This is a genomic window from Mucilaginibacter roseus (assembly GCF_021215455.1).
Classification (GTDB): Bacteria; Bacteroidota; Bacteroidia; order Sphingobacteriales; family Sphingobacteriaceae; genus Mucilaginibacter; species Mucilaginibacter roseus.
In genome coordinates, this window is sequence record NZ_JAJPWV010000007.1 from 1 (window position 1) to 90,158 (window position 90,158).

80 protein-coding genes and 1 tRNA gene are annotated in these 90,158 nt (G+C 44.6%); 31 read left to right on the forward strand and 50 right to left on the reverse strand.

The window, feature by feature from the left end:
* Window positions 1-199: 199 nt before the first annotated feature.
* A complete protein-coding gene (locus LT679_RS17945) occupies window positions 200-1,012 on the forward strand; it encodes a glycine-rich domain-containing protein (protein ID WP_232179060.1) in 813 nt (270 codons plus the stop codon).
* Here the strand turns inward: LT679_RS17945 and LT679_RS17950 are convergent.
* The 3 genes from LT679_RS17950 to LT679_RS17960 form a co-directional block, all read right to left on the reverse strand.
* Window positions 1,009-2,139 (reverse strand): PepSY-associated TM helix domain-containing protein, encoded by a 1,131-nt coding sequence (locus LT679_RS17950; protein ID WP_232179061.1) that lies wholly within the window; start codon window positions 2,137-2,139, stop codon window positions 1,009-1,011. The two genes, LT679_RS17945 and LT679_RS17950, sit on opposite strands and share 4 nt — an antisense overlap.
* A gap of 105 nt (window positions 2,140-2,244) precedes the next feature.
* A complete protein-coding gene (locus LT679_RS17955; RefSeq protein ID WP_232179062.1) occupies window positions 2,245-3,027 on the reverse strand; it encodes a GLPGLI family protein in 783 nt (260 codons plus the stop codon).
* Between the two features lie 7 nt (window positions 3,028-3,034).
* Entirely contained in the window at window positions 3,035-5,854 is a 2,820-nt protein-coding gene (locus tag LT679_RS17960) for an outer membrane beta-barrel family protein (protein WP_232179063.1), read from the reverse strand.
* A 358-nt stretch (window positions 5,855-6,212) separates the two neighbouring features.
* On the opposite strand from LT679_RS17960, the gene LT679_RS17965 reads away from it, so the two are divergent.
* Window positions 6,213-8,492, forward strand: a complete 2,280-nt coding sequence (locus LT679_RS17965; RefSeq protein WP_232179064.1) for a GH92 family glycosyl hydrolase — start codon at window positions 6,213-6,215, stop codon at window positions 8,490-8,492.
* Window positions 8,493-8,565: 73 nt separating this feature from the next.
* Here LT679_RS17965 and LT679_RS17970 read toward each other — a convergent pair whose 3' ends face one another.
* A complete protein-coding gene (locus LT679_RS17970; RefSeq protein WP_232179066.1) occupies window positions 8,566-10,035 on the reverse strand; it encodes an RICIN domain-containing protein in 1,470 nt (489 codons plus the stop codon).
* Between the two features lie 435 nt (window positions 10,036-10,470).
* Between LT679_RS17970 and LT679_RS17975 the strand changes: the two genes are divergently transcribed.
* Genes LT679_RS17975 through LT679_RS17985 form a run of 3 tightly spaced genes read left to right on the forward strand, consistent with a single transcriptional unit; the run spans window position 10,471 to window position 13,933 of the window.
* Complete coding sequence (locus tag LT679_RS17975) at window positions 10,471-11,892, forward strand: glycoside hydrolase family 125 protein (RefSeq protein ID WP_232179067.1); 1,422 nt, start codon at window positions 10,471-10,473, stop codon at window positions 11,890-11,892.
* A gap of 17 nt (window positions 11,893-11,909) precedes the next feature.
* Window positions 11,910-12,974, forward strand: a complete 1,065-nt coding sequence (locus LT679_RS17980) for a glycoside hydrolase family 76 protein (protein WP_232179068.1) — start codon at window positions 11,910-11,912, stop codon at window positions 12,972-12,974.
* A gap of 59 nt (window positions 12,975-13,033) precedes the next feature.
* Window positions 13,034-13,933, forward strand: coding sequence for a glutamate--tRNA ligase family protein (locus LT679_RS17985; RefSeq protein ID WP_232179069.1), 900 nt, complete (start codon window positions 13,034-13,036; stop codon window positions 13,931-13,933).
* 7 nt (window positions 13,934-13,940) lie between these two features.
* On the opposite strand, the gene LT679_RS17990 is transcribed toward LT679_RS17985, so the two are convergent.
* Window positions 13,941-14,168, reverse strand: coding sequence for a hypothetical protein (locus LT679_RS17990; protein WP_232179071.1), 228 nt, complete (start codon window positions 14,166-14,168; stop codon window positions 13,941-13,943).
* A gap of 128 nt (window positions 14,169-14,296) precedes the next feature.
* Entirely contained in the window at window positions 14,297-15,298 is a 1,002-nt protein-coding gene (tsaD, locus tag LT679_RS17995; protein WP_232179072.1) for a tRNA (adenosine(37)-N6)-threonylcarbamoyltransferase complex transferase subunit TsaD, read from the reverse strand.
* 77 nt (window positions 15,299-15,375) lie between these two features.
* Here tsaD and LT679_RS18000 point away from each other — a divergent pair, with 77 nt between their 5' ends.
* Entirely contained in the window at window positions 15,376-19,827 is a 4,452-nt protein-coding gene (locus LT679_RS18000; RefSeq protein WP_232179073.1) for a translocation/assembly module TamB domain-containing protein, read from the forward strand.
* Here the strand turns inward: LT679_RS18000 and LT679_RS18005 are convergent.
* From LT679_RS18005 to LT679_RS18015, 3 genes are all read right to left on the reverse strand, one after another.
* Window positions 19,824-21,029 (reverse strand): bifunctional 3,4-dihydroxy-2-butanone-4-phosphate synthase/GTP cyclohydrolase II, encoded by a 1,206-nt coding sequence (locus LT679_RS18005; RefSeq protein WP_232179074.1) that lies wholly within the window; start codon window positions 21,027-21,029, stop codon window positions 19,824-19,826. The two genes, LT679_RS18000 and LT679_RS18005, sit on opposite strands and share 4 nt — an antisense overlap.
* Window positions 21,030-21,104: 75 nt before the next feature.
* Entirely contained in the window at window positions 21,105-22,529 is a 1,425-nt protein-coding gene (locus LT679_RS18010) for an LptF/LptG family permease (RefSeq protein WP_232179075.1), read from the reverse strand.
* Between the two features lie 100 nt (window positions 22,530-22,629).
* Entirely contained in the window at window positions 22,630-23,007 is a 378-nt protein-coding gene (locus LT679_RS18015; RefSeq protein ID WP_232179076.1) for an START-like domain-containing protein, read from the reverse strand.
* Between the two features lie 124 nt (window positions 23,008-23,131).
* Between LT679_RS18015 and LT679_RS18020 the strand changes: the two genes are divergently transcribed.
* Together LT679_RS18020 and LT679_RS18025 are read left to right on the forward strand one after the other, a co-directional pair.
* Window positions 23,132-23,205: transfer RNA gene (locus tag LT679_RS18020), tRNA-Met, on the forward strand.
* Window positions 23,206-23,402: 197 nt separating this feature from the next.
* Entirely contained in the window at window positions 23,403-24,266 is an 864-nt protein-coding gene (locus tag LT679_RS18025) for a hypothetical protein (RefSeq protein WP_232179077.1), read from the forward strand.
* Window positions 24,267-24,347: 81 nt separating this feature from the next.
* Here LT679_RS18025 and LT679_RS18030 read toward each other — a convergent pair whose 3' ends face one another.
* Window positions 24,348-24,857, reverse strand: a complete 510-nt coding sequence (locus LT679_RS18030; protein WP_232179078.1) for a hypothetical protein — start codon at window positions 24,855-24,857, stop codon at window positions 24,348-24,350.
* A 61-nt stretch (window positions 24,858-24,918) separates the two neighbouring features.
* Window positions 24,919-25,683, reverse strand: a complete 765-nt coding sequence (locus tag LT679_RS18035; protein WP_232179079.1) for a glycoside hydrolase family 11 protein — start codon at window positions 25,681-25,683, stop codon at window positions 24,919-24,921.
* A gap of 278 nt (window positions 25,684-25,961) precedes the next feature.
* On the opposite strand from LT679_RS18035, the gene LT679_RS18040 reads away from it, so the two are divergent.
* Both LT679_RS18040 and LT679_RS18045 read left to right on the forward strand, forming a co-directional pair.
* Window positions 25,962-26,843: an SDR family NAD(P)-dependent oxidoreductase gene (locus LT679_RS18040; protein WP_232179080.1), complete on the forward strand. Its 882-nt coding sequence runs from the start codon at window positions 25,962-25,964 to the stop codon at window positions 26,841-26,843.
* 64 nt (window positions 26,844-26,907) lie between these two features.
* On the forward strand, window positions 26,908-27,819 hold the full coding sequence (locus LT679_RS18045) for a helix-turn-helix domain-containing protein (protein WP_232179081.1): 912 nt from the start codon (window positions 26,908-26,910) through the stop codon (window positions 27,817-27,819).
* A 56-nt stretch (window positions 27,820-27,875) separates the two neighbouring features.
* Here LT679_RS18045 and LT679_RS18050 read toward each other — a convergent pair whose 3' ends face one another.
* Both LT679_RS18050 and LT679_RS18055 read right to left on the reverse strand, forming a co-directional pair.
* Window positions 27,876-28,112 carry a hypothetical protein gene (locus tag LT679_RS18050; RefSeq protein WP_232179082.1) on the reverse strand — a complete coding sequence of 79 codons (237 nt, stop codon included), beginning with the start codon at window positions 28,110-28,112 and terminating at the stop codon, window positions 27,876-27,878.
* 45 nt (window positions 28,113-28,157) lie between these two features.
* On the reverse strand, window positions 28,158-28,754 hold the full coding sequence (locus LT679_RS18055) for a short chain dehydrogenase (RefSeq protein ID WP_232179083.1): 597 nt from the start codon (window positions 28,752-28,754) through the stop codon (window positions 28,158-28,160).
* Between the two features lie 104 nt (window positions 28,755-28,858).
* On the opposite strand from LT679_RS18055, the gene LT679_RS18060 reads away from it, so the two are divergent.
* A complete protein-coding gene (locus LT679_RS18060; RefSeq protein ID WP_232179084.1) occupies window positions 28,859-29,206 on the forward strand; it encodes a winged helix-turn-helix transcriptional regulator in 348 nt (115 codons plus the stop codon).
* A gap of 38 nt (window positions 29,207-29,244) precedes the next feature.
* On the opposite strand, the gene LT679_RS18065 is transcribed toward LT679_RS18060, so the two are convergent.
* The 3 genes from LT679_RS18065 to LT679_RS18075 all read right to left on the reverse strand — a co-directional run bounded on the left by LT679_RS18065 (window position 29,245) and on the right by LT679_RS18075 (window position 32,831).
* Window positions 29,245-30,324 (reverse strand): DUF6973 domain-containing protein, encoded by a 1,080-nt coding sequence (locus LT679_RS18065; protein ID WP_232179085.1) that lies wholly within the window; start codon window positions 30,322-30,324, stop codon window positions 29,245-29,247.
* A gap of 107 nt (window positions 30,325-30,431) precedes the next feature.
* Window positions 30,432-31,682 (reverse strand): adenosylmethionine--8-amino-7-oxononanoate transaminase, encoded by a 1,251-nt coding sequence (bioA, locus tag LT679_RS18070; RefSeq protein WP_232179086.1) that lies wholly within the window; start codon window positions 31,680-31,682, stop codon window positions 30,432-30,434.
* 36 nt (window positions 31,683-31,718) lie between these two features.
* Complete coding sequence (locus LT679_RS18075; RefSeq protein ID WP_232179087.1) at window positions 31,719-32,831, reverse strand: carbohydrate-binding family 9-like protein; 1,113 nt, start codon at window positions 32,829-32,831, stop codon at window positions 31,719-31,721.
* Window positions 32,832-32,994: 163 nt separating this feature from the next.
* On the opposite strand from LT679_RS18075, the gene LT679_RS18080 reads away from it, so the two are divergent.
* Both LT679_RS18080 and LT679_RS18085 read left to right on the forward strand, forming a co-directional pair.
* The gene (locus LT679_RS18080) at window positions 32,995-33,684 is read left to right on the forward strand and encodes a hypothetical protein (protein ID WP_232179088.1); all 690 of its coding nucleotides are present in this window, start codon (window positions 32,995-32,997) and stop codon (window positions 33,682-33,684) included.
* Between the two features lie 110 nt (window positions 33,685-33,794).
* Window positions 33,795-35,093, forward strand: coding sequence for an alpha-L-fucosidase (locus tag LT679_RS18085; protein ID WP_232179089.1), 1,299 nt, complete (start codon window positions 33,795-33,797; stop codon window positions 35,091-35,093).
* 74 nt (window positions 35,094-35,167) lie between these two features.
* On the opposite strand, the gene recA is transcribed toward LT679_RS18085, so the two are convergent.
* The 5 genes from recA to LT679_RS18110 all read right to left on the reverse strand — a co-directional run bounded on the left by recA (window position 35,168) and on the right by LT679_RS18110 (window position 42,326).
* The gene (gene recA / locus LT679_RS18090; protein ID WP_232179090.1) at window positions 35,168-36,175 is read right to left on the reverse strand and encodes a recombinase RecA; all 1,008 of its coding nucleotides are present in this window, start codon (window positions 36,173-36,175) and stop codon (window positions 35,168-35,170) included.
* Between the two features lie 70 nt (window positions 36,176-36,245).
* Window positions 36,246-37,019 (reverse strand): endonuclease III, encoded by a 774-nt coding sequence (nth, locus tag LT679_RS18095; protein WP_232179091.1) that lies wholly within the window; start codon window positions 37,017-37,019, stop codon window positions 36,246-36,248.
* Window positions 37,020-37,241: 222 nt separating this feature from the next.
* Window positions 37,242-37,439 carry a hypothetical protein gene (locus LT679_RS18100; RefSeq protein WP_232179092.1) on the reverse strand — a complete coding sequence of 66 codons (198 nt, stop codon included), beginning with the start codon at window positions 37,437-37,439 and terminating at the stop codon, window positions 37,242-37,244.
* A gap of 215 nt (window positions 37,440-37,654) precedes the next feature.
* Window positions 37,655-40,501 carry an excinuclease ABC subunit UvrA gene (gene uvrA, locus LT679_RS18105; protein ID WP_232179093.1) on the reverse strand — a complete coding sequence of 949 codons (2,847 nt, stop codon included), beginning with the start codon at window positions 40,499-40,501 and terminating at the stop codon, window positions 37,655-37,657.
* A 154-nt stretch (window positions 40,502-40,655) separates the two neighbouring features.
* Window positions 40,656-42,326 carry an ABC transporter substrate-binding protein gene (locus LT679_RS18110; protein ID WP_317206556.1) on the reverse strand — a complete coding sequence of 557 codons (1,671 nt, stop codon included), beginning with the start codon at window positions 42,324-42,326 and terminating at the stop codon, window positions 40,656-40,658.
* 134 nt (window positions 42,327-42,460) lie between these two features.
* Between LT679_RS18110 and LT679_RS18115 the strand changes: the two genes are divergently transcribed.
* Window positions 42,461-42,943 carry a hypothetical protein gene (locus LT679_RS18115; protein ID WP_232179094.1) on the forward strand — a complete coding sequence of 161 codons (483 nt, stop codon included), beginning with the start codon at window positions 42,461-42,463 and terminating at the stop codon, window positions 42,941-42,943.
* A gap of 147 nt (window positions 42,944-43,090) precedes the next feature.
* Here LT679_RS18115 and LT679_RS18120 read toward each other — a convergent pair whose 3' ends face one another.
* A complete protein-coding gene (locus LT679_RS18120) occupies window positions 43,091-44,224 on the reverse strand; it encodes a lactonase family protein (RefSeq protein ID WP_232179095.1) in 1,134 nt (377 codons plus the stop codon).
* 67 nt (window positions 44,225-44,291) lie between these two features.
* Window positions 44,292-45,581 carry a pseudouridine synthase gene (locus LT679_RS18125; RefSeq protein ID WP_232179096.1) on the reverse strand — a complete coding sequence of 430 codons (1,290 nt, stop codon included), beginning with the start codon at window positions 45,579-45,581 and terminating at the stop codon, window positions 44,292-44,294.
* Between the two features lie 233 nt (window positions 45,582-45,814).
* On the opposite strand from LT679_RS18125, the gene LT679_RS18130 reads away from it, so the two are divergent.
* Complete coding sequence (locus LT679_RS18130) at window positions 45,815-46,582, forward strand: lytic transglycosylase domain-containing protein (RefSeq protein ID WP_232179097.1); 768 nt, start codon at window positions 45,815-45,817, stop codon at window positions 46,580-46,582.
* Between the two features lie 67 nt (window positions 46,583-46,649).
* On the opposite strand, the gene LT679_RS18135 is transcribed toward LT679_RS18130, so the two are convergent.
* Both LT679_RS18135 and LT679_RS18140 read right to left on the reverse strand, forming a co-directional pair.
* Window positions 46,650-47,465, reverse strand: a complete 816-nt coding sequence (locus LT679_RS18135; protein WP_232179098.1) for an NAD(P)/FAD-dependent oxidoreductase — start codon at window positions 47,463-47,465, stop codon at window positions 46,650-46,652.
* Between the two features lie 146 nt (window positions 47,466-47,611).
* Window positions 47,612-48,010, reverse strand: coding sequence for a winged helix-turn-helix transcriptional regulator (locus LT679_RS18140; protein WP_317206557.1), 399 nt, complete (start codon window positions 48,008-48,010; stop codon window positions 47,612-47,614).
* Between the two features lie 86 nt (window positions 48,011-48,096).
* On the opposite strand from LT679_RS18140, the gene LT679_RS18145 reads away from it, so the two are divergent.
* Complete coding sequence (locus LT679_RS18145) at window positions 48,097-48,978, forward strand: NmrA family NAD(P)-binding protein (RefSeq protein WP_232179099.1); 882 nt, start codon at window positions 48,097-48,099, stop codon at window positions 48,976-48,978.
* A 93-nt stretch (window positions 48,979-49,071) separates the two neighbouring features.
* Here LT679_RS18145 and LT679_RS18150 read toward each other — a convergent pair whose 3' ends face one another.
* Window positions 49,072-51,342, reverse strand: coding sequence for an aconitate hydratase (locus LT679_RS18150; protein WP_232179100.1), 2,271 nt, complete (start codon window positions 51,340-51,342; stop codon window positions 49,072-49,074).
* Window positions 51,343-51,596: 254 nt separating this feature from the next.
* Between LT679_RS18150 and LT679_RS18155 the strand changes: the two genes are divergently transcribed.
* The 3 genes from LT679_RS18155 (at window position 51,597) to bshA (ending at window position 54,231) form a co-directional block, all read left to right on the forward strand.
* Window positions 51,597-51,809, forward strand: a complete 213-nt coding sequence (locus LT679_RS18155) for a DUF2442 domain-containing protein (RefSeq protein WP_232179101.1) — start codon at window positions 51,597-51,599, stop codon at window positions 51,807-51,809.
* An 11-nt stretch (window positions 51,810-51,820) separates the two neighbouring features.
* Complete coding sequence (locus LT679_RS18160) at window positions 51,821-52,981, forward strand: prolipoprotein diacylglyceryl transferase (RefSeq protein ID WP_232179102.1); 1,161 nt, start codon at window positions 51,821-51,823, stop codon at window positions 52,979-52,981.
* Between the two features lie 116 nt (window positions 52,982-53,097).
* Window positions 53,098-54,231 (forward strand): N-acetyl-alpha-D-glucosaminyl L-malate synthase BshA, encoded by a 1,134-nt coding sequence (gene bshA, locus LT679_RS18165; protein WP_232179103.1) that lies wholly within the window; start codon window positions 53,098-53,100, stop codon window positions 54,229-54,231.
* A gap of 77 nt (window positions 54,232-54,308) precedes the next feature.
* Here bshA and LT679_RS18170 read toward each other — a convergent pair whose 3' ends face one another.
* The 3 genes from LT679_RS18170 to LT679_RS18180 are packed head-to-tail and all read right to left on the reverse strand — an operon-like array spanning window position 54,309 to window position 57,923.
* Window positions 54,309-56,099 (reverse strand): DUF885 domain-containing protein, encoded by a 1,791-nt coding sequence (locus tag LT679_RS18170; RefSeq protein WP_232179104.1) that lies wholly within the window; start codon window positions 56,097-56,099, stop codon window positions 54,309-54,311.
* Window positions 56,100-56,158: 59 nt separating this feature from the next.
* Complete coding sequence (locus LT679_RS18715) at window positions 56,159-57,358, reverse strand: TonB family protein (protein ID WP_232179105.1); 1,200 nt, start codon at window positions 57,356-57,358, stop codon at window positions 56,159-56,161.
* The gene (locus LT679_RS18180) at window positions 57,351-57,923 is read right to left on the reverse strand and encodes an RNA polymerase sigma factor (RefSeq protein WP_232179106.1); all 573 of its coding nucleotides are present in this window, start codon (window positions 57,921-57,923) and stop codon (window positions 57,351-57,353) included. The genes LT679_RS18715 and LT679_RS18180 overlap by 8 nt, the downstream gene beginning before the upstream one ends.
* Before the next feature lie 85 nt (window positions 57,924-58,008).
* On the opposite strand from LT679_RS18180, the gene LT679_RS18185 reads away from it, so the two are divergent.
* Window positions 58,009-59,877, forward strand: coding sequence for a vWA domain-containing protein (locus LT679_RS18185; RefSeq protein ID WP_232179107.1), 1,869 nt, complete (start codon window positions 58,009-58,011; stop codon window positions 59,875-59,877).
* A 34-nt stretch (window positions 59,878-59,911) separates the two neighbouring features.
* On the opposite strand, the gene LT679_RS18190 is transcribed toward LT679_RS18185, so the two are convergent.
* From LT679_RS18190 to LT679_RS18215, 6 genes are all read right to left on the reverse strand, one after another.
* The gene (locus tag LT679_RS18190; protein WP_232179108.1) at window positions 59,912-60,763 is read right to left on the reverse strand and encodes a 4-hydroxy-3-methylbut-2-enyl diphosphate reductase; all 852 of its coding nucleotides are present in this window, start codon (window positions 60,761-60,763) and stop codon (window positions 59,912-59,914) included.
* Between the two features lie 65 nt (window positions 60,764-60,828).
* Complete coding sequence (locus tag LT679_RS18195; RefSeq protein ID WP_232179109.1) at window positions 60,829-61,491, reverse strand: carotenoid biosynthesis protein; 663 nt, start codon at window positions 61,489-61,491, stop codon at window positions 60,829-60,831.
* Window positions 61,470-62,558 (reverse strand): glycosyltransferase, encoded by a 1,089-nt coding sequence (locus tag LT679_RS18200; RefSeq protein WP_232179110.1) that lies wholly within the window; start codon window positions 62,556-62,558, stop codon window positions 61,470-61,472. Before LT679_RS18200 ends, LT679_RS18195 begins: the two co-directional genes overlap by 22 nt.
* A gap of 2 nt (window positions 62,559-62,560) precedes the next feature.
* Window positions 62,561-63,184, reverse strand: coding sequence for a lysophospholipid acyltransferase family protein (locus LT679_RS18205; protein ID WP_232179111.1), 624 nt, complete (start codon window positions 63,182-63,184; stop codon window positions 62,561-62,563).
* Window positions 63,185-63,196: 12 nt separating this feature from the next.
* Window positions 63,197-63,820: a lysophospholipid acyltransferase family protein gene (locus tag LT679_RS18210; RefSeq protein WP_232179112.1), complete on the reverse strand. Its 624-nt coding sequence runs from the start codon at window positions 63,818-63,820 to the stop codon at window positions 63,197-63,199.
* The gene (locus LT679_RS18215; protein WP_232179113.1) at window positions 63,817-64,635 is read right to left on the reverse strand and encodes an alpha/beta hydrolase; all 819 of its coding nucleotides are present in this window, start codon (window positions 64,633-64,635) and stop codon (window positions 63,817-63,819) included. The genes LT679_RS18210 and LT679_RS18215 overlap by 4 nt, the downstream gene beginning before the upstream one ends.
* Window positions 64,636-64,790: 155 nt before the next feature.
* Here LT679_RS18215 and hemH point away from each other — a divergent pair, with 155 nt between their 5' ends.
* Window positions 64,791-65,810, forward strand: coding sequence for a ferrochelatase (gene hemH / locus LT679_RS18220; protein WP_232179114.1), 1,020 nt, complete (start codon window positions 64,791-64,793; stop codon window positions 65,808-65,810).
* 3 nt (window positions 65,811-65,813) lie between these two features.
* On the opposite strand, the gene LT679_RS18225 is transcribed toward hemH, so the two are convergent.
* Window positions 65,814-67,001, reverse strand: a complete 1,188-nt coding sequence (locus tag LT679_RS18225; protein ID WP_317206558.1) for a 3-deoxy-D-manno-octulosonic acid transferase — start codon at window positions 66,999-67,001, stop codon at window positions 65,814-65,816.
* 116 nt (window positions 67,002-67,117) lie between these two features.
* On the opposite strand from LT679_RS18225, the gene LT679_RS18230 reads away from it, so the two are divergent.
* The gene (locus tag LT679_RS18230) at window positions 67,118-68,098 is read left to right on the forward strand and encodes a UDP-glucuronic acid decarboxylase family protein (protein ID WP_232179116.1); all 981 of its coding nucleotides are present in this window, start codon (window positions 67,118-67,120) and stop codon (window positions 68,096-68,098) included.
* 12 nt (window positions 68,099-68,110) lie between these two features.
* Window positions 68,111-69,136, forward strand: a complete 1,026-nt coding sequence (galE, locus tag LT679_RS18235; protein WP_232179117.1) for a UDP-glucose 4-epimerase GalE — start codon at window positions 68,111-68,113, stop codon at window positions 69,134-69,136.
* 72 nt (window positions 69,137-69,208) lie between these two features.
* On the opposite strand, the gene LT679_RS18240 is transcribed toward galE, so the two are convergent.
* Window positions 69,209-70,450 carry an ABC transporter permease gene (locus LT679_RS18240; RefSeq protein WP_232179118.1) on the reverse strand — a complete coding sequence of 414 codons (1,242 nt, stop codon included), beginning with the start codon at window positions 70,448-70,450 and terminating at the stop codon, window positions 69,209-69,211.
* A 121-nt stretch (window positions 70,451-70,571) separates the two neighbouring features.
* Window positions 70,572-70,919, reverse strand: a complete 348-nt coding sequence (locus LT679_RS18245) for a HesB/IscA family protein (RefSeq protein WP_232179119.1) — start codon at window positions 70,917-70,919, stop codon at window positions 70,572-70,574.
* A gap of 93 nt (window positions 70,920-71,012) precedes the next feature.
* On the opposite strand from LT679_RS18245, the gene LT679_RS18250 reads away from it, so the two are divergent.
* The 4 genes from LT679_RS18250 to LT679_RS18265 all read left to right on the forward strand — a co-directional run bounded on the left by LT679_RS18250 (window position 71,013) and on the right by LT679_RS18265 (window position 76,339).
* Window positions 71,013-71,546, forward strand: coding sequence for a DUF7935 family protein (locus LT679_RS18250; protein WP_232179120.1), 534 nt, complete (start codon window positions 71,013-71,015; stop codon window positions 71,544-71,546).
* A 455-nt stretch (window positions 71,547-72,001) separates the two neighbouring features.
* Complete coding sequence (dnaA, locus tag LT679_RS18255) at window positions 72,002-73,429, forward strand: chromosomal replication initiator protein DnaA (RefSeq protein WP_232179121.1); 1,428 nt, start codon at window positions 72,002-72,004, stop codon at window positions 73,427-73,429.
* Between the two features lie 104 nt (window positions 73,430-73,533).
* Window positions 73,534-75,876: a DUF6263 family protein gene (locus LT679_RS18260; RefSeq protein WP_232179122.1), complete on the forward strand. Its 2,343-nt coding sequence runs from the start codon at window positions 73,534-73,536 to the stop codon at window positions 75,874-75,876.
* A 4-nt stretch (window positions 75,877-75,880) separates the two neighbouring features.
* A complete protein-coding gene (locus LT679_RS18265; protein WP_232179123.1) occupies window positions 75,881-76,339 on the forward strand; it encodes a nuclear transport factor 2 family protein in 459 nt (152 codons plus the stop codon).
* On the opposite strand, the gene LT679_RS18270 is transcribed toward LT679_RS18265, so the two are convergent.
* The 4 genes from LT679_RS18270 to LT679_RS18285 form a co-directional block, all read right to left on the reverse strand.
* The gene (locus LT679_RS18270) at window positions 76,340-76,891 is read right to left on the reverse strand and encodes an NUDIX hydrolase (protein ID WP_232179124.1); all 552 of its coding nucleotides are present in this window, start codon (window positions 76,889-76,891) and stop codon (window positions 76,340-76,342) included.
* Window positions 76,892-77,488: 597 nt separating this feature from the next.
* Window positions 77,489-78,241 (reverse strand): TPM domain-containing protein, encoded by a 753-nt coding sequence (locus LT679_RS18275; protein WP_232179125.1) that lies wholly within the window; start codon window positions 78,239-78,241, stop codon window positions 77,489-77,491.
* 54 nt (window positions 78,242-78,295) lie between these two features.
* The gene (locus LT679_RS18280) at window positions 78,296-78,730 is read right to left on the reverse strand and encodes a TPM domain-containing protein (protein ID WP_232179126.1); all 435 of its coding nucleotides are present in this window, start codon (window positions 78,728-78,730) and stop codon (window positions 78,296-78,298) included.
* Between the two features lie 115 nt (window positions 78,731-78,845).
* A complete protein-coding gene (locus LT679_RS18285; protein ID WP_232179127.1) occupies window positions 78,846-79,424 on the reverse strand; it encodes a LemA family protein in 579 nt (192 codons plus the stop codon).
* A 171-nt stretch (window positions 79,425-79,595) separates the two neighbouring features.
* Between LT679_RS18285 and LT679_RS18290 the strand changes: the two genes are divergently transcribed.
* Entirely contained in the window at window positions 79,596-81,884 is a 2,289-nt protein-coding gene (locus LT679_RS18290) for a GH92 family glycosyl hydrolase (RefSeq protein WP_232179128.1), read from the forward strand.
* Window positions 81,885-81,959: 75 nt separating this feature from the next.
* Here the strand turns inward: LT679_RS18290 and LT679_RS18295 are convergent, their stop codons facing one another.
* Window positions 81,960-82,529, reverse strand: coding sequence for an RNA polymerase sigma factor (locus LT679_RS18295; RefSeq protein ID WP_232179129.1), 570 nt, complete (start codon window positions 82,527-82,529; stop codon window positions 81,960-81,962).
* 189 nt (window positions 82,530-82,718) lie between these two features.
* Here LT679_RS18295 and LT679_RS18300 point away from each other — a divergent pair, with 189 nt between their 5' ends.
* A complete protein-coding gene (locus LT679_RS18300; protein ID WP_232179130.1) occupies window positions 82,719-84,266 on the forward strand; it encodes an NAD(P)/FAD-dependent oxidoreductase in 1,548 nt (515 codons plus the stop codon).
* 41 nt (window positions 84,267-84,307) lie between these two features.
* Entirely contained in the window at window positions 84,308-84,802 is a 495-nt protein-coding gene (locus LT679_RS18305) for a DinB family protein (protein WP_232179131.1), read from the forward strand.
* On the opposite strand, the gene LT679_RS18310 is transcribed toward LT679_RS18305, so the two are convergent.
* The 4 genes from LT679_RS18310 to LT679_RS18325 form a co-directional block, all read right to left on the reverse strand.
* Window positions 84,799-85,017, reverse strand: coding sequence for a hypothetical protein (locus tag LT679_RS18310; RefSeq protein WP_232179132.1), 219 nt, complete (start codon window positions 85,015-85,017; stop codon window positions 84,799-84,801). The genes LT679_RS18305 and LT679_RS18310 overlap by 4 nt on opposite strands.
* 19 nt (window positions 85,018-85,036) lie before the next feature.
* The gene (locus LT679_RS18315; RefSeq protein WP_232179133.1) at window positions 85,037-85,450 is read right to left on the reverse strand and encodes a hypothetical protein; all 414 of its coding nucleotides are present in this window, start codon (window positions 85,448-85,450) and stop codon (window positions 85,037-85,039) included.
* Between the two features lie 12 nt (window positions 85,451-85,462).
* Window positions 85,463-86,047, reverse strand: a complete 585-nt coding sequence (locus tag LT679_RS18320; protein WP_232179134.1) for an RNA polymerase sigma factor — start codon at window positions 86,045-86,047, stop codon at window positions 85,463-85,465.
* Window positions 86,048-86,229: 182 nt separating this feature from the next.
* A complete protein-coding gene (locus LT679_RS18325) occupies window positions 86,230-86,775 on the reverse strand; it encodes a hypothetical protein (protein ID WP_232179135.1) in 546 nt (181 codons plus the stop codon).
* 151 nt (window positions 86,776-86,926) lie between these two features.
* Between LT679_RS18325 and LT679_RS18330 the strand changes: the two genes are divergently transcribed.
* On the forward strand, window positions 86,927-87,292 hold the full coding sequence (locus LT679_RS18330; RefSeq protein ID WP_232179136.1) for a CoA-binding protein: 366 nt from the start codon (window positions 86,927-86,929) through the stop codon (window positions 87,290-87,292).
* On the opposite strand, the gene LT679_RS18335 is transcribed toward LT679_RS18330, so the two are convergent.
* From LT679_RS18335 to LT679_RS18345, 3 genes are all read right to left on the reverse strand, one after another.
* A complete protein-coding gene (locus tag LT679_RS18335; protein ID WP_232179137.1) occupies window positions 87,289-87,774 on the reverse strand; it encodes a CinA family protein in 486 nt (161 codons plus the stop codon). The genes LT679_RS18330 and LT679_RS18335 overlap by 4 nt on opposite strands.
* A 9-nt stretch (window positions 87,775-87,783) precedes the next feature.
* Window positions 87,784-88,443, reverse strand: a complete 660-nt coding sequence (locus LT679_RS18340; protein ID WP_232179138.1) for a DUF6766 family protein — start codon at window positions 88,441-88,443, stop codon at window positions 87,784-87,786.
* Window positions 88,444-88,529: 86 nt separating this feature from the next.
* On the reverse strand, window positions 88,530-89,900 hold the full coding sequence (locus LT679_RS18345) for a methyltransferase RsmF C-terminal domain-like protein (protein WP_232179139.1): 1,371 nt from the start codon (window positions 89,898-89,900) through the stop codon (window positions 88,530-88,532).
* Between the last annotated feature and the right edge of the window lie 258 nt (window positions 89,901-90,158).

Here is a 90,158-nt window from a genome sequence, read left to right on the forward strand (position 1 = left end):
CTTCAGCAATGAACGGGGCTTTTTTGCTTTAAATGGGTTTTCTTTCGGTATGGGTTTAAGCTACTGCTATCAGTAAAGTAATTGAACGTCTCAGGCTCATTCTGCTGCTCGTCTTCAAATATAATTTCCTAAACTTTATTACCTCATTCGCTAATCCGCTTTTACTATTATATTGCTGCTGTTTTAAACAGTCAAAATTATGACGGCGGAGGAAGCCTTATTATGGGATAGGATAGCTCGGTTTTCAATAGATGAGCAAGGCACGCAATTCACCTTTGCTGCACGGTTGGCCCGGGAGAATGGCTGGGCTGATGCATATACCTTGAGGGTAATAAACGAATACAAAAAATTCTTGTTCTTCTGTTGCGTGTCAATGCAGGGTGTTACACCATCAGACGCAGTTGATCAAGCCTGGCATTTACACCTTACCTATACCAAGTCATATTGGATAAGGCTTTGTCAGGATACGCTGAATAAACAAATTCACCATAATCCTACCAAAGGAGGCAGTGAACAAGCTGCCCTTTTTAAAAACTATTATAATACGTCCGCTCAACTCTACAAACAGTATTTCAGGGCAGAACCACCAGCCGATATATGGAAGGATAGCAAAGAGCGATTTTCTGATATTAAATTTCAGCGGGTCAACTTAAGCAAGTTCTGGTTAGTGCCTAAGCCTGCTTTTATTACTGGGCGCAATAAGTTATATACAGTAGCGGTGCTGGCTATTCTGTTATTTGCGCAACAATCGGGTTGGAGCTTAATCGTCTTTCCGATTATTATTGTACTTGTGGTGGTGTTGGTATATCGAAACACGCACACGAATGAAGGCAAAAAGAATCGGCAAAATGAAAAATCGGGCAATACAGATTCAGGTTGCGGTGGCGGAGATTTTTCGTCAGATGATAGCTACTTATCCAATCATCATCATTCCGGGCACGACGGCGATAGTGGATGTAGTAGCGGTTGCTCGGGTTGTTCGTCAGGATGCAGTGGCTGCGGCGGAGATTAGGCCATCTCCATAACACGCACTCGTTTTGCCTTTGGTTTTTTAGCCTTGTTGCGGCGCCCCCACCAAATTATAAAACCCGTAACCGGCATACTGGCACAAATCAAACTGCCAAAAAAGGCAGCTATTTTACCCGCTAAGCCAGCAACGGCGCCTACGTGAATGTCATAGTTCATGCGGGCAATTTTATCAGCTGTGCTGGTGTTGGAAAGTCGACCGTAAATATGATTGACAGGCAACTCCTTCAGCGTGTATTGGTCGTAGAAATGATAGTCAGCCTGCCAGTACGTATATGGATCAGGGTTGATAGCGATTTCAATCGAGGCTTTGTTATTTTCAGGGAAATGCACGTCCATGCTGCCCTTAAAATTTTTAAGCGTATCATTAGTACGCGCCCAGAGTATATCGGTTGCAGGAGCATCTTTGCTCATCAGATTCATCTTTGTAGTGTCTGACACAGACTGTGCAAATTGTACCTGCGATTTACCGCCTGATGTTACCCAATACACTGATTTGGCAAACCACTGAAAACCCCATACCAAACCAGTTATAGCAATAAATATGATTACCCAGGTCATATAAAAGCCCAGCACGTTATGCAGATCGTAATTTACACGGCGCCATTTGGCATTCCATTTAATACTAAAGCGTTGTTTGGTTGCCGCCCGGTTTTTGGGCCACCAAAGTACAATGCCCGATATCAGCAGAAATAAGAACATGAGTGTGCCGGTGGCTACTATCGGCTGGCCAATTTTGGGTGGCAGCCATAAGTAAAAGTGCCCGTCGATTACAATGCGGAAAAAATCCTGGCTCATATCCTTAACCTTGAGCACCTGCCCGGTGTACGGATTCATGAAAACGATATAGTAATATTTCGGCTCGTTGCCATAATAAACAGCCATTGCCGACCGCCCGGCCTCATAATTTATGCTATGAGGCTCTTTACCCTTTATTTGGGTGTTGGCAATCTCCTTAAGTTTTGATGGTGGCAAAACCGGCTTGTTTTGCACCTGGGTAAAGCGATAGGCTTGAGTAGCATCTTCAATTTCCCGCTCAAAGGCCAGTATACATCCGGTGATGCCTAAAAAACAAACCAAAAGGCCCGACACGAGGCCGAGCCAAAGGTGCATTTTACCAATCCAATATTTTAAGGTCTTTTTAGCCGCCATTGTCATCTGTTGAATGACAAAAATGCGAAAAAATATCCTTATTAAGATTTAGTATAAATAAAATTTCTACAACATTACTGCTTTTAGTATGCCCTGGGCGTATTCGCCCCAGTCTTTCATGGCGTTTTTAACAGTGGTCATAAAGGTTTTCCTATCTACAGCTTTGCCCTTTGCCGGCGCGTTTAATGATGCCGGTGGCACATTAGTCTCTGTTACCCTGGTTGCAAACCAGGTAATGTTATCATGCGGCAGGGCCACGCCCAATATCATGCCCGGCAAACCGCAGAAAGATTCTGGCCCGCCCGATACGGGTATTTCATCCGTGTAAAATGCTACTACGTAAATAGAGTCTAAAACCAGCGCATTAGCACGGCGGCATTCATAACCTGCAATGTTGCGCGTTTCGCTGGTTATTTTCCACTTTATCCGGCGGGTACTGTCCCTTAATAAAAAGGTTTCTTCAAATACCTTTTTCTGGGCTACGGTTTTATCAGTATTTAAATCAGTAAATACTACATTATTTTGCCCAACAATTGCGCGATTACCCCAATATTGCGGATTGTTTTCTTCCGCAATCGGCGTAAACAAGGTTTTATTATCGCCAAAGGTCAACGTTGACTTTAGCTTTTTAAATTGCGGGTTGTTTCTCTTGTATGCATCATACACGTTGGCCATGTACGTTTCATTATCCTTATTTATTTCCTTACGCAACAGGGCATACATATTGGCCGATTTTTCAAACTCAATAGTGCCTGATTTTGTAAAGTGCTTGTTTTGCGCATATAGAGTGCTTATGCTTAGTACCACAAGTACTAACAAAGTTGTAAGTTTTTTATGTATCGTTTTCATGTTGATATTAATTTTTGGCGACGCCGCCGCCCATATGGTTAAAATCATAACTGATTGAGAACATAAAATACCTGCGTATAGTGGTATAGGTATTTTGGTAGATAACGTTGTTAGCGGCAGTGCGGCTAAATCCGGTGTTCTGGTTTAATAAGTCGTTAACTGTTAATGATAGCCTCAGGTTATCTTGCTTCATAAAGGTTTTTGTAACAGATGCGTTCCATAGGGTACGGCGGAACGGATCAGCAAATGTTTGCGTTGCCGCTTGGTACTCATGCTCTATGTCCGAGCCTATCTGCATTTTAAAAGGCAGGTAAATATTAAATCCACCGGATAAATTGTAGGCTCTGCCATTGCTATTTCGCTCTGGGTTTAACGAGGTTTCATTGGTGTTATATGACGGACGGAAATCTACCCTGATATCATATTTTTTAACCGCGTATTTAGATAGCGAGAGCCCTATTGAATATGAGTATGCTTTGGTACGGTTCTCCTGGTTGTTAACCATGTTATAAAATGTGTTGCCGTTAACGTTACCGTTTAAGCCTGCGTTTAAGCCCCAGAATATTTTACGGTTATACCACAGCCCGCCGTAAAAGTTATTGGTTTGGCGGTTTGGCAGGTTGAATGATTGTATAACGCTTCTGCCGGTAATGGTATCCGTAAATACGTTGGTAACTATTGGGTTTGTGGTGAAAGAGTACGATCCGTAAAGGTTCATCCACTCATCGGCCAACACTTTGTAAGAGTTAGCATTGAAATTAAAGCGGTGCGTAAATGATGGATCCAGATCAGGGTTACCCAAGGTAATGTTCAATGGGTCGTTGTTTATGCGGATAGGTTGCACCTGGTCAATAGTAGGCTGAGTGGTGTTACCGTTATATGATAACCTTAATGATTTTTGCTGAGAGAAACGGTATTGCCAGCTGGCCTGTGGGAACCAGTTAGTAAAGTTACGGTCAAAGCGCATGTTGTTAATGCGGTTAACCTGTTGAAAGTTTACAATAGCCGCCCTTGTACCAAAGTTTAAAGTTGTTTTACCTTTTTTGTAGTTAAAGATAGCACCAGCCTGATTTGATAATTGGTTTAGTTTAAAGTCACTGCTCAATGAGTCTATCTGGCGGTTATAATCGCCATTGGCAACCGTTTTGGCAAAGGTGCGCCTGTCGGCAGTGGCATTGTTTAGGTTTACACCGTAGTTGAGCACTACCGAAAAATCCTTGGTGAACGGCTCGGTATAAGTGATGTTTGAGTTTAACAATACGCTTTGCAGATCATTTACTTTATACTGATCGATATTGGTAGTACTATCAAGCGCGCCGCTTCTGTCGTAGTAATTAATGGTTGATTTCAGGAAACCATCGGCATTATTACGAGTTACTGACGGTGCAATGTTTACCGAGAATGTGCGGCCTTTTTTCTTCAGCTTTTTGTTGTAGAATATAGATGCGTTAAATAGCTTTTGGTTTCCGTCAGTAGTTAGTTCACGCACGTTGTCATTTTGCAAGGTATCGTTACGGCGACTAACCGAGTTGAAGTTCTGGCGGGTGTCGCTCTCCTTTAATGTACCGCCAAAGGTTAATTTCAGGTTTGATGTAGTATCTATTTTAAGATTATACGCACCGTCGAGTTTTTGCCTGAACAGGTAGTTATCGAATTTCTGATCAGACAGCGTGGTTTGACTAAGCGTTGGCGAAAGGTTATTGATGTTGATGGAGTTGTTAGTTCCTTCAACCTCAATAGAACCTATTTTGTAATTGCCGTTAATAGACTCTTTGTCCTCGTTCCATTTGGTATCGAAATGCGCACCACCGGTACGGGCAGTTGGTAAGCCCTGGCCGCTGTAACGCCCGTCAAAAGAGTCGAGTTCATCACCGCCGCTGCTAAAGAATATGGAAACGCTGCCATCGTCGCCATAGGTAACGTTGTCTGATCCGCCGCCATATTTATCATTATCATTCCAGCCCAGGCCGGTTTTACCGGTGTTGCTTAACGTTCCGTAAACTGATAATTTTTGCTTGTTTTTAAAGGTGTTGAACATCAATTCACCCTGGTAAAAATCGCGGGTGCCAACGGCGGCAGAAGCCTTGCCGAATGAGCCTTTCTTTTTATCCTCTTTCAGCTTTATATTGATAGTTTTTGTTTTCTGCCCGTCGTCAATACCGGTAAAGGTGGCCTGGTCGCTTTTCTTGTCGTATAGCTGAACTTTATCAACCATATCGGCACGCAGATTTTTGGTAACAAGGGTAGGGTCGTCGCCAAAAAATTCTTCGCCATCAACCAACACCTTGCTTACGGTTTCGCCTTGTGCGGTTATTTTTCCGTCCTTATCAACCTGTATGCCTTGTAGCTGCTTTAGCAGATCCTCGACTTTGGCGTTGGGTTGTATCTTGTATGTTTTGGCATCGTATTCGGTGGTATCGCCCTTAATTTTTATTTGTGCTGCGGTACCTTTAATCATTACTTCCTGCAGCAGGCGCGATTTAAGGCTTAGCTTAACCGTGCCGAAGTTGTATTCGGGTTTAGAGCCATCCAGCTTGAATTGCTCTACGTAGTCGGCATATTCCGGGTAAGCAACCAGCAAAATGTAACTGCCGGGAGCCAGCTTCGGGAAGTTGAATTTACCGTCGCTTGCCGCACGCGTATAACTTATCAGGACAGAGTCCTTTGCCTGGAGAATACTTACAGAAGCGTTTTCAAGTTTTACATTGGAAACAGTATCGGCAACAATACCTTTCGCTGTGTGGTTGGTAGTTGGGGAAGGCGTTTGTGCAAACACCGTTAGGCAACTCATCATCAGGATAAAGAGTGCCGAAATTGTGTATCTCATATAAAGCGTATAGGTTGCAGCAATAATAACTAAATTTTTAGGTAATAAATATTAGCGTAATGTTAATTCGTTTTTTTTAACACTTTTTAACAGTATTGTTACTCATTATGTGTACATAAGACATTTGTTATAGCGTATCGTTACACGTTCCTGAAAATAAATATCAGTTATGCGAGTTAATTTCTGATGCGGTCGTGCCTTCATTGGAGTATCGGGCAAACTGTTGTCAGAATTACTTGATCCGGCTGCAAAAGGCATTGCGTTAATTATCAAGCGTAAAAAATTTGATAATACCTTTTAGCAAAATCAAAAACCCATATATTAGCAGCTTTGGAAAAACCCATAGAAAACCAACCAAATGAAGAAATTATTAACTATTACTTTTTTATTGACCATCATTTTCCGGTCGTACGGTCAGCAAACTGACCTGGCCGCCCTGGTAAATCCACTGATGGGTACCGATTCGCAGTACGATCTGTCGAACGGTAATACTTATCCGGCTGTAGCCGTGCCATGGGGTATGAACTTTTGGTCGCCGCAAACCGGTAAAATGGGCGACGGCTGGATGTATACTTACGATGCGCACAAAATTCGTGGTTTTAAACAAACTCACCAGCCATCACCATGGATGAATGATTATGGCCAGTTTGCCATTATGCCGGTGGTAGGCAAGGGCAAAGTAAACCAGGATGCACGGGCAAGCTGGTTCTCGCATAAGGCTGAGGTTACTAAACCTTACTATTACAGCGTTTATCTGGCTGACCATGATGTTACTACCGAGATTACTCCGACAGAGCGCGCGGCGCAGTTCCGTATCACTTACCCCAAAAGTGACGAGTCATTTATCGTGATTGACGCGCTGGACCGTGGCTCATACATTAAGGTATATCCGGAGCAAAAAAAGATAGTAGGTTACTCAACTAAATACGCCCGCGGCCCGCTTAAAAATTTCAAAAACTTTTTTGTTATTTATGTAGATAAGCCGATAACCGTTGCCAAAACCTATAAAGATTCTGTTGAAAACAACGGCCTTGAGGTTGATGATAAACACGCTTTAGCTGTTATTGGTTTCAAAACCGTAAAAGGCGAAAAAGTAAACCTGCGTGTAGCTTCATCATTTGTGAGCATTGAGCAGGCTGACCTGAACCTGAAGCGTGAGCTTGCAGGCGACAGCTTTGATCAAACCAAAGAAAAAGCACACACTACCTGGAACAAAACGCTTGGCCGTTTAACCGTTGAAGGTGGTACCGATGAGCAACTGCGTACTTTTTACTCATGCTTATACCGCATGTTGTTCTTCCCGAACAAATTGTACGAGATTGACGCGAACAACAAAATTGTTCACTACAGCCCGCACACCGGCAAAACCGAGCCTGGTTACAAATTCGCGGGTACCGGTTTCTGGGATACCTTCCGCGCGTTATACCCTTTCCTGAATTTGGTTTATCCATCTATCAACAAAGAGATGCAGCAAGGCCTGATCAGCGATTACAAAGAAGGCGGCTGGCTACCGGAGTGGTCAAGCCCGGGTTATGCCGACATTATGATCGGTAATAACTCAGCTTCGGTAGTCGCGGATGCTTATATAAAAGGCGGCCGTGGTTATGATATCAATACCCTTTGGGATGCCGTGATACATGGCGCTAATAACGAGGATGCCAAGAATTCATCTATCGGTCGTCGTGGTGTTAAATACTACAACGAGTTGGGTTATGTGCCTTACGATGTTAAGATAAATGAGAATGCTGCACGTACCTTAGAGTATGCTTATGATGACTTTGCCATCTACAGCTTGGGTAAAGCTTTGGGCAAACCGGAGTCAGAGATCGCTATCTACAAACAACGCAGCCGTAACTACCGTAACCTGTTTGATAAGTCAACAGGCTTTATGCGCGGTAAAAACCAGGATGGTACATTTGCTTCGCCGTTCAGCCCGCTTAAATGGGGTGATGCCTTTACCGAGGGTAATAGCTGGCACTATACCTGGAGCGTTTTCCATGATATTAAAGGTTTGATAAACCTGTATGGCGGCAATAAACAATTTGCTAACAAGCTGGATTCGGTATTCATTATGCCACCGGTATTTGATGATAGCTACTATGGTGGTGTTATCCACGAGATTCGCGAGATGCAGATCGTTAACATGGGCCAGTACGCACACGGTAACCAGCCTATACAGCACATGACTTACCTGTACAACTACGCGGCTGAGCCATGGAAGAGCCAATACCACGTACGCGAGGTAATGGATAAACTGTACAAACCAACTCCGGATGGCTATTGCGGTGATGAGGATAATGGCCAAACTTCAGCCTGGTATGTGTTCTCGGCGATGGGTTTTTACCCGGTATGCCCGGCGGTTGATCAGTATGTTATCGGTTCGCCATTGTTCAAAAAAGTTACTTTAAAGCTAGAGAATGGTAAAACAGTAACTATTAACGCAGCCAATAACAGCAAGGCAACCCGCTATGTAAACACCGTTACGGTTGATGGCAAGCCATATACCCGTAACTGGCTGAGCCACTCAGCACTGCAAAAAGGAGGTGTGATTAACTTTAACATGTCGGCACAGCCAAACAAAACACGTGGTACCGGCGCGGCAGATGCTCCTTACTCATTATCAGATAACGAGAAATAATAGTTATCACCAAACACAAAAGGGGCTGTATCAAAAGATACAGCCCCTTTTTCGTATAATCAAGATCAGCTTTTTATTGCTGCGTAATTTGCCATTGCTGATTATTCCCGCTATTCCAAGGCCACTGGATGATGCTTGCGCCATTAGCGGTTGAGCCGCCGTTAACATCAAGCGCCTGGCCGCTGTTACGGTTTATAATACGATAATAACCGCCGCCATTATCAACCACCTGCCATTGCTGGCTGTTGGCTCCGCTCCAGGTTGATTGCGTAATACCCGCGCCATTGGTGGTTGAGCCACCGGTAACATCAAGGGCCTTGCCGCTGTTGCGGTTGATGATGCGGTAATAACCACCACCGTTATCAATAACCTGCCATTGCTGGTTGTTGCCGCCATTCCATGGCCATTGTATAATGTTGGCGCCGTTGGCAGTTGAGCCGCCGTTAACATCCAATGCCTGGCCGCTGTTACGGTTATTTATACGGTAGTAAGCTGTTGAGTTAAAGGTACTACCCTCGCCCCATCCATAACGTATACGCGCTAAACCCGACGCGTTGGTAGTGGTAAGTGTGATGTTGGTACCGCTGCCGCCACGGGTTTGAATGCTGTAGCTGTCGCCATCGCGCAGGCCTGGCCAGTAAACGCTGGCAATGCCATCCGCCCTGAATACGTTTGTTGAGCCTACGATGTAAGCTATCTCGTTATCGCTGCCTACGGTGCCAGTATAATTCTTTCCGGTGGTCATGGCGGCGCCGTATTCCGTTACCACGGTGCGGCTGGCATAGCTGCCAAAACGGCTTCGCCAATCAGATTCCCAGCCGCTGAGTGTACGGGTAGCCCAAAAAGCATAATTATGTAACGAGAGCAGGCAATTGGTAAAGCGGCTGTCGGCACCAATGCCGGTCACGTTTTCTGAATAGCCGGTACCGCCAAGTAAAATCCGGTTTCGGGGTACATTGGGGTAACGTGTAAGCCATTCGGCGTAAATGGTGGTAAGCTGTGCCTGAGTATAACCGTGCGGCTCGTTAAATACCTCGAAGTATACGTTGGCGTTACCCTGGTACTTGGTAACCACGGTTTGCCACATATCCCAAAATTGGGTAATATTATCGATCATGCCGTCGCGGGATGAGGCTGATTCCCAGCAGGCCAGTATCACTTTCATATTTTTGTTGAGCGCGCGATCAATAGCACCGGTGTATGCTCCCCACCATGACTCCAGCACGCTTGGCGGGTTTATTGGCAGCCTAACGGTATTTACACCGGGCATATTGGTTTGAAAGCCCGTTAAAATGGCATTCGCTTTATCCGAAACCGTGGTATAACTGTCGCCTGCGTCAAGGCCTGAGGGGATGACCCATCCATCCACAAAGTTATCCCGACCATCGGCCCAGTTAACACCGGCTATCGAGGCCGCGCCAACGGCAAGTGTTTGTGTGTCTGTTTTGTTTTCGGGCGGTTTAATTTCTCCTTGTTTTTCTTTTGAACAGCTTGACCATAGCAAAGCCAGTAAGCCAAGCGACATGAGCGTCTTTCTTTTCATAATTTTAGGTTAAGAAGTAATGAATTATTGGTTAGTACAATTACACTGATTACGAAAGTCGGGCTTTTTATAAAGGCCGATGCGGGGTAAACGGGTATATTTGAGGGGAATATTGGGTAATAAAGCGATGCTAAATGCTTTACCTTATCATGTATAAGTTACATAAAATGCATCTGCCAAGGGGCTTTTTGTTTGCATTTAACTATGTATTTTCATTAGTTTTAGCCCGGCGCAATTATACCGGCCAATTAGTAACCTGTTTCTGTAACTCCTTTTAATCTTTTGGCGCTGTTACGCGTCTGATGACAAACAAGGGTTATCAAACATTTTGCTAAAACGTTTAGGTTGATTGTATAAGTGTTTCTTTGTGAGCCTTAGCCAAAGCTAAAAATAAACTAAACGGGCTGCAAGCCCGCTATCGGAATAAATTAAACTATGGAAAGAAGAAAATTCATTGCCAGCACCGCTATGTTAGGTGCGGGCGTATTGGCCAGCAAGCTATCGGTTGCAGGCTCATTGGCTGATTACCCGGTTGTACGGGTAGCTGCCGCCAAGCGTAACTTTACCAGCAAGGCAGTAGAGGCCGCTATTAAGGAGTTCAAGCAAAAAGTAAAAGATAAAGAGTTAGGCTGGTTGTTTGAAAACTGCTTCCCCAACACTTTAGATACTACGGTTACTTATAAACAAAAGGACGGTCGCCCGGACACCTATGTAATTACCGGCGACATCGACGCCATGTGGCTGCGTGACAGCAGCGCGCAGGTTTGGCCGTACTTTCACCTGATAAAAAAGGATAAAGCGTTGCAGGACCTGATTGCCGGTGTGATCAATCGCCAGGCATCAAACATACTGCGCGACCCTTATGCCAACGCTTTTTATGATGACCCGGCAAAGGTAGGCGAGTGGAAAACCGACCATACAGATATGAAGCCCGGCCTGCACGAACGCAAATGGGAGATAGATTCGCTTTGTTACCCGATCAGGCTGGCATACCAGTATTGGAAACTGACAGGCGATACCAAACCTTTCGATGCGACCTGGAAAAAGTCTATCGAAACCATCCTGAAAACATTTATTGAGCAGCAGCGCAAAGAGGGCGACGGGCCATACCATTTTCAACGTACCACCCCGTTTGCAACAGACACGGTACCAATGAGCGGTTACGGCTACCCGGTTAAGCCTGTAGGTTTGATCTGCTCAGCATTCAGGCCGAGTGATGACGCTACGGTTTATTCATTCCTGATCCCGTCAAACTTTTTTGCGGTGAGCAGTTTAAAACAAGCGGCTGAAATGGTAAAAACAATTTCAAAAGACGACACTCTGGCTACTCAGCTAACCGCCTTGGCTACCGAGGTTGATGCTGCTTTGAAACAACATGCGGTAATTGATGTGCCTACTTACGGAAAAGTGTATGCCTTTGAGGTAAACGGCTACGGCAGCTATAACCTGATGGATGATGCCAACGTGCCAAGCCTGCTGTCGTTACCGTATTTAGGTGCTATGCCGAATACCGATCCGATCTATATCAACACCCGAAAGATGATCCTTTCGTTGGATAATCCTTTCTTTTACAAAGGTACAGCGGCCGAAGGTATTGGCGGCCCCCACGTAGGTAAGGATATGATTTGGCCAATGGCGATAATTATGCGAGCGCTTACCAGTAGCGATGATGCTGAAATAAAGGAATGCATCCAGGTTTTGAAAAGAACCCACGGTGATACAGGCTTTATGCACGAAACCTTCCATAAGGACAATCCGAAGAAATTTACCCGCAGCTGGTTTGCCTGGGCAAATACATTGTTTGGTGAGTTATTGTGGGAAACCTATCAAACCAAGCCGCAGCTTTTACAGGCGTAAGCGCAAATCATCAGCCTATGAAATTAAGAACAACATTAGCTATAAGCCTTTGCACCGCCTTTGCTTTTAAAGCGGGCGCACAAACCAAGGCCGAATATCAGCAGCGTATCAATACTTTATACAGCGGTGTGCAGCAGCATTTACATGATGCTGCCGCCGGTTTGTATTACGAGGATACCAAGCCCGAATCAAAAAAACGCCACTCGTACCTGTGGCCGCTTTGCGCGCTGGTGCAGGGTGCCGATGAGATGGATAAACTCGAGCCCAAAAAGCATCGCATTGATACGGTATTAGCGGCTATCCAGCAGTACTATCGTGCTACGCCGCCTGCGCCGGGCTATCAGGCCATGGTGGTGCATGACGAAAAGGACTCGCGTTTTTACGACGATAACCAGTGGATAGGTATTGCCGCTTTAGATGCTTACAATCGTACTAAAACCGAAAAATACCTGGAGTTGGGTAAGTTGATACACCGGTTTCAGTTAACGGCGTATGACGATAAGGCCGGTGGCGGTTTGTACTGGAAAGAAGATGAGCGCACCACCAAAAACACCTGCTCAAACGGCCCGGCGGTATTGATCGCACTGCAACTGTACAAGATCACCAAAGAGAAAAAGTACCTGGACACGGCAATGCTGATCTACAACTGGACCAACAAAAACCTGCAGGCGCCGTCAGGTGTGTTTTATGATAACATCAAGATACCATCGTTAAATGTGGATAAGGCAACTTATACTTACAATGCGGGCACCATGCTGCAGGCTAACGTGCTGCTGTACACCATCACCAAGGATAAAAAGTACCTAACCGAAGCCAAGCGTATTGCCGATGCGTCAAAAGAGCACTTCTTCCGCAAGGGCCGTTTGCCAGGTAATTACTGGTTTAATGCTGTGCTGATACGCGGTTACATGGAACTGTACAAAGTAGAGAAAGATAAAACCCGCCTGCAATTTATTATTGATGATGCCAACGCCATCTGGAACACCGAGCGTGACGGTAACCTGGTAGGCAAGCGTAAAGAAAAAGCGTTGATTGACCAGGCCGCCATGATCGAGATCTACGGCAGACTGGCCAGCCTTTAATAAGGATTTACTTAAATTATTATATTAGCTATTCATGGCGGCAAGTTAACAGCGCTGCTATGAATAGCTTTTTTATGCACATACCATCAGGTTTTAAACGTACACGTATAGCGCCCACGCCGAGCGGCTATCTGCATGTGGGCAACGTTTTGTCGTTTATTATAACGGCTGGTTTAGCGGCAGAAACCGGAGCGAGTATTCTGTTGCGCATTGATGATATGGATCGTGACCGCGCCGAGGACCGATACGTTCAGGATGTTTTTGATACGCTCCGTTTTTTAGATATTCCCTGGCAGGAGGGGCCTCGTAATCTACAAGAATTTAATAGTGGCTGGTCGCAACTGTATAGGCTGGATGAATATAACGCAGCCTTGGCGAGGTTAAAGCAAAGCGGACAGGTATTTGCCTGTAATTGCAGCCGCTCGCAATTAAAAAGTTACGTTGCTTATCCAGGCACTTGCCGTCATAAAAACATTCCGCTGGATGACCCCGGCGTTAGCTGGCGTTTAAAAACCGAACCGGAAACTATATCTGTAAAAATGCTAAATGGTGTTGTAATACAGGAAACGTTACCAGCCGAGATGACAGACTTTGTGGTTCGAAAAAAGGATAGCTACCCGGCTTATCAGTTATCATCCGTCGTAGATGATGTGCATTTTGGTATCGACCTCGTTGTTCGCGGGCTGGATTTGTGGGCATCAACACTGGCGCAATTATATTTAGCGCAAACATTAGGCTTGCCATTTAGTAACGTTACCTTTTATCATCACTCATTATTATTAGGTAGCGATGGCACGAAATTGTCAAAGTCAGCAGGCGCTACGTCTATAAAATACATGCGTGAGCAGGGCTATTCAACAGAAGAAGTATTAAATGCTATCGCGAAGCAAGCCGGAATAAGCGAGTCGGTGAGTAATGGGCGGCAGCTTTATGAGAGGCTTAAAGGAAGCCTGCCATAAAAAGAAATTATTGCCCGCCGGTTTTTAAGTACATATAAATTACACCTACTGCTACAATGGTAAGCAGTATCAGTAATCCGGCTACGCCGCGGCGTTTATCCTGGCGCATTACCCAAATCAAAAAAACTACCAGTGGTATAACAAATATAAGCCAGAATATAAGCGATGGGAAACTCATGTGTTTTTTATTGAGTCCGGAAGTCGGGAAAGACCGAAAGTCCGGATGTGTTTGCAAATATAGATTTTTTTAGTCCGGAAGTCCGCAAGTCCAAGAGACCGGAAGTCCGAAAGTTGTGCTTCAGACTTATGCCACAAGAGTATTGCTTCTTCCTGACTTCCGGTCTTTCCGACTTCCGGACTCTCTTAAAACGGCATCCGTGCCAGCGGCGCAATCTCCTGGCCGATGAACTCCCCTTTGAGGTATTTGTGGTAGCCGGCAATGGCTATCATGGCGGCGTTGTCGGTGCAATATTCCATTTTAGGGATAAAAGTACGCCAGCCCAGTTTTTCGCCTAATTGCTGCAAGCCCTGGCGCAAACCGGTATTGGCCGATACTCCACCCGCCAGCGCAACATCGGTAATACCATACTGCTCAGCAGCTTTACGTAGCTTGTTCAGCAAAATGGTAGCAATCCGTTTTTCAACCGAGGCGCATATATCGTTAATGTTTTCCTCAATAAAATTGGGGTTGGCGGCAACATTATCCCTGATGAAGTACAGAATAGATGTTTTTAACCCGCTAAAACTAAAATCAAAACCGGGTATCTGTGGTTCAGGGAATTTATAAGCATCAGGGTTACCGCTGCGGGCATGTTTATCAATCAGCGGGCCACCGGGATAGGGCAGGCCCAATATCTTGCTGGTTTTGTCCATGGCTTCACCGGCGGCATCGTCAAGCGTTTGGCCAACAATTTCCATATCAAAATAATCATTCACCAGCACAATTTGCGTATGTCCGCCCGAAACGGTAAGGCAGAGGAAAGGAAAAGCCGGTTGATGATCGCCGATAAAATGGGCCAAAACATGCGCCTGCATGTGGTTAACCTCTATCAGCGGGATGTTTTTTGCCAGCGCGAAAGCCTTAGCGAATGATACACCGACTAAAAGTGATCCTAAAAGTCCGGGGCCGCGCGTAAAAGCCACCGCATCAATATCATTTTTGTTTACTTTTGCGTTTAATAACGCCTGTTGAACAGCGGGAACAATATTTTGCTGATGCACACGCGAAGCAAGCTCCGGCACAACGCCGCCGTAAGCTTCGTGTATGGTTTGATTGGCAATAATATTGCTTAGGATGTTACCGTCAGCACATACCGATGCCGAGGTTTCGTCGCACGATGACTCTATGGCTAAAATTACAGGCACAATTTATCTTTTAAAAAGGCAAAGTTATTAAAAAAGTACTCAAAATAACGTTAAGCATAGTATTGCTCATTGTATTGATGATTAGCATACTACTGTTGGCTTTTCAGTACAAACCGGTGCAAACTTGGGCAGCAAAAAAGGCCACCGCCTACCTGTCGAAAGAATTAGATACAAAAGTTGATATAAAAAGCCTTTACATCAGGCCATTTTCATACGTGGTGCTTGAGGGGCTTTATGTGCTCGATAAACAAAAGGACACGCTGCTGAGTACGCCCCGGCTAACAGTAGAGGTGAGCGGCTTTTCGGTTTTCAACAGCATCAAAAAACGCTATATTGATTTTACCTCGGTACAGTTGGATAACGGCTCTTTTTACCTGAAGAAACAGCGCGACAGTACAACCAACCTGCAATTTATTATTGATTACTTCAGCTCTGGCGATACCACTAAGAAAGCGAGCAAACCGTGGACGTTGAATTTTGAACGCATCGGTATTAATAATCTGCGGTTTAGGTATAAAAATCAATTACGAGATACGTTGGTAAAAGGCGTTAACTTTGATGATGTTGACGTAAAGGCGTTCAGTACCGTAGTGCGTAACCTCGATTTAAAAAATCACTTGTTCAAGGCATCGGTCAATAAACTTACGTTTAAGGAAAAAAGTGGATTCTACCTCAAGAATTTAACTGCCCAAACCACAGTTGATACTAATCAGATATTATTACAACAGCTTACGCTGCAAACACCCAATTCGTTTTTGCGCGATCACTTTAAAATGAGCTTCGACTCGTTTGATGATTTCAGCGATTTTGAACGCCGCGTAAATATGGATGGCGATTTTAAAAACGCGCATCTCTCCTCAAAAGATGTAGCTTACTTTACCAGCAGTTTAGATAAAACTCAATTTGAACTGGGTATAAACGGGCGCATACGGGGCCGGGTTGATAATTTGCGGGCTACCAACCTGCTGGTTACTGCCGGGCAAAGCACCTATGTAAAAGGTAATTTTAGGGTGAAGGGCCTGCCCGATTGGGAGAATACCTTCCTGGGGTTGGATATAGAACAGATCGCCACTAATAAAAAAGATCTGGACTATATATTGAAGCGCTTTACAGGCAGTAACAAGCAAATGATACCTGCTATTGTAAGCAAGTTTGGCAACGTAAACTTTAGCGGAAATTTCAGCGGCTTACAAAATGATTTTGTGGCGTATGGTACCTTTAAAACCAAGCTTGGCCGTTTTGATACGGATATTAACCTGAAAATAGGCAAGAACGGAGTACCATCTTACAGCGGCAAGCTTACTACCAACCAATTTGACCTGGGTACGTTGATTGATGACAAAACCATTGGCCGTACCTCTTTTACCGCGCAGGTTAAAGGTAGCGGCGATGAGCTCAAGAATTTGAATATCGCGGCCAATGCCAGGCTAAAGACTTTCCAGTTTAAAGGGTATACCTATAACAATGTATCGGTGGATGGTACGTTCAAGCGCCGTTTTATTGATGGGCTGGTTAAGATAAACGACCGTAACATCAAGCTCACGCTGGACGGAACACTTGACCTGAACCCGAAACTACCGGTTTATGATTTTACAGCTAATATTCAGAACGCTCACCTGAACAAGTTAAAGCTGATGAAGGACACTATTACGGTGAGCACCACACTCAACGCCGATTTTTCGGGTAATAATCTTGATAACATAAACGGTAATATATTTTTAACGGGTACAAGGCTGGTAAACCCGCGTACTAATTACGTGGTTGATTCGCTTTACCTGGCGGCAAGCGGCAGCGGCAGACAACGCTTGCTGGAGTTTCAATCCGACGCGGCGAACGGCAGTATTACCGGTAATTACAGCCTTTCAACACTGCCCGATTATTTTAAAACCATCGTTAAGAAGTATATCCCATCGTTAAAGACGGACATTAAGCCATTTAAACCACAGGATTTTGATTTCAATTTTAAACTGAAGGATGTTGATCCGCTGCTGGCTGTTTTTGTGCCGGGCTTAAAAATACCGGATCAGGGTACGCTGATCGGTAAATTCAATTCGGCAGAGCAGACCGCAACGCTTACGGGTTATATTAAAACCATCCAGTACAACAAGATCATCCTGCACGATCTGATTATTGACGAGAACACCGCGGCTCAGTATCTCAATGCCAACATAACCCTGAGTAAGGTTGACCTGAGCGATAGCTTGTATGTAAAGGATGTGAGTATTACCAATTTCCTGAATCGTGATAGTCTGAACTTCAACGTTAAATTATCTGATAAAAACGCAACCAACCAGCTTGATCTTTACGGTTTGGTAGAGTTTGGCCGGGATACCACCGCCAAGCTGAAGCTTTTGCCATCAGACGTTATACTTGACCGGGAGCAGTGGAAGTTAGAGGAGCAGGTGCGCATCAGGCTGCTGGATGGCAAAACTCAGATATCAAACTTTGAGCTGAGCAACGGCGAGCAGATGGTGACGGTTGACGGTTTTATATCAGACAAAACGGAAGATAAACTGAACGTTGTTTTCAAACAATTCCGGATGAGCACGCTCAACCCGCTGACCAAACCATCGGGCATTGCTTTAAGGGGTGCGCTTAACGGAGAGGTGATACTGTCCTCGTTACTTAAGGCGCCTGGTATGGATGCTGATCTGGGTATTGATACGCTGATGATGAATGCCACACAGGTTGGTAATGTAAAAATTATATCAAACCTGGATAATGAGCGTAAAAAAGCCATCGTAAGGCTGAATATACTTAACCGCGGCTTGGAAACCATGGATATCGAAGGTGCTTACTCTCTATTAAAGGATGATGAGAACGCGCTTGATTTTGATATTAACATGAACCAGACCGAGGCTATTATATTTACGCCTTTCATCAGCAACCTGGTATCAGACGTTAAGGGAACCATATCGACCAGTTTAAAACTTACGGGCTCATTGCAAAAACCATTGCTTAATGGCTTTGTCACCCTGAACAATACCGGGGTAACGGTGAACTACCTGAAAACGCCATATACCTTAAGCGACCGTTTGGATGTTGAAAATAGCGTGATCAAGATTGATAAGATGGTGCTGAAAGATAACCGTAAAGGGCAAGGCATTGTAAACGGTACGGTGGATTTGAACAATATATCCAACCCTACGCTGGATATTAAAATTGATGCAACCAACCTGCTGGCGCTAAACACTACTTTTAAAGATAATCACCTGTATTATGGTACCGCCTTTGGCAGCGGCGATTTTAGCTTTACCGGGCCTATTGATAACATGAAGATTGATATACGTGCTGCCACGCAGGCGGGCACGGTATTTAATATCCCACTTAATGCATCATCAACAGCAGCCGACTATGATTTTATCAGGTTTGTTAGCCACAGCGATACTGCCAAAAAAGAAGCGGAAGATATTTCCAAAAAATTCAATGGCGTAACGCTGAACTTTGACCTGAGCGCGGATGAAGGCACTACGGTTAAAATTGTTACCGATTATGGTAAACTTGAAGGTAATGGCGTAACGCGTAACCTGAAGCTTAATATTAATAGTTTAGGCGATTTTGAGATGTTTGGCGACTTCCTGATATCATCAGGTAAATTTGAGTTTACGGCCAAAAATTTCATTAGTAAAAACTTCCAGGTAAACCAGGGCGGTACCATCCGCTGGACGGGCGACCCGGCTAATGCCGAAATTAATCTGAATGCCGTTTATGAGGTACGTACCAACATTGCGCCTTTATACACCGCGGCTGGTTTTACATCCCCGCGTGGTAACCAGCAGGTGTTGGTGCAGGCGCAGCTGTTGTTATCTAAGTCGCTGTTATTACCGGCTATTGACTTTGACTTTACATTCCCTACCGAGCCTACTATTAAAGAGGATGTGGCAACCTACTTGTCAGATAATACCAACCGCAGCCAGCAGGCGCTGAGCATTATTGTTCGCCGTAGCTTTACAGCTGGTACCGGCGGTGGTAACCTTAACGAGCAGGTGTTGAGCACAGCGAGTGATGCCGTGAGCGAGTTTGCCTTTAACCAGCTGAACAGCTTTATAGCGCAATCAAACATCAAGAATATCGACTTAAACATCCGCTCTTTTAACGAGGCGAGTTTATCAGTAAGACTATTTAATGATAGGCTGATATTAAACGGAAGTTTGTTTACCAATACGGGCAGCAATAACCTGTTCTATAATAATACCAACCTTTTCAACGCCAACTTTAATAACCTGACGAAGGACTTTGAGGCGCTTTACCGTATCCGTAAGGATGGTAACCTTACCGCGCGTTACTCGTACAGGGTATTAAGCGGTACCGCATTAAGTACCTTTAACCCGCTGGATGTGCAGTATGTGAATGGTGTTGGTTTGGTATATCAGCGCGATTTTGATAGCGTAGGAGAGTTTTTACGTAATATATTCAGGCAGGGCAGGCGCCGTACAGCACCAACAACGCCTAATCCTATCAACCCAACTCCGGCGCAATCTCCAAAGCCAGCGGTTAACTACAAACTAAGGGATGATGACGATGATTAGTGATCGCGCATAATGGCGTGATCCATTTTATCGCGTTTAGTACGCAGGTAATGCTCGTTATGCTTGTTGGCAGGTATTTCAATAGGCACATTCTCTACCACCTCTAAACCATAGCCAATCAAACCCGCGCGTTTTTTAGGATTGTTGCTCATTAAGCGCATTTTGGTAATGCCCAGGCTGCGGATGATCTGCGCGCCAATACCGTAGTCGCGGTGATCCATCTTAAAGCCGAGCTCCAGGTTAGCCTCAACAGTGTCAAGCCCGTTCTCCTGCAAGTGATAGGCCTTTAATTTATTTACCAGGCCAATGCCACGGCCTTCCTGATTCATATAAACAATTACACCTTTGCCTTCGCGCTCAATCATTTCCATGGCTTTGTGCAGCTGCGGGCCGCAATCGCACCGGCATGATCCGAATATATCACCGGTTACGCATGAGCTGTGTACACGCACCAATATCGGCTCATCCGGCTCCCAGGTACCTTTTATCAAAGCCATGTGGTTTTCACCGGTATCTATCTGCGTATAGGCAATCATGTCAAAATCTCCCCATTGGGTAGGCATTTTAACGGCAATCTCTTTAGTAACCAAAGTTTCGGTACTCAGGCGATAAGCGATCAAATCCTTAATGGAGATGATCTTCATCTTGAACGCTTCAGCCATTTTCTCTAACTCCGGCAAGCGGGCCATCTCACCATCCTCGGTCATTATCTCACAAATAACACCGGCAGGCTCAAAGCCGGCCATCACAGCCAGATCAACCGTTGCTTCAGTGTGCCCTGCACGGCGTAATACACCACCATCCTTGGCAATCAGCGGGAAAATATGTCCGGGCCTGCCCAGGTCGGCAGCTTTTATGGTTGGATCAATCAGGGCTAAACAGGTTTTTGACCGGTCAGATGCTGATATACCCGTAGTACAACCATGCCCCAGCAAATCAACAGATACGGTGAAATTAGTTTCGTGCGAGGTAGTATTACGCGTCACCATCAGGTCGAGCTCCAGTTCCTGCGCGCGTTCGGCAGTAATAGGGGCGCAGATAAGTCCGCGGCCATAGCGGGCCATAAAATTTATGGCTTCGGGGGTAGCATTGCGTGCGGCAGTTAAAAAATCGCCCTCGTTTTCCCTGTCCTCATCATCAACAACTATAATTATTTCGCCATTTTTAAGTGCTTCAATGGCTTCGGGTATGGTGTTCAGCATCTTAGTCAGATCAGTGTACAGTAACAAAGTTACATTAAGGTAGCGGCAATCCGGTCGGTGTTGTGTAAAATAACTTTAAGCTGCCTTGCGCTTGAATATCCGGTTAAAAAAGCGTTTATAAGCTTCCATATCAAACAATGCAGAATCGGTAGCGGCTTTGTACGACAGGAACATGCCTATAGGCGAGAGTACGAATATGGCTATCCACATACCTATTGCAGGTGGTATGGCACCATCCTTAACACCCTTTTCACCAATGGTAGATATGATGTGATACAGCAGGAAGAAGATTACCGATATAACTACCGGCATGCCCAAACCACCCTTACGAATGATGGCTCCCAGCGGCGCGCCGATCAGGAACAAAACCAGGCAGGCTACTGAAAGCGTGAACTTTTTTTGATACTCCACCACCGAACGGCGTATGTTCTTCATGGTTTCCTTGGAATTCGTTTCGTTTTGCTTAAGCATATCCTGTATCGAACGAACCTCGCTTAACGCGGCGGATACGGTGCTTATCTGTTCGTTAATCTCCATCCCACCTAAAACCGAATTGTTTTTTGGCGTTACGGGCTGTTTAATTGATGTTGATTTTTTAGGCAGCGTGAAAAACTTTACATAGGGCGAAAGCATTTTATACGTTTGGGTAACCGTGCTATCTACCTGTTTTTCTGTTGAATCGCGGTAATGGCGCAATTGCTTCAGGTTCATCATCACGAATGCCGAACGAAATTCGTCTTGAGGTGTTCGTTTGAGATTGAGGCCCGAAATGTCGAATTTTATTTCGGTGCTTTGAAAGCGTACCCGCACAAATTTTTGCCTTGGGTCAAAGTTGGTTTCACTGCGTTTTTCTTCGTAGCGTATGCCATCCTTCAGTTTAAGCACCAGGAACTTATCTCCTGGCGACCGGTACATTACACCTTCTTTTGCCATAATAACGTTCATGTTGTTGGTCTGCTCGTCCTTTTGATAGATCATGATGTCATAAAGCGTTTGCCCGTCTTTGCCTTTACGCATTACGCGGGTGGCCGCACCGGGGAAGTTGGTGGTAAACACACCTTCCTGCAATAGCTTGGCTGATTTTTGCTGGCGTACATCGTACAGCAGCGAGTAGTACTTGAGGTTGGCCACCGGCAGCATGTAATCAGAGAAAACAAACGCGCTGATAGCCAATATAGCTACCACGATAAACATGGGAGCCATGGCGCGGCGCAGGGATATACCGGCAGATTTTATAGCCACCAGTTCATAATTTTCGCCAAGGGCTCCATACGTCATGATAGAGGATAGGAGTACCGATAGTGGCAGCGCCATAGCCACGTTGGTAGCCGAGGCATATAACATGAGCTCGGCAATAACGTACCACTCAAAGCCCTTGCCCACCAAATCATCAATATACTTAAACAGGAACAGCATCAGCAGTACGAACATTACAATAAGGAATGTTACCACAAATGGCCTGATGAACGATTTAAGTAATAGAAGGTGGATCTTTTTCACACTGCAAAAATAAGGAAATAAAATTCCGCAGGCGGGCGTACCTGTGCCTGTTGTGCAAAAGTAAACGTTATAAAAGGCTAAGTAGTATCGCGGTTGCTTATCAGGCGCCTAATACGCTTATCAGGTAATCAATCTGGTTATCCCAAATCAGGCGCCGCTCGGCAATTGAGTCCTCGGTGGCAAAATCAGTAATGGCCAGGGCCACGTCATTGGTCAGCTCATCCTGCACTACCTCAAGTTCAAAATAGTAAGGCTCATCATCGAGCCATTTAAAGCGCACAAGCTTGTTCTCTTTAGCGTTAACAAGTTTGGCACGTTGCTGTTCGTCGTCCCAGGTAAAGGTATAAATCTGATCGCGCACGTTAACATCATCGGCAAACCATTGCGAAAGGCCATTAGGTTCGCTTATAAAACTGTATAAAATTCTGGGTGATGATTTGATCTCATATTCCAGGTTGAATTTCTTCTTATCGGGCATAATCAGGGTTGTGACACAGTACTATAAAAGCGCTGGCAGTAAAAGTTGAACAATTTTTCTAAAGAAAACTATTTTCTGCTATATTTGCAAACCTTTTTACAAAGGCACACAATTAAAATAATCCGGCGGGGTAGCTCAGATGGTTAGAGCGTAGGATTCATAACCCTAAGGTCGGCAGTTCGATCCTGCTCCCCGCTACACTTAAAGATGAAGCAGTTACATTAAAATGTAGCTGCTTTTGTTTTTTCTAATAAACTATTTCTAAATAAGACACTTTTGCTTGGGCAATAAGCCAATTATTGTTACTCTATATTACGATATAAAAGTTATAATTCGTTTATTATATTAGTCTTTAGTAACCTTTTAAAAAGATAGTCACCTACAAGCTTGCTCACATGGATAGTAAGACTAAGCAACGAATTGCTGAATTTATTTGCGGAGACAACACAGAACAGTTTCCTATTTATCGAAGTTCCCAATATCTATCGAGATTTTTCAATGAAATAGGAATTAATGTAACACACGATGGTTCTACTCGTAAATGGTGGGTATTAAGTGTTATTAATGGTCTAAATGGTATAGATCTTCAGAAAGTGATTCTAAGATTAGTATCGCCAAAGCTGTATGGAGGGAATCGTGAGCAAATTAAATTAGCATTGTCGTCAATGAACGAAATTTTAGAGGTAGAATGTTTAAAGGTTGTTTTTGATGGGTTAGAACCGAAGCTTCGTAAACATACCCCAAATTATAATTTTGAACAGCCTATAAAAGAAAAGAAAGAAGAAGAACTTAAGCCTTTGCCTCCTCCAAATTGGGACGCATTGAACTTAGAATATGGCATAGCCGATATATTACAGAAGCGATGGGAAGAAGTTCAAAGGTGTATTGATGGCAAAGCCAATTTAAGTGCTCTTATTATGATGGGAAGTATGTTAGAGGGACTTCTATTAGGGGTAATGCAAAATCGACCACAAATAGCTAACACAGCTAAATCAACACCAAAGAAGGATGGGAAACCTAAACATTTTGCAGAGTGGAGCTTAAGTGAACTGATAGACGTAGCACATGATAATAAATGGATACATTTAGATGTAAAAAAGTTTAGTCATGCATTAAGAGAGTTTAGAAACTTAGTACATCCTTATCAACAACTTGTTCTTCAGACTTTTCCAGATATAGACACAATTAACATATCGTGGTTGGTTGTTCAGGCAGCATGCAATCATATCGCTGATTGGTTGAAAAGAAATCCCAAATAGGTGATTTTTTAGTTTAGGACAATTGCTAAAAAAGTTGAATCGTCACACTTTGAATGTAGTTGTAAAATAGTTAAGGCCACCCTACTTCCCCAACAACCGCTGATATTCACCTTCTCCTCCACCCATCGTGTTATTATTCAATTCTATACCGGCTTTTCTAAATGCCTGGATTAGCCGTTGGTCAAAGCCTTTAACATAGCTGGCAAAAGCCGTGGTGTCTTTTTCTTCGGGTATTTGGGTAAATGAGTCATTGGTTTTTGCAAAGCGGTGTAGTACCGCTGTGGTGCTGTCGTTGCCTTCTAATAATATGGAGTCGCCACGCGCGGTAATCTTGGCCGCGTAGGGTTTGGTGAGGTATATTATGGAGTCGTTCTTAATTTTGTAAGGCAGCTTAAAGCGGCCTACCTTCTGGTTGTAAAATACAACGTTTTGGGCGTCTATGTCAAATTCGGTATAGCCGTTCGCCATCGAAAAGCGGTGCCATTTACCAGTGATAGAAAGTTTTTCTTTATCGGTTGATTTTTTAGCCTGCTGGTTGCAGGCTGTAAGGAGCAGCAATGTTATGGCAGATAAATAGATGATAGCTCTCATATATAAATTAAAAAAAGCCTGCAGCCCGAATTACAGGGCCGCAGGTTGTAAATAGTTGTAGTTATTGTGCCCAAATGGTGCAGTTAATACTGCCGGCGGTGTTGCTGCCCCATGTTTCAGAAACCATAATAGCCGGAATGTTCAGCTGGCCAAGTGTGTAACCATAGCTTTGCCATTTGTTGTAGTGGTTGGCAAATGTAATTACACGGTTTGAGCCGGGCGTAACCTTGGTAACCCGCGAGCTGTAGATCTGCCTGAAGCCGTCGCCGCCGTCAATGTTTTTGCCGGTCATCCAGCGCGTCCAAACGTTGTAGCCTGCGCCGTCGCTGGTAAACGTACCCAAAAAGGTGCCGGTATGCGGCGACTCGGTGCCCCAGGTTTCGTTAACGTAGTACTCGTAATACGGGCTCCGGCTCCAGCCATACCAACCAAACGTGCCACCGCCCGAGTTGGAGTAACTACCCAGGTTGTAGCCAATTTTGTAAGTAGGCGAGCCAACGGAATAGCCTTTACCGCAGGTAAAGTTGCCGTTAAAGCCGCTCCAGTTCACGCTGTAGTTTCCGCCGCTTCCGTTGGCATAGTTAACGGTACCAGTTGCGCCGTCGCTTTTCCATAACGACCAAAAGAAGCCATTGTGCGTGCCCGATTGGTAGGTGTTGGTTTTAAGCCGGCTTTTGTCGACAGCGGCTTCGGCTTTAGGCTTCTCAACAGGTTTGGCCGAGTCTTTTTTACAGCCCGAAATTAAGGATGAGCAAACAAGCAACGCAATTGCAGTTGCAACGGCAACCTTCCCGGTCACCATTGGTGAAAAGTTTTGTTTTTTCATAATTTGGAGTAATTGATTAAAACGAAGGTAGCTGCCGGGCAGCCGCTGCAATGGCTGTAATGATTAAAAGTGTTGCACAAATGTTTACTTGGCGAGAAAAAATTACGCCATGTTAATTTGCTGTATAACAGATATTTGTAATTTTACAAAAATTCTTTTTAACTATTGATTTAACGTTTTACAACAATGGATTAGCCGCATTTTGGTTACAAACTCCCGCAATTAAGGTACAAGTAACAAGCTGCGTAATCCGACATTTGGATATCAAATAAATAAAAATGGAACATCAACAAGAAAACACGGGAGTGCAAAATAAAGCAGCTCAAAATGCAGCTGAAAAAGTTTGGTTTATAACCGGTTCGTCGCGCGGGTTTGGTCGTATTTGGGCAGAAGCTGCGCTTAAACGTGGCGATAAAGTGGCTGCTACCGCCCGCAAACTGGAAAGCATTGCCGACCTTAAAGAAAAATATGGCGACAATGTACTAACCTTAGCCTTAGACGTTACCAATGCTGAACAGGTAAAGGCATCTGTACAACAGGCACATGCGCATTTTGGCCGGTTAGATGTGGTTTTAAACAATGCGGCCTATTCGCTGGTTGGTACGATTGAGGAGGCTGGTGCGGATGAGATCCGTGCGCTTTACGAAACCAATGTAATTGGTCCGGTATCGGTTATACAGGCTGCACTGCCCTTGCTGCGCGAACAAGGCGGCGGGCATATCATCGGCACATCAAGCAACGTTGGGCAGATCACCTTCCCGGTCATTGGTTATTATTGTTCAACAAAGTGGGCGTTCGAAGCCATACATGAAAGCCTTGCTGCCGAGGTTAAACAATTTGGCGTAAAGGTTACCCTTATTGAGCCGGGCGCTTACGCTACAGAATTCGGCACGCCCGAATCGTTAAAATTTACGCAGAACCTTGATGTGTATGCGGATTTTAAACAGGAATTTTTCAGCCAGTTAGGCAGCATGGAAAAAGGCGACCCTAACGCAACTGCTGATGCAGTATTGCAAATAGTAGATGCAGAAAACCCGCCCTTACGCTTCTTTTTAGGTAGCCATTGCCTGCCCGGCGTGCGAGCCGCATACAGCGAGCGGCTTAAAACCTGGGAAGAATGGGCGGATGTTTCAAGCGCCGCCCAGGGCAACGCGAAATAATCGGTTTATTATGACTTATGGATAACCGATATTGATATCGGTTATCCTATTTTCAAGGTGAGATATGAAAAGAGAAGAGAACGGTCCGCATAAAATGCAATCATTAACCGAGGCACACCAGGCCTTTGGTTTGCCCAAGCCGCTGCATCCGCTTATCAGTTTGCTTAATGGTGCCCATCGGCCGGTTGATCCGTTCAGGCATCATGTGCTGGGGTTTTACAAAATATCATACAAACCAAAGGTAACCGGCAGGTTAAGGTACGGCCAAAGTTATTATGATTTTGATGAGGGTGGCTTATTGTTCGCTTCGCCTGGTCAGGTAATAGGTAATAATAATCATGATGCCAGTGTGTGTTCTGCTTACACATTACTTATCCATCCCGATTTCTTTTTAGGCTATCCGTTGGCTAAAAACATCAAGCAATTCGGCTTTTTCTCTTATGCAACCAATGAGGCACTACACCTCTCAGAAGAGGAGAAGAACATGATCATCGGTATTTTCAGCATGATCGAGACCGAATTGAACAGCCGTATTGACGATTTTAGCCAGGATGTGGTTATTTCACAAATTGAATTGCTGCTCAACTACGCTAATCGTTTTTATAAGCGACAGTTCATTACACGCAAGGCTGTCAATCATGATCTGCTGCAGAAGCTGGAAGATGTGTTGAATGGATATTTTAACGATGAAACCGCTTTAAGCCGCGGATTGCCAACAGTGGCCTATGTGGCGGAACACCTGAATGTATCGCCAAGTTATTTGAGTGATATGCTTCGCACACTGATCGGACAAAATGCGCAGCAATATATACATGAAAAGCTGATTGAGCGGGCTAAAGAAAAACTGTCGACTACTAATCTGTCGGTAAGCGAGGTGGCTTATGCTTTAGGGTTTGAGCATTCGCAATCTTTCAGCAGGTTATTTAAAACCAAAACTAATTTATCGCCGCTGGAGTTCAGGCGGTCGTTTAATTAAAATAAAACAAGAACGCCCTTAAATATAATTCAAGGGCGTCTTGTTGTTAAATACTACTATGGTTTACCATATATCTGGATAGCCTTGCTTAGCTGGTCCTCGGTACGGTGATATTCTTCGGGGCACGATTGCGGGTCGGTTATCTTAAATTCACCCTGGTCGTTTATCTGCATGTGAAATCTCTTTTTTTCGCCGTTATGCGTAACATAAACCTGGAATAGCTGCAGGCGCTGTATGTTCATCGTGTTAAAATCGAACGTAGCCCCGTCAGCTTCAACCGTAAAATTCTTCATGTGGTAAAGATACAATGGTATTTTACACCGCCCCGAAAAACTTAATTAAAGTACCGGATAAACCTGTCCGGTTTGCGCGCCCAACACACTTTTTACATAGGCTTGCGCTACCCGGTGCATGCTCACTGGAATCTGCCCTTTAAAAAACGGAAAATATTCTGGCGACTCTTCAACCACGGTTGGCGCAACGGTATTGATGCGTACGCCATTTTCCAATTCGATGGCGGCTGCTTTAACAAAGGAATCTAAGGCGCCGTTAACAGCACTTACGGCCGAACCTAAAACAATAGGATCATGCGCCATGCTGCCTGAGGTAAGCGTGAACGAGCCTTTTGGGTTAATGTAATGCTGGCCTATCAGCACCAGGTTTACCTGGCCAAGCAGTTTACTGTCAATACCAACCCTAAAATCAGCGTCCGTCATTTGCGCAAGCGGACCGAAGTGGCCATCGCCTGCGGTACTGATAAGCGCGTCGAACTGACCGACTTGTTCAAACAGCGCTTTGATCGAATTTAGGTCAGTGATGTTCACCTGGTAATCGCCGCTTTTTGAGCCTACCTTTATAATTTCGTTATCTGCTTCGAGCGCTTTAACCACATGTTTGCCAATGGTTCCGGATGCGCCAATAATGATGATTTTCATTCGTTTTTTATTTTGATTTGCTACAAAATTATTTCAATGCTTTACTTTTGTCAAGTAGTTACCTTTTTGTCAACTAATGACAAGTGGGTAAGGTTTGTTTTAAAATGGCCGTAACAAAGGAAAAAAACGAAATAAATTATCACAGCGCTGAAGAGTGTCCCATAACTGCGACTATAGATGTGATCGGCGGCAAGTGGAAACCCCCGATTATATGGCTGTTGCTTAAAGGACCGCTGCGTTTTGGCGAGCTGCATAAAATCATACCCGGCATGGCGCTTAAGGTTTTATCGCGACAGCTAAAGGAATTGGAAGCCGACGGTATCATTATCCGTAAGGCGTACCCCGAGGTGCCTCCAAGGGTAGAGTACCGCCTCAGTGAAAAGGGGGAGACGTTGAGAGAGGTGATATTTTTATTATCAGACTGGAGCCGGAAGCATATCATTAATGCATAGTAGCATTGCTTAAAAGTGCAATGCTACTATAGCATATACTACTTACTCGCCTTAATTTCTCCGCCCTTTGAGCAATTGCTTGAGGTCCAGTTACCTGATAAGGAAGCGGCGCTTCCGTTTAACGTGATCACCATGTCATTACAAGGCGTAAGCCCATTAGGATTCTCAAACTCGTAAGGTGTAGCTACATTAAGCGTTATGCGGTCGCCCACCAGCTTGCCGGCAAACCTGCGCTTTTGACGTGAACTGTTAGGACGGGTTATTTCAAACTGACCCCGTATTACATCGCCGCATTGGTTAAGGTTTAGGGCTAGTGTCCATGGGCCGCCTTCCGAGTCGGGGTTGGTCATGCTGCCATTATAGGTTCCATCATAATCACGTTTAGCCTTAAAGTATACCAATGTGGAGTTATCAGCAGTTATTGCATCCCCTTCGTTTACGTAAACGAATTTACCTTGCATCAATACCTGCAACAACTGCTCGGTTGTCGCCGTCGGATTGTTCTTAACCAGTTGTCGGCCCACGGCATTATTATGCAAGTCCATTTTTTTGGCGTATGTGTCGCCTGCTTCTGATTCATGCGCGGTAGCCATTTTCTCAGCAAAGGCATTGTCAATATTTTTTGCCATCAAAACATTCCAATATGCGTGGCGTATAGCATCGGCCTTGTTGTCCTCAAAACCGGCATCCTTGTCGCATGGGTAATTATCCTGAGCTGCTTTGCCTGCAGGTACTACTGTTTTATATGCTTTATAGCTTTTTGTTGGATTTAATATAACTACCTTCCATTCTTCAGGCGTTAGTTTTTGCGCGATGTTAGTTATACCGGTGGTTTCCAGTTGGCGGTTTGCCAGGCTCGAAGTTTTGCCGTATTTAAAATAGTTAAATAGCTTTCGGCCAAGTGCTGCTTCATCGTTTTTTAAACCAGGCTCAGCACCGGTTATCTTTTCGTAAGCGGCTATAACCTGTTCAATAGTTGGCAGCGGGCTTACCGTTTTAAGTTCGGCCTCGGTAACGGGGCCATCAGGTAAAGTTGTAGGGTCATCGGTTGATTTTTTACTGCACGAGAAAAAAACGAACAATAAAAGGAGAACAGCTTTGCAGGATAGATTTTTCATAACTGATGTTTTGCTTAGGTTAGATGTTTTAATAAGCGAAACAAATATTATAAATTCTCTATGCTTAGGCTTAATTATATGTCGTTAAAGTTATAAAATACCGATTTTTAGGTAGACTGATCTACCCATTTTTGCATCACATTAATAATGCTTTTCAGTTCATCGGCTTGTATAATGTAAGGTGGCATCAGGTATAAAACATTGCCAATTGGCCGCAGCCAAACGCCCTTATCCATCGCGAAAGCCTTAAAGCCGTTAAGCATAGCAGCATCCTTAAATTCAATTACGCCTATCGCGCCTATGCTTCGTTTATCTGCTATAAAGGGCGAATTGATGGTATCGAACTCCTGATTGATGATGGTATTGATCTGTTTAATTTTGCTCAGATAATCTTCCTGTTCAAATAGTTCAATACTTTTTAGCGCCACCGTACAGGTGAGTGCATTGGCCATAAAGGTGGGACCATGCATCAGTGCCTTTTCATAGCTTTCACCTAAAAAGCTGTGGTAGACTGCATCGGTGCTCAACGTGGCGGCATGCCCCATGTAACCGGCAGTAAGCGCTTTGCCAACCACCATAATATCCGGCGTTACACCTGCATGTTCGGCGGCGAATAGTTTGCCGGTACGGCCGAAGCCTGTAGCTACTTCATCAAATATCAGCAACACATTATACTTGTTGCATAGTTCACGGGCAGCCCGCAGGTACAAAGGTGAGTAAATATGGAAGCCCCCGGCGCACTGTACGATAGGCTCAACAATAAAAGCGGCTATGTTTTCGCTATTGCTGATGAGTAAATGCTCCAACTGATCAATGGCCGGCTGCACAAGATCCGCTGGTGCATCAAAACCACCTTCAGGGATCTCCACAATAAAATCCCGGTGCAACACGTCAGCAAAAGCGTGGCTAAAATCAGAATCATCACTTACTTCCATGGCCTTAAAGGTGTCGCCATGGTAGCCGTTTTTAAGTGATACAATTTTAGTTTTCCCCTGGTAGCCTAAGTTTTTCCAATATTGAATGGCAGTTTTAAGCGCTACTTCAACGCCAATGGATCCACTATCCGAGAAAAAAACATGGTTGAGCCCCGCAGGTGTGATACGAACCAAAGCTTCTGCAAGCTGCAGCGCAGGCTCGTGCGTTAACCCGCCCAACATTACATGCGCAAATTTACCAGCCTGTTCGGCCAAAGCAGTATTTAGTACCGGGTGATTGTACCCATGTATAACCGACCACCATGAAGATATACCGTCAATAAGTTTGCGGCCATCTTCCAGTTCCATCATCACACCGTGGCCAGCTACCATTTTTGGCAGGCGATTGGCATGTTTCATTTGCGTATAAGGGTACCAAAGCATAAAGCAAATATACGTGTGCAATGGCGTTGCCCGGTCTTAATTCTCCGTTTGCTTTTTTGGCTGTTTAAACAGGCCGTCCTCGTTTATTGATATAGTGCTGCCACTATCGTCGCTAACGGTAGCGGTATATTGCTGTTTGGTTGCTTCGATGCTCAATCTATTGGTTTTGCCGGATACATTATACTCAGTATCCATTATACCAAGACCGTCAAGGTTGGTCGCGAAAACGTTGTGTAGTTTAAAGTATTCCTGCTGCCTGTAGTATACCAGCCACAGGTATTGCTTTTGCAGATCGGTATAAGGTACGGCAAAGTTAATACCGGCATAGGTAGCCTTTTTGGTAAACAATAAATAACCCCAACGCTCCGGGTAATGCATGCTGATCAGTCCGGGGGCAGACCACACCCAGTTACGTTCCGGCAGATTTTTGCCTTGTGCATCCTTCAGTTTAACATACTTGCCGTTTACTACTTTGGTGTCCCACTCCACCCGCGAAAAGTTGATGCGCCATAAGCTTCCTTCAGCAGGTGTGCCGGTATTAAATCCAAACATGATAGATTTAAGGGGTATAGCAAATTCAACCGTCCAGCCTTTGTCGGTATCTTTAGGATTGTTCAGCGTGCCTTGCAATTTCACAGCCGAGCGCATGCCGGGTGTATCCCAACTGATTAGTGCATTACCACCGTGGCGGTAGGCCTTTGGTAAAAACAAATCGAATATTTTATTAAGCTGGTTAACCTCTATCTCAAAGTAGTTGCGGCCATTATTATCCGGATCAACAAAAAGCTCAAAATCATTGTCCTGAAAAATAATATCATCATGATGGGTGAGGTAAGCCCAAAGATTTGGCTCATCCATTTTTACCGCGATGTACAGGTTGCTATCGTCCCAAAGCATTTTAAGCTGGGTGTTGTATTGGGGTTTGGGCTTTGCATCACCCTCAATATCCGCAAAGCTGCTGGTCCATTTGGCTTGGTCCCAAATTTTATCGTTTATATCACCATCAATAACCGGGGCTTTAGCAGTATGGGTTACAATGTAATGCTCGGGAGTTGTAAACAAATGAGCCAGATTGCCAAAAGCAGACTGGCAATATGCCGGTACTGCCGTAGTAACCATAATAGCGGCGCCGATAAAATATTTAAGCATCCTTAAATATAGGTAAATCAATTTTGCAATCGATAATTTAAAATTTTACACTTCCCAATTAATTAAATGTTAAATCGGCATATATTGTTAGTTAAATGTCAAAAGGGCACTAAATAGGTGCTGTTGATGCTAAAGGGCAGTAATAGGGGGCTACATTAGCGTAATGGAGGCAAATTTTGCAGGGATAAAGTCGGGTTTGGTCAGGCTTGTCATTTACGGGGCATTAATTTTCGGCGTAGCCGAGTTCATTCGTTGGGATGCCATGTTAGTGCACGGCCAGGAGTCAAAGTTTGGCGAAGACTCTTACACCGAGCTTGGCCAAAGTGTGTTGTTATTGATAGCGGCGGGTATTTACATTAGTGTTTTTGCAAGATATAAGCAATTTAAAGCGCTTGCTTTCTTCCTATTCTCCTTTTCTACCGCATCGTTCATCCGCGAGCAGGATTCATTTTTGGATGACCATATATTTGATGGCGCATGGCAAGCCGGCGTGTTTAGCCTGTTCGCATTTATGGTATATTACCTATGGCGGCATCGGTACCAGTTTTTGCACAATATTGCGTTGTTTGTGCATACCCAAGCCTTTGGGGTTTTTATAACCGGATTTTTAACTACTTACGTGTTTTCGAGGTTGTATGGGCGGGGCAAATTTTGGCAGGAGATAATGGAAGACCGTTATTTTCGTGCCGTAAAGAATGCGTCAGAAGAGTGTACCGAGCTTTTTGGATACACCATATTAGCTATTGCCGCGGTTGAATTTTTCCTGTTTGTTAAAAGGCAAGCGAAGGCTTTGCCAACGGGTAGCTCGTACGGTAAAATTACTAAGCCATCGGCTGCTACCATTCTACAATAACGGCTAATTTACTGCCATTGCCAAAAATGCTTAATTAAACGTTAGTATTGTTTAAGCGAGGCCACTTGTTTGACGTAATTTTGATGTAACCAATTATAAAAATACGTCTGATGAGAAAGTTGTTACGTTTCATTTTAATTTTATTATGCTTTAGCCCGGCTGCATGGGCTCAGCAAGGATATAAGCCATCCGAATCAAATCTTAAGGCACGCGAGCATTTTAAGGATATGAAGTTCGGTTTGTTCATCCACTGGGGCATCTACAGTACGCTCGGTGACGGTGAGTGGGTAATGGATACCCGCAAAATTCCGTATAATGATTACAAGCGTTTAGCTGATTTTTTCAACCCGCAAGCCTTTAATGCCAAAGAGTGGGTTGATCTGGCAAAAAGGGCGGGTATGAAATATATTACAGTAACATCCCGGCACCATGATGGCTTCAGTATGTTTGATACCAAGCAATCTGACTATAACATCGTAAAAGCTACTCCTTATAAAAGAGATCCGATGAAGGAACTGGCCGAAGAATGTCAGAAGCAGGGAATTGAACTTCGCTTTTATTATTCTCTGCTGGATTGGGGCCGTGCCGATTACGCTTTTAAAAGCCCAATTGTTAATGGTGTGCCAGAGAAGGGCGACTGGAACAGTTACATCAATTTTATGAAAGCGCAGCTTACCGAGCTGATTACCAATTACCCTGGCGTGAAAGGCATTTGGTTTGACGGGCATTGGGATCGCAAGAACGCGAACTGGCATTACGATGAAATATACGGTTTGATACATAAGTTAGGGCCTGATATTATGATAGGGAATAACCACCACCTGGCGCCTATTCCGGGCGAGGACTTTCAGGCTTTTGAAAAGGACCTGCCGGGCAACAACAAAACCGGCTTTAGCGGCGATGCTAAAATAGGCGACCTACCGCTTGAAACCTGCGAAACCATGAACGGGAGCTGGGGCTTTAACATTAATGACAGGAATTATAAGTCGGTAAAGGAGCTGGTACATTACCTGGTAAACGCTGCCGGTTTAGACGCTAATTTTTTATTGAATGTCGGCCCGATGCCTAACGGCAAAATACAACCGGAATTTGTAGATACCCTTGGTAAAATAGGGGCCTGGATTGATAAAAATGGAGAAACCATTTACGGTACACGCGGCTATTTGGTAAAAGCGCAAGCATGGGGCACCGTAACGGCTAAGGGTAAAACTGTTTACGCCCACGTGCTTAACCCGGTTAAGGATGGCAACCAGATAGTGATACCCGATTTTAAATTTAAACCAAAAAGTGTAACCGCTTTTAATGGCGGCGCTAAATTGAAATACAAGAAAGATAAAAGCGGACTGATAGTTTATATAGATCAGCTGCCTGCTGATGAGATTGACAGAATAGTGAAGATCACTTACTAAACACAGTACTACCGGTAAAACAAAAGGCTGCTTTATTTAAAGCAGCCTTTTGTTTTGTAAGATACCGTTGAAGCTTATGCTTCTTCCATGCTCTCGCCGGTTACGGTTTCTTTTATCTTGTTTTCCAGTTCTTCCATTAGTTCCGGGTTGTCCAATATCAGTTGTTTAACCGCGTCTCGGCCCTGTCCCAGGCGGGTTTCGCCATAGCTGAACCATGAACCTGCTTTTTTGATGATGTTATAATCAACACCAAGGTCAATGATCTCGCCTGATTTGGAGATACCCTCGCCAAACATAATATCAAACTCAGCTATACGGAATGGTGGGGCAACCTTGTTCTTCACGATCTTGATCTTAACGCGGTTTCCTGATACCTCGTCGGTATCCTTAATTTGTGATATACGGCGTACATCCAAACGTACCGACGCGTAGAATTTAAGCGCATTACCGCCGGTTGTGGTTTCAGGGTTACCAAACATTACGCCTATCTTATCGCGCAACTGGTTGATGAAGATACAGCAGCATCCGGTTTTGCTGATGGTACCGGTGAGCTTACGCAGCGCCTGAGACATTAAGCGCGCCTGCAAACCCATTTTTGAGTCGCCCATTTCGCCCTCGATCTCGGCCTTTGGCACCAGCGCGGCAACCGAGTCAATTACCAGGATATCAATAGCGCCTGAGCGGATCAGGTTATCGGCAATCTCTAACGCCTGCTCACCATTATCCGGTTGTGATATTAAAAGGTTCTCAACATCAACACCCAGTTTTTTTGCATAAAATTTATCAAAGGCGTGCTCCGCATCAATAAACGCTGCAATGCCACCTTTTTTTTGTGCTTCGGCAATTGCGTGTATGGCCAAAGTTGTTTTACCTGACGATTCAGGTCCATATATCTCAATTATTCTGCCTTTTGGCAAACCGCCAACACCTAAAGCTATATCCAGGCCTATTGAACCGGTTGATATTACTTCGGTTGGTTCAACAACGGTGTCGCCCAGTTTCATGATGGTGCCTTTTCCGTATGATTTTTCCAGCTTATCAAGCGTAAGCTGTAGTGCCTTCAATTTATCTGCGTTGCTCATCTTAAATTTATATGTAACAAATATAAAACTTTAATTTACAATTACTAAAAAAATTAGTATTTATTTTTATTTATTCTAAGGATGTATTCGTATTGCTTACGCTGCGCTTTTTAAGCTCTTTGGCTATAACGTTCAGCTTTTTCTTTTTCGCCGCTTCTTTAGCTTTTCGGGCTTTGTCGGCCTCGGCCTTTAGCAAAGCTGTTTCGGTGTGGGTTCGCTCATAGTAACGGCAAAACCACGTGAGCGGACAAATTTCACATTTGGGTGTGCGTGCCACGCAAATATACCGGCCATGCAATATAAGCCAATGGTGTGCTATCGATAAAACTTCGTTCGGTAAATATTTAACCAATTCTTTCTCAACAGCCAGCGGTGTGCGCGCATTGTTGGTCAATCCAATTCGGTTCGCCACCCTGAACACATGGGTATCAACAGCCATAGCCGGAGCGTCATAAACCACTGAGGCGATGACATTGGCGGTTTTGCGGCCCACGCCCGGCATTTTTTGTAACTGATCAATTGACGAGGGTACCACACTGTTAAACTGTTCAACCAGTATTTTGCCCATACCGGCTAAATGTTTTGCCTTATTATTAGGATAGCTTACGCTGCGTATGTATGGAAATATCTCCTCGGCACTTGATGCCGCCAGGCTCTCTGCATCCGGAAAGCGCTCAAAAAGGGCAGGGGTAACCTGGTTTATCCGCTTATCAGTACATTGAGCAGAAAGTATAACGGCAACCAGCAGTTGGTAAGGCGAATTATAGTGCAATTCGGTAACCGCGTCGGGCTGGTTTTTTGAGAAGTATTCAACAAAATGATGATAACGTTCCTTTTTTAGCATGGATGTAAAAGCGGTAACTAAGGGTTACGTTTGTTACGGCAAAGGTATTCAGTTTTGATGCCGAATAATAGTGTTGAGCAAAATAATAGTGAATGACGAAGTGGAGTGAGGTAATGGCAGATGGGTCATAGTTCACCCGGCTTCTCATCGGCACTTTTACATCGTAATTTCAAAGTAACCTTGCCGATACCCGTGAACTATGAGCCATCAACCTTAATGTATTTACTTGATGCTTTTTGAGTAATCAAGTATGCGGTGAATGGTTTGTAGCTTCGGTTGCATTTGCAACTGGTTCAAATCTGTACGGAGCGAATTGAAAAATATCAGATCGTCCGCATTCAGATGCTCTGTATGCTCTTTCTCTTTCACTATAAAATGATTAGTGACCGCAAATAAGTTTTTTGTAGAGGTTTCGTCCATAAGCGCTTTTATAATTTTTATAATTCAATAACGCAACCCTATCCGAAATATTTTATCATATTTTAAAAACATGAAAAAAATTTCATCAAAATTTCATCAAGGGTATAAAAATGCCGGTGAAATAGATGTAGGGCCGTTTGTATATGAAAGACAATCTATTTTTACGTAGCTGGAGAAACAAGGTTACATTTTTAATTTAACTATTAGTAATTATTTTACTTAACGCCCATTTCCTTTTTTAAGAACCTGCCGGTAAAGCTGTCCTTAACCTTGCACAAACCTTCGGGCGTGCCGGAGAACATGATTTTGCCACCGCCCGAACCCCCTTCCGGGCCAAGATCAATAACGTGGTCAACCACTTTTATTACATCCAGGTTATGCTCAATAACCAAAACGGTATTGCCTTTTTCAACCAGCTGGTAAAGCACGCCAAGTAATACATTGATATCTTCAAAGTGTAAACCGGTGGTCGGCTCATCTAAAATATAGAATGTGTTGCCCGTATCTTTCTTTGAAAGTTCGGTAGCCAGCTTCACACGCTGTGCCTCACCACCCGATAAGGTTGTTGATGATTGGCCAAGCGTAATATAACCCAGGCCTACGTCAAACAAAGTTTTTACCTTACGGTGGATGGATGGAATATGCTCAAAGAACGTGGTGGCATCTTCAATGCTCATATCCAGTACATCAGCAATGGATTTACCGCGATAGCGTACTTCCAGCGTTTCGCGGTTGTAGCGCTTGCCGCCACATTCCTCACAAGGCACCTGCACATCGGGTAAAAAGTTCATCTCTATTACCTTCATGCCCGCGCCCTGGCAGGTTTCGCAGCGGCCACCCTTTACGTTAAAAGAGAAACGGCCGGGTTTGTAACCGCGTATCTTAGCTTCGGGTAGTTGCACATACAGGTTACGGATATCCGAGAAGACACCCGTGTAGGTAGATGGGTTTGAGCGTGGTGTACGGCCAATTGGTGTTTGATCTATCTCGATCACCTTGTCAATATGCTCCAGCCCCTCAATACTGCCATAAGGTAACGGTTGTTTTTTTGCGCGGAAGAAATGCTGGTTAAGGATAGGGTACAATGTTTCGGTAATTAAACTTGATTTACCGCTGCCCGATACCCCTGTAATGCCAATCAGCTTACCCAACGGAAACTCCACCGATACATTTTTAAGGTTATGGCCGGTAGCTTTTTTAAGCGCCAGTTTTTTGCCGTTACCTTCCCGGCGTTTTTTAGGGATAGCAATCTCGCGCTCACCGTTTATGTATGAGGTGGTGAGCGTATGCTCGGCCATCAGCTGCTGCGGTGTGCCCTGGGCTACAATCTGCCCGCCATGTACACCTGCTGCCGGCCCCATATCTATCACATGGTCGGCCTCGAGAATCATGTCCTTATCGTGTTCAACCACCAGTACGGTATTACCAAGGTCGCGCAGGTTTTTAAGAGCGTTTATAAGCCGTTCGTTATCGCGCTGGTGCAGGCCAATGCTGGGCTCATCCAGAATGTACATTACATTCATTAGTTGCGAACCAATTTGCGTTGCCAGCCTGATGCGCTGCGCCTCACCACCCGAAAGGGTTTTAGCTGTTCGATCCAATGTTAGATAGCTCAAGCCAACATCCAGCAAAAACCCGATGCGGGCACGTATCTCTTTTAATATTTCGCGGGCAATAACATTCTGGCGTTCGCTCAGCCTGTCCTCAATACCCTCAAACCAGCTTTGCAGGTTGTTGATATCCATGCAGGCCAGCTCAAATATGTTCTTTTCGTCTATCTTAAAATGCAGCGATTCCTTTTTTAATCTCGCGCCGCCACAGGTAGGGCATGTGCGCAATACACGATAGTTTTCCATATCGTCCAGGTCGTCATCGCCGCGGCGTTCCTGCTGCTCCTCAAGCATCTTAACAATGCCCTCAAAATTGATGGAGTAGTTCTGTACGTTCCATTTATTGTACTCAACGGCTACGTTTATCTTTTCTTCGGTGCCGTTAAGTATAATATCCAGCTTATCACGCTCCAGCTTTTCTATTGGCGTGGTCAACGAAAATTCGAATTTTTTGGCAATCGCCTTTAATACCTGGAATATCCAGGTTTCGCGGTATTCGCCAAGTGGCGCTAAACCGCCATTTTGTATGCTGAGCTTCGGATTAGGCATAACCGCCTTTTCATCAACCTCGAAGATATAACCCAGGCCATTGCACTTTTCGCAGGCGCCGTAAGGTGAGTTGAACGAAAATGTGTTAGGCTGCGGCTCATCATACGATATGCCCGATACCGGGTCCATCAGGTATTTACTGAAGTAGGATACATTATTATCCTTATCCGCAATACGGATGATGCCTTTTGCCAGTTTAAGTGCTGCCTGTACCGAACTGTATAAACGTTTGCTGTCCTTTTCGCTGATTACCAGGCGGTCAACCACAATGTCAATATCGTGTATTTTGTAACGGTCAACCTGCATTTTAGGGGTAACATCCATAATAGCGCCATCCACCCAAACCTTTAAATATCCCTGCTTGCGAATCTGCTCAAACAGCTCGCGGTAATGCCCTTTACGGCCTTTTACCGCCGGTGCCATAATGTTTACCGGTTGGCCGTCAAATTTTTCGCTGATGGTGCGCAGTATCTGGTCCTCGCTCATACGCTCCATTTTTTCGCCGGTGGAGTAGGAGTAAGCCTCGCCAGCGCGGGCGAAAAGCAGTCGCATAAAATCGTATATTTCGGTAATAGTACCTACTGTTGACCGTGGATTTTTGCTGGTGGTTTTTTGCTCAATAGCAATTACCGGGCTCAGGCCCGATACCTTATCCACATCAGGCCGCTCCATTCCGCCCATAAACTGGCGTGAGTATGCCGAAAATGTTTCCATATAACGGCGCTGCCCCTCGGCGTAAATGGTATCAAACGCCAGCGATGATTTACCGCTGCCGCTTAACCCGGTTACTACCACCAGTTGGTTGCGCGGAAACGAAACATCAATATTTTTAAGATTATGTACCCGTGCGCCATAAACTTCTACTTCGCTTTGCTCGCCCAGGTCAACAGTTTTATCAGTCATACAGTATATTGAACAATATTAACCGCATACATACGGCTTGGTTTGGCCGTCATGTATTTTGCTAAAATTTTTTGCAAATATAGTTAAAAAGGCTGTGGTTTAATAAGGTGGGATTGTTGGTAATGTGTGATTTTAAATTGAGATGATATCACTATCATATTCCTTTCCTTACCCGCTTTAATACGAGCAAATTTTGCGCGTTTTTGGGATAGCCGCCGATGTTGTTTTGATACAGGTTCACCAGTTTATCGTAATACAATACCACTACAGGCGCCTGGCTCATCACCAAGTTATCCATCTTTCGGTAGAGGGCATAGCGAGCCGAATCATTTTTTACGCGATAGGTTTGCTCAAAAAGCCTGTCGAACTCTTTATTATTAAAACCGGTATAATTAGGGCCAAAAGGTATCTTATTTTTGGAATAGAATACCGACAGGTAGTTTTCGCCATCCGGATAATCGGCGATCCACGATCCACGGAAAAAATTAACCCCGTTCTTGGCAATCAGCTCGCGCAGACTGGCACCCTGGGTAACTTCAACACGGGTTTTAATGTTTACGCGTTCCAACTCGCCTTGTATGTATTCTATCAGGTCGCGGTAGGTGGTGGTGGTATTCAGCGCAATTTCCGGTAAGCCATGGCCGTTGGGGAAGCCGGCCTCGGCAAGCAAGCGGCGTGTTTTTTCAGGATCGTAAGTATAACCGTGTACCTGCCCGCCATCAAACCCCGGCATACCCTGCGGAACAAACCCGGCATAACCCGGAGTGCCAATACTGTTGCGCAGGTATTTTGTCATTTTTTGCTTGTCAATGGCGTAATTGATGGCCTGCCGTATCTTCAATAGTTTTAATGGCGATCGTTTTACGATGTTGATGTTGGTGTCAATCAGTATTCCCAAGTATTCTGTATTTAAATACGGCCTGATGTTCATAATGAACTTACCACGGTATTTGCTGGTTAACTGGCCTGATTTAGTCAGTATATCATCGCGATAGCTGCCATCAATTCCGTTAAAAAAGTCCAGGTCGCCTTTAATAAATTCCATAAAGGCGGTTTGTTTATCGCTTATAAAGCCAGCCTTTATCGCATCAAGGTAAGGTAGTGCATGGCCCGCGCTGTCCTTTTCCCAGTAATGTTCATTCTTCAACAGCACAAGTACTTCCCGCTCTTTCCAGTACTTAAATTTAAAAGGCCCTGTGCCCACAGGGTGACTACGAAAATCCTTACCATAATGCTCCACCACCTCATGCGGTACTACCGAGCAATATTGCGCAGTAAGCAAGCTCAATAAGGGCGGAAAGGGTTGCTTTAGCTTGATGATGAATGTATTATCGTTTTGGGCGATGAATGCTTGTTTACCCGATACCTTATCACTGAATATCCACGAGCCGGATGAGGCTACCTTCGGGTCGATCAAGCGGCCGAAGCTATATACAAAATCAGCAGCTACGCACCTGCGTCCCTTGCCGCCTGGAAAAAGCGGATCGTCATGAAAAAAAACATCATTACGCAGGTGAAAAGTGTATTGTAAACCATCGGCGCTAACGTCCCAGCTTCTGGCGATGCAGGGCACACTTTTCAGGCTATCATTAATTTGCACCAGGCCGTTATATATTTGATTATCCATCCACAACGCGTTCTGATTGCGGGCAAATGCAGGGTCGAGCGAGGTGAGGCCATCTTCCAGGTTTATGTTAAAAACCGTGTGCTTATCATCTTCATTTGTTGAAGTGCAACCGGCAATGCAAAGCATCATTATTATACAGGCGCTCACCATAAATGCCCCTGATGATATTATCCTATAATATTTAATATTGCGCCCCATATTAATAATACCTTGATTAAACCTTTAATATAAGCTATAATCCAAAACAAAAAACGACAATTTGAATGCCGCTTATAAAAAGCGTCAACTTTTTAACAAAATTGATGTTATACACAACAAATAATAATTAAGTCATGAAAAAGCTATTTCAATACACCTTAGCCATTTTAGCCCTCACCGTTGTTATTTCAGCATGTTCAGGCGTGCGTAGCACTACATCGTCGCATGTTCCGCGCGATAGGTTTGTTAATACCTGGGTATGTAATACTGTAACTTATGAAGGCGGCTTGTTGCCTAACGCCGTACAATCAGCATTTGACCAAGCACCGCCAAGCGCATTTGTTGGCAGCGTATGGAAACTTACCAACAGCGGTAACGGCATGTATACCTTGAGTAACGGTACATCGCAATCTATATTCTGGTCAGTTTACGAAGGCCCTAACGGCACACAATTCCAGTTCAAAAAAATATACGAAGGCGATAAAGCCAAAAACGTAACGGAAGGTTATCGCCTGGATGTAGGCGCGGCTGATAAAGAAACGCTGGTACTAAAAACACCTGTTCCGATTGGTGCACAAACCGGCTACGTGGTTTACTCATTCAGCAAACAGAAATAATGCAAGCATATGTAATATGCAAAAGGCAGGGCCGCTGGCCCTGCCTTTTTTTGTACCCCGCCTAAGTCCTCCTCAAAGGGGATGATTTGAAGTCATTGTATCTCTGCAAATGTAAGTCATCCCCTTTGGGGAGGATTAGGTGGGGTTTTATATCGCTGGAGTGAATTTCAAGCACACCGGCTTATCAACCTGGGTTGATGTCACCATGGCGCCGATCTTGCCGGTAGCAGGGTCAAGTTTAAATACATTAATGGTATTGGTATCCTGGTTGCCCACCAGCAGGAATTTTCCCGTTGGGTCAATCGTAAAATTACGCGGGTTTTTGCCACGGGTTGAGGTCCGTTCAATAAACGTAAGCATACCGTTTTGCTGGTTAATGGCGTAGGTTACAATCTCGTTTGCATCGCCACGGTTTGAGGCGTATACAAAACGTCCATCGGGCGATACATGAATATCCGCAGCGCCAACAGCGCCTTTAAAACCATCGGCCAGCATAGTTACTGATTGTATTTGCTTGGGCTTGCCGTTATTAAACTCAAAAGCCGTAACCTGGCCGGTAATTTCCTGCAACAGGTACATGTACTTTTTATCGGGCGTAAAATCAAGGTGACGAGGGCCAGTGCCTGGCGCTACACTTACAAAATCGACCGGTGCCGGGGTAAGTGGTTTGGTGTCTCCACTATCATATTTTTTGATATTGATCTTGTCTGTTCCGAGGTCGGTCATCAGCAAATACTTTTCATCAGGCGATAAAAAAGCGCCATGTGCATGCGGCCCGGCCTGGCGTTGTTTGTTAACGCTGCCGCCGTTATCCTGAATAACTTGGGCCGCGGGTTTCAGCGAGCCGTCCTCATTTATAGGCAATGCCGCGAATGATCCACTGCCGTAGTTAGCCACAAACACATGCTTCCTGTCCTCATCAACCGAAATATAACATGGTGATGAACCGGCGCTTTTTTGTTTGTTGATGAAAGTTAACGCACCGCCTTTCGGATCGAAACCGTAGGCGTAAACATCGCCGTTATCGGTTTCGCTCACAGCATACACAAACTTGTTTGTTTTATCTACGCAAAGATAGGATGGGTTAGGTACATCATCGCTCTGGCTCAGGTAAGCCAAACGGCCTGTTTCGGCGTAAAAGCGGAATACCGATATGCCTTTGCTATTCTCGGTACTATACGCACCTACAATCAAATCAAATGTTTTGGGTCCTTTTTTCTTGCTCTGCGCGTTCATCATAACAGGAGAGAGCAAGGCCAGTGCCAATAGTAATTTCTTCATAACAATATTGGTGTTTACAAATGCAAGGTATGTAAAAAACAAAAAAGCCCCTAAAAAGGGGCTCGTTTTATAATAAATGTTTTAGCTGTATCAGTTCTTTTTCTTCAAGATAACGCCAGCGGCCGCGGGGCAAATCCTTTTTAGTAAGGCCGGCGTAAACCACCCTGTCCAGTTTTACCACCTCGTAACCTAACGACTCGAATATACGGCGTACAATGCGGTTCTTGCCACTATGTATCTGGATGCCGATCTCACGTTTGGTGCCACCTTGTACGTATGATACCGAATCGGGCTTAATAAAGCCATCCTCCAGCTCAACGCCAAATTCTATTTTGTTTAGGTCGCCCTGTGTAAGGCTTTTGTTAAGTTCAACTTGGTATAATTTAACCACGTTACTACGCGGATGCGAAAGCTTATCGGCCAGGTCGCCGTCGTTAGTCATCAGCAACAAACCGGTTGTGTTACGGTCCAGGCGGCCAACCGGGTAAATACGCTCTTTACTGGCTTTTTCAACCAGGTGCATTACCGTGCGGCGCTCCTGCGGATCGTCAGTGGTAGTAATATAATCTTTAGGTTTGTTCAGCAGAACGTAAACCATTTTTTCACGCTTTAATGTTTCGTTATTATAACGAACAACATCTTTAGTCGGATCAACTTTGAATCCCAATTCAGATATCACCTCGCCATTTACCGAAACCACGCCAGCCTCAATCAGTTCATCGGCCTTACGTCGAGAGCATATACCGGCGTTAGCGATATAGCGGTTCAGCCTGATCAGGCCATCATTTTCTTTCTTTGGCTCTGTCGTATTTTTACGGCCGCGCATAGTTCTGTTCGGCGCGTTATCCGGATCGTCAAAATTCCTGGTGCGGCGGTCGTCCCTTTCGCGGTAAGGTTTGTCCTTAAAATCTGAGGTTTGGCGCTTTTTGTAGCCACCTTCGCTACGGCCACGGGTATTTCTGTCGCCGCTAAAGCTTCTCTGAGGCCTTTCGCCGTCAGTTGGGCGACCACTGTATGGTTTTGAGCGTGATGATGAAAATGGCTTTTTATCGCCATAGTCACTGCCCTCGGTATTGCGTTTCGGCCTGTCGTCAGCTTTGTCAGCACGTCCGGAAAACGGCCTGTCTCCACGAGAGGCAAACGGCTTATCACCACGTGATGAAAAAGGCTTGCGCTCGCCTGTTTTATCTTTGTCAAACTTTTTTGAGGGATTGTAGTTATCACCCTGGCCACTTTTAGCGGAGAATTTACCGCGTGTGCCTTGTGATGGTCTTTTGGAGTCATCACCCTTTGAGAACTTTTTTGGTGATCTGTTGGACTTGTCGTCGCGACTGTTCCCTGGTCTTTTGAATACCATAATTTTTTGTTTTACGCTTCGCAGCGGAGGGACAAAGTTAGGTTTTTTGTGCGGATTTTACAAGTTTTTGTTTGGGCGCAAAAACGGTGTTTAACAGTGTTTTAAGGCGGTTTTTGAACCGATTGAAAAATGCTCAAAACACTAAGTAAAATGTAAGTATTTGAAAATGTGAATTATATAACGTACTTTTGCCCCGAGTTTTACATATTGTATATTAAATGATAAAAAAACGAATGACAAAAAAACACTTAATTACGTGCTCCGTAATGCTGGTGGTAATAATCATTTCGGCTTTTGATCTTTCTAATGCAACAGTAGTTAAACGGCCAAGTGTAGCGCATAATGCAACCCGGTTCGCGCTTATTGAACCGCCTGAAGAGGAGGCTGCCGGGTTTAGTTTTGCTGAAGAAGTTTTGCCTGTTAACAGCAAACGCGTAAACCGCAAAATTAATTACTCGCTGTGGATGCATTCGTACACAAAAGTTCAGTCGAACATTCTGCATATTAAAGCAGAAAAATTATTTCCGGTGATTGTACCTATACTTGAAGAATATGGTATTCCCGAAGATTTTAAGTACCTGCCGCTTGTTGAGTCGGGCCTTCGTGAAGGTACTTCGCGTAAAGGAGCGCGTGGCTCATGGCAATTTATGCCGGGTACGGCCCGTAGTTACGGCTTAAAAGTTAACAAGAAGAAGGATGAGCGCCTTAACTTGCGCAAATCAACTATCGCCGCTTGTAAGTACCTTAATGATTTGTATGCCGAGTTTGGCAGCTGGACGTTAGCTGCAGCCGCATACAACAATGGGTCAATCAAGTTAGAAAAGGCTATGCACAGGCAAAATGAGGATAATTATTTTCGCATGCACCTGAACCGCGAAACCGGCATGTATGTTTACAAGCTGGTAGCCATAAAAGAGGTTATTGAAAACCCTGGAAAGTATGGCTATAAAGAATTTTATGCCCAGATTTACAACCACACTAATCTGATGGCGTTCAATTAATTATTACCATTTTTACGGAGCACAATTTTAGCCCGCCTTAAGTTTAGGGCGGGCTTTTTTATTGGCATTAAAAACGTTCTTCCAGTATTTCTTTACCGGCTGCAACGCCAGCCATAGTGCCGCTGGCAATGGCGGCAGATACCGCGCGCATTGGTGAGGCCGCATCGCCGCAGGAAAACACACCCGGGATGCTGGTTTTCTGCATCATATCTGTTTTAATATGGCCCTGTTCTGTAAACTCGCAACCCAGTTTTGCAGGTACATCGGTATGTTGTACAAACGGCAGGCGGGCATACATTGCGCTGAGCGATACGCTTTCGCCATTTTGTAAATTTACTTTTTTAACATAGCCATTGTCATGCTCAACCCCGCTTACAGGCGTCTCAATTATCTTGATGCCATTGCGTAAGATAGCGTCTTCCTGCTCTTGCGTAAAGGTGGGTTGGCCGTTGGTAAATACGGTGAGATATTTAGTCCAGTTGGAGATTAGCTTAGCCAGATCATGCCCCTTATCGCCATTGGCGAATATGCCTGTTGGCTCATCGCGGTATTCATAGCCGTGGCAATACGGGCAGTGGATGATAGATATACCCCAGCACTCGGCGAAACCCTTTATATCCGGAAAGATATCTTTGATTCCGGCAGCTACAATAATTTTTTTGGCAAAGTAGGTTGTATCCGAATCATCAACGCTTACCTCAAAATTATTTGATGTACCGGTAACAGCGGTTACAGTAGCATTAAGCAGCTGCACATTCGGATAGGCGAGCACATCTTTTTTGGCCGCAGCCAGCATATCAGCTGGTTTCCAGCCATCGTGCATAACCAGGTTGTGCGAACGCGGCGTTTGGCGGTTGCAGGGCTTGCCGCTATCGATTATCAAGGTTTTATATAACGATCGCCCCTAAGCCAGACCGGCAGATAAGCCGGCATTGCTGCCACCAATAACGATGACATCGTATGTTATTTTTGCTTCCATGTTGAATAAATTTTTCCAATCGTCAATTTGATCAAAAGTCGACAGTTGCTTTATTGCAACAAAGATGCATTTATATTTTCATAAATGGTAAGTGAATTATCTTTACTGTCTTCAATTGCCCATTCGGCCATCGCTATTAATACTTTTCGGAGCTTCTCACCCGCGGGAGTAAGTGTGTAAGTAACGTAAGGGGGTACTACTGGCTTGGCTATACGCACTACAAGCTTGTCGCTTTCCAATTGTTTAAGGTGTTGAATTAACATTTTTTCGGTAATCGCAGGTATGGCGCGGCGTAACTCGTTGTAACGTTTGGTGCCCGACAGAAGGTGGTAAAGAATGATTGGTTTCCAATGACCGCCTATCTTTTCCATTATGTAGGTTACAGGGCATTTCTCTAATGCGAAGCCTTTATTCTCCTGTATGGTTGATTCGTTTTTTATTGCTGTCATATCGATACATACTTTAGGGTAAGTACTTGTAAAAAAGTAAGTGCTAATATACCTTTGATTTATCAAAAACAAAAAATAATAACGTCATGAAAATTATTGTAACAGGATCATTAGGAAACATAAGTAAACCATTGGCCCAACAACTCATTGCAGCCGGGCACCAGGTAACCGTTATTAGCAGTAACAACGATAAAGTTGCTGAAATAGAACAACTGGGTGCGAAAGCCGCCATCGGCTCGTTGAATGATGCAGCGTTTCTTGCCCAAACTTTTGCAGGTGCCGACTCCATATACGGTATGGTACCGCCAAATTATGGCAATAACAATATGCGGGCAGGTATGATCCAAGTAGGTGAGGCTTATGCTGAAGCCATCAAAACATCGGGTGTAAAAAAGGTTGTTTTTTTAAGTAGCATAGGTGCGCATTTAGACAGCGGCACAGGCCCAATTGCTGGCTTGCATGATGTTGAGCAGTTATTAAACAAGCTTGATAGCGTTGCGATTAAATTTTTGCGTGCAAATTATTTTTTCACCAACTTTTATAATGATATACCTCTTGTTAAACAAGCAGGTATAATTGGCTCAAACTTTCCGGCACATACACGCATGGTAATGGTTCACCCTGCTGATATTGCTGATGCCGCGGCCGAATTTCTTCAGCAGCCATTTGAAGGTAAGTCTGTTAGCTACGTAGCCAGCGATGACCGTAGCGCCGCTGATATTGCTAAAGTATTGGGCACGGCTATCGGTAAACCTAAATTGCCCTGGGTAGAATTTACTGATGAACAGGCTTACGAAGGCATGATACAAGCTGGCTTGTCGCCCGAAGTAGCAAAAAATTACGTAGAGATGGGTACCGCTATAAAAACGGGTATTATGTGGCCTGACTTCGATCAGCAAAAGCCGGAATTTTACGGCAGGAAACTGGAAGATTTCGCGAAGGAGTTCGCCGCGAGATTTAATGCATAATCACTAAATAGATATCACAAAAAAAGCCGCTCAATTTGAGCGGCTTTTTTTTGTAAAAGCTTTATGCTTTAGACTTTCAGCTTTAAGCTAAGATTAAGCTTTCGCTTGTTGTTTGCGGATGATATTTAATGCGCCACCAGCCTTAAACCACTCAATTTGCTGAGCGTTATAGGTGTGGTTAACAGCAAAGCTATCCTGCGTGCCATCAGCGTGGTGCAATACCACAGTAAGCTGCTTGCCCGGGGCAAACTCGGTAAGGCCGTTGATATCAATTTTGTCGTCTTCCTGGATTTTTTCGTAATCAGCAGGATCAGCAAAGGTGATGGCCAGCATGCCTTGTTTCTTAAGGTTGGTTTCGTGTATACGGGCAAATGATTTTACCAGTATGGCACGAACACCCAGGTGACGAGGCTCCATGGCCGCGTGCTCACGTGATGAACCTTCGCCATAGTTTTCGTCGCCTACTACTACAGTACCAATGCCGTGCGCTTTGTAATCGCGCTGAGTAGCAGGTACCGGGCCATATTCACCGGTTAAGGAGTTCTTAACACTATCGGCACTATTGTTAAAATAGTTGATAGCACCAATCAGCATGTTGTTTGATATGTTATCCAGGTGGCCACGGAATTTTAACCATGGGCCAGCCATTGAAATATGGTCAGTAGTACATTTGCCTTTTGCTTTGATAAGCAGTTTCAAACCTTTCAGGTCTGAACCTTCCCACGGTGCAAACGGATCAAGCAGTTGTAAACGTGCCGAAGTTGGGCTCACAATTACCTCAACACCGCTGCCATCCTCGGCAGGTGCCTGGTAACCGGCATCCTCAACAGCAAAACCCTGTACCGGTAGCTCAATGCCTTGTGGTTCGTCAAATTTAACAGCCTCGCCGTTCTCGTTAACCAATGAGTCGGTAAGCGGGTTAAAGGTCAGGTCGCCGGCAATAGCAAACGCGGTAACAATTTCAGGCGATGCTACGAACGCGTGGGTGTTCGGGTTACCATCCTGGCGTTTAGCGAAGTTACGATTGAAGGAAGTGATGATGGAGTTACGGCGGGTAGGATCGTCTGTATGACGGGCCCACTGACCGATACACGGACCGCAGGCGTTGGCCAACACCACACCGCCCATTTGAGCAAAGGTATCCAGGTAGCCATCACGGTCAACCGTGTAACGTACTTGTTCTGAACCTGGCGTAATGGTAAATTCAGCCTTGGTTTTCAGTTTTTTATCGATAGCCTGCTGGGCAATAGAAGCTGAACGGGTAATATCCTCGTAAGATGAGTTGGTACAAGAGCCGATCAAACCTACCTCAAGGGCAGTTGGCCAGTTGTTCTCTTTAACCGCGGTAGCGAATTTTGAGATAGGCCATGCCAGATCAGGAGTGAAAGGGCCGTTCACGTGTGGCTCAAGCTCGCTCAGGTTGATCTCGATCACCTGGTCAAAGTATTGCTCTGGGTTAGCGTAAACTTCCTCGTCGCCGGTTAAATGCTCGGCAATTGCGTCAGCAAGTGATGCGATATCTTCACGCTTGGTACCTTTCAGGTAAGCGGCAGCTTTTTCATCATAACCGAAGATAGAAGTAGTAGCGCCAATTTCGGCACCCATGTTACAGATAGTACCTTTACCGGTTGCTGAAAGTGAACGTGCACCTTCGCCAAAGTATTCAACAATAGCGCCTGTGCCACCTTTTACGGTAAGTATACCGGCAACTTTCAAAATTACGTCTTTAGCCGAAGCCCAGCCTGATAACTTGCCGGTTAATTTAACACCGATCAGTTTAGGGAATTTTAGCTCCCATGGTAAGCCCGCCATAACGTCGCAGGCATCAGCACCGCCAACACCAATAGCGATCATGCCTAAGCCGCCCGCGTTTGGCGTATGTGAGTCGGTACCGATCATCATACCACCCGGGAAAGCGTAGTTTTCTAACACTACCTGGTGAATGATACCTGCACCGGCTTTCCAGAAACCGATGCCATATTTATCAGATACTGAAGCAAGGAAATCGTAAACCTCTTTATTTACATTGTTGGCGGTGTTAAGGTCATCAACCGCACCAATTTTGGCTTGAATTAAGTGATCGCAATGTACGGTTGAAGGTACGGCCACTTTTGGGCGACCGGCCTGCATAAACTGTAAAAGCGCCATCTGCGCGGTAGCATCCTGCATGGCCACACGGTCAGGTGCAAAGTCAACATAATCGGTACCACGGGTGTACGCTGTAGTTGCTTCTCCGCCTGAAAGGTGCGCGTATAGAATTTTTTCGGTTAATGTAAGTGGTTTACCTGTAGCTTTACGGGCAGCCTCAACGCGGCTTCCGTAACGCTCGTAAACCTTTTTGATCATATCAATATCAAAAGCCATTATTATTTGATCTTAAGGTGAGTAAAATAGCAAGAAATACCCTTGCTGCTTTTAGCGGCGAATTTACAAAATATAAACACTAAAAGCTGTCAGCGGTTTGTACAAATGTTATTTGGATAAATTCTAAATAAATGATAGTTTGTTTTGACACTCAGGCTGAATGCCAATGTGTTTAGCTCCGGTTGTCCGGATAAACTTATACGGCTTGCTATTGTTAAATTAGTTAATTTTGATGTTTAATGTAAGGGAAAATTATGGCACTGTTCACATCGCGAAAGCAGAAAAAGGATATTAAGGTAAGCTTTAACAACGGCTTGCTGCAGGTTGAAAGTGATGGTAAAGGCCAGGTGTTTCCGCTGGATTTTTATCCGAAACTGCTTAATGCTACCGAGGAAGAACAGGCAGATTGGGAGCTTACCGGCAACGGTATACGCTGGAATAAGCTGGATGTTGATATTTTGCTTTAATTTGCAGGCGGATGCTAACCTTTGAGGATTTTTTTAAGAAAAAGAAGATAGACCTTGCCGCGTTGCAGCAGGGCGAGCCCGCGTTATACGGTGAGTTTAAGGATCACTACGAGGCTATGGGCGAAAAAAGCTTTGACCATACCAAAAAATTCTGGTTCAATAAACTGCGCAGGCAATATCATTTAGCACCCGAGGTTAAGGCTGAAAAGCTTCGTGAGGAGAATCAACTCGCTGAGCAAACCATTGTTGAAACTTTGACCGAACCCGCCAGGCAGGCACCAAAAGAAGCGGACGGCATTGCTGATGCACCGGCACCCAAACCCAAAGTTGGCTTTACACCAAAATTCCGTGCCGCCAACGCGCCTAAGCCGGTTGATGATACATCGCAGACTACAGTGGCGCCGGCAAGCGAGGAAAAGCCAGCAGAAGAAACACCTGCCGCTAAACCCAAAATGGGTTTTACGCCGAAGTTTAGAACGGCCAACCCGCCAAAACCGGTTGAGGAAACGGATCAGCCTAAAGCAGAGAAAGAGAGCGAAGAAAAGCCGGCGGGAGAAACACCTGCCGCTAAACCCAAAATGGGTTTTACACCGAAGTTTAGAGCAGCCAATCCGCCAAACTCTGTTGAAGACACTGCTCAGCCAAAAGAAGAAGAAACATCTGCTGCTGAAGATAAGCCAATAGAAGAAGCATCTGCTAAACCCAAACTTGGCTTCACACCAAAGTTTCGTGCAGCTAATGTACCGAAGCCTGTGGAAGATGCTGCTCAACCTAAGGTTGAACCAACAACAGACGATGAACCGGCAGCAGAAAAACCGCAAGCAACTAAACTTGGCTTTACGCCAAAATTCAAGGCAGCTAATGTGCCAAAGCCTGTCGATGATGCTGATCAGCCTGAAACTGAACAGCCACCTACCATAGAGGACACACCGGCACAAGAAAAAACAGACGCGCCCAAACTCGGCTTTAAGCCTAAATTCCGGGCAGCCAATGTATCTAAGCCGGTTGATGATACCGAACAGCCTAATGCGGAATCTATCACGAACGAAAAACCCGTCGAAGATAAAAAGCAGCAGGAGGCACCGGCCGAATCCAAGCTTGGATTTAAGCCACGTTTCCGTACATCAGGTTCGCCGCAATCAAGTGGGGACAAAGCACCTGAGAGCGATTAATTTGTTTCTTGTTTAAACACGCAAAACCGGCTATTTTAAGCGCTTTCGCCCTGTACCAACGATTTTACAAAGCGATAACACATTTGACATAAATTGCTGTTAACATTGCAACCGAAATGAAAATAGGAATCGTTTGTTATCCAACCTTTGGCGGTAGCGGGGTTGTTGCTACAGAGTTAGGTAAAGCCCTTGCCGACCGTGGCCATCAGGTGCATTTTATTACCTATAACCAGCCGGTGCGCCTCGACCTATTCTCTGAGAATTTGTTCTATCACGAGGTATCGGTATCAAACTATCCATTATTTGAGTTTCAGCCTTATGAGCTTGCCCTGGCCAGCAGGTTGGTAGATGTAGTGCGTTTTGAAAAGCTGGATATATTGCACGTACACTACGCCATTCCGCATGCTTCGGCAGCGTTTATGGCCAAGCAAATACTGGCCACTTATGGCATCAGCATACCGGTGGTCACTACCCTGCATGGCACTGATATTACCCTGGTGGGTAAGGACAGAACATTTAAACCGGTAGTTACGTTTTCTATCAATAAATCGGACGGGGTGACGTCCGTTTCCGAATCATTGCGGAAAGATACTTACGACTTTTTTGAGATTGAGAATGAGATCAAGGTGATCCCTAACTTTATTGATCTTAACCGTTTCAGCTTTAAACCTAAAGATCATTTCCGCAAGGCTATTGCGCCTAATGGTGAAAAAATATTAGTACACACCTCTAACTTCCGTAAGGTAAAGCGCACGGAAGATGTGGTGCGTATTTTTGCCGAAGTGGTTAAAAAAGTACCTGCCAAGTTACTGATGGTAGGGGACGGCGGCGAGCGTTCAGGCTGCGAGCAGTTGGCGCGTGATTTAGGCGTGGCTGATCAAACCCGTTTTTTAGGTAAGCAGGATGCCATTGAGGAAATCTTGTCTGTAGCTGACCTGTTCCTGATGCCGTCACAATCTGAAAGTTTTGGTTTAGCAGCACTGGAAGCCATGGCCTGTAAAGTTCCCGTAATCAGCAGTAATACGGGTGGTTTGCCCGAACTGAATGTTGACGGCGAAACCGGCTTTTTAAAAGATGTGGGCGACGTTGAAGGTATGGCGGAAGCTTCGGTTTATATTTTAGAGGATGAGCATCGCCTGCAAAACTTTAAAGAGAATGCCCTTGCCCGCGCCAAAATATTTGATCTCAAAAACATCCTGCCACAGTATGAGGATTATTACACCGAGGTGGTAGCGCGTAGTAAAGCTTAAATTTTATAAAACAAAAGCGCCCTGTAAAACGCACGCCAATTTAAATGATTGATGTACTTTTTGCAGGGTGCTTTTTATTACTGCTTAGCTGCCCAGGCATTCATTTTAGTTTCGAATACACTTAGTGGCATGGCGCCATCCTTCAATACCTGATTGTGAAATTCGGCCAGGTTAAATTTGCTGCCCAGTTGCTTTTCGTATCGGGTACGTAGCTCACGAATTTTAAGGGCGCCGGTTTTGTAGCCTAATGCCTGTGCCGGTATACCCATGTAACGTTCAATTTCGGCGGTGGCACCCTGCTCGCTGATGGCTTCATTATCCATCATGTATTTAATGGCTTGTTCGCGCGTCATGCCCTTGGTGTGGATGGCCACATCAACCACCAGCCTGATGGCGCGGTGCATTTCATCGCCAAGGGCACCCATATGCTGGTAAGGGTCGGTATATAGGCCTAATTCCTTTCCTAACGATTCGCAATACAACGCCCAGCCCTCCACATAAGCATTCTCAAATATCAGAAAACGGCGAAATTTAGGCAGATCATTGTTCTCGAACGTAAGCGATATCTGGTAATGATGGCCCGGTATGGCCTCGTGCAGAAACAGCGATTCCATGCCCGATGTTACGTTGAATGTTTTGGCATCCAGTATAGGCACATAAAATATGCCGGGGCGTTTACCATCTGCTGACCCCGGATTGTACTCCGCGCTGGCTGATGCTGCCCTGAAAGCCTCGGTTTGCTTGATCACGAACGGTATTTTAGGCTCGTGGCTGAACATCTTTTTCAAATTAGGTTTCATCCGCTGGTGGATATTCTCGAACGCGTCGAGTACTTCTTTTGGCGTTTTGTAAGGCATGAATTTTTTGTCGGTTTTCATGTACTCAAAAAACGCCTGCATATCGCCTTTAAAACCAACCAGTGTTTTAATGCTATCCATCTGGCCCTTTATGCGGGCTACTTCGCTAAGCCCGGTTTGATAGATCTGTTCGGGCGTTCTGTCAGTTGATGTTTGCTGCTTTACCAGGTAGGCATACTTGGCCGCGCCATCGGTTACGGCTGATAAACCAGAGGTGCTGCGTGTATGCGGCAGGTAGTCATTCTTTAAATACACTGCCAGCTTTTTATAAGCAGGCACGGCTACTTCCATAATGGTTTTCTTGTAGTCGGCAGTAATTTTATCTGCATCGGCTTTGCCTATATCTTTAGGTAGATTTTTCAGAGGCTCATAAAACAGGCTCTTTTCGGGAGAGGCAACCACAAAGCTTTCCATCTGCGGTATCATTTTTACCACAAGGGATTTGGGTAACACAACCCCGGTTTTAATGCCCTTATTAAAGTTGGCAATAGCGGTATCAGCCCAGGCGGAAAAAGCGGTTAATCTTTTGAGCCAGTCGTTATAATCTTTAACGGTTTTAAATGGCTGAGCCGCGCCACCTGAACCAAATTGCCCGATGGTTAGAGGCAGCGCGTACATCTGGTTAAAGGGTAAATACTCCAAGTGATGTTTAAAACCATCCAGCGCTATTTGCGCCTCGTATACAAAAATATCGTAGGATAACTTGTCGTTATCGCTTAATTCGTCGCGGTTAAAGGTTTTTAGACTGTCGAGGTAGGCTTTGTAAAAGCTCTCTGATTTTTTCAGGTAATCGGCCGACAAGGTGTTGGGCAGTTCTCCGTTATAACGCGGGTCGCCGATATAGGTCGCCGTAAGCGGGTCGAGTTTCAGGTACGCTTCGTAGTAATTGTCAAAAAGTTGGTTCAGCTTCTCGTTCTTGTCTGCTGACGACGAGCCGGAGCTTTTTGTGCCCGGTTGATTGCACGCGGCGATAACGCCTGCCAGGCACAATGCCATTAAAATTTTTTTCATGGTGTAAAGAGGTTAGCTAATCACTAAAGCTAACAAAAAAGTAATTACAAAAGCAATGCTTATTCGGCCCTGAACTTAATGCTCAGTTTAACCTTTTTTGGCAGGCCGCTAACATCAGCCATCCATTTAGGGCCATCCTTAACCAGGGCGATAGCTTGCTGGTCGGTTTCATCGCTCAGGGTTTTGGTGATCTCAAAGTCGGTTAATGAACCATCGGGATTAACAACAAAAGTTAGCTTAACTGTACCTTTTTTACCGTCCGGAGATATGGCGTTTTCTTTCAGGTATTCATTGTAATCATCCCATCCGTTAATTGGATGCGCTTCTTTGATCTTGCTTTTGCTGCCATAGCCTGACACAACTACAACTTCATTTAATGAGCTTTGATTAGGCACCATAGCTATCATCAATGAATCCTGATTTTTAACTTTTACTTTTTTACTCTCGAAACCGATGTAGCCAAAGTTCAGGGTTGATTTTTCAGGAACGGTTAGTGAAAAATTGCCGTTGGCATCAGTTTGAGTGCCAATATCCTTATTTCTTACGGTTACCGCCACGCCAGGTAGTGGCTGTTTGAGTTCGTCGGTTACTTTGCCGGTAATGGTTTTCTGTTTAACATCACTACTTTTTATTGTAGCTACTGCCCCTGTTACGGATGTTTTTCTTTGTGCCGCATACCCTACAACAACTACTTCTTCAAGCGAAGCACCTTTTCTGGTACCTGTATCTGCTATCGCAACATTAGGCTCAGCAGCAAGTCCCGCAGCCGGGCGGCTCGCACTACGGCGCATAGGTTTTGCTTTTTTAACAGATGCAATATAAGGCGATTTAATATTTTTAGTTTTATCAGATAATTTCTGCAATATACTATCCGATTTTTTGGGAGACTCGTTAACCACCATTTCCGGCGACTGTATAATTTCAACCTGTTTAGCTAACTCTTTTTTATCAACCGCCGGCTTATCATTATATAGCCATAAACCAATCGCGCCCAATAAAACCATAACCGAAGCCGCCGCGCTCAGTCGCCATATCAGCATACTTCGTACCTTGCCTTTGGCGGTGCGTTGTTGTAGCCTTCCGGCAATATCATCAAGGTTGGCTTGCTGGTTAGTACCCGTTTTGTCGTAACCCTCCAAAGCATCCATCAAAAATGGGTCGTTCTGTGCGTCGCGCTCCAGTTGGTGCATGGCGCGCGCATCAAGCTCCCCGTTCAGGTACTTTTCAATTTGCTTCGCTATGTCGGCAGGCTTACTCACGATTCTTTTCTATGCAAATTTTAAGGTTACGTTTTCCGTTTTGTATGTGGCTTTTTACTTCGTTCAGAGTAAGGCCGGTATCGTCGGCTATTTCCTTGTAGCATTTTTGCCGCAGGTAAAACAGGTCGACACTTTGCCGCTGTGCGCCCGGCAACTTCTCCATACATCTCTCTAAAACGGCCATGTACTCCTCGTTGTATTTACTATCAGGATGCACATCGGCAGTAAATTCCATAACTTTGTCATCAATAGATGTTGTAGGCATCTTTTTATCGCTGCGCAACTGCATCAGGCAATAATTACGGGCCAGCACATACAGCCATCCGCGAAACTGTTTAACCTCATGTGCTTTGGCTTTGTTCACCAGTTCCTCAAAAATGCCCATCACGGCGTCCTTGGCATCATCCTCATCGGTCAAATACTTCAGGCATACACCATACACCAGTTGAACATATTTTTCATACAAACGCCCCAGCACCTGCAGATCGCCATCTTTTCGATAGCGCTCAAGCAAAATCTCGTCATCTGCTTCATCAGGATGTATCGTTCGGCTAAAGAGGTTCATTTATGGTGCCGCAAAATAATTTTTTTAAATGGCTTATGGAAATGTGTATGCCGCTGCATCCTGATGGTATAAAAACCAACAGATCATGAAACATATCTTATTTATCGCATTAATGTTTGCCGGGCTTGCAGGTTACAGCCAGGCGAACAAAACCCGCACAATAAGCGGAACAGTAAAAGACAATACTTCGGCCTTACCTGGTGTGAGTGTAATGGCACAAGGAACACGTATAACTACGCAAACCAATGCAACAGGCCGGTACACCATCAATATACCTGACAGTGTAAAAAGCCTTGTTTTTTCATTTGTAGGTTATAAACAGAAAATTGTTAAAGTAGGCAAAAAATCAGTTATCGATGTAAAACTCGAAGCGTCGTCAAGAACTTTAGATGAGGTGGTGGTTGTAGGTTACGGAGTGCAAAGAAAGACAACAATAACCGGTTCAATTGCCACAGTACGCGGCTCGGCAGCATACTCAACAGCATATATTGCACCACAGCCAGCCAATACCGAAAGCTACAAAGGCGTCACCGAAAATGGCTTCCATGTAGCATCGAACGATCCACTTTCTACTTTTTCGGTTGATGTTGACGCGGCATCTTACAGCAATGTGCGCCGCTTCATCAATGGCGGACAAATACCCCCGGCCGATGCGGTGCGGATTGAGGAAATGGTCAACTATTTTAACTATAACCTGCCCGGCCCCGCCAATAACGATCCGGTGGCCATACATACAGAACTTACCTCGGCACCGTGGAATACTAAACATCGCCTGCTGCGTATCGGCTTAAAGGCACGTACTATCCCAACTGAAAATTTGCCTGCGTCGAATTTGGTTTTCCTGATCGATGTATCGGGCTCTATGAGTGATGAAAACAAGTTGCCGCTGGTAAAATCATCCATGAAAATGCTGGTGAACCAGTTGCGCGCTAAGGATAAGGTTTCTATAGTAGTGTATGCCGGTGCGGCAGGCATTGTGCTGCAACCCACCGCGGGCGATAAAAAGACCACCATTAACAACGCCATTGATAACCTGGAGGCAGGCGGTTCAACAGCCGGTGGCGAAGGTATAAAACTGGCCTACAAGGTAGCGCACGAAAATTTGATGAAGGAGGGTAACAACCGCGTGATATTAGCAACCGATGGCGACTTTAACGTAGGTGCATCCAGCGATGATGATATGGAAAAGCTGATCATCAAACAGCGTGAGGGTGGGGTGTTCCTGTCGGTTTTAGGTTATGGTATGGGTAATTATAAGGATAGTAAAATGGAAACGCTGGCTGATAAGGGTAATGGTAACTATGCTTACATCGACAACATTACCGAGGCTCGTAAAACGCTGGTAAGCGAATTTGGCGGTACGCTTTTTACGGTTGCCAAGGATGTAAAGCTGCAACTGGAATTTAACCCCGCCAAAGTACAGGCTTACCGATTGATCGGCTACGAGAATCGTATGTTGAACAAGGAGGATTTTAATAATGATAAAAAAGATGCCGGCGATATGGGTAGCGGCCATACCGTTACCGCTTTGTATGAGATTGTACCGATAGGGGTGAAGGATGACTATTCCGGCTCGGTTGACCCGTTGAAGTACCAGAAACCGGCTGCGCCAAAAGGATTGGTGAATACCGGCAGCGGCGAAATGCTGACCATCAAGTTCAGGTACAAACAACCTAACTCCGGTAAAAGTGCCTTGAGCCAGGCTGTAGTGAATGATGTGCCTGTGGAGTTCGCCAAAACCAGCGTGGATATGAAGTTTGCCAGCGCTGTGGCCGAATTTGGTATGCTGCTGCGCGATTCGCCATACAAACAACAGGCCAGCTATGCTCATGCCATAAAAACCGCACGTGCCGGTAAAGGGAATGATGATGAGGGATATCGCGCTGAGTTTATAAAACTGGCTGAAAACGCACGCCTGTTAGCTAAAGAAGAGCAGTTGGCCGACTCGAAATAAACCTTACCTAAACCTGATAGATACTCGGACGAAATTAAAATGCTTCGAGGGCGTTCTTAACATCCTGCATCAGCCACATAGGGGTTGATGTAGCCCCGGCGATGCCCACCGTGTCGCCGGGCGCAAAGAGCGCTTTATCCAGCTCTTCCACTGAAGAAATAAAGTAAGTGTCCGGGTTATGCCTTTTGCAAACTTCGAACAGCACCTTGCCGTTTGATGATTTTTTGCCCGACACAAATACCACTTTATTAAACTTTACCGCGAATTCAGGCAGATCCTTATCCCGGTTTGATACCTGGCGGCAAATGGTATCATTAGCTTTTACTTCGTAACCACGGTTAAGCAATTCCTCTTTAATAGCGTAAAATTTATCGGTGCTTTTGGTAGTTTGGCTGTACAGGGTAAAGCGGTCGGGCAGTTCGGCATTGTCCAACTCGGCAATATCCTGAAAAACCAATGCCTCGTTGTTGGTTTGCCCTTGCAGGCCGATCACTTCAGCATGGCCGTGCTTGCCGAAAATGAGTATCTGCTCTTTATTATCAAATGATGTTTTGATGCGGTTTTGCAGTTTCAAAACTACAGGGCATGAGGCATCAATCAGGGTGATGTTATTTTCAAGGGCGGTTTTATAAGTTTCAGGTGCTTCGCCATGCGCACGGATCAGTACCTTTTCGTTATGCAGATCATGCAGTTGGGAGTGGTCAATAATGCGCAGGCCTTTAGCTTTTAACCGGGCAACTTCCTCATCGTTATGCACAATATCGCCCAGGCAATACAGGTAGCCATCCTGCTCCAGTATTTCTTCGGCCATATCAATAGCGAAAACCACCCCGAAGCAAAAGCCCGAATCCTGGTCAATGGTCACCTTTAAATTATACTCACCCATGATGATACAAATTTACGCTAAATTATATTATAAATAACGATGCCCGGCTGCCTGTGGTTTTCATTTTACAAAGGGTAAATATTCAACGCCGCGAAAAATACAAGCTGGGTTATCAGCAGTGCGGGGCCTACCCAGCTCTGTTTTTTAAAGCCAAAGTTTTCGAAAACGAAAAGCATAAACATGCTCACAAAAAACCAGCACACGTAATTATAAACCGGAATGGCATCAAATCGCCAGTGCCAGTAGTCAAATTGTATGGCAACGGGCTCAATCAGCACATCCAGTACCATCATTAGCAAAGCACCATATACAATACGCAGCCACCGGTTTTTTAATTTCGCGCGCTGCATCAACACCCCGGTTGAATATACCAGCAGGAACCAGTTTACACCAATCATCAGCGGGATGTTCAGCACCTTTACACCCAGGGTACTGCCATAGGCGTAATAACCAAACAAGGCGCCGGTATGCACACCTATCCACTCGGCAACATATCCCGCAAAATAGATAATGAGGTAAAAACTCCAGAAACGGTTATCAACTTCGCGATGACTAAGCACAATAATGCCCAGCATCAGCAGCAGGTGGAAGGGTACAATATCTTCAAACAGGTTGCGCGTAGCAGGCAGCGCAAAACCCACATAGCCAACGGCATGAAATAGTACAATGATGAAAATAAGCACCGAAGATTTTTTTAACAATTGCATCATACCCGGCGGCCTTTCCATACCGTATTTTTGGTGAGGTATTGCTGCACGGCGAAATAAGCGATGACCACCATGCTTGCCATTTGCAGCGGATGCAAAACAACATTGAGCAACGGGTTTTGACCGGCAGAAAAAGAAATCATGATGCGCGTAAGAATGATGAGGCCAACCATTAGCGCAATAAGCGGCAGGTTCATGGTAGTAATTACCAGCATAGGCCCGCCTATAAGCAGGGTAATATAAACCAGAAAACCCGGCACGCTGTAGTTAAATATAGCCAAAAAGTTTTTGCTGAACCCTTGAATGGCCTCGTTATAACCGGTATACATACGGCAGTAAATTAAATCGTTAGCCAGTAAGCCCTCTCCACGGTAGCGGGCGGCCTTCACCAGCTTCATAATCTCTACGTCCTCAACCACCTTGTCGCGTACCTGTTTGTGCCATTGGTTGGCATGATAAGCTTCAGCATCAAAAAACATAAACTGACCGCTGGCTGCCGCAACAGCATAATGCCGGGTTAGATAGATCAACCGGATAGGTAAAAGATTCAATAAAAGGAAGTGCATTAGCGGTACCACCAGCTTTTCGCCGAGCGTTACCATGCGTTGGTTGGTAAATAAACTTAGCAGGGCTACCTGCCGCAGGTGCATGCGGTGCACGGCGCTGTTAATCAGCCCGTGCTCAATTTCTTCGTCAGCATCCACAAACATCAAATATTTGCCCTTAGCTTGTTTAGCTAACTGGTAACAGGCAAAATTTTTACCCAGCCATCCGTCGGGTAAGGCTTCACCTTTTATCACTTTAAAGTTTGGATGTGCAGCGGCATAATGCTGACAAATGGCGAAGGTATTGTCGGTAGAATTATCATCCAGTATAATTACCTCATAGTTTTGATACTCTTGCCTGGTTATGGAGCGCAATAGGTTATCAATGTTTTGTTCCTCGTTGCGGGCAGGTATTAGGATGGATACCATATCGTTGTAAGGCTTGGCTATACGTTGCAGCTTTGGGTTCGACATAAAGTTGAACAACGTAACCACAAAGCGCAGCACTATAAAAAACAAGGTTACCGATATGGCAATGATCACTATTATATAACTATTTGTGTTTGCTGCTGCCTTGCCGCTTCATAATGCTGCTGGTAGGCATCAGTAAATTGATGTATATTATTAAAGCCGTTAACGGAGCTTTTGTTTAAATAAACGTTGATGCCCGGCTTTTTATGTTCAAAGTATTCAATAAAAGTAGCAGCAAATACCAGTTGCATGGCGTGTTTTGTTTTTTCCATCACCCGCAATATACCTTTATCAAATTCAACCTGTTGCACAAAGTTAGAATATAGCTTGCCCTGCGGAAATATCACTACCAGGTTCTGCGGGTCGTTAAGCAATTCGGCAGCATAGTTAAGCGATTCTATCAGGCTCTTTGAATTTTTGCTGATAGAGAACGCCCCCATATATTTCAGAAAGAAAACCTTGCTCACAGTTTCTTCGAGTATCATGATGTGGAAGCGTTTTTTAAATAGCTTATAATTGAGATAATACAGGATAAAACCATCCCACCAGCTGAAGTGGTTAGGGATCAGCAATACAGATTTGTCCGGCTCAACCTCAATGTTATTAAAATTGAAAGACCGGAAATTTTTATCGATCAGCCGCAAAATATACCGGTGGAAGAACCAGTGGATAAATCTGTTATTTTTAGGGGCGATCATGGATGTGAATACTTAATGGTCAACGTGTATTTGGTTGGCAAGTGCCTGCTTATGGCAGGCGTTAATGTTGCTCACCAGTTGCTCAAAAGGTAATTCACCAGCTACGCCGCAATCAAACAAATGGATGAATGCCGATGGTTTCAGGCTCTCAAAGTAATCGATCAGTACACAGGAGTACACGATCTGGCAGGGGCCTTTTATGTTTTTTATCAAGCGTTCAATACCGTTTCCGATCTCAATCTCGGTAGCGTGGTTTGATATCAATTCGCCTTGCGGGAAAACGACCACCAAATTCTCCGGATCGTTCAACAAACCCGCCGCGTATTGCAATGACTTGATCATCTCCCGAGACCCTTTTTCAATGGAAAAACCGCCGAACAGGTTAAACAACATCCGCTTGCGCAAGTGGTCTTCCTGCATCATGATGTAGAGCTTGCGCTTAAGATGCCAGTAAGCCAGGTAATTGCCGAAAAAACCATCCCACCAGCTAAAGTGGTTGCAAAGCAACAGTACCGAATGGCCGGGTTTTGGCTCAAAAGGCATTACCACCACGCGGTTAAATGCCTTGTGTATGCGGTAGCGCATATACCGGGCAAACCAGTTACTGAAAAGGCTTACTCTGCGGGCGGGTATCATGCTTTAAATTTAACTAAATATTTATCCAGATCTGCAGTTACCAGCCAGTGCCCCAAATCAACCTCATGTACATCAGGATTATTTAACATGTTGATAAAGGGTTGGGCTTCCTTTTTCGGAAACAAATTATCATGCCTGCCAAATATCAGCCGGCATTTAATGTTATGCTGATTAATGAGTTGCGCTACCTTTTGCGTATCAGGTTTTAATAAGCGTATCAAATTGAGGGTATAATAAACGTCCAGACGTTTTTGTTCGGTATCCATTTCGCTCCAGGCTATTTTATACAGGCTGTCATCAATAAAGCCCACGCGTTTAAGTGTTTTTAATAACGATGGCGCTATCCATGTGCTTTTGGTAACGGTACTAAAAAGATAACGCCCCAGTGTTTTATGCGTTAATAGATGAAAGCCTTTATACACAAACAGCCCATCAGGTGCCATCAGTATCACTTCGTCAATCAGGTCGGCATATTCCTCAACCAGTATAAGCGCCAGGTTAGCGCCGATGGAGTAACCCAGTACCGAAAAGCGTTGCCTGCTATGCAGTTTAAACCATTCTTCTACATAATTACGTACCAAAGCCTTGGGCATGCCCTGAATAATCTGCTGCTCGCTCCAGTCCTTTAGCGCGCTGCCGCCATGAAAAAAATGATCAAAGCCGTACACGTGATATTCCGGTAGTACCGATTGCTCCAGCACATGAAACTGCTTGCCCGTCATGCCGTAGCCGTGAAAAGCCAGCAGCGGCTTGCTGCCCGTACCGTATTCATGATAGTGTACCTGCCCTAACTGCGGGATGTGTAAATAACCCATTGCGGCAATATTAACAAATACCCGCTAAAAAGTTTGCAGCGGTGTGTAATTGCATAATTATGGTAAACGTGATACTAATCATTATTTTGTAATATATAGCCCGTGGTTTAGCAGTGTACAAGGTATTTATAGTATTTTTGGAGCCTCGAAATATTATGGCAAAAAAGGGAATATTATTAGTGAATTTAGGCACGCCTGATAGTCCGTCAACCGCAGATGTGCGCCGCTATCTGGATGAGTTTTTGATGGACCCGCGGGTAATTGATGTAAATGCTGCCTTGCGCACCTTTTTGGTAAAGGCGGTAATTGTACCGTTCAGGGCACCTAAATCAGCTAAGTTATATAAGGAGATTTGGGATGATGTTAACGGTTCGCCATTAAAATACTACAGCATTTTACAGCGCGATGCCCTGCAGCAGCGCCTGGGTGATGAGTATATGGTTGAACTGGCCATGCGTTACCAAAACCCATCTATAGATAACGCGCTTGAAAACCTGAAAAATGCTTTGGTTGACAGCGTGCAGGTAATTCCATTATTCCCGCAATATGCCTCGGCGAGTACCGGTTCAGTATATGAGAAAGTGATGCGTTTGATGAAAGATTGGCCTACGCCGCCGCCGGTGTCATTCGTCAACTCGTTTTATGATGACGACCTGGTAATTAAAACCTTTGCCGATAATGCCCGCAAGTACGATCCGGCATCGTACGATCATATCCTGTTCAGCTTTCACGGCCTGCCGCAGCGACAGTTGATCAAGGCCGATCATACCCACAGCTATTGCCTTAAGGTGAATGATTGCTGCCAAACCATTAACGATAAAAATAAATTCTGCTACTCGGCACAATCATACCACACGGCTAAACTGATAGCAGCAGAGTTGAATATTGCTAAGGAAGATTATACTGTTTGCTTTCAATCGCGCCTGGGTAATGATCCATGGGTGCAGCCTTACACCAGCGAGATTATTCACAAATTGGCCAAAGAGGGAAAAAAGCGCCTTTTGGTATTTTGCCCGGCTTTTGTTGCCGATTGTTTGGAAACCGTTTACGAGGTTACCGAAGAGTACGGCGCTGAATTTAAAGCCCTTGGCGGCGAGGAAGTGCAGCTGGTTGAAAGTCTTAATGATTCGCCGGTGTTTATTGACGCGCTCGAGCGAATGGTACGCAACAACTAAGTATTATACTGTTTCGGAATTCCGTATAAAGTTCACTATCTTCTCGGTAGCGCCCTTTTGTGTGTCAACATATTGCCGGGCTTGTTGGCAGCTGTTGATGTAGTACGCAGTATCGGTTGCCAGTTTTTCAACAATTGCTCTTAATTCCGCCTCATTGCTGATGCTGAAGCCCGCTTCAAGTTCAATAAGCGCCTTCGCTTCATTAAATTTATGGTAATTCGGCCCGAAGATCACCGGAATGCCAAATGCAGCCGCCTCCAAGGTGTTGTGTATACCTACGCCGAACCCCCCGCCGATATAAGCGATGTTACCATATTGATATAAGGATGATAACATCCCCATATTATCAATTACAAGGCACTGATGGTTATTGCCGCCTTCAGTTATGGCCAAGGCCGAGTATTTAATGCAACTATCCGGCGGCAGCATTTCGGCCAGGCGGTTTATTTTTTCCATGCTTAGCTCATGCGGCGCGAAAATAAATTTCCAATCCGGGTATTCACCTGTTAATTCAGCCAGCAGCTTTTCATCATCGGGCCAGGTGCTGCCGCAAATAAAAGCTTTTTTTCCGCCGATGAAATTTTCAATTTCCGGTAATTGTTTCGGAGCGTTAGCATTAGCCCAAACGCGATCGAACCGGGTGTCGCCGCTAACGGTAGTATTATTTACGTTTATGCCAGCAAGCAATTGTTTGGAGTATTCATCCTGTAAAAAAAAGTGGCGCACGCATTTGAGCATTTTGCGGTGCATGCTGCCATACCATTTAAAAAATACCTGCCCATCCCTGAAAATGCCTGATATAATATATAACGGTACCCGCTGCCCGTACAACTGCGCGAAAAAATGATACCAATACTCGTATTTGGTAAAAACGGCTATGGATGGATTAATGGTTTTTATAAAGCGCCTGGCATTGCCGCGGGTATCCAGCGGCAGGTAATATACCGCATCGGCAAGGGGCGTATTTTTACGCACTTCGTAACCTGAGGGCGAAAAAAAAGTGATCACAATAGGCCGGTCAGGATAAGTGAGTTTCATCTGCTCAAGCACCGGGCGGCCCTGCTCAAACTCCCCTAATGATGCAAAATGAAACCAAATACTGTTCTGGTAACGTACAAATGTTTGCTGCCTGCGCCCCTTTATCCAAAGCTTTGCCTTTTGGTTAAAAAACGAAGCCAGCCAGATTATCAAATAGTATAAACGTATTCCAATATTATAAAGCACAAACATTTTGAACGTTGAATGTTTATATTCGTCGGGGTTAAAAGTACAAATACTAACGCATCAAATTCAAATAACATACAGGCATGGCAAGAAAGCGCATACTTATTACCGGGGCCGCGGGGTTTTTAGGCTCGCACCTTTGCGACAGGTTTATTAAAGAGGATTACCATGTTATAGGCATGGATAACCTGATTACAGGCGACCTGCGTAACATTGAACATCTGTTTAAACTGGAGAACTTTGAGTTTTACCATCACGATGTTTCAAACTTTGTGCACGTGCCCGGCGATCTGCATTATATACTGCACTTTGCTTCACCGGCCAGCCCGATAGATTATTTGAAGATACCTATCCAAACGCTTAAGGTAGGCTCATTGGGTACGCACAATCTTTTGGGTTTGGCCAAGGCTAAAGGCGCGCGTATGCTTATCGCCTCAACATCCGAAGTGTATGGCGACCCGAACGTTAACCCGCAGCCCGAGGAGTACTGGGGTAACGTAAACCCGGTTGGTCCGCGCGGGGTGTATGATGAGGCCAAGCGCTTTCAGGAAGCCATGACCATGGCTTACCATACTTTCCACGGTGTTGAAACCCGCATCGTGCGTATATTTAATACTTATGGCCCGCGTATGCGCCTTAATGATGGCCGTGTGTTACCTGCTTTCATCGGCCAGGCTTTACGCGGCGAATCGCTCACCATGTTTGGCGATGGATCACAAACCCGCTCATTTTGTTACGTAGATGATCTGATCGAAGGTATATACCGCCTGTTGTTCAGTGATTACGCGCAGCCGGTTAACATTGGTAACCCCGACGAGATCACGATACGTGAGTTTGGCGAAGAAATAATAAAACTTACCGGAACTGACCAAAAATTAATAAGTTTGCCGCTCCCGGTTGACGACCCTAAACAACGCCGCCCGGATATTACAAAGGCTAAAGAGCTGTTAGGATGGGAGCCTAAAGTATCGCGAAGCGAGGGTTTGAAGATCACGTATGATTATTTCAAATCGTTACCGGAGCACGAGATACAGCATAAGGATTTTTCAAACTACAATAAATAAACCTCTTAACTAATGGCAAAAATATTAGTGACCGGCGGCCTTGGTTACATCGGCTCGCACACGGTTGTTGAACTGGTAAACTCGGGTTACGAACCGGTAATAATTGACGATCTGTCAAACTCTCAGCCTAAAATACTCGATCAGCTTACCAAGATCATTGGCTACAAGCCGGTATTTCATCAGGTGGACCTTTGCGATGAAAAGGCGGTAGCAAACCTGGTCGCTACCGAGAATGATATTGCAGGTATTATCCACTTCGCGGCATTTAAAGCCGTAGGCGAATCGGTTGCGCACCCTCTGAAATACTACCGCAATAACTTTTACTCACTGATAAACCTGCTTAACGGGTATTATGGTAAGCCTATAAATTTTGTGTTCTCATCAAGCTGCACGGTTTACGGTCAGCCGGAAAGTTTGCCTGTTACCGAGGACGCGCCTGTGCAACCGGCGCAATCGCCTTATGGTAATACCAAGCAAGTAGCTGAAGAGATATTGAAAGATATGGTTGCATCAGGCACACCTTATAAAGTTATTTCTTTGCGCTACTTTAACCCGGTTGGCGCGCACGAAACCGCGCTGATAGGCGAACTGCCGATAGGTGTGCCGCAAAACCTGGTGCCATTCATCACCCAAACAGCCATCGGCAAGCGTGAAAAAATTACTGTTTTTGGCGACACTTATAACACGCCCGACGGTAGCTGCATCCGCGACTATATACACGTTGTTGATTTGGCCAAGGCACACGTGTCGGCCTTAAAGCTTGCCGAGCAGGAGAGTTTTAGCGGTTATGATGTGTTTAACCTGGGTACCGGCAAAGGCAGCTCGGTATTGGAAGTAATTGCCGCTTTTGAGAAAGCGACAGGCGTTAAACTCAATTACCAGATAGGTGCCCCTCGCCCTGGTGATGTGGAGCAGGTATGGGGAGATGTAAGCAAATCAACAGAAAAGCTGGGCTGGAAAACCGAGCTTGGTTTAGATGAAATGATGTCATCAGCCTGGGCATGGGAAAAATATATCGCTCGGAATCCGATAGGATAGCAATTTAAATCACAATAAATAAAAGAGCCCCGATAGATAATACCGGGGCTCTTATTTTATATGGTTGCTGGACTATTCGTATCGCAAGGCTTCAACAGGGTCAAGCTTTGACGCTTTTTTTGCCGGGTAATAACCGGAAGTAAGGCCGATGAACGTACAAACAACCAGCGAGACAATTAGCCAGAACCACGGCACAGCAAATGATCCGCTGATGTTAACGGCAATCAGGTTGCCGATAGCCATACCCAAAATTATACCGCCCACACCACCGATAAGGCATATTACAATAGCCTCAAGCAAAAACTGTTTACGTATAACTGATGGTGTTGCACCTATTGATTTACGCAGCCCGATCTCGCGGGTACGTTCAGTAACCGATACCAGCATGATATTCATCAAACCGATAGCTGCACCTAAAAGGGTGATAACACTTACCACCAGGCCCGCCGCGGTAAGTCCCGCCATCTGGCTGTTCAACTGATCCTGTATGGCATCGCTGCGGTCAACGTCAAAGTTTTGAGGTTGGCCAACGCTCAACCCGCGAATGTTGCGGAACAGGGCGGTAGCCTCGTCCACCGTAGCATTCAATGCCTCTGCGCTTTTTACCGCCACGGTTATTTCAAAAGATGGGTTTTTGGTGGTGATGATCTGCTTTGCTTTAAACACGGGTATAAGGCAAAACTTATCGCCGCCAAACTGCGAGCCGGAACCTTTGGACGCCAATATGCCAATTATGCGGAATTGATTATTCCCTATAAAAATGGCCTTGTTAAGCGGATCATTATTTTTAAATAGCGTTTTTTTTATTTCATCACCTATTATTACCACATTATCGCCATGCTCAAGCTCTGAGGTGGAAAAATTACGGCCAGCTGCCATTTTGTAACCGCTGTTTTGAACATAGTTCTCATTGGTGCCGGTTACCGATATATTAGGGTTGGTTTTCTCGTTGCCATACTTGGCAATAGCCGAGCCGCTTACCGACAGGTTGATGGAGATTGACGATGGCAGTTTAAAGTTACGCCGAAAGCGTTCTGCCTGATCATAACGGATAGAAGGGTAGGCTTTGCGCGCGCCGCCCGGACCAAAGTTGAGGTCCTGCCCCATGTTGCGTATGGTAAAGGAGTTTGCGCCGAGGCCGGCAAAGGCGTCATTGGTAAATTGTTTAATACCCTCAATGGCGGTAAGTATGCCCACCAGCGCCATTATACCTATTGATATAATGAGTGCTGTTAGCGATGTGCGTAATTTATTGCCGCTGATAGATTGCAGGGCAATAGCCAGATTTTCGCGAAGAGTAGTTTTTACCGCCATAATTAAAACTTGGGGTTAAGACTATGCACCCGCTTTGTTTGTTACATGTTCAATATAATAAATAAATGGGGCAAAAAAAAAGCAGCCTCGAGGGCTGCTGTCGTGCTATACAAATATTATGTTAAACCGAAAATGATGTACCGCAACCACAAGTGCTGGCTGCATTCGGGTTATTAAAGGTAAAGCCGCGCGCGTTTAAGCCATCCTGAAAATCGATTTGCATACCCGCCAGGTATAAGCCATGCGCTTTGTGCATAAACACCTTAACGCCGTCAATAAAATATTCCTGGTCGCCGTCTTTCTTTTGGTCAAAGCCCAAAACATAGTTCATGCCAGAGCAGCCACCACCTTCAACGCCTACGCGCAAGCCGAAATCATCCCCAATCTCCTGCTGATCTTTCAGTTTTAACAGTTCCTTTACAGCGCCCGGTGTAAAGCTTACCGGAGCGGTTTCAACAGCTATACTCATCTTATTTAATTGTTAATTCACAAATATAATGTAAAATACACATTTTTGTTGGCCCCGCCAAGTTTATGACGGGCGCATAACATTTACCATCTCATGAATTTATACCCGCTGTTTATTGATGTATTAAAAACCACCCTCGCCGGCGTTGGCATTGTGTGGGTGGCTTTTTATTTATTTAAACCTTACCTGGACAGGCTTGAGCGGCTACTGCTTGCCCGGCAGGCCAAACCCGCTGTTGATTCTTCGCTTATGCTGAAGTTGCAGGCTTACGAGCGAATGGTGTTATTCATAGATCGTATCAATCCCTCAAACATGTTTGTGCGCATTGGTGCCTCAGCGTTTCAGGCTGATGAACTGCACCGCCTGGTGATAACCGAAATGCGTAACGAATATCAGCACAACATAACCCAGCAGGTGTATGTAAGTGAGCCGGCCTGGGACGTAATGACCAAGCTGAAAGACGATACCATTAATATATTAAATGAGGCAGCCCGCCTGCAACCTGCCGAAGCCCGCGGCGTTGAACTGGCCAAAACCATTTTACAGCAATTAAGCCTCATGCAACCTGACCCATATATAACAGCCGCCGCAATAATTCGTAACGAGGCGCATAAAATAATGAGTTGATTTTATATCTTTGCCGCCCCGAATTTTTTAACAAAAACTGCGGCTTTTGCCAAAAGTTTTCAACGATTAATTGGGGTAGTTCAGGGTTATTTGTTGTAGTTCAGCTGTTTATGGAAAATGTTAAAAAAGTCAATTTTTCCACAAACAAATACTTCAAAAAAGCCTTTTAAGATGAACATCAAAACGATCCGGATTCCCGGGTTTTTAAATATTGAAATAGTTAAAAATTTAACTTGAAGCTAAATATTTCACTTTGTTAAAATCGCAACGATTTTGTGTGGATAATTATCATTTTTTCAACATTTTGAAGCTAAAATTTCAAAAAGGATAAAATTTAAAAAGATAAAATTTAATTTTTTAATCGGCTTTTTTTTTCAATATTCGATGTTCCGTACTACCCCAACAGGTTGTTTTGTTCGGGGATTGTAAATCAATAAATTACCGAAATACTATATATGGAAAAAACTTGTATCAACGTTTGGAATAGCTGTCTTCAGATAATTAAGGACAACATACCAGCCCAAAGTTTCAAAACTTGGTTTGAGCCAATCAAAGCTTTGCGCATGGAAGGCAGTGTTCTGACAATACAGGTGCCCAGCTTATTTTTTTACGAGTGGCTTGAAGAACACTATGTAGGCTTGTTACGTAAAACCATCAAGAAACAATTGGGCGACGAAGGTCGTTTGGAATACAACATCGTGGTTGAGCAATCATCTTCGAGCAAGCCATACACTACCAACATGCCGTCAAACGGTAATGGTGCCGAGGCTAAGAATCAGTCAATGCCTATTCCTATCGCAATTAATAAGGATATTAAGAACCCTTTTGTGATACCGGGATTGAAAAAGTTAAATGTTGACCCGCAGCTTAACCGCAATTATACCTTCGAGAATTTTGTTGAGGGCGATTGTAACCGCCTTGCCCGATCAGCGGGTTATGCGGTAGCGGCAAAACCGGGCGGTACCTCGTTTAACCCACTGATGCTTTATGGCGGTGTAGGTTTAGGTAAAACCCACCTGGCGCAGGCCATTGGTAACGAGATCAAAAAATCATTGCCTGATAAGCTGGTGCTTTATGTATCGTGCGAGAAATTTACCCAGCAGTTTGTTGACGCGCTTAAGCATAATAACATTAATGATTTTGTGAATTTTTACCAGGCCATTGATGTATTGATTATGGATGATGTGCATAACTTTGCCGGTAAAGAAAAAACACAGGATTTCTTCTTCCACATCTTTAACCACCTGCACCAGTCGGGCAAGCAACTGATCATCACGTCTGACAAAGCGCCGAAGGACTTGGCTGGTTTGGAAGAGCGTTTGCTGTCGCGTTTCAAGTGGGGCCTTTCTGCCGATTTGCAGGTGCCTGATCTGGAAACCCGTATGGCAATCCTGAAAAACAAGATATATCAGGATGGTATTGATATTTCAAACGAAGTGCTGGAGTATGTAGCGCACAATATTGATAACAACGTGCGTGAACTGGAAGGCGCCATGGTATCATTATTGGCACAATCAACCCTTAACCGTAAGGAGATTGACCTGAACCTGGCCAAGCAAATGCTGAAAAACTTTGTGAAAAATTCATCAAAAGAAATTTCGATGGAGTATATACAAAGCCTGGTTTGCGAGTATTTTGAGGTGCCTATCGAGATGGTAAAGTCACAAACCCGTAAGCGCGAAATTGTACAGGCCCGTCAAATATCCATGTACTTGGCAAAAGCACACACCAAAAGTTCGTTAAAATCTATCGGTCACTTTTTTGGGGGCCGCGATCACTCGACCGTAATTTACGCATGCCAAACCGTTGAAGACCTTATCGACACCGACAAAAAATTTAAAGGCTACGTTGCCGACATCCAGAAGAAACTTAAAATGAGCTAACCCTCGTTTCAACAATATAAAATGGCTGTATGTAAAACATACGGCCATTTTTTTTGACATAATGAATTGGTTAATAAAATGATATATTTACAAAACCTTTATCTATGTCAATTAAACCAATTAAAGCCTGTCTTGTAGCAATCTCTCTATTTCTACTTTCAAAACCAGTTGAGGCGCAAGTAGCGAAGCCATTTACTTATACATACACTAATAATTTTACCGGCACATTCAACGGTAGCGAAACACTGGTATACCATTTCACTCCGCTTAAAAAAAACGCCGATGGCAGCATGGTTTACGGTTGCAGGCTGATTGGTGTGAAAAAGCGGGACGATGATAGTAAGCGCTTTAATTTAAACACGGATAACATCAGGGAAACTGACTTTAGTAACTCCGGTGTGGTTGAAAAATTGGCACTACTTAATACACCATTTAGGGTAGTGGTAAATAAAAACGGAATTGTTGGTGAGCTTGAAGGGCTTGACAAAATTGCTCAATCAGCCAAAAGTAAATGGGTATTAAAGGAGGATATTTACAAGCAATTCATAGATAATTACAATAGCCTTAAGGCCGGCATACAGCTGCTGTTTTTAAAATTGCCGGATAAAAAAGTAGCCTTTGGTACTGAGTGGGCCACAGATGATAACCAATATAAAGTGGTGGCCATAAAAGGCGCTGTGCTGGATATTGTAGTATCACCGGTAAGTAGCAAGAATTACAAAAGATACGATAGCAGGATTGAGTACAATGACGTTACCGGTTTAATACAAAAGTTAAAAGAGAACTCATTATATATTGAGCCAAACGCACGTCCGGTTTATAAAAATGACGGCGTTCGCACGCTGCAAATAGCCTACAATACTAATATCCCCGCTTTGGACACCGCCTGGATAAATATGGCAGTACGAATGTGCTATTGGAGTGAAGCATTGAAATCAGGAACTAAAAATGATTCGACAAAAACTTTTGCCTTCTTTAAGCAGTATGATCCATTATTTAAAAATGATGCCTATTACTGTAATGCTAAATTGAGCGCTATACAAGGGCTTGATTTAGAGAAAAGCTATGAGCTTTATGATAGCGTGCTCATGCGAAGCCCAAATCACATTATTAATCCTATGGGCGTTCATTTTTTTAATAAACTGGGGAATTCTTTAACGCAATCGCCGGATTCAACTTACAATATCATCAAATACTTTCATGTTAATCCGTCGTTTGGTAGTTGGATGCAACAGTCGTTAGCACAAAGTTATTTGGATGATTTCTCAGAAGAGGATTTCAGGAAAGCTATGCGCGAACGTAAGGTAAGTGATGCAGAAACCGAAAAGATGATCTCTGATCATAAAAGGAAAGCATTAAATGCCCTGCAGCTGATCGAGATGATGAACGCCTCCAAGCTTTCCGGCGTTAGCCAAAAAAGCAAAGGGCTATACATTTGGGTTAAAGCGAAAGCCCAACCGAATTATAAAAAGCAATTATTAAATGCTGCCCGATCATTTGAGAATATGGATGATGCCACCACCAAAGCAAGCAACGGCGGCAGGTATGCCATGCTCATATATAATATGCTGTATGTGGCAGATGAGAAAGCGGCGGCGAACACTTTATTGAATAAAACCATCGCAAAACTCGAAAAATACACTGCCGATACCCTTAATAACGACAGGTACGCGCACCAAAACCTGCTTGCCCACGCCTACTACCTGAAATACACGGCAGCCAAACCGGCCGACTCGGTGAAAGCTTTACAATACCTGGCGAAGGCGGCGCAGTACTCGCCAAAAAGTAATAAGGAAAAGGCCTATGCCAGTTTTTATGACCGGGTATTCCTTAAATCGCAGGAGAGTTACCGCGAGGAATTTATTGACCGATTGTTTAAAACCGGGGATGAGCAGCAAGCGCTGGCTATTTTTGCTGAACACGTAAACGTAAACCCGGAGCGATTAGACGAAATGGAGAAGATATATGCCGCCAAATACCCAGATAGAACATTTAAAACATTCTTCGCGAGTAACGTGGTAAGCACCTGGCAGCAAGCGCCTGATTTTGTGTTGAAGGACATTGAGGGTAAAGAGCATAAACTAAACACCTATCGCGACAAGTGGCTGGTGCTTGATTTTTGGGGAACCTGGTGTGGCCCATGCCGCGAGGAGATGCCGCGGGTAAATAAATTCAACGATGATATAAATAAAGGTGAATACGCCGGTGTTAACTTTTTAAGTATAGCTTGTAACGACACGCAGGACAAAGTAAAAGCATATTTAGCTGAAAATAAATTCACCATTCCGGTACTGATGTCAGATCGTGAAGTAGAAAAAACATACAAGATCAGGGGCTATCCATCAAAGATTCTGATATCGCCTGATGGCAAAATGATCAACATTAATTTTGGCGCCGACTGGCTTGCTATTTTAAAGAAGTTTAACCAGCTTTATGCATCAAACTAATTATATGCGTAAACTTTTTACCCTGTGCCTGCTAATGATCTTGGCGGGGCAGGCCTTCAGTCAGCAAACAGAAAACGAAGCGGTGAAAAAAACCATCAATACTTTATTTGCCGCAATGAAGAAAGGCGACAGCACGCTGTTACGCACCGTATTTCATAAGGATTTGGTTTTGCAAACGGTAGCCAATAAAAAGGATGGTAGTAAGGTGTTATTGACGGAAAAACCCATTGAGTTTTTAAAAGCCGTGGGCACGCCGCATACCGATGTATGGGATGAGCGCATCACCTTTGGCGACATTAAGATTGACGATAACCTGGCCAGCGTATGGACGCCATACAAATTTTATGTGAGCGATAAGTTCAGCCATTGCGGCGTTAACTTTTTTCAGTTGATGAAAACCGCCGACGGCTGGAAGGTAATCTACATTGTGGATACCCGTCGTAAGGATAACTGCCCGGAATAGTTATTTCAACTCTCCGAGCTTCATCAACGCGTAAAACAAGGCGGTGCAATGTAGTGCCTGGGTTATTTTGCCGTCGGCCAGTAGTTGTTTAACTTCGGCTATGGTATGTTCGGTAACTACAAGTTCTTCGTGCTCGTCCAGGTGCTGTTCCTGTACTTTTTTACCACCGCGTGCCAGGTAACAAAATGTTTTGTTGTTTGATGTAGCCGGGTTGGGGTAGGTAGTGGTTACCAGTTCAATATCATCAAACTGATAACCGGTTTCTTCCAGCAGTTCGCGGCGCATGCCCGCTATCGGTTCCTCGCCCTCGTCAATAACGCCGCCCGGTATTTCCAGCGAAACTACTTTTGCCGCATGGCGGTATTGTGTTACCAAAAGCACTTTGTTGTCTTCGGTTATAGCAACGGCATTTGCCCAATCAGGGTATTCAAGCACATAGTATTGTTCAACTACGCGGCCATCGGGCATTTCACATTTGTCGCTGCGCAGGGTAGCCCATGGGCCTTTATGCAGATAGGTTGATTCGCAAACTTTCCAGTTAAGATTTTTCATGTACAGACGATTTTATAGCACATTTATTTAATAACATAGCAAAAGTTATTTGCCACGTTGGGAAAATAATAAAAATGGTAAAAGAAAATACTTTGTAATGAGTCGTCTTAAACAAATAATAGCTCATCGCAGAAGGGATACTTGTGATCAAGCCGAATATCATCATGATAAAGAGCATTCTTTTGAGATGATAATTCCGATCTATAATAAAATAATAAGATAAAAAGAGTAGTATCGATCCAATTGTGCTTGCCGACATTAACCTTAGAATAAACCAAAGCGAATCATCTTTCAAATTTAGCATAAAGAAGCACCCAATATAAATGATTGTAGATGCCCAAATAATCAATCCAGGGGAATATATACTTTTATCATTTAAACTCAATACAATGCCGTAGCAAAATCCTGGTATCAGAATAGCAAAAAACAAAAATACACTTGCTGCCTTTAGGCATAGCAATAATACGCTAATTATAAAAAGGAACAATCCGGAGAAAACGGAGTGTTTAATCAGATCGACTTTTAGTAATTGCATCAACTATGACAGAGGGTGTTTAAAATTGCCAAATGGTTAAACAACTACAGCTTAATTTAAGTTTACCAACTGCCGCTACTGCCGCCACCGCCAAAACTGCCGCCGCCAAATCCGCCGAAACCACCACCGCCGGAGCTGCCTCCGCCGCCGGAGAAACCACCCCAGCCACCGCCGCCACGTCCACTGTTACCCAACATATTGCCAGCCAGGAACCACCAGAACGGATCGGCGCCGCCTCGACGGTCGATAATACGTCCACCACCGCCGCCGCCGCCACGCCTGCTGATAATTATTACGATGATAACGGTTACGATTATGCCAATCAAAACACCGGCTCCCGAACCGCCTTTATCTCTCTTTTTCGGTTTTGCTTCGGCTTTGTATTCGCCTTTGGTGTATTTGATGATCTGATCGACACCGGCATTCAGGCCGCCGTAAAAATCACCCTCACGAAAGCGTGGGTTTATATCGTTTTCACGTATTTGCCGGGTAACCGCATCTGGCAAAGCGCCTTCAACACCGTAGCCGGTTTGTATGGTAAGCTTACGGTCATCCTTGGCAACCAGTATTAAAACGCCGTTGTTCTTATCTTTCTGGCCAATACCCCAGGCTCTGCCAAGTTTAATAGCATACTCGCCAATGTCATACTCGCCAACGGAACGCATCATGACGATGGCAATCTGCGTAGATGTGGAATCATCAAAGGCTACCAGTTTATCTTCCAGGCGCTGCTTATCCTCAGCGCTGAGCGTGTTGGTATAGTCAGTAACAAGGGTAGTTGATTTTGGAGGTAATTCCTGTCCGAAACCTGCCATTGCGGCCAGGCTTAAGCAAAAGAGTAATATATATTTTTTAAACATCTTGATAGTTTAATCGCCGTTCATTTGAACAATATCATCTGGCAGTTCATTACTGTCTCCATCCGTAAACGGAAAGAATTTTTTAAGTTGCTGCCCCGCCATGCCAATACCGGTGATAATGCCCTCGGCAAGGTTTCCATACTTAAATTCGGCCAGCATTTTTTCTTTTGTCGAGTCCCAGAAATCAGCAGGAACAACCCGGTTTATACCCGCATCGCCAATAATAGCAAACTTACGGTCAACTGTGGCCAGATAAATAAGTACGCCGTTACGCAGCTTGGTTTTATCCATGTTTAACTGGTAAAAGTATTTGGCAGCTCGGTCAAGCACATCTTCGCTGCATTTTTTTTCAATACAGATGCGTATCTCACCCGAGGTAGCCCTCTCGGCCTCTTCAATGGCCTTTTGTATGCGCTGCTGTTCCTCGTCGTTAAATATGTTCATGCAGATAATTATTGATTTAATGAATTATTGGGGGATTGATTTTATAACGTCATTATTCAATTCAATCCCCCATCGGAGAAATCACTCGAAAAATTAGTGAAATCAATATCTCAAATTAAAACTCAACCTTTGGCGCTTTATCTGCACCGGCTTCAGCGGTAAAGTATCCCTTCTCGCTAAAACCAAACATTTTGGCAGTCAAGTTAGCCGGGAAAGCCCTGATCTTACTGTTGTAATCCTGCACAGCCTGGTTAAAATCTAAGCGGGCAACATTAATACGGTTTTCGGTACCTTCAAGTTGAACCTGCAGATCTTTAAAATTTTCGTTGGCTTTAAGATCCGGGTAGTTTTCAGTTACCGATAATAAACGGCCTAACGCGGCGCTTAGTTCCCCCTGGGCAGCCTGATATGCTTTTATTGATTCAGGAGTAAGTTTTGTAGGATCAACCTGTACTGATGTTGCTTTTGCGCGCGCCTCGGTAACGGCAGTAAGCGTTCCTTTTTCAAAATTGGCTGCACCTTTAACCGTATTTACCAGGTTCGGTATCAAATCGGCACGGCGTTGATACTGGCTTTGTACCGCACCCCACTTACTTTTAACATTTTCGTCAAGTTTAACCATGCTATTGTAGCTGCATGAGCTTAACGACATGGCCGCTACTAAAATAAGTATAACAGAAAATAGCTTTTTCATTGTGTAGTTTTTGTTGTGAATTTACAAATTAGATAACAAACTGCATACCGATGTTACAAAAGCGCATTTTAATGACAGTTTGGCAAAAAATGCGCTGATAAGGCTTCATAGTTTATTAAAGTTGCATATTTTACGTTACATTAGCCAAATATTAGGACAACGTCGATTTAAATGAAAAAACGATTTACCATCTTGCTGATGCTGCTATCCCTCGGCACATTTGCGCAAAAAAAAGATGCTTCATTAGTGCAATACGTTAAGCCCATTATCGGCACCCAACGTATGGGCCACACCTATCCCGGAGCTACGGTGCCTTTTGGTATGGTGCAGTTAAGCCCTGAAACAGATACGGTTAGCTATGAGCTGAACGGAAAATATAACCCCGACGTTTATAAGTATTGCGCCGGTTACCAGTATGATGATAAAACGATAGTAGGCTTCAGCCATACCCATTTCAGCGGTACAGGCCACTCAGATTTAGGCGACTTTTTAATTATGCCTACTGTTGGCCAGCTTAAATTGAACCCCGGCACGGCCGATAAACCGGGCAGCGGTTACCGCTCAGCTTTTTCACATCAAAATGAAACTGCGGAAGCTAATTATTACAAGGTAAAACTGGATGCCAGCAACATTACCGCCGAGATGACCACCAGCACCCGTGTAGGTTTTCACCAGTATACATTCCCTAAGTCTGATCAATCGCATATCATCCTTGACCTAATGGCTGGGATCTACAACTATCCTGACAAACCGGTATGGACGTATGTTAAAGTGATTAACGATAGTTTGATAGTAGGTTACCGCCAAACCAATGGCTGGGCACGTACCCGCACGCTTTATTTCGCCATGGCTTTTTCAAAGCCATTTAAACAACACGGCTTTAAAAAATACGATGCACGCCAGGTATACGGTGGTTTCTGGGGCAAATTCAATCAAAGCAAAAATTTCCCGGAGATAGCCGGTAAGCAAATACGCGCTTATTTTGACTTTGATACCCAGGAAGGCGAAAAGATTAAGATTAAGTTCGCATTATCACCGGTTAGCATGGACGGTGCTTTGAACAACATGAAAGCCGAAGTACCGGGTTGGGATTTTGACAAGGTAAAGCGAGATGGCCAGAAACAATGGGAAGATGAACTGCATCGCATTACTATTGATGGTGACCTGACCACCAAGCAAAACTTTTATACCTCGATGTACCATACCATGATCAACCCGACCATTTATATGGATGTGGATGGCCAGTACAAAGGTTTAGATCAGAATGTGCATAAGGCCGAGGGTTTTACTAATTACACCACCTTTTCGCTATGGGATACCTACCGTGCGCTGCACCCGCTGTTCAACATCATTCACCCGGAGCGTAATGCCGACATGGTGAAATCAATGCTGGCGCATTTTGATCAGAGTCCGGAGCGTATGCTGCCGGTATGGTCAAACTCAGCAAACGAGAACTGGTGTATGAGTGGTTACCATTCCGTATCAGTAATTGCTGATGCCGTGGTAAAAGGTAACGCACCATTTGATGCCAATAAGGCGCTCGACGCTTGCGTGGCTACTGCCCGTAAACGCAGCTATGAAGGTATTGGCGAATATATCGATCACGGTTACATCCCTAATGAGCGTTCGGGTATATCGGTATCATCAACGGTAGAGTATGCTTATGATGACTGGGCTATAGCGCAAATGGCGAAAAAGTTAGGACGTAATGATATCTATGAGGAATTTATCAAACGCTCACAAAACTATAAAAATGTGTATGATGCCAGCATCGGCTTTATGCGCCCGAAGAATATTGATGGTACCTTCCGCAAAGAGTTTGATCCGCTGAGCACGCATAACGCCGGCTTTATTGAAGGGAACTCGTGGAACTACAGCTTGTTTGCACCGCAGGATCCTGAAGGACTAATAAAATTGATGGGCGGCGAAACCCGTTTCGTACGTTACCTGGACTCATTGTTTACCATGCATTTGCCTGATAAATATTTTGCTGAAACAGAAGATATTACCCGCGACGGCATCATTGGCAACTATGTGCATGGTAATGAACCATCGCACCACGTAGCATACCTGTATAACTGGACAAGCAAGCCCTGGAAAACACAGGAACGTGTACGTATGATATTACCGCTGATGTATAAACCAACGCCTGATGGTTTGGGTGGCAATGATGATACCGGCCAAATGAGCGCCTGGTATATATTCACTACATTAGGTTTTTACCCGGTTGCTCCTGGTAGCGATCAGTTTTCTATCGGTAGCCCGGCAGTGAATGGCGCTGAAGTAAAAGTTGGCAAGGGCAGAACATTTAAGATCACGGTGAAAAACCAGGGACCTAAAAACGTTTATGTGCAAAAGATAGAACTGAACGGCAAGCCTTATAATAGTCTGTCGCTATCAAATGCTGATATTATGAAGGGTGGAAACATCACCTATTATATGAGCAGCAAACACAAATAGTAGCAAGCGCAGAGGTTTGTGATTATCCTCTGTTAATTATGATAACAAATTCAACAGCATTGCCCATGCAGCGTTTTAGCTCGCAAGGCAATGCTGTTCTGCTTTTGTAAGCAGGTTGATCCTGTTTTTCAATATAGTTCGGGCGCGATGCAGGGTAGTGCGTGATAATAATTCGCTTACGCCAAGGGTATTGCTTATCTCCTGGTGCGAGTAGCCTTCAATAGCATACATGTTAAATACAGAGCGGTAGGTTGCCGGTAATTCCTGTATCATGTTCATCAACTCGGCGGTTTCCAGGCGGTTACTGTTGTAACTGCTGCCGGTTTTGTAAGCATCGGTAGCACTGAAATCATCCACCAAAACCATTGGCTTAAGTTTGCGGTAGCGCGATATGGCGGCATGTACCATAATGCGGCGAATCCAGCCTTCCAGGCTGCCCTCGCCACGAAAGTTGTGCTTGTTTTTAAACAGCTTGATAAAGCCTTCCTGTAAAATATCCTGGGCCTCATCCTTATCCTGCGCGTAGCGCATGCATACGCTCAGCATTTTAGGGGCCATTAATTTATATAATAGTTCTTGCTCGCGGCGGTTGTTGTTCAGGCATCCATCCCATATTTGGTTCAAGCGATTTTCGGCGGTTTTCATTGTGATATTTATTTGAACCCTATATGCCAAAATAGATGCCTTTGTTGTAAGCATCTGTAAATCAAATAATTTAATTTATTTTGATTTGTCTCACTGTTCGATAACGGACGTTCAATGTACCGCAGCGGACAATTTTTAATGCCGATTAATTAACTTTGGACCATCCGGGATAAAAACCCGGCGCAAAGCATGGTTAAAGAAGTTGAAATTGTATGCCCGCCCGGGCAGCATGAGGATGAAACGGTTATTAAAGAACTCGCATCCGCATCCCTTAAAATTCCAGTAAAAAAAATAAACGGTGTAAAAATCGTTAAGCGCTCTATTGATGCGCGCGGCCGACGTGTGGTTTACCGTATGCAGGTGCAGGTGTTTATTGACGAAGCATTCAAAACCGATCATTATACGATTGACTATCCTAACGTGAGCACGGCTAAGCCGGTTATTATAGTTGGTGCAGGCCCCGCCGGGATATTTGCCGCGTTGCAATGTATCGAGTTAGGTATAAAGCCCATTATTATTGAGCGTGGCAAGGACGTGAAGCAGCGCCGCCGCGATCTGGCCAATATCAACAAGCAGGGTTTAGTAAATACCGAATCAAACTATTGCTTTGGCGAGGGCGGGGCAGGCACTTATTCGGACGGTAAGCTCTATACCCGCAGTACCAAGCGCGGTAATGTTAACCAGGTGCTTAAAGCCTTTGTGGCACACGGTGCCGATGAAGATATTTTGGTAGATGCCCGGCCGCATATTGGTACCAACAAGCTGCCGCAGATCATCACCACCATGCGCGAAACTATTTTGAATGCCGGTGGTGAGGTGCATTTTAATAAAAAGGTAACCTCATTATTGGTATCCTTTGATAAAATCAGGGGCGTTGAGTTGCAAAGCGGGGAAAAGATGGAGGCCGGGGCGGTGATATTAGCTACGGGCCATTCGGCGCGTGATGTTTTTGAGATGCTGCACCGTCAGGATATATTGATAGAGGCCAAGCCTTTCGCATTGGGTGTACGCATTGAGCATCCGCAGGAAATTATTGACCGGGCGCAATATCACTGCGATGTACGCGGGCCATACTTGCCTCCATCATACTACAGTTTGGTGGAGCAGGTAGATAGCCGGGGTGTATTCTCGTTCTGTATGTGCCCCGGTGGTATAATCGCCCCATGTTCAACAGATGTGGATGAGATTGTGGTGAATGGCTGGAGTCCGTCAAAACGTAATAACCCGTATGCCAACTCGGGCACGGTAGTACAAATAAACCTGGAAGATGTGCAGGGCAGCGATACCGACCCTTTTAAAATGCTGCGCTTTCAGCAACAGGTAGAGCAGGCGGCATTCCGTGCAGGCGGCGGTAAGCTGGTGGCCCCGGCACAGCGCATGGTTGATTTTTTTGAAGGGCGATTATCTGTCGATCTGCCGCAGAACTCTTACCTACCTGGTACCAAAAGCGTGCAGTTAAAAGAAGTTTTACCCGGCTGGATAAGTGAGCGGCTGCGCAAAGCCATGCCCGTGTTCGGTAAAAAAATGAAGGGGTATTATACCAATGAGGCTATTTTAGTAGGAGTAGAATCACGCACATCATCACCGGTGAAGATACCCAGGGATAAGGAAACCTTACAGCATCCCCAAATTGTAGGCTTATACCCATGCGGTGAAGGCGCAGGTTATGCGGGTGGCATTATATCAGCAGCTATTGATGGTATAAACTGTGCAGTGGCGGCAGCAAAAAATCTGTAAAAGCCACAACCTATTTACGGGTCAGTAGTTTAATAGTGTGTATGACTACCGCTGAAAAAATTTCGCAGGAATTAGAAAAGGTACTGACCGGTGATGCCTGGTACGGGCCGCCGGTGTATGAAACCATTGATAAAATCAGCTTTGATATCGCTTACGAGCGGCCTGCCAACGGTGCGCATACCATTGCTGAAATTGTACTGCACATGCTCGGCTGGACCTTGGAAGTTGCTGAACGAATGAGCGGAAGTAAAGCCGGCTTGCCATCCGCAGGTGACTGGCCCGATCCCGGTGCGCCTGACGAAGAAAGATGGAAAACCATAATTGACGATCTGAAACTGGCCAATGTAAGGCTAATCGGCCTGATCCAAAATGTGCCGGAGCAAAAATGGGGTGAGCTCACTAATGATGACCGTAATGAGCCGGGCTTAGGCTCTGGCGTAAATTATGAGCAATTAATAAATGGATTAATACAGCATCATGTTTATCACGCAGGGCAGATAGGTATTTTAAACCGCATGCTGGGCGGCGTTGTTTAATATTCGGCTAACTCCCGGCAATTTACCCCCGCTGAGTGCAGCAGGTTTTCAATATAACGTGGCGAAATATTGGTAGATACCACCCGTAAAATATTATCACATTCGTCCAGGTCAAAGTTCCAGTCAATAATGGCTGTTAAATTGGCGAGCAGGTTTTGTACCCGGCTTACCTGTGCCTTGCTGGTAACGTTGGTTGCAAATACAAGCACATCCATACAATTGCAGGGGTTAAAATTAAACGGATGGTGTGTCGCCCTGTGGCGAAGTTCTTTCGGTATTGGTTTTAAACCTGTCGTCAAAATTGCTGTCGCGCCTGCCGAACGGGCGCTTGCCCCAGCCGCACATGCGGTTCTCCAGTTCGGTACGGAATTTTTCGCGCTCCTCGGGGCTCATGTTTTTACATTTTTCCATCATGCGGCGGCGTGCCCATGGCGCATTGCCTGGTCCACCTTTGCCACCAAAACCAAAAAGTATCTTGCATAGTATAAATATGCCCATGGCCTGCCAAAAGTTAATAGTGGTTACGTGCAGAATATCAGGCAACAGGTGATTCCATAATTGCATTACCACAAAACTTACTGCTGATATGCAGGCGGCAAAAGCAAGCGGAATAAAAATAAACCTGCCCTTATAAAAAAACTGTTTCATTGTTGTATGTCTTTAATATTGTGTAATCTCTTTATATAATTGATATAAGCGTTTGCGCAGGTGCAGTACCGCGTACCGCTTGCGCGATACCAGCGTTTGTTCCTTTTCGCCGGTCATTTCAACTATTTCGGCAAAGGGCATCCCGTCCAGCTCGTGCCAGGTAAATACCTGTCGCTGTTCTTCGGGCAGCTCCTTAAGCGCTACAAAAAGCTCATCCCAAAAAAGGCTGCGTATGTATTCGCTTTCCGGCGTTTTCGTCTCAGTCAGCAACAAATCTTTAAAGTAACCCATGTCATCGGCGTCATCATCATTATCGGGCACCATATCATCAATCAGGCTTTCTGATTTCTTTTTATGCTTATCGATGATCTTGTTGCGGGCAACCCTGAAAAGCCATGCCCCGGTTTGTTCTATGGGTTCGGCATTTACAACCGCGCTTAGCTGGTACCAAACATCCTGTAGGATATCTTCGGCATCGGCCTCATTTTTTACCCGTTTCCTGATGAAGCCAAACAGCTTGCTGCCATACGACGCCATCGTTTGTATGATGCTGTTTTGTTTCTCCGGGGGCATTATGGTTGTAGCCAGTGTATTCATTGTATAGTAGTGAAGACGAGGCTGCCTTCAAAACATTTTAAACTTTTTCAATTTTTTATTTGATCCAAAGTATGGGCTATTGTAACATAGAATTAAATAAGGAAATAAGATAATATTAATCGCACAAAAAATGCCGGTGCTCAAGCGAACATCGGCATTATATTATTTTTGATGGCCTTTTATTAAAGACCTTTTAACTTGGTGTTTGCTTCGCTTAACACTTTCTTTAATTTTTCTAGATCAGATTTTCCCAGATACGCCTTAGACCTGCTTTCGCCTGATTGGAGTTGAAGCGTCAGGAAGCAATTTACCTTGTCGCTTAAAAACTCGCTGGTATAACCGGTAGTTACGGTAAAACCACCCTCGGCAGAAAAGCAGCAGACTTTTGGATCATTGGTTTGGCGTTTATAATTATCGGTAATCAGGTTATCCACAACTTCTTGCAAGCGCACCAACTCATCCTGGGTAATGGTAGTTTTATATAGCCTTCGCGAATTGCCCGACCCTAAGCGCCCGGAGATGCTTACCGTATTGCCTTCAGCACCGTTTGACTGTACTACAGCGACAGACAGTCCGCGTACCTTGTCAATGTCAAATACCGAGCGCGTTATCCCCGCCGAAGATGACTCCGCAGGATAGATGTTGCTTACAAGCTGAAACGTGTCGCTTTGAGCGATAGCGCTATGGGCAAAAAACAGGATTAAGGCGGTATAAATGGTTTTTCTCATGGTGATAGGCTCTGATTATCACAAACATAGGATTAACTTTTGGCATATGGAAACTTATTAGTTAAAAATTTTACGATTGGTTAAATGATTGTACTCGGTGTATTAAACTGCATCGAAACAATATGACTTAAACAGTCGTTAAATTAACAGTATGGCAAACAAAAAGACATTGATATTGGGGGCTACGCCCGATCCGGGACGATACGCTTACCTGGCTGCTAACCGCTTGGTTAGACATGGGCACAGCATAGTAAACGTTGGCTTAAAAAAGGGAGAGGTAGCTGGTGTAGCCATTGAAAAGCCGGAGCAAATACATCATGATATTGATACCATCACCTTGTATGTAGGCACCAATAACCTGCCGCCGCTTTACGATTATATTTTAGAGACTCATCCGCAGCGCATTATCTTTAATCCGGGAACCGAGAACGGCGAACTGCGCCGCAAAGCCGAAGCGCAGGGCATTGAAACAATATATGCTTGTACGCTGGTAATGTTATCTACGGGGCAATATTAATCAGTTCTGCTTACCTCATCCATCAGCAGTTCCGCTACACAGTTAACGGTTTGATGAATTATATTTTCAGGATCGCCGTCAAATTCACGGCGATGAGGGATATGTTTATCCTTTAATATGATATGTACGAATATTGTGCCTACCGGCTTATCGTCTGTTTCGCTGCCGCCCGCCGTGGTAAGGCCGGTAACTCCCACGTGAATATCCGCCTTAATCAGGTTTTTTAATTTTTCAGCAATTTCCTTAGTCACCTCAGCGGATTCCGGCGTGTATTTTTCAATAATATCCTTTGGCACCTTTAACAGGTATTCTTTAATAGCGGCATCGTAACAAACAATGCCACCTTTAAGTATTTTGCCAGAGTCTGGCGAGAGTGCGAATTCCGAGCATAGCCATCCTGCCGTCGCGCTTTCGGCAAAGGCAATGGTCAATCCTTTTTCGGCAAGCAACTTTCCGCATTCAGTAATCTTTGGTTCAGCCATAGCAGTAAATTATTTGCCTGTTTCCATATGCGGGGCATCCACCGGTTTTGATTCCGGCGATCCCTTTTGGCGTAAAAAAATGGTGAGTATAACTATTGAGGCAACCGATAAAAATTCACTCTGCCAGTTCTGAAACGTTTCGAACCAAAAAAGCGGTTCGGTAACAAATTGGCCCAGGGTTTCGGTTGGCAAGCCCTTTAAAATTTGCTGCTCATTGTTATCCTGCCAGCTGCCGTACAAATGCAATCCCCAGCTAACAAAAAATAGAATAAAAAACGCGATGGATAGCGAATTGCTATACAGTTTGAGCATAAAGCCACCCTTGTTCACCGGAGCCGGGGCGTCAGGGCCGGGTACCGGTTCACGATCAACCTCTTCAGGCTCATCAATTTTTTTTGATTCTGCCGATCCTCGCTGCCTAAGGCCAACCGTAAGCAACACGTACAGCGCCATCTGCAAAAATTCACTCTGAAAGTTTTCAAACGTAGCTGAAATAAAATGCCCGGAATGCAGGTAGACAGCAAAAGCTTCCGGATGCCCGCCATCTTCTAATAATTCCTTGTTGTTTTCTTTCCAGCCTGTAAAGGCCTGTGCAACCAGGGTAATTAAAAACAGTGATACGAAAACTATGCTCAGGCTATTACGATAAAAAAAGCCACGCTTTTTCATTCTTAAACGGTTATATGGAATGATAACCGCTTAATTCCTGAAATGTTTAATGAGTTTTCTTTCTAAGAAAAAATTCTCTTCTAATTTTAGATGGGTAGTGCCGACAATATCCTCAATTCTTTGGGGTAATAATTATTTACCCGGTTAGGCAAAAGTTTAGCCCAGCCTAAAGCCAGTCCCTCATAGCTCATTAAACTCCAGCCTTTGTCGGCTGTGCTTAAAACCAGATTATCTTTACGCAGGTACGCAATGGCTTCGTCGTATTTAAGCGGAATTTGCAAAACGGCATCCTTATTAATAATAACACTTAAAGCAAGCTCATGATCGGGCACAAGGTCGCGCCCGGCAATTTTACCAATGCGTACGCCTGATTTTTTTATATAAAGGTGCTTGTGTAATGTATTCAGGCTTTCGTGGTGATGCTTATCAATAGCCAGCCAGTCATCAGCCACCTTTAAATAATAGTAGTTGTCGGCATCCTTTATATACTCTTTTACCAGTGCAATTTCTTTAATCGGTAACTTTTGTTGCCCGCTATTTTTATGTGCCGGTAATGTGCCGCTATCATTTGTTTTTTTCAGGCAAGCGGCAAAAAGTCCCTCACCTAATATTTTACCGGGATAAAATCTATAACCATAAGCCCCCTTTTTTGGCGATTGACTGGTGGTGATGTTCCAATCAGGTTGCACAGGAATGTTAATGCTCTCCATTGCAAATTCAGTGCAAAGCCAGTCAAGCACATCTTCATTTTCCTGGTGCGAGTAGGAGCAGGTGGAATATATGAGGTATCCGTCCTCTTTCAATGCCGGGTAAATATCGGCCAGTATACGCTGCTGCCGCTGATGGCAAAGCTCCACATTAGCTTGGCTCCACTCTTCCATTGCCGAACCATCCTTACGAAACATGCCGGAGCCTGAGCAAGGCGCATCAACCAATATAATATCAAAAAAACCTTTCAGGCGTGTAAAGTCGCGCGGGTCGTTGTTAGTAACAATGCTGTTGGCCGTACCCCAGCGGGTAAGGTTATCAGCTAATATAGGTACACGTGTTTTGATGATCTCGTTCGCTACCAGCAAGTCGGTATTATTAAGCAGCGAATTGAGTAAAGTGCTTTTACCGCCGGGTGCGGCACACAGGTCGAGTACTTTTACGGGTTCACCATCGGGCTTAACACAATTAAATATATGGCCGATGAACATTGACGATGCCTCCTGTACATAATAAGCACCGGCATGAAAGAGCGGATCAAAGGTGAAAGATGGGCGTTTTTCCAGGTAAAAACCTTCATTACACCACGGAACCGGCGCGCCTTTTTGGGTATCGGACGGTTTAAATGGATTTAATCTGATAGATACCAGGGCTTCATTTTGGTGTGCCTCAACAAAACTTTGCTCATCAAAACCAGGCTCAGAATGTAAAGAATCGATAAAAAGGGGTGGAAAAACAGCGTTGCTCATATATAAACAAAGATATAAAACTATCCTTCAACCCATCCTGTGACTATTTTTAAAGGATTGCGGGTAGCATTAATTGTTTATTTTCAATTGGTTATGAAATTGTTTTAAAAAAGTGAAAAATTGTTTGGTTGATGGTGGTATTTCTGCCTACATTTGTGACCGCTTTGAAAGTAAGGCGAACGTTATTTGAAACATAGGTCAGCAATATAAAGCGAGAAAAACTTTAAATTTTTTCTTGTGAGAATGAAACAGAAAACA

Excerpts from the sequence above, each read along its gene's own strand:
- LT679_RS18245 (WP_232179119.1), bottom strand. The coding sequence starts at position 70,919 with ATGAGTATAGCTGTTGAAACCGCTCCGGTAAGCTTTACACCGGGCGCT.
- LT679_RS18215 (WP_232179113.1), bottom strand. The coding sequence starts at position 64,635 with ATGGGTTATTTACACATCCCGCAGTTAGGGCAGGTACACTATCATGAA.
- LT679_RS18005 (WP_232179074.1), bottom strand. The coding sequence starts at position 21,029 with ATGCTGAACACCATACCCGAAGCCATTGAAGCACTTAAAAATGGCGAA.
- LT679_RS18145 (WP_232179099.1), top strand. The coding sequence starts at position 48,097 with ATGAAAATTATTGTAACAGGATCATTAGGAAACATAAGTAAACCATTG.
- LT679_RS18240 (WP_232179118.1), bottom strand. The coding sequence starts at position 70,450 with ATGGCGGTAAAAACTACTCTTCGCGAAAATCTGGCTATTGCCCTGCAA.
- dnaA (WP_232179121.1), top strand. The coding sequence starts at position 72,002 with ATGGAAAAAACTTGTATCAACGTTTGGAATAGCTGTCTTCAGATAATT.
- LT679_RS18305 (WP_232179131.1), top strand. The coding sequence starts at position 84,308 with ATGACTACCGCTGAAAAAATTTCGCAGGAATTAGAAAAGGTACTGACC.
- LT679_RS18345 (WP_232179139.1), bottom strand. The coding sequence starts at position 89,900 with ATGAGCAACGCTGTTTTTCCACCCCTTTTTATCGATTCTTTACATTCT.
- LT679_RS18280 (WP_232179126.1), bottom strand. The coding sequence starts at position 78,730 with ATGAACATATTTAACGACGAGGAACAGCAGCGCATACAAAAGGCCATT.
- bioA (WP_232179086.1), bottom strand. The coding sequence starts at position 31,682 with ATGCTTTGGTACCCTTATACGCAAATGAAACATGCCAATCGCCTGCCA.
- LT679_RS18290 (WP_232179128.1), top strand. The coding sequence starts at position 79,596 with ATGAAAAAACGATTTACCATCTTGCTGATGCTGCTATCCCTCGGCACA.
- LT679_RS18260 (WP_232179122.1), top strand. The coding sequence starts at position 73,534 with ATGTCAATTAAACCAATTAAAGCCTGTCTTGTAGCAATCTCTCTATTT.
- LT679_RS18115 (WP_232179094.1), top strand. The coding sequence starts at position 42,461 with ATGAAAAAGCTATTTCAATACACCTTAGCCATTTTAGCCCTCACCGTT.
- LT679_RS17965 (WP_232179064.1), top strand. The coding sequence starts at position 6,213 with ATGAAGAAATTATTAACTATTACTTTTTTATTGACCATCATTTTCCGG.
- bshA (WP_232179103.1), top strand. The coding sequence starts at position 53,098 with ATGAAAATAGGAATCGTTTGTTATCCAACCTTTGGCGGTAGCGGGGTT.
- nth (WP_232179091.1), bottom strand. The coding sequence starts at position 37,019 with ATGCTAAAAAAGGAACGTTATCATCATTTTGTTGAATACTTCTCAAAA.
- LT679_RS18340 (WP_232179138.1), bottom strand. The coding sequence starts at position 88,443 with ATGAAAAAGCGTGGCTTTTTTTATCGTAATAGCCTGAGCATAGTTTTC.
- uvrA (WP_232179093.1), bottom strand. The coding sequence starts at position 40,501 with ATGACTGATAAAACTGTTGACCTGGGCGAGCAAAGCGAAGTAGAAGTT.
- LT679_RS18025 (WP_232179077.1), top strand. The coding sequence starts at position 23,403 with ATGGATAGTAAGACTAAGCAACGAATTGCTGAATTTATTTGCGGAGAC.
- LT679_RS18320 (WP_232179134.1), bottom strand. The coding sequence starts at position 86,047 with ATGAATACACTGGCTACAACCATAATGCCCCCGGAGAAACAAAACAGC.
- hemH (WP_232179114.1), top strand. The coding sequence starts at position 64,791 with ATGGCAAAAAAGGGAATATTATTAGTGAATTTAGGCACGCCTGATAGT.
- LT679_RS18040 (WP_232179080.1), top strand. The coding sequence starts at position 25,962 with ATGGAACATCAACAAGAAAACACGGGAGTGCAAAATAAAGCAGCTCAA.
- LT679_RS18285 (WP_232179127.1), bottom strand. The coding sequence starts at position 79,424 with ATGAAAAAGCTATTTTCTGTTATACTTATTTTAGTAGCGGCCATGTCG.
- LT679_RS18310 (WP_232179132.1), bottom strand. The coding sequence starts at position 85,017 with ATGGATGTGCTTGTATTTGCAACCAACGTTACCAGCAAGGCACAGGTA.
- LT679_RS18085 (WP_232179089.1), top strand. The coding sequence starts at position 33,795 with ATGAGAAAGTTGTTACGTTTCATTTTAATTTTATTATGCTTTAGCCCG.
- LT679_RS18335 (WP_232179137.1), bottom strand. The coding sequence starts at position 87,774 with ATGGCTGAACCAAAGATTACTGAATGCGGAAAGTTGCTTGCCGAAAAA.
- LT679_RS18155 (WP_232179101.1), top strand. The coding sequence starts at position 51,597 with ATGGCACTGTTCACATCGCGAAAGCAGAAAAAGGATATTAAGGTAAGC.
- LT679_RS18195 (WP_232179109.1), bottom strand. The coding sequence starts at position 61,491 with ATGGAAAGGCCGCCGGGTATGATGCAATTGTTAAAAAAATCTTCGGTG.
- LT679_RS18275 (WP_232179125.1), bottom strand. The coding sequence starts at position 78,241 with ATGGCAGGTTTCGGACAGGAATTACCTCCAAAATCAACTACCCTTGTT.
- LT679_RS18295 (WP_232179129.1), bottom strand. The coding sequence starts at position 82,529 with ATGAAAACCGCCGAAAATCGCTTGAACCAAATATGGGATGGATGCCTG.
- LT679_RS18190 (WP_232179108.1), bottom strand. The coding sequence starts at position 60,763 with ATGGGTGAGTATAATTTAAAGGTGACCATTGACCAGGATTCGGGCTTT.
- LT679_RS18125 (WP_232179096.1), bottom strand. The coding sequence starts at position 45,581 with ATGGTATTCAAAAGACCAGGGAACAGTCGCGACGACAAGTCCAACAGA.
- LT679_RS18015 (WP_232179076.1), bottom strand. The coding sequence starts at position 23,007 with ATGCCCGATAAGAAGAAATTCAACCTGGAATATGAGATCAAATCATCA.
- LT679_RS18000 (WP_232179073.1), top strand. The coding sequence starts at position 15,376 with ATGATTAGCATACTACTGTTGGCTTTTCAGTACAAACCGGTGCAAACT.
- LT679_RS18160 (WP_232179102.1), top strand. The coding sequence starts at position 51,821 with ATGCTAACCTTTGAGGATTTTTTTAAGAAAAAGAAGATAGACCTTGCC.
- LT679_RS18030 (WP_232179078.1), bottom strand. The coding sequence starts at position 24,857 with ATGAGAGCTATCATCTATTTATCTGCCATAACATTGCTGCTCCTTACA.
- LT679_RS18045 (WP_232179081.1), top strand. The coding sequence starts at position 26,908 with ATGAAAAGAGAAGAGAACGGTCCGCATAAAATGCAATCATTAACCGAG.
- LT679_RS18080 (WP_232179088.1), top strand. The coding sequence starts at position 32,995 with ATGGAGGCAAATTTTGCAGGGATAAAGTCGGGTTTGGTCAGGCTTGTC.
- LT679_RS18185 (WP_232179107.1), top strand. The coding sequence starts at position 58,009 with ATGAAACATATCTTATTTATCGCATTAATGTTTGCCGGGCTTGCAGGT.
- LT679_RS18250 (WP_232179120.1), top strand. The coding sequence starts at position 71,013 with ATGAATTTATACCCGCTGTTTATTGATGTATTAAAAACCACCCTCGCC.
- LT679_RS18315 (WP_232179133.1), bottom strand. The coding sequence starts at position 85,450 with ATGAAACAGTTTTTTTATAAGGGCAGGTTTATTTTTATTCCGCTTGCT.
- LT679_RS18270 (WP_232179124.1), bottom strand. The coding sequence starts at position 76,891 with ATGAAAAATCTTAACTGGAAAGTTTGCGAATCAACCTATCTGCATAAA.
- LT679_RS17945 (WP_232179060.1), top strand. The coding sequence starts at position 200 with ATGACGGCGGAGGAAGCCTTATTATGGGATAGGATAGCTCGGTTTTCA.
- LT679_RS18055 (WP_232179083.1), bottom strand. The coding sequence starts at position 28,754 with ATGAAAATCATCATTATTGGCGCATCCGGAACCATTGGCAAACATGTG.
- LT679_RS17955 (WP_232179062.1), bottom strand. The coding sequence starts at position 3,027 with ATGAAAACGATACATAAAAAACTTACAACTTTGTTAGTACTTGTGGTA.
- LT679_RS18265 (WP_232179123.1), top strand. The coding sequence starts at position 75,881 with ATGCGTAAACTTTTTACCCTGTGCCTGCTAATGATCTTGGCGGGGCAG.
- LT679_RS18210 (WP_232179112.1), bottom strand. The coding sequence starts at position 63,820 with ATGATACCCGCCCGCAGAGTAAGCCTTTTCAGTAACTGGTTTGCCCGG.
- LT679_RS17980 (WP_232179068.1), top strand. The coding sequence starts at position 11,910 with ATGAAATTAAGAACAACATTAGCTATAAGCCTTTGCACCGCCTTTGCT.
- recA (WP_232179090.1), bottom strand. The coding sequence starts at position 36,175 with ATGAGCAACGCAGATAAATTGAAGGCACTACAGCTTACGCTTGATAAG.
- LT679_RS18140 (WP_317206557.1), bottom strand. The coding sequence starts at position 48,010 with ATGACAGCAATAAAAAACGAATCAACCATACAGGAGAATAAAGGCTTC.
- LT679_RS18035 (WP_232179079.1), bottom strand. The coding sequence starts at position 25,683 with ATGAAAAAACAAAACTTTTCACCAATGGTGACCGGGAAGGTTGCCGTT.
- LT679_RS18110 (WP_317206556.1), bottom strand. The coding sequence starts at position 42,326 with ATGGGGCGCAATATTAAATATTATAGGATAATATCATCAGGGGCATTT.
- LT679_RS18205 (WP_232179111.1), bottom strand. The coding sequence starts at position 63,184 with ATGATCGCCCCTAAAAATAACAGATTTATCCACTGGTTCTTCCACCGG.
- LT679_RS18075 (WP_232179087.1), bottom strand. The coding sequence starts at position 32,831 with ATGCTTAAATATTTTATCGGCGCCGCTATTATGGTTACTACGGCAGTA.
- LT679_RS18130 (WP_232179097.1), top strand. The coding sequence starts at position 45,815 with ATGACAAAAAAACACTTAATTACGTGCTCCGTAATGCTGGTGGTAATA.
- LT679_RS17960 (WP_232179063.1), bottom strand. The coding sequence starts at position 5,854 with ATGAGATACACAATTTCGGCACTCTTTATCCTGATGATGAGTTGCCTA.
- LT679_RS18230 (WP_232179116.1), top strand. The coding sequence starts at position 67,118 with ATGGCAAGAAAGCGCATACTTATTACCGGGGCCGCGGGGTTTTTAGGC.
- LT679_RS18050 (WP_232179082.1), bottom strand. The coding sequence starts at position 28,112 with ATGAAGAATTTTACGGTTGAAGCTGACGGGGCTACGTTCGATTTTAAC.
- LT679_RS18180 (WP_232179106.1), bottom strand. The coding sequence starts at position 57,923 with ATGAACCTCTTTAGCCGAACGATACATCCTGATGAAGCAGATGACGAG.
- LT679_RS18325 (WP_232179135.1), bottom strand. The coding sequence starts at position 86,775 with ATGAGAAAAACCATTTATACCGCCTTAATCCTGTTTTTTGCCCATAGC.
- LT679_RS18065 (WP_232179085.1), bottom strand. The coding sequence starts at position 30,324 with ATGAAAAATCTATCCTGCAAAGCTGTTCTCCTTTTATTGTTCGTTTTT.
- LT679_RS17975 (WP_232179067.1), top strand. The coding sequence starts at position 10,471 with ATGGAAAGAAGAAAATTCATTGCCAGCACCGCTATGTTAGGTGCGGGC.
- LT679_RS18330 (WP_232179136.1), top strand. The coding sequence starts at position 86,927 with ATGGCAAACAAAAAGACATTGATATTGGGGGCTACGCCCGATCCGGGA.
- LT679_RS17970 (WP_232179066.1), bottom strand. The coding sequence starts at position 10,035 with ATGAAAAGAAAGACGCTCATGTCGCTTGGCTTACTGGCTTTGCTATGG.
- galE (WP_232179117.1), top strand. The coding sequence starts at position 68,111 with ATGGCAAAAATATTAGTGACCGGCGGCCTTGGTTACATCGGCTCGCAC.
- LT679_RS17985 (WP_232179069.1), top strand. The coding sequence starts at position 13,034 with ATGAATAGCTTTTTTATGCACATACCATCAGGTTTTAAACGTACACGT.
- LT679_RS18060 (WP_232179084.1), top strand. The coding sequence starts at position 28,859 with ATGGCCGTAACAAAGGAAAAAAACGAAATAAATTATCACAGCGCTGAA.
- LT679_RS18100 (WP_232179092.1), bottom strand. The coding sequence starts at position 37,439 with ATGGACGAAACCTCTACAAAAAACTTATTTGCGGTCACTAATCATTTT.
- LT679_RS18120 (WP_232179095.1), bottom strand. The coding sequence starts at position 44,224 with ATGAAGAAATTACTATTGGCACTGGCCTTGCTCTCTCCTGTTATGATG.
- LT679_RS17950 (WP_232179061.1), bottom strand. The coding sequence starts at position 2,139 with ATGCACCTTTGGCTCGGCCTCGTGTCGGGCCTTTTGGTTTGTTTTTTA.
- LT679_RS18170 (WP_232179104.1), bottom strand. The coding sequence starts at position 56,099 with ATGAAAAAAATTTTAATGGCATTGTGCCTGGCAGGCGTTATCGCCGCG.
- LT679_RS18300 (WP_232179130.1), top strand. The coding sequence starts at position 82,719 with ATGGTTAAAGAAGTTGAAATTGTATGCCCGCCCGGGCAGCATGAGGAT.
- LT679_RS18150 (WP_232179100.1), bottom strand. The coding sequence starts at position 51,342 with ATGGCTTTTGATATTGATATGATCAAAAAGGTTTACGAGCGTTACGGA.